Annotated in this window: 107 protein-coding genes, 8 pseudogenes and 1 riboswitch (2 of these 116 only partly in view); of the genes and pseudogenes, 75 read left to right on the forward strand and 40 right to left on the reverse strand. The window is 56.1% G+C overall.

The annotated features are described in order from the left end of the window. The 3 genes in view from PMA3_RS06195 to PMA3_RS06205 are tightly spaced (each overlapping or abutting the next) and all read left to right on the forward strand, a layout consistent with a single transcriptional unit that may run on beyond the window. Nucleotides 1-563: the 3' end of a xanthine dehydrogenase family protein molybdopterin-binding subunit gene (locus PMA3_RS06195; RefSeq protein WP_064676339.1), read on the forward strand. It extends 1759 nt beyond the left edge of the window; 563 of the gene's 2322 nt are visible here — the last part of the coding sequence; its start codon lies off the left edge, out of view; its stop codon occupies nt 561-563. Continuing rightward, entirely contained in the window at nt 563-1546 is a 984-nt protein-coding gene (locus PMA3_RS06200) for an XdhC family protein (protein ID WP_064676340.1), read from the forward strand. The genes PMA3_RS06195 and PMA3_RS06200 overlap by 1 nt, the downstream gene beginning before the upstream one ends. Then, a complete protein-coding gene (locus PMA3_RS06205) occupies nt 1543-2133 on the forward strand; it encodes a nucleotidyltransferase family protein (RefSeq protein ID WP_064676341.1) in 591 nt (196 codons plus the stop codon). Before PMA3_RS06200 ends, PMA3_RS06205 begins: the two co-directional genes overlap by 4 nt. A 199-nt stretch (nt 2134-2332) precedes the next feature. Here the strand turns inward: PMA3_RS06205 and rne are convergent, their stop codons facing one another. Continuing rightward, the gene (rne, locus tag PMA3_RS06210) at nt 2333-5602 is read right to left on the reverse strand and encodes a ribonuclease E (protein ID WP_064676342.1); all 3270 of its coding nucleotides are present in this window, start codon (nt 5600-5602) and stop codon (nt 2333-2335) included. A gap of 700 nt (nt 5603-6302) precedes the next feature. Between rne and rluC the strand changes: the two genes are divergently transcribed. Genes rluC through PMA3_RS06225 form a run of 3 tightly spaced genes read left to right on the forward strand, consistent with a single transcriptional unit; the run spans nt 6303 to nt 8928 of the window. Further along, nucleotides 6303-7265, forward strand: a complete 963-nt coding sequence (gene rluC, locus PMA3_RS06215; protein ID WP_064676343.1) for a 23S rRNA pseudouridine(955/2504/2580) synthase RluC — start codon at nt 6303-6305, stop codon at nt 7263-7265. Then, nucleotides 7252-7914, forward strand: coding sequence for an HAD-IA family hydrolase (locus tag PMA3_RS06220; RefSeq protein ID WP_064676344.1), 663 nt, complete (start codon nt 7252-7254; stop codon nt 7912-7914). The genes rluC and PMA3_RS06220 overlap by 14 nt, the downstream gene beginning before the upstream one ends. Nucleotides 7915-7938: 24 nt before the next feature. After that, nucleotides 7939-8928: a S49 family peptidase gene (locus PMA3_RS06225; RefSeq protein ID WP_064676345.1), complete on the forward strand. Its 990-nt coding sequence runs from the start codon at nt 7939-7941 to the stop codon at nt 8926-8928. 181 nt (nt 8929-9109) lie between these two features. On the opposite strand, the gene PMA3_RS06230 is transcribed toward PMA3_RS06225, so the two are convergent. Further along, complete coding sequence (locus PMA3_RS06230) at nt 9110-9688, reverse strand: Maf family protein (protein WP_064676346.1); 579 nt, start codon at nt 9686-9688, stop codon at nt 9110-9112. A gap of 105 nt (nt 9689-9793) precedes the next feature. On the opposite strand from PMA3_RS06230, the gene PMA3_RS06235 reads away from it, so the two are divergent. From PMA3_RS06235 to tmk, 10 genes and pseudogenes are all read left to right on the forward strand, one after another. Beyond that, nucleotides 9794-10321: a YceD family protein gene (locus PMA3_RS06235; RefSeq protein ID WP_004371317.1), complete on the forward strand. Its 528-nt coding sequence runs from the start codon at nt 9794-9796 to the stop codon at nt 10319-10321. Between the two features lie 13 nt (nt 10322-10334). Then, entirely contained in the window at nt 10335-10517 is a 183-nt protein-coding gene (rpmF, locus tag PMA3_RS06240) for a 50S ribosomal protein L32 (RefSeq protein WP_008152339.1), read from the forward strand. A gap of 4 nt (nt 10518-10521) precedes the next feature. After that, nucleotides 10522-11532 carry a phosphate acyltransferase PlsX gene (gene plsX, locus PMA3_RS06245; RefSeq protein WP_082930260.1) on the forward strand — a complete coding sequence of 337 codons (1011 nt, stop codon included), beginning with the start codon at nt 10522-10524 and terminating at the stop codon, nt 11530-11532. A 125-nt stretch (nt 11533-11657) separates the two neighbouring features. Further along, nucleotides 11658-12596 (forward strand): ACP S-malonyltransferase, encoded by a 939-nt coding sequence (fabD, locus tag PMA3_RS06250; protein ID WP_064676348.1) that lies wholly within the window; start codon nt 11658-11660, stop codon nt 12594-12596. 16 nt (nt 12597-12612) lie between these two features. Then, nucleotides 12613-13356, forward strand: coding sequence for a 3-oxoacyl-ACP reductase FabG (gene fabG, locus PMA3_RS06255; protein ID WP_007942004.1), 744 nt, complete (start codon nt 12613-12615; stop codon nt 13354-13356). A 191-nt stretch (nt 13357-13547) separates the two neighbouring features. Then, nucleotides 13548-13784 (forward strand): acyl carrier protein, encoded by a 237-nt coding sequence (acpP, locus tag PMA3_RS06260; RefSeq protein WP_003442511.1) that lies wholly within the window; start codon nt 13548-13550, stop codon nt 13782-13784. Between the two features lie 108 nt (nt 13785-13892). Further along, entirely contained in the window at nt 13893-15137 is a 1245-nt protein-coding gene (fabF, locus tag PMA3_RS06265; protein WP_064676349.1) for a beta-ketoacyl-ACP synthase II, read from the forward strand. Continuing rightward, nucleotides 15137-15952, forward strand: coding sequence for an aminodeoxychorismate lyase (gene pabC, locus PMA3_RS06270; protein ID WP_064676350.1), 816 nt, complete (start codon nt 15137-15139; stop codon nt 15950-15952). Before fabF ends, pabC begins: the two co-directional genes overlap by 1 nt. Nucleotides 15953-15955: 3 nt before the next feature. After that, the gene (gene mltG / locus PMA3_RS06275) at nt 15956-17233 is read left to right on the forward strand and encodes an endolytic transglycosylase MltG (RefSeq protein ID WP_064676351.1); all 1278 of its coding nucleotides are present in this window, start codon (nt 15956-15958) and stop codon (nt 17231-17233) included. A gap of 19 nt (nt 17234-17252) precedes the next feature. After that, a pseudogene (gene tmk / locus PMA3_RS06280) lies at nt 17253-17558 on the forward strand (dTMP kinase); the annotation flags it as partial. A gap of 331 nt (nt 17559-17889) precedes the next feature. On the opposite strand, the gene PMA3_RS06285 reads toward tmk, so the two are convergent. Next, nucleotides 17890-18390, reverse strand: coding sequence for a helix-turn-helix domain-containing protein (locus tag PMA3_RS06285; protein ID WP_082930456.1), 501 nt, complete (start codon nt 18388-18390; stop codon nt 17890-17892). A 252-nt stretch (nt 18391-18642) separates the two neighbouring features. Here PMA3_RS06285 and PMA3_RS06290 point away from each other — a divergent pair, with 252 nt between their 5' ends. The 4 genes from PMA3_RS06290 to PMA3_RS06305 all read left to right on the forward strand — a co-directional run bounded on the left by PMA3_RS06290 (nt 18643) and on the right by PMA3_RS06305 (nt 20920). Further along, complete coding sequence (locus PMA3_RS06290) at nt 18643-19095, forward strand: hypothetical protein (protein ID WP_152032236.1); 453 nt, start codon at nt 18643-18645, stop codon at nt 19093-19095. A 180-nt stretch (nt 19096-19275) separates the two neighbouring features. Further along, nucleotides 19276-20004 (forward strand): metallophosphoesterase family protein, encoded by a 729-nt coding sequence (locus PMA3_RS06295; protein ID WP_064676354.1) that lies wholly within the window; start codon nt 19276-19278, stop codon nt 20002-20004. 108 nt (nt 20005-20112) lie between these two features. Then, entirely contained in the window at nt 20113-20514 is a 402-nt protein-coding gene (locus PMA3_RS06300; protein ID WP_064676355.1) for a DUF6957 family protein, read from the forward strand. Between the two features lie 49 nt (nt 20515-20563). Beyond that, on the forward strand, nt 20564-20920 hold the full coding sequence (locus PMA3_RS06305) for a hypothetical protein (protein ID WP_064676356.1): 357 nt from the start codon (nt 20564-20566) through the stop codon (nt 20918-20920). 358 nt (nt 20921-21278) lie between these two features. Here the strand turns inward: PMA3_RS06305 and PMA3_RS06315 are convergent, their stop codons facing one another. After that, complete coding sequence (locus PMA3_RS06315) at nt 21279-21719, reverse strand: hypothetical protein (RefSeq protein ID WP_237140691.1); 441 nt, start codon at nt 21717-21719, stop codon at nt 21279-21281. A 56-nt stretch (nt 21720-21775) separates the two neighbouring features. Here PMA3_RS06315 and PMA3_RS06320 point away from each other — a divergent pair, with 56 nt between their 5' ends. The 4 genes from PMA3_RS06320 (at nt 21776) to PMA3_RS06335 (ending at nt 23677) form a co-directional block, all read left to right on the forward strand. After that, entirely contained in the window at nt 21776-22075 is a 300-nt protein-coding gene (locus PMA3_RS06320; RefSeq protein WP_064680620.1) for a hypothetical protein, read from the forward strand. A gap of 153 nt (nt 22076-22228) precedes the next feature. Beyond that, nucleotides 22229-22726 carry a 3'-5' exonuclease family protein gene (locus PMA3_RS06325; RefSeq protein ID WP_064676359.1) on the forward strand — a complete coding sequence of 166 codons (498 nt, stop codon included), beginning with the start codon at nt 22229-22231 and terminating at the stop codon, nt 22724-22726. Between the two features lie 237 nt (nt 22727-22963). Continuing rightward, complete coding sequence (locus PMA3_RS06330; RefSeq protein ID WP_064676360.1) at nt 22964-23206, forward strand: type II toxin-antitoxin system PrlF family antitoxin; 243 nt, start codon at nt 22964-22966, stop codon at nt 23204-23206. 105 nt (nt 23207-23311) lie between these two features. Next, the gene (locus tag PMA3_RS06335; protein ID WP_064676361.1) at nt 23312-23677 is read left to right on the forward strand and encodes a histone-like nucleoid-structuring protein, MvaT/MvaU family; all 366 of its coding nucleotides are present in this window, start codon (nt 23312-23314) and stop codon (nt 23675-23677) included. Between the two features lie 175 nt (nt 23678-23852). On the opposite strand, the gene PMA3_RS06340 is transcribed toward PMA3_RS06335, so the two are convergent. Further along, a complete protein-coding gene (locus tag PMA3_RS06340; RefSeq protein WP_420848684.1) occupies nt 23853-25064 on the reverse strand; it encodes an MFS transporter in 1212 nt (403 codons plus the stop codon). A 124-nt stretch (nt 25065-25188) separates the two neighbouring features. Between PMA3_RS06340 and PMA3_RS06345 the strand changes: the two genes are divergently transcribed. From PMA3_RS06345 to PMA3_RS06355, 3 genes and pseudogenes are all read left to right on the forward strand, one after another. Further along, nucleotides 25189-25686 (forward strand): MarR family winged helix-turn-helix transcriptional regulator, encoded by a 498-nt coding sequence (locus PMA3_RS06345; RefSeq protein ID WP_064680621.1) that lies wholly within the window; start codon nt 25189-25191, stop codon nt 25684-25686. 57 nt (nt 25687-25743) lie between these two features. Beyond that, a pseudogene (locus PMA3_RS06350) lies at nt 25744-26247 on the forward strand (arsinothricin resistance N-acetyltransferase ArsN1 family A). A 15-nt stretch (nt 26248-26262) separates the two neighbouring features. Continuing rightward, the gene (locus PMA3_RS06355; RefSeq protein ID WP_064676363.1) at nt 26263-27621 is read left to right on the forward strand and encodes an NAD(P)-binding domain-containing protein; all 1359 of its coding nucleotides are present in this window, start codon (nt 26263-26265) and stop codon (nt 27619-27621) included. Between the two features lie 74 nt (nt 27622-27695). Here the strand turns inward: PMA3_RS06355 and PMA3_RS06360 are convergent, their stop codons facing one another. The 3 genes from PMA3_RS06360 to PMA3_RS06370 all read right to left on the reverse strand — a co-directional run bounded on the left by PMA3_RS06360 (nt 27696) and on the right by PMA3_RS06370 (nt 31569). Next, complete coding sequence (locus PMA3_RS06360) at nt 27696-28679, reverse strand: arsenic resistance protein (protein ID WP_064676364.1); 984 nt, start codon at nt 28677-28679, stop codon at nt 27696-27698. A gap of 96 nt (nt 28680-28775) precedes the next feature. Beyond that, nucleotides 28776-29387 carry a thioredoxin family protein gene (locus tag PMA3_RS06365; RefSeq protein WP_202970126.1) on the reverse strand — a complete coding sequence of 204 codons (612 nt, stop codon included), beginning with the start codon at nt 29385-29387 and terminating at the stop codon, nt 28776-28778. A gap of 16 nt (nt 29388-29403) precedes the next feature. Then, nucleotides 29404-31569 (reverse strand): protein-disulfide reductase DsbD family protein, encoded by a 2166-nt coding sequence (locus PMA3_RS06370; RefSeq protein ID WP_064676365.1) that lies wholly within the window; start codon nt 31567-31569, stop codon nt 29404-29406. A 386-nt stretch (nt 31570-31955) separates the two neighbouring features. Between PMA3_RS06370 and PMA3_RS06380 the strand changes: the two genes are divergently transcribed. Continuing rightward, a complete protein-coding gene (locus PMA3_RS06380) occupies nt 31956-32390 on the forward strand; it encodes a MerR family transcriptional regulator (RefSeq protein WP_064676367.1) in 435 nt (144 codons plus the stop codon). A gap of 88 nt (nt 32391-32478) precedes the next feature. On the opposite strand, the pseudogene PMA3_RS30500 reads toward PMA3_RS06380, so the two are convergent. After that, nucleotides 32479-32754: pseudogene (locus PMA3_RS30500) on the reverse strand (NAD(P)-binding protein); the annotation flags it as partial. A gap of 177 nt (nt 32755-32931) precedes the next feature. Beyond that, a riboswitch (Fluoride riboswitch) is annotated at nt 32932-32993 on the forward strand. Nucleotides 32994-33135: 142 nt separating this feature from the next. Between PMA3_RS30500 and crcB the strand changes: the two are divergent. Both crcB and PMA3_RS06390 read left to right on the forward strand, forming a co-directional pair. Next, nucleotides 33136-33519 (forward strand): fluoride efflux transporter CrcB, encoded by a 384-nt coding sequence (crcB, locus tag PMA3_RS06385; protein WP_064676368.1) that lies wholly within the window; start codon nt 33136-33138, stop codon nt 33517-33519. A 10-nt stretch (nt 33520-33529) separates the two neighbouring features. Beyond that, on the forward strand, nt 33530-33853 hold the full coding sequence (locus PMA3_RS06390) for a DUF190 domain-containing protein (protein ID WP_064676369.1): 324 nt from the start codon (nt 33530-33532) through the stop codon (nt 33851-33853). Nucleotides 33854-34016: 163 nt separating this feature from the next. Here PMA3_RS06390 and PMA3_RS06395 read toward each other — a convergent pair whose 3' ends face one another. After that, nucleotides 34017-34529 (reverse strand): hypothetical protein, encoded by a 513-nt coding sequence (locus PMA3_RS06395; protein WP_064676370.1) that lies wholly within the window; start codon nt 34527-34529, stop codon nt 34017-34019. A gap of 262 nt (nt 34530-34791) precedes the next feature. Then, nucleotides 34792-35211, reverse strand: a pseudogene (locus PMA3_RS06400) (DUF6691 family protein). Between the two features lie 272 nt (nt 35212-35483). On the opposite strand from PMA3_RS06400, the gene PMA3_RS06405 reads away from it, so the two are divergent. The 5 genes from PMA3_RS06405 (at nt 35484) to PMA3_RS06425 (ending at nt 42168) form a co-directional block, all read left to right on the forward strand. Further along, nucleotides 35484-35828 carry a hypothetical protein gene (locus PMA3_RS06405; RefSeq protein WP_064676371.1) on the forward strand — a complete coding sequence of 115 codons (345 nt, stop codon included), beginning with the start codon at nt 35484-35486 and terminating at the stop codon, nt 35826-35828. Between the two features lie 100 nt (nt 35829-35928). Further along, nucleotides 35929-37185 carry a TolC family protein gene (locus tag PMA3_RS06410; RefSeq protein WP_064676372.1) on the forward strand — a complete coding sequence of 419 codons (1257 nt, stop codon included), beginning with the start codon at nt 35929-35931 and terminating at the stop codon, nt 37183-37185. Further along, nucleotides 37182-38666: an efflux RND transporter periplasmic adaptor subunit gene (locus tag PMA3_RS06415; RefSeq protein WP_064676373.1), complete on the forward strand. Its 1485-nt coding sequence runs from the start codon at nt 37182-37184 to the stop codon at nt 38664-38666. Before PMA3_RS06410 ends, PMA3_RS06415 begins: the two co-directional genes overlap by 4 nt. Then, nucleotides 38663-41821: an efflux RND transporter permease subunit gene (locus PMA3_RS06420; protein WP_064676374.1), complete on the forward strand. Its 3159-nt coding sequence runs from the start codon at nt 38663-38665 to the stop codon at nt 41819-41821. Before PMA3_RS06415 ends, PMA3_RS06420 begins: the two co-directional genes overlap by 4 nt. Beyond that, nucleotides 41818-42168 carry a copper-binding protein gene (locus tag PMA3_RS06425; RefSeq protein ID WP_064676375.1) on the forward strand — a complete coding sequence of 117 codons (351 nt, stop codon included), beginning with the start codon at nt 41818-41820 and terminating at the stop codon, nt 42166-42168. The genes PMA3_RS06420 and PMA3_RS06425 overlap by 4 nt, the downstream gene beginning before the upstream one ends. Before the next feature lie 253 nt (nt 42169-42421). Here the strand turns inward: PMA3_RS06425 and PMA3_RS06430 are convergent, their stop codons facing one another. Further along, nucleotides 42422-42829 (reverse strand): MerR family transcriptional regulator, encoded by a 408-nt coding sequence (locus PMA3_RS06430; RefSeq protein WP_064676376.1) that lies wholly within the window; start codon nt 42827-42829, stop codon nt 42422-42424. Between the two features lie 104 nt (nt 42830-42933). On the opposite strand from PMA3_RS06430, the gene PMA3_RS06435 reads away from it, so the two are divergent. The 5 genes from PMA3_RS06435 to PMA3_RS06455 all read left to right on the forward strand — a co-directional run bounded on the left by PMA3_RS06435 (nt 42934) and on the right by PMA3_RS06455 (nt 47972). Next, nucleotides 42934-43374, forward strand: coding sequence for a disulfide bond formation protein B (locus PMA3_RS06435; protein WP_064676377.1), 441 nt, complete (start codon nt 42934-42936; stop codon nt 43372-43374). Next, nucleotides 43371-44015, forward strand: coding sequence for a DsbA family protein (locus tag PMA3_RS06440; protein ID WP_064676378.1), 645 nt, complete (start codon nt 43371-43373; stop codon nt 44013-44015). The genes PMA3_RS06435 and PMA3_RS06440 overlap by 4 nt, the downstream gene beginning before the upstream one ends. A 536-nt stretch (nt 44016-44551) precedes the next feature. Continuing rightward, nucleotides 44552-46648 (forward strand): heavy metal translocating P-type ATPase, encoded by a 2097-nt coding sequence (locus PMA3_RS06445; protein WP_064676379.1) that lies wholly within the window; start codon nt 44552-44554, stop codon nt 46646-46648. Between the two features lie 14 nt (nt 46649-46662). After that, nucleotides 46663-47004, forward strand: a complete 342-nt coding sequence (locus PMA3_RS06450) for a DUF3703 domain-containing protein (RefSeq protein ID WP_064676380.1) — start codon at nt 46663-46665, stop codon at nt 47002-47004. 56 nt (nt 47005-47060) lie between these two features. Then, nucleotides 47061-47972 carry a cation diffusion facilitator family transporter gene (locus tag PMA3_RS06455; RefSeq protein ID WP_064676381.1) on the forward strand — a complete coding sequence of 304 codons (912 nt, stop codon included), beginning with the start codon at nt 47061-47063 and terminating at the stop codon, nt 47970-47972. Nucleotides 47973-48112: 140 nt separating this feature from the next. Here PMA3_RS06455 and PMA3_RS06460 read toward each other — a convergent pair whose 3' ends face one another. Both PMA3_RS06460 and PMA3_RS06465 read right to left on the reverse strand, forming a co-directional pair. Next, nucleotides 48113-49549: a heavy metal sensor histidine kinase gene (locus PMA3_RS06460; protein WP_064676382.1), complete on the reverse strand. Its 1437-nt coding sequence runs from the start codon at nt 49547-49549 to the stop codon at nt 48113-48115. After that, on the reverse strand, nt 49546-50220 hold the full coding sequence (locus PMA3_RS06465) for a heavy metal response regulator transcription factor (protein WP_064676383.1): 675 nt from the start codon (nt 50218-50220) through the stop codon (nt 49546-49548). The genes PMA3_RS06460 and PMA3_RS06465 overlap by 4 nt, the downstream gene beginning before the upstream one ends. 565 nt (nt 50221-50785) lie before the next feature. Between PMA3_RS06465 and PMA3_RS06470 the strand changes: the two genes are divergently transcribed. The 5 genes from PMA3_RS06470 to PMA3_RS06490 all read left to right on the forward strand — a co-directional run bounded on the left by PMA3_RS06470 (nt 50786) and on the right by PMA3_RS06490 (nt 57328). Further along, nucleotides 50786-51994 carry a TolC family protein gene (locus PMA3_RS06470; protein ID WP_237140724.1) on the forward strand — a complete coding sequence of 403 codons (1209 nt, stop codon included), beginning with the start codon at nt 50786-50788 and terminating at the stop codon, nt 51992-51994. 87 nt (nt 51995-52081) lie between these two features. Continuing rightward, a complete protein-coding gene (locus PMA3_RS06475; RefSeq protein WP_064676384.1) occupies nt 52082-53314 on the forward strand; it encodes an efflux RND transporter periplasmic adaptor subunit in 1233 nt (410 codons plus the stop codon). A gap of 26 nt (nt 53315-53340) precedes the next feature. Further along, the gene (locus PMA3_RS06480; protein ID WP_064676385.1) at nt 53341-56508 is read left to right on the forward strand and encodes a CusA/CzcA family heavy metal efflux RND transporter; all 3168 of its coding nucleotides are present in this window, start codon (nt 53341-53343) and stop codon (nt 56506-56508) included. A gap of 141 nt (nt 56509-56649) precedes the next feature. After that, a complete protein-coding gene (locus PMA3_RS06485; RefSeq protein ID WP_064676386.1) occupies nt 56650-56850 on the forward strand; it encodes a co-regulatory protein PtrA N-terminal domain-containing protein in 201 nt (66 codons plus the stop codon). Between the two features lie 145 nt (nt 56851-56995). Further along, a complete protein-coding gene (locus PMA3_RS06490; RefSeq protein ID WP_064676387.1) occupies nt 56996-57328 on the forward strand; it encodes a DUF2790 domain-containing protein in 333 nt (110 codons plus the stop codon). Between the two features lie 374 nt (nt 57329-57702). Here PMA3_RS06490 and PMA3_RS06495 read toward each other — a convergent pair whose 3' ends face one another. Then, nucleotides 57703-59028: an OprD family porin gene (locus PMA3_RS06495; RefSeq protein ID WP_064676388.1), complete on the reverse strand. Its 1326-nt coding sequence runs from the start codon at nt 59026-59028 to the stop codon at nt 57703-57705. A gap of 451 nt (nt 59029-59479) precedes the next feature. On the opposite strand from PMA3_RS06495, the gene PMA3_RS06500 reads away from it, so the two are divergent. Beyond that, nucleotides 59480-60805 carry an OprD family outer membrane porin gene (locus tag PMA3_RS06500; RefSeq protein ID WP_064676389.1) on the forward strand — a complete coding sequence of 442 codons (1326 nt, stop codon included), beginning with the start codon at nt 59480-59482 and terminating at the stop codon, nt 60803-60805. Between the two features lie 591 nt (nt 60806-61396). On the opposite strand, the pseudogene PMA3_RS06505 reads toward PMA3_RS06500, so the two are convergent. Both PMA3_RS06505 and PMA3_RS33000 read right to left on the reverse strand, forming a co-directional pair. After that, nucleotides 61397-61727 (reverse strand): annotated as a pseudogene (locus PMA3_RS06505) (ubiquitin family protein); the annotation flags it as partial. 155 nt (nt 61728-61882) lie between these two features. After that, a pseudogene (locus PMA3_RS33000) lies at nt 61883-62077 on the reverse strand (hypothetical protein). Nucleotides 62078-62892: 815 nt separating this feature from the next. Here PMA3_RS33000 and PMA3_RS06520 point away from each other — a divergent pair. Further along, nucleotides 62893-63138, forward strand: coding sequence for a hypothetical protein (locus PMA3_RS06520; RefSeq protein ID WP_064676391.1), 246 nt, complete (start codon nt 62893-62895; stop codon nt 63136-63138). 196 nt (nt 63139-63334) lie between these two features. Here PMA3_RS06520 and PMA3_RS06525 read toward each other — a convergent pair whose 3' ends face one another. The 6 genes from PMA3_RS06525 to PMA3_RS33530 form a co-directional block, all read right to left on the reverse strand. After that, nucleotides 63335-63616, reverse strand: a complete 282-nt coding sequence (locus PMA3_RS06525) for a hypothetical protein (RefSeq protein WP_064676392.1) — start codon at nt 63614-63616, stop codon at nt 63335-63337. A gap of 257 nt (nt 63617-63873) precedes the next feature. Further along, nucleotides 63874-64098: a DUF7693 family protein gene (locus PMA3_RS33525; protein WP_082930262.1), complete on the reverse strand. Its 225-nt coding sequence runs from the start codon at nt 64096-64098 to the stop codon at nt 63874-63876. 62 nt (nt 64099-64160) lie between these two features. Beyond that, nucleotides 64161-64535 (reverse strand): hypothetical protein, encoded by a 375-nt coding sequence (locus PMA3_RS06530; RefSeq protein WP_064676393.1) that lies wholly within the window; start codon nt 64533-64535, stop codon nt 64161-64163. A gap of 200 nt (nt 64536-64735) precedes the next feature. Next, entirely contained in the window at nt 64736-64963 is a 228-nt protein-coding gene (locus PMA3_RS06535; protein WP_237140693.1) for an AbrB/MazE/SpoVT family DNA-binding domain-containing protein, read from the reverse strand. 78 nt (nt 64964-65041) lie between these two features. Then, complete coding sequence (locus tag PMA3_RS06540) at nt 65042-65323, reverse strand: hypothetical protein (RefSeq protein WP_064676395.1); 282 nt, start codon at nt 65321-65323, stop codon at nt 65042-65044. 258 nt (nt 65324-65581) lie between these two features. Continuing rightward, complete coding sequence (locus PMA3_RS33530; protein WP_064676396.1) at nt 65582-65920, reverse strand: DUF7693 family protein; 339 nt, start codon at nt 65918-65920, stop codon at nt 65582-65584. A gap of 512 nt (nt 65921-66432) precedes the next feature. On the opposite strand from PMA3_RS33530, the gene PMA3_RS06550 reads away from it, so the two are divergent. From PMA3_RS06550 to PMA3_RS06570, 5 genes are all read left to right on the forward strand, one after another. Beyond that, nucleotides 66433-68376, forward strand: coding sequence for a KAP family P-loop NTPase fold protein (locus tag PMA3_RS06550; protein WP_064676397.1), 1944 nt, complete (start codon nt 66433-66435; stop codon nt 68374-68376). Then, nucleotides 68376-69221: a hypothetical protein gene (locus tag PMA3_RS06555; RefSeq protein WP_064676398.1), complete on the forward strand. Its 846-nt coding sequence runs from the start codon at nt 68376-68378 to the stop codon at nt 69219-69221. Before PMA3_RS06550 ends, PMA3_RS06555 begins: the two co-directional genes overlap by 1 nt. After that, nucleotides 69218-70483, forward strand: a complete 1266-nt coding sequence (gene qatC, locus PMA3_RS06560) for a Qat anti-phage system QueC-like protein QatC (RefSeq protein WP_064676399.1) — start codon at nt 69218-69220, stop codon at nt 70481-70483. Before PMA3_RS06555 ends, qatC begins: the two co-directional genes overlap by 4 nt. Beyond that, complete coding sequence (gene qatD / locus PMA3_RS06565) at nt 70483-71223, forward strand: Qat anti-phage system TatD family nuclease QatD (RefSeq protein WP_082930263.1); 741 nt, start codon at nt 70483-70485, stop codon at nt 71221-71223. Before qatC ends, qatD begins: the two co-directional genes overlap by 1 nt. Nucleotides 71224-71285: 62 nt before the next feature. Continuing rightward, a complete protein-coding gene (locus PMA3_RS06570) occupies nt 71286-71483 on the forward strand; it encodes a hypothetical protein (RefSeq protein ID WP_064676401.1) in 198 nt (65 codons plus the stop codon). Between the two features lie 365 nt (nt 71484-71848). Here PMA3_RS06570 and PMA3_RS33005 read toward each other — a convergent pair whose 3' ends face one another. The 8 genes from PMA3_RS33005 to PMA3_RS06605 form a co-directional block, all read right to left on the reverse strand. After that, entirely contained in the window at nt 71849-72181 is a 333-nt protein-coding gene (locus PMA3_RS33005; RefSeq protein ID WP_237140694.1) for an exonuclease domain-containing protein, read from the reverse strand. 346 nt (nt 72182-72527) lie between these two features. Next, nucleotides 72528-73406 carry a hypothetical protein gene (locus PMA3_RS32395; protein ID WP_152032239.1) on the reverse strand — a complete coding sequence of 293 codons (879 nt, stop codon included), beginning with the start codon at nt 73404-73406 and terminating at the stop codon, nt 72528-72530. A 243-nt stretch (nt 73407-73649) separates the two neighbouring features. Beyond that, complete coding sequence (locus PMA3_RS33535) at nt 73650-73919, reverse strand: DUF7693 family protein (RefSeq protein WP_152032240.1); 270 nt, start codon at nt 73917-73919, stop codon at nt 73650-73652. Nucleotides 73920-73929: 10 nt separating this feature from the next. After that, a complete protein-coding gene (locus PMA3_RS06585) occupies nt 73930-74223 on the reverse strand; it encodes a hypothetical protein (RefSeq protein WP_193408119.1) in 294 nt (97 codons plus the stop codon). 2 nt (nt 74224-74225) lie between these two features. Next, nucleotides 74226-74480, reverse strand: coding sequence for a hypothetical protein (locus PMA3_RS06590; protein ID WP_064676403.1), 255 nt, complete (start codon nt 74478-74480; stop codon nt 74226-74228). Nucleotides 74481-75179: 699 nt separating this feature from the next. Continuing rightward, nucleotides 75180-77396, reverse strand: a complete 2217-nt coding sequence (locus PMA3_RS06595) for a DEAD/DEAH box helicase (RefSeq protein WP_237140725.1) — start codon at nt 77394-77396, stop codon at nt 75180-75182. A 43-nt stretch (nt 77397-77439) separates the two neighbouring features. Further along, a complete protein-coding gene (locus PMA3_RS06600; RefSeq protein WP_064676405.1) occupies nt 77440-78735 on the reverse strand; it encodes an ATP-binding protein in 1296 nt (431 codons plus the stop codon). Then, the gene (locus tag PMA3_RS06605) at nt 78732-81149 is read right to left on the reverse strand and encodes a tellurite resistance TerB family protein (RefSeq protein WP_064676406.1); all 2418 of its coding nucleotides are present in this window, start codon (nt 81147-81149) and stop codon (nt 78732-78734) included. Before PMA3_RS06605 ends, PMA3_RS06600 begins: the two co-directional genes overlap by 4 nt. Nucleotides 81150-81740: 591 nt before the next feature. Between PMA3_RS06605 and PMA3_RS33540 the strand changes: the two genes are divergently transcribed. Next, a complete protein-coding gene (locus tag PMA3_RS33540; protein ID WP_420848685.1) occupies nt 81741-81923 on the forward strand; it encodes a DUF7693 family protein in 183 nt (60 codons plus the stop codon). 140 nt (nt 81924-82063) lie between these two features. Here PMA3_RS33540 and PMA3_RS30515 read toward each other — a convergent pair. The 7 genes and pseudogenes from PMA3_RS30515 to PMA3_RS06635 form a co-directional block, all read right to left on the reverse strand. Then, nucleotides 82064-82236 (reverse strand): annotated as a pseudogene (locus PMA3_RS30515) (Sir2 family NAD-dependent protein deacetylase); the annotation flags it as partial. Between the two features lie 74 nt (nt 82237-82310). After that, entirely contained in the window at nt 82311-83216 is a 906-nt protein-coding gene (locus PMA3_RS06610; protein ID WP_064676407.1) for a site-specific integrase, read from the reverse strand. Nucleotides 83217-83931: 715 nt separating this feature from the next. Continuing rightward, complete coding sequence (locus PMA3_RS06615; protein WP_064676408.1) at nt 83932-85212, reverse strand: hypothetical protein; 1281 nt, start codon at nt 85210-85212, stop codon at nt 83932-83934. Then, the gene (locus PMA3_RS06620; RefSeq protein ID WP_064676409.1) at nt 85212-86207 is read right to left on the reverse strand and encodes a hypothetical protein; all 996 of its coding nucleotides are present in this window, start codon (nt 86205-86207) and stop codon (nt 85212-85214) included. The genes PMA3_RS06615 and PMA3_RS06620 overlap by 1 nt, the downstream gene beginning before the upstream one ends. Continuing rightward, on the reverse strand, nt 86204-88249 hold the full coding sequence (locus PMA3_RS06625) for a tyrosine-type recombinase/integrase (protein ID WP_237140695.1): 2046 nt from the start codon (nt 88247-88249) through the stop codon (nt 86204-86206). The genes PMA3_RS06620 and PMA3_RS06625 overlap by 4 nt, the downstream gene beginning before the upstream one ends. Beyond that, nucleotides 88246-90450, reverse strand: coding sequence for a hypothetical protein (locus PMA3_RS06630; RefSeq protein ID WP_064676410.1), 2205 nt, complete (start codon nt 90448-90450; stop codon nt 88246-88248). Before PMA3_RS06630 ends, PMA3_RS06625 begins: the two co-directional genes overlap by 4 nt. A gap of 2 nt (nt 90451-90452) precedes the next feature. Then, the gene (locus PMA3_RS06635) at nt 90453-91367 is read right to left on the reverse strand and encodes a deoxynucleotide monophosphate kinase family protein (protein ID WP_237140696.1); all 915 of its coding nucleotides are present in this window, start codon (nt 91365-91367) and stop codon (nt 90453-90455) included. 20 nt (nt 91368-91387) lie between these two features. On the opposite strand from PMA3_RS06635, the pseudogene PMA3_RS06640 reads away from it, so the two are divergent. The 18 genes and pseudogenes from PMA3_RS06640 to PMA3_RS06725 all read left to right on the forward strand — a co-directional run. Beyond that, nucleotides 91388-91726, forward strand: a pseudogene (locus tag PMA3_RS06640) (dTMP kinase); the annotation flags it as partial. Continuing rightward, the gene (locus PMA3_RS06645) at nt 91719-92705 is read left to right on the forward strand and encodes a DNA polymerase III subunit delta' (RefSeq protein WP_064676411.1); all 987 of its coding nucleotides are present in this window, start codon (nt 91719-91721) and stop codon (nt 92703-92705) included. The pseudogene PMA3_RS06640 and the gene PMA3_RS06645, both read left to right, overlap by 8 nt. Nucleotides 92706-92747: 42 nt before the next feature. Next, nucleotides 92748-93104 carry a PilZ domain-containing protein gene (locus PMA3_RS06650; RefSeq protein WP_064676412.1) on the forward strand — a complete coding sequence of 119 codons (357 nt, stop codon included), beginning with the start codon at nt 92748-92750 and terminating at the stop codon, nt 93102-93104. 14 nt (nt 93105-93118) lie between these two features. Further along, on the forward strand, nt 93119-93907 hold the full coding sequence (locus PMA3_RS06655; protein WP_064676413.1) for a TatD family hydrolase: 789 nt from the start codon (nt 93119-93121) through the stop codon (nt 93905-93907). A gap of 374 nt (nt 93908-94281) precedes the next feature. Beyond that, complete coding sequence (locus tag PMA3_RS06660) at nt 94282-94920, forward strand: TetR/AcrR family transcriptional regulator (protein WP_064676414.1); 639 nt, start codon at nt 94282-94284, stop codon at nt 94918-94920. A gap of 141 nt (nt 94921-95061) precedes the next feature. Beyond that, entirely contained in the window at nt 95062-96030 is a 969-nt protein-coding gene (locus tag PMA3_RS06665; RefSeq protein ID WP_064676415.1) for a GTP 3',8-cyclase MoaA, read from the forward strand. Between the two features lie 196 nt (nt 96031-96226). Next, nucleotides 96227-96832 (forward strand): DUF4823 domain-containing protein, encoded by a 606-nt coding sequence (locus PMA3_RS06670; RefSeq protein WP_064676416.1) that lies wholly within the window; start codon nt 96227-96229, stop codon nt 96830-96832. 17 nt (nt 96833-96849) lie between these two features. Then, nucleotides 96850-97416, forward strand: a complete 567-nt coding sequence (locus tag PMA3_RS06675) for a DUF1285 domain-containing protein (protein ID WP_064676417.1) — start codon at nt 96850-96852, stop codon at nt 97414-97416. Between the two features lie 198 nt (nt 97417-97614). After that, on the forward strand, nt 97615-98367 hold the full coding sequence (locus PMA3_RS06680; protein WP_064676418.1) for a FadR/GntR family transcriptional regulator: 753 nt from the start codon (nt 97615-97617) through the stop codon (nt 98365-98367). A gap of 61 nt (nt 98368-98428) precedes the next feature. Then, a complete protein-coding gene (locus PMA3_RS06685) occupies nt 98429-99301 on the forward strand; it encodes an SMP-30/gluconolactonase/LRE family protein (RefSeq protein WP_064676419.1) in 873 nt (290 codons plus the stop codon). Nucleotides 99302-99499: 198 nt separating this feature from the next. Then, nucleotides 99500-100318: an SDR family oxidoreductase gene (locus PMA3_RS06690; protein ID WP_064676420.1), complete on the forward strand. Its 819-nt coding sequence runs from the start codon at nt 99500-99502 to the stop codon at nt 100316-100318. Between the two features lie 132 nt (nt 100319-100450). Next, nucleotides 100451-101455, forward strand: coding sequence for a substrate-binding domain-containing protein (locus PMA3_RS06695; protein ID WP_064676421.1), 1005 nt, complete (start codon nt 100451-100453; stop codon nt 101453-101455). Between the two features lie 65 nt (nt 101456-101520). Next, nucleotides 101521-103065, forward strand: a complete 1545-nt coding sequence (araG, locus tag PMA3_RS06700; protein ID WP_064676422.1) for an L-arabinose ABC transporter ATP-binding protein AraG — start codon at nt 101521-101523, stop codon at nt 103063-103065. A gap of 9 nt (nt 103066-103074) precedes the next feature. Continuing rightward, nucleotides 103075-104043: an L-arabinose ABC transporter permease AraH gene (gene araH, locus PMA3_RS06705; RefSeq protein WP_064676423.1), complete on the forward strand. Its 969-nt coding sequence runs from the start codon at nt 103075-103077 to the stop codon at nt 104041-104043. A 177-nt stretch (nt 104044-104220) separates the two neighbouring features. After that, nucleotides 104221-104934 carry a GntR family transcriptional regulator gene (locus PMA3_RS06710; protein ID WP_064676424.1) on the forward strand — a complete coding sequence of 238 codons (714 nt, stop codon included), beginning with the start codon at nt 104221-104223 and terminating at the stop codon, nt 104932-104934. Next, nucleotides 104931-105929 (forward strand): ADP-ribosylglycohydrolase family protein, encoded by a 999-nt coding sequence (locus tag PMA3_RS06715; protein WP_064676425.1) that lies wholly within the window; start codon nt 104931-104933, stop codon nt 105927-105929. The genes PMA3_RS06710 and PMA3_RS06715 overlap by 4 nt, the downstream gene beginning before the upstream one ends. 224 nt (nt 105930-106153) lie before the next feature. Continuing rightward, nucleotides 106154-107620, forward strand: a complete 1467-nt coding sequence (locus tag PMA3_RS06720) for a purine-cytosine permease family protein (protein WP_064676426.1) — start codon at nt 106154-106156, stop codon at nt 107618-107620. After that, a complete protein-coding gene (locus PMA3_RS06725; protein WP_064676427.1) occupies nt 107613-108542 on the forward strand; it encodes a PfkB family carbohydrate kinase in 930 nt (309 codons plus the stop codon). Before PMA3_RS06720 ends, PMA3_RS06725 begins: the two co-directional genes overlap by 8 nt. 222 nt (nt 108543-108764) lie before the next feature. Here the strand turns inward: PMA3_RS06725 and PMA3_RS06730 are convergent, their stop codons facing one another. After that, complete coding sequence (locus tag PMA3_RS06730) at nt 108765-109019, reverse strand: hypothetical protein (protein WP_064676428.1); 255 nt, start codon at nt 109017-109019, stop codon at nt 108765-108767. A 60-nt stretch (nt 109020-109079) separates the two neighbouring features. Beyond that, nucleotides 109080-109412, reverse strand: coding sequence for a hypothetical protein (locus PMA3_RS06735; RefSeq protein ID WP_064676429.1), 333 nt, complete (start codon nt 109410-109412; stop codon nt 109080-109082). Between the two features lie 198 nt (nt 109413-109610). On the opposite strand from PMA3_RS06735, the gene PMA3_RS06740 reads away from it, so the two are divergent. From PMA3_RS06740 to dgoD, 4 genes are all read left to right on the forward strand, one after another. After that, the gene (locus tag PMA3_RS06740; protein WP_064676430.1) at nt 109611-110093 is read left to right on the forward strand and encodes a GNAT family N-acetyltransferase; all 483 of its coding nucleotides are present in this window, start codon (nt 109611-109613) and stop codon (nt 110091-110093) included. Between the two features lie 209 nt (nt 110094-110302). Beyond that, on the forward strand, nt 110303-111295 hold the full coding sequence (locus PMA3_RS06745) for a 2-dehydro-3-deoxygalactonokinase (protein ID WP_064676431.1): 993 nt from the start codon (nt 110303-110305) through the stop codon (nt 111293-111295). A 19-nt stretch (nt 111296-111314) separates the two neighbouring features. Further along, the gene (locus tag PMA3_RS06750) at nt 111315-111935 is read left to right on the forward strand and encodes a 2-dehydro-3-deoxy-6-phosphogalactonate aldolase (protein WP_064676432.1); all 621 of its coding nucleotides are present in this window, start codon (nt 111315-111317) and stop codon (nt 111933-111935) included. A gap of 44 nt (nt 111936-111979) precedes the next feature. After that, nucleotides 111980-112436: the start of a galactonate dehydratase gene (dgoD, locus tag PMA3_RS06755; protein ID WP_064676433.1), read on the forward strand. The gene runs 692 nt beyond the window's last position; only the first 457 of its 1149 coding nucleotides appear in the window; it begins with the start codon at nt 111980-111982; its stop codon lies off the right edge, out of view.

Here is a 112436-nt window from a genome sequence, read left to right on the forward strand (position 1 = left end):
GCGAATCGCCCGAGCGTTATCCGATCGACACCGGGCGGATGCGCACGGTGCTGGAAACCGCGGCCAAAGCCGCCGGTTGGGGCCGTGAAATGCCCAAGGGCCGAGGCCTGGGGCTGGCGGTGCACTACAGCTTCGTCACCTACGTGGCTGCGGTGATCGAGGTCGAAGTGAAAGACGACGGTACCTTGATCGTGCACAAGGCTGACATCGCCGTGGATTGCGGGCCGCAGATCAACCCGGAACGGATTCGCGCGCAGTTCGAAGGCGCCTGCGTCATGGGCCTGGGCAACGCGGTGCTGGGGGAGATCAGCTTCAAGGACGGCAAGGTCCAGCAGGACAACTTCCACATGTACGAAGTGGCGCGCATGTCCCTGGCACCGAAGGAAGTCGCGGTGCATCTGGTGACGCCGCCGGGCGATGTGCCGTTGGGCGGTGTCGGCGAACCGGGCGTGCCGCCGATTGCGCCGGCGCTGTGCAACGCGATCTTCGCCGCAACCGGCAAGCGCATCCGCGATCTGCCGGTGCGTTATCAGTTGCAGGGTTGGCAGAAGGCTCAGGCCTGATGGACAGCGTCGATCTGAACGTATTGCGCAGCGTGCTGCAGTGGCGTCGCGCCGGTCAGCGGGTGGTGTTGTACAGCGTGGTCCAGACCTGGGGCACCGCGCCCCGGGCCCCTGGCGCCATGCTGGCCTTGCGTGAAGACGGGGTGGTGATCGGCTCGGTGTCGGGTGGCTGTGTCGAAGACGATCTGATCGCCCGGCTGCACGACGGACGGATTCCACCCGATGGGCCGCCGGTGCAGCTGATCACCTACGGTGTCACCCGTGAGGAAGCCGCGCGATTCGGTCTGCCCTGCGGCGGCACCTTGCGTCTGACCGAGGAGCGAGTCGGTGATCCGGCCTGGGTGGCCGAGTTGCTGACACGCTGCGAGGCCCATCAAATCGTGGCGCGGGAGTTGAATCTCGCGACCGGCGCAGTGGTTTTGCAACCGGCCAGCAAGACCGACGCGCTGACGTTCGACGGCAAGACCTTGCGCGCCATCTATGGTCCGCGTTGGCGGTTGTTGTTGATCGGTGCGGGGCAATTGTCCCGTTACGTCGCCGAGATGGCGCGGCTGCTGGATTTCGAAGTGCTGATCTGCGATCCACGCACCGAGTTCGTCTACGGCTGGGAAGAACAGCACGGTCGCTTCGTATCGGGAATGCCGGATGAAGCGGTGCTGAACATCCAGACCGACGAACGCACCGCCATCGTTGCCCTGACCCACGATCCTCGACTGGACGACATGGCGTTGCTCACGGCCCTGGACTCCAAGGCTTTTTATGTCGGTGCATTGGGTTCCCGGGTCAACAGCCAGAAACGCCGGAATAACCTGGCTCAGCTAGGCTTGTCAGATCAGGCCATCGAGCGGCTGCATGGCCCGATCGGCTTGCACATCGGCAGCCATACCCCGGCGGAAATCGCCTTGTCGCTGCTGGCCGAAATTGTCGCGATCAAGAACGGTATCGAGCTGAAACAGAAGAGGCCGTTGCAGGAGGAGGTATGAGCGAACCCATAGGCGTGATCGTACTGGCGGCGGGGCAGGGCAGGCGTTTCCGCGAGGTGGCGGGTGCCGGGCAGGACAAGTTGTTGGCGGACTGTACCGGGCGTGATGGCGCGGTTCATTCGGTGATCGAGCAGGTACTGGTGAATTTACCCGCTAGCCTTGAAAAGCGCGTCCTGGTGACGACCGTTGATCGCCCGCAGGTGATTCGCATGGCCAAGGCTTATGGGTGCGAGATTGTGCTGGTCGAGTCGACTGGCATGGGCGACAGCATTGCGGCCGGGGTGGCGGCGTGTCCGCAGCTTGGGGGATGGTTGATTGTGTTGGGGGATATGCCGTTTGTTTTGCCGTCGAGTATTGAGCAGGTGGTGGCGGGGATTGCTGATGATTCTGTCAGTGTGCCGGTGCACGAAGGCAAGTATGGGCATCCGGTGGGGTTTGGGCGCATGTTGGGGCCCGGATTGATGGCGTTATCGGGCGATCATGGGGCCAAGCCGTTGTTTGCGCGGGCAAGGGTGGTCGAGGTGGCGGTGGATGATCCCGGGGTGTTATGGGATGTGGATGTGCCTGAGGCGTTGGTCTTTAAGTAGGCCTGGCGCAGATCCGGTGTGGGAGCGGGCTTGCTCCGGGCGGCGTTCCGACGAATGCGGTTTAACATTCGACATTGATGCAAGCTGATTCACCGCATTCGCGAGCAAGCCCGCTCCCACACTGGTTCTCGGATGTTCAATGACATAAAAAAAGCCCCGCCTGGGTTCACCAGGCGGGGCTTTTTAATGGCCGATGGAATCAGGCGAGGGGTTTAGTCTCGTGCTCTTTTTCCAGGGCTTGCTCGCGTTGCTCTACCGCTTCCTGAACGGAGCGTGGCGCTTCGTCGATCGCGGAGTCAACCGGCTCGGCGGCGACTTCTGCAGCCGGGGCAGGCGCTGCCTCGACCACATCAGCAACAACCGGATCGGCTTCGACCACAGCCGGTGCAGCAGCGGCCGCCAGTTCGGCTTCCTTCTGCAGGCGCTCGGCTTCACGCTTGCGACGACGCACTTCACGTGGGTCGTTCGGTGCACGGCCGCTTGGCGTCAGGGCGCTGACAGGCGCCGCTTCGACTTCAGGTTCCGCCACTTCGGCGACAACCGGCGCCGCCGCTTCGACTACCGGAGTCGCTTCGGCCACCGGTGCAGGCTCGGCAGCGGCCACCACAGGTTCGGAAACCATGGCTTCAGCTTCTGGCGCTTCGGCGGCGGTTGGCTCGGCAACCCAGTTGAACGCAGTTTGCTCTTCGCGAGCTTCACGAACGGTTTCGGTCACGGTTTCGGCGACAGTTTCAGCGGCCGGCTCTGCAACCACGGCTGGCGCTTCGGCGATGACCGCCGGCTCGACGGCCGCTTCAACTTCAGGCTGTGCTTCACGAACCGGCGCGACTTCGATTTCCGGAGATGCGGTGGCTTCGATCGGCGTGGTCGCTTCAACCACTGGCGCTTCCACCGGAGCAGCTTCCAGGGTGGCGGCCGTGGCGCGTTCGGCTTGCTCGTTGGCCTGGGCCTCGGCTGGCGCGCTGATCACGCTGCTGGCAACGGCAGCGGTCACCGCCAGGCCAGCGGCCAGGTCGGCAGCGCTTGGCGCTTCGGGGGTTTCGCTGGCTTCGCCTTCGGCGGACTCGGACTCATCCGAACCTTCGATCACGTTGCCATTGGCATCGCGTTGACGCTCGCGGCGGTTGCTGCGACGACGCTGGCCACGGGAGCGGCGGCGTGGACGATCGCCTTCGGCGCCTTCCTGACCGTCTTCCTGCAGTTGCTCATCGTTGCCGGTCAGCTCTTCTTCGGCAACGGCGGCAGCCGCTTGCTCGGCCCGTGGTTGACGCTCTTCACGCGGTGGGCGTGGAGCACGTTCTTCACGTGGCTGACGTGCTGGACGTTCTTCAGCGGTGGCGGTGGCGGCGGTAGCGGCGGTGGCGGTTGCGGTAGCCGCGGCAGCCGGAGCGGTGGCATCCAGAGGCTCACGCAGTTCACGAACCCGTTCTTCACGGTCGCCACGGGGCTTGCGATCTTCGCGAGGAGCACGGGGGGCGCGTTCTTCACGAGGAGGGCGTGGCGCGCGTTCTTCGCGAGCGACGACGGCCGGGGCCTCTTCACGGGCTTCGCGTGGTTGACGCTCTTCGCGCGGCTCGCGGGGTGCGCGCTCTTCACGCGGAGCACGTTCCTCGCGAGGCTTGCGCTCTTCGTCGCGGCGACCGTTACGGTTCCGGCTTTGCTGACGACCGTTGCGACGCTCTTCGTTGCGGGCCGGACGCTCGGTGGTCGCTGGCTTTTCAACCACAACCGGAGCGGCTGGCTCTTCCTTGGTCGCGAACAGGCTGATCAGCGACTTCACCAGGCCTTTGAACAGGCTTGGCTCTGGCGCGGCAACCGGCGGGGCAACAGGCGCGGCAGCGACGACTTCCACTGGAACCGGAGCGTTGGCGCGGGCCGGTGCGGTCTTCACGGCGGCTTCCTGGCGAACCAGGGTGCGGGTCGCGGCGGCTGGCTGGACTTCTTCGACTTCGGCAGCGGCAGCAGCGATTTCGTAGCTGGACTGGCCGACTGCGGCTTCCGGGCTGTCATCGCGCAGGCGCTGAACTTCGAAGTGCGGCGTTTCGAGGTGATCGTTCGGCAGGATGACGATGCGGGCACGGGTGCGCAGTTCGATCTTGGTGATCGAGTTGCGTTTTTCGTTGAGCAGGAACGCGGCCACCGGGATCGGCACTTGGGCGCGAACTTCGGCGGTGCGGTCTTTCAGGGCTTCTTCTTCGATCAGGCGCAGGATCGCCAGGGACAGCGATTCAACGTCACGGATGATGCCGGTGCCGTTGCAACGCGGGCAGACGATGCCGCTGCTTTCGCCCAGGGATGGACGCAGGCGCTGACGGGACATTTCCAGCAGGCCGAAGCGCGAGATGCGACCGACTTGCACGCGAGCGCGGTCGGCTTCCAGGCATTCGCGGACTTTCTCTTCCACGGCGCGCTGGTTCTTGGCAGGGGTCATGTCGATGAAGTCGATGACGATCAGGCCGCCGATGTCGCGCAAGCGCAACTGACGGGCGATTTCTTCGGCGGCTTCAAGGTTGGTCTGCAGGGCGGTTTCTTCGATGTCGCTGCCTTTGGTGGCGCGCGCCGAGTTGATGTCGATGGACACCAGGGCTTCGGTCGGATCGATGACGATGGAGCCGCCGGAAGGCAGTTCGACGACGCGCTGGAAAGCGGTTTCGATCTGGCTTTCGATCTGGAAACGGTTGAACAGCGGAACGCTGTCTTCATACAGTTTGATTTTGCTGGCGTACTGCGGCATCACCTGGCGAATGAAGGTCAGGGCTTCGTCCTGGGCTTCAACGCTGTCGATCAGCACTTCGCCGATGTCCTGGCGCAGGTAATCGCGGATGGCGCGGATGATCACGTTGCTTTCCTGGTAGATCAGGAACGGCGCGGAACGATCCAGGGACGCTTCTTTGATGGCGGTCCACAGTTGCAGCAGGTAGTCGAGGTCCCACTGCATTTCTTCGCTGCTGCGGCCCAGGCCGGCAGTGCGCACGATCAGACCCATGTCAGCCGGGGCAACCAGGCCGTTGAGGGCTTCACGCAGTTCGTTGCGCTCTTCACCTTCGATGCGACGGGAAATACCGCCGGCACGGGGGTTGTTCGGCATCAGCACCAGGTATCGACCGGCCAGGCTGATGAAGGTGGTCAGGGCGGCGCCCTTGTTGCCACGTTCTTCTTTTTCGACCTGAACGATGACTTCCTGGCCTTCGCTCAGGACGTCCTTGATGTTGACGCGGCCTTCAGGGGCTTTCTTGAAATATTCGCGGGAGATTTCTTTGAGGGGCAGGAAGCCATGGCGCTCAGAGCCGAAATCGACAAAGGCAGCCTCGAGGCTTGGTTCAATGCGAGTAATCCGGCCTTTATAGATGTTGGCCTTTTTCTGCTCGCGTGCACCGGATTCGATGTCCAGGTCGTAGAGGCGCTGGCCATCTACCAGTGCAACACGCAACTCTTCGGGTTGGGTTGCGTTAATCAGCATTCTTTTCATGTAGTACCGTCGGTTTCCGGGCTGCCGGAAACGGCGTTCGGCACACACGACTTCTCACGGTCGGTGTCAGGTGCGTCGGGAATGGTTGGCCATTCCCGTGTCCAGCGAAGTCCGGCCAATGTGGGCCTTCATCGCGACGTACGCGTCCTGCTTGCTGTGGCTACTTAAGCACTCAGTCAGGAGGAGGAATCAACCGGCGGCTGTGGACGAGATGAAGCGTCTTGATAAAGCCTAGTGCTACACAGTCCAGCGGTTGTGCATCTCCACCCTACACGTATCCCTGATAATTCGGGTGCTGCCGCGCGCAGAATCCGCAGCGGGTTGGCATTTACCGTGAGCTCCGAAGGGGGAGGTCACGCATCATGGCTAATTTAGGCGTTGTTTCCGAAGCGTTCGCTCGGGGTCGTTCGTAGCTGACTGCACTTTGTGAACTGGCCGTGAATATTTGCTCGCAAGGCGAGTGAAAACTCTGCTTTGCGGCATGATTCAGGCCTCATGTCACCTGCGCTTGTTACACCTGCAAACTCTACCGTTACGTAGCGAAAGCGCCGTAGGACGGCCTCTCGTCCTCGTGAATTGCGATGGTCAGGGCCGGTTTTTGACCGTTGGTCCGCTGTCCAGGCCACTTTTGGCGGCGTTCGCGACTATAGCAGCAATGATTAAGTGCTTCAATTCCATAAAAAATTGTTATCATCGCGGGATGACGACTACTGCCCCTTCGACCCCAGCGGTACAACTGCTGGAGGTCTCGCCGGAATATGCCGGCCAACGTATTGATAATTTCCTTCTCGCTCGGCTCAAAGGCGTGCCCAAGACCTTGATTTACCGCATTTTGCGCAAAGGCGAAGTGCGGGTGAACAAGGGTCGGATCAAGCCCGAATACAAGCTGCAGGCGGGCGATATCGTGCGCGTGCCGCCGGTTCGCGTGCCTGAGCGCGACGAGCCGGTGCCGCTGGCCCAGGGCCTGCTGCAGCGACTCGAAGCCTCGATTGTCTTCGAAGACAAGGCGTTGATCGTGATCAACAAGCCTTGCGGCATCGCGGTTCACGGAGGCAGCGGCTTGACTTACGGGGTGATCGAAGCCTTTCGTCAGTTGCGTCCCGATTGCAAGGAGCTCGAACTGGTTCACCGTCTCGACCGTGATACCTCCGGCCTGTTGATGATCGCCAAGAAGCGCAGCATGTTGCGTCACTTGCACACGGCCTTGCGCGGCGATGGTGTCGACAAGCGCTACATGGCGCTGGTTCGCGGTAACTGGGCGGCTTCGATCAAGCAGGTCCGGGCGTCCCTGGGCAAGAGCAATCTGCGCTCCGGCGAGCGCATGGTCGAGGTCGACGAGGAGGAGGGCAAAGAGTCCGTGACCGTGTTCAAGGTCCTGCGTCGCTTCGGCGACTTTGCCACCCTGGTCGAAGCCAGGCCGATCACCGGCCGCACCCACCAGATTCGGGTTCACACCTTGCACGCCGGGCATTGCATCGCTGGCGATACCAAGTACGGCGATGAAGGTTTCAGTAAAGAGATTCGCGACCTGGGCGGAAAGCGCCTGTTCCTGCACGCCTACCTGTTGACCGTGCCGCTGCCCGATGGTGGCGAGCTGAAATTGCAGGCGCCCGTCGACGAGATGTGGGCCAAGACCGTGGAGCGATTGAGTGCGCCCATCTGATTACAAGCTGCTGATTTTCGATTGGGATGGCACCCTGGCCGACTCCATTGGTCGGATCGTCGAGGCAATGCATGTAGCGTCCGAGCGATCCGGGTTTCAGCAGCGCGATGATTTTGCCGTCAAAGGCATCATCGGCCTGGGCTTGCCGGAAGCGATTCGTACGTTGTATCCGGACATTGGCGATGATGAACTGGTCGCCTTCCGTCAGCACTATGCCGACCACTACATCGCCTCCGAAGCCGTGCCCTCGCCATTGTTCGAGGGTGTGGTCGAGTCGATGGAGGCGTTTCGCGCCGACGGGTACCGCTTGGCAGTGGCTACAGGCAAGGCCCGTCGAGGGTTGGATCGGGTGCTGAAGTCCCACGGCTGGGAAGATTACTTCGACATAACCCGGGCCGCCGATGAAACGGCGAGCAAGCCCCATCCTCTGATGCTGGAGCAGATTGTCGCGCGTTGCGGTGTCCGTCCCGAACAGGCGCTGATGGTGGGCGACTCGTCCTTCGACCTGCAGATGGCGCGCAATGCCGGCATGGATTCGGTGGCCGTCAGCTACGGTGCCCAGTCGATCGAGGCGCTGAAACTGTTCGAACCGTGCCTGGCGATCGATCGTTTTTCAGAATTACATACCTGGCTGAGTCAGCGGGTCTAACAGGTTTTTGCTGGGGTAGATGTCATGGTTGACGAATGGAAAGCGCCCGCCAAGGCGAGCGCAGAGAGCGGTGACGAGAAAAGCTGGAAGCTGCTGGAAAAGACCCTGCTGGCCAGTGTGCAGGAGCAGCGCCGGTCCCGTCGCTGGGGGATCTTCTTCAAGCTGCTGACCTTTGTGTACCTGATTGGCGCGCTGATCCTGTTCACGCCGCTGATGGACATTGAAAAAGCCGCGACCCGCAGTGGCAACTACACCGCGGTGATCGACGTGACCGGCATGATTGCCGACAAGGAGTCCGCCAGCGCCGACAACATCGTCGGCAGCCTGCGTGCCGCCTTCGAGGATGAAAAGGTCAAGGGCGTCATCCTGAGAATCAACAGTCCGGGCGGCAGTCCGGTGCAGTCGGGTTACGTCTATGACGAGATCCGCCGCCTGCGCGGCCTGCATCCGGACACCAAGCTCTACGCGGTGATCTCCGACCTGGGCGCTTCCGGCGCTTACTACATCGCCAGTGCGGCCGATCAGATCTATGCCGACAAGGCGAGCCTGGTGGGCTCCATTGGAGTGACGGCGGCCGGTTATGGTTTTGTCGGGGCCATGGAGAAGCTGGGTGTCGAGCGTCGTACCTACACCTCGGGCGAGCACAAGTCGTTCCTTGACCCCTTCCAGCCGCAAAAACCTGAAGAAACGCAATTCTGGCAGGGTGTGCTGGATACGACTCATCAGCAGTTCATTGCCAGCGTCAAGAAAGGGCGGGGCGACCGCCTCAAGGACAAGGAGCATCCGGAGCTGTTCTCCGGCCTGGTCTGGTCTGGCGAGCAGGCGCTGCCGCTGGGGCTGATCGATGGGTTGGGCAGTGCCAGTTCCGTGGCGCGTGATGTGATTGGCGAGAAGGAGCTGGTGGACTTCACTGTCCAGGAATCGCCGTTCGATCGCTTCTCGAAGAAACTCGGTGCCAGTGTGGCTGAGCATCTGGCGATGTGGATGGGGTTTCAGGGGCCGTCGCTGCGCTGATTCTCTGGCGGGCTGAAAAACCGGCGTGAATTCAGTCGCCTGTAGGAGCGGGCTTGCTCCGGGCGGCGTTCCGACGAAAGTCGTGAACGATAACGCGTGAAGCCAGATGCCCAGCGGCGTCCCTGGTTTTTTCGCGAGCAAGCTCGCTCCTACAGTTTCCTTGGCGGCTAATTGGTTTTTTTCAGGGGATCTGTACGCCTTCGACCAGCAGCATGTCGATCAGCCGAATCAACGGTAGGCCGACCAGGCTGGTGGCGTCAGGGCCTTCGGTGCTTTGAAACAGGCTCACCCCCAACCCTTCGGCCTTGAAGCTGCCAGCGCAGTCGTAGGGCTGTTCAGCGCGCAGGTAACGCTCGATGCGGGCGATATCGAGTGTGCGCATGTTCACGGTAAACGGCACGCAGTCGACCTGGCAGTCGCCCGTCTGGCTGTTGAGCAGGGCCAGGCCGGTGAGGAAGGTCACGCTGGCGCCACTTGCCGCCAGCAATTGCTCTCGGGCCTTGTCGAACGTATGAGGCTTGCCGATGATCCGGTCGCCCAGTACAGCGACCTGGTCGGAACCGATGATCAGGTGTGCGCAATAGCTATTGGCTAGTGCGCGAGCCTTGGCCTCGGCGAGGCGTTTTACCAGCTCGATGGCGGACTCCCCGGGACGATGGCTTTCGTCGATATCCGGTGAACTGCAGGTGAACGGCAGCTGCAGGCGGGCCAGCAACTCACGGCGATAGACCGAGCTTGAAGCGAGTAATAAAGGCAGCATGCGCATCTCCATAAGGCAGGTGCGAATTCTAGCGAGGTGACCAAGTGACGGACAGGGCTGAATTTCCTTTGACATGCCCGGGGGCATCCCTATAATGCTGCGCCTATGTTGAATGACCCGATTCCACCTCACGTTGACCCGCGCAAATTGGCTGACCGTGGCACCACCCTCCAAGGTGAACTGCTGCTGGCCGATTTGGAGAGACTCTGCGACCCGCTTTCCGATACTGTCGGTACGGTGCAGGCTAAATTCGTTTTTGAACGAGATGAACGTAAATCTGTGGTCATCCACAGCTTTATCGACACCGAAGTCAAAATGGTTTGCCAGCGTTGTCTTGAGCTGGTCACCCTGCCGATCCACAGCGAGTGCAGTTATGCTGTGGTGAAGGAGGGTGCGAATACCCAGTCGTTGCCGAAAGGTTATGACGTGCTGGAACTGGGCGAAGATCCATTGGATCTGCAGTCACTGATCGAGGAGGAGCTTCTGCTCGCCTTGCCCATTGTGCCTGCTCATCATCCGGAAGAATGCCAGCAGCCGGCGGGTCTCGATGAGCCCGAACCGAGCGAGGACGAGGTAACGCGGTCCAACCCGTTCAGTGTATTGGCGCAGTTAAAGCGTGACCCAAACGTTTAGGAGTTAATCAATTATGGCTGTTCAGCAGAACAAAAAATCCCGCTCTGCCCGTGACATGCGTCGTTCGCACGACGCCCTGACGGCAAGCACTCTGTCTGTAGAAAAAACCACCGGTGAAATTCACCTGCGTCACCACGTATCGCCAGAAGGCGTATACCGTGGCCGTAAAGTGATCGACAAGGGCGCTGACGAGTAATCACTTGTCTGCTCAAGTCATCGCGATTGACGCAATGGGCGGGGACTTCGGTCCCCGCAGCATTGTTCAGGCCAGTCTTGCTTGCCTGAATGCTACGCCCTCGTTGCACCTGACCCTCGTCGGTCAACCCTCACTCCTTGAAGAATTGATCGCCAGCCAATCGGCTGTGGATTGCCCGCGCCTGTCGATTGCGCCGGCGTCTGAAGTCATTACCATGGACGAAAAACCGGCCCAGGCCTTGCGCGGCAAGCCCGATTCGTCGATGCGCGTGGCGCTGGAGCTGTTGCGCGACGGCAAGGTCCAGGCCTGCGTCAGTGCCGGCAACACCGGCGCGCTGATGGCATTGTCGCGATTTGTCCTCAAGACCCTGCCGGGCATCGATCGGCCGGCCATGGTCGCGGCGATTCCGACACAGAAGGGTTACTGCCAGTTGCTCGACCTGGGCGCCAACGTCGATTGCAGTGCCGAACATCTGTTGCAGTTTGCGGTGATGGGGTCGGTCGCGGCAGAAACCCTGGGTATCGTTCGTCCCCGAGTCGCGTTGCTGAATATCGGCACCGAAGACATCAAGGGCAATCAGCAGGTCAAGCTGGCGGCAACCTTGTTGCAGAATGCCCGCGGCATCAACTACATCGGTTTTGTCGAAGGTGACGGCCTGTACCGCGGCGAGGCGGATGTGGTGGTCTGTGACGGGTTTGTCGGCAATATCCTGCTCAAGTCCAGCGAAGGCCTGGCGACCATGATTGCCGGGCGTATCGAAGCCCTGTTCAAGAAAAACCTTGCGTCGAAAGTGGTCGGCGCAATGGCGCTGCCGCTCATGAAGCGGCTGCAAGCCGATCTGGCCCCTGCGCGGCATAATGGTGCCAGTTTCCTCGGGTTGCAGGGGATCGTCGTGAAAAGCCACGGCTCGGCCGGGGTCCAGGGCTTTCAGAGTGCCATTGCCCGGGCGCTGATCGAGATCCAGGAAAACCTGCCGGAACGGATTCACGGTCGTCTGGAGGATTTGTTGCTTTAGGCGTTTTCGTCGGACAATGCTTAAATGTGACCGCTCAGTTCAATTGGCCATCCAATTGTCAGTTTTCTTGCGTCCCAGGGCGGGACGTCAATTCTTCGGCGACAAGATCATTAGGGGCTTGTTACATGTCTGCTTCCCTCGCATTCGTCTTTCCGGGACAGGGTTCGCAGTCCCTCGGCATGCTGGCCGAGTTGGGCGCGCAACATCCGCTTGTCCTCGACACCTTCAAAGAAGCTTCCGATGCCTTGGGTTACGACCTGTGGGCACTGACCCAGCAGGGGCCGGAAGAACAACTCAATCAAACCGATAAAACCCAGCCGGCCATTCTGACCGCCTCGATCGCCTTGTGGCGTCTGTGGCTGGCTGAAGGCGGCGCGCGGCCGGCTTATGTCGCCGGTCACAGCCTGGGCGAATACAGCGCCCTTGTGGCGGCAGGCAGCCTGAGCCTGGGGGACGCGGTGAAGCTGGTTGAACGCCGCGGTCAACTGATGCAGGAAGCCGTTCCGGCGGGGCAGGGCGGCATGGCCGCAATCCTCGGTCTGGAAGACTCCGACGTGTTGGCCGCCTGTGCCGAAGCGGCGCAAGGCGAGGTGGTCAGCGCGGTCAACTTCAATTCCCCGGGCCAGGTGGTCATCGCCGGTGCCAAGGCGGCGGTCGAACGCGCCATCGAAGGCTGCAAGGCCCGTGGCGCCAAGCGCGCCATGCCATTGCCGGTCAGCGTGCCGTCCCACTGCGAGCTGATGCGTCCGGCAGCCGAGCGTTTCGCCGAATCGATCGCGGCGATCGACTGGCAGGCACCGCAGATTCCAGTGGTACAAAACGTCAGCGCCAACGTGCCGGCGGATCTGGAAACCCTCAAGCGCGATCTGCTTGAGCAGCTCTACAAGCCTGTACGCTGGGTCGAGTCGGTCCAGGCGCTGGCCGCCAGGGGCGCGACCCAACTGGTCGAATGCGGCCCTGGCAAAGTGCTGGCCGGTCTGAACAAGCGCTGCGCCGAAGGCGTGTCGACATCCAACCTCAATACCCCAGATGCTTTCGCTGCCGCCCGTGCAGCGTTGGCCTGAATCAGGAGAAGCTTGCATGAGTCTGCAAGGTAAAGTTGCACTGGTCACCGGCGCGAGCCGCGGTATCGGCCAGGCTATCGCCCTGGAACTGGGTCGTCAGGGCGCCATCGTTGTCGGCACCGCGACCTCCGCTTCGGGGGCCGAGCGCATTGCCGCTACCCTGAAGGAAAACGGCATTCAGGGTACTGGCCTGGAACTCAATGTCACCAGCGATGAATCCGTCGCTGCGGTGCTGGCGAGCATCCAGGAACAGTTCGGTGCGCCGGCGATCCTGGTCAACAATGCCGGTATCACCCGCGATAATCTGATGATGCGGATGAAAGATGACGAATGGCATGACGTCGTCGATACCAATCTGAACAGTCTGTTCCGCCTGTCCAAGGGCGTTTTGCGCGGCATGACCAAGGCCCGTTGGGGACGAATTATCAGTATTGGTTCGGTTGTGGGTGCCATGGGCAACGCAGGCCAAGTAAACTACGCTGCCGCCAAGGCCGGTCTGGAAGGTTTCAGCCGTGCACTGGCGCGTGAAGTCGGCTCGCGTTCGATTACGGTAAACTCGGTGGCCCCAGGGTTCATCGACACCGATATGACCCGCGAACTGCCCGAGGCGCAGCGTGAAGCCCTGCAGACGCAGATTCCGCTGGGTCGTCTGGGACAAGCTCAAGAGATCGCGTCTGTGGTCGCTTTTCTTGCCTCCGACGGTGCGGCTTACGTGACTGGGGCTACAATCCCGGTGAACGGCGGGATGTACATGAGTTAAATGTGACGGATCGTTTCAAAAAAATGTCATACGAGCTGTCTAAAATCCGTTATAAAGCTGCAATCTATTTATAGACAGAGGGCCACCGGGTCTGAGGAGTGAAGCTTTCAGTTGAAAAACTGAAAAGTCTTTCTATACACTTACCCACTGGCCAGCTGCCTGAATTTGTCCATTAGGAGTGAAAACAAGGTATGAGCACCATCGAAGAGCGCGTCAAGAAAATCGTTGCCGAGCAACTGGGCGTTAAAGAAGAAGAAGTGGTCAACACTGCTTCCTTCGTTGAAGACCTGGGTGCTGACTCCCTTGACACCGTTGAGCTGGTGATGGCTCTGGAAGAGGAATTCGAGACCGAAATCCCTGACGAAGAAGCCGAGAAGATCACTACTGTACAAGCTGCAATCGACTACGTTACCAACCACCAGGCGTAATAGCTTGTAGTCGTTGCTTGCTGTCATGGAAAAACCGCACTGCCATCACGGCGTGCGGTTTTTTCTTTAGGCCTGATGCAAAGTCGTCAATTGAAAAAGGAGAGTGCTGTGTCGCGTAGACGCGTCGTAGTCACCGGTATGGGTATGTTGTCGCCACTGGGCACGGATGTGCCGAGCAGTTGGCAGGGCATTCTGGCTGGCCGCAGTGGCATTGGTCTGATCGAACACACCGACCTTTCTGCCTATTCCACCCGTTTTGGCGGCTCGGTAAAGGGCTTCAATGTCGAGGAATACCTGTCGGTCAAGGAAGCGCGCAAGCTCGACCTGTTCATTCAGTACGGTCTGGCCGCTGGTTTTCAGGCGGTTCGCAACGCGGGTCTGGAAGTCACCGACGCCAACCGCGAGCGTATCGGCGTGGCCATGGGCTCGGGTATTGGCGGTCTGACCAATATCGAAGAAACCAGCCGCACCCTGCATGAATCCGGCCCACGGCGGATTTCTCCGTTTTTCGTGCCCGGCTCGATCATCAATATGATTTCCGGGTTCCTGTCGATCCACCTGGGTGCACAGGGGCCCAACTACGCCATCGCCACGGCGTGTACCACCGGTACGCACTGCATCGGCATGGCGGCACGCAACATCATGTACGACGAAGCCGACGTGATGATTGCCGGCGGCGCCGAGATGGCGGCCTGCGGTCTGGGCATGGGCGGCTTCGGTGCCTCTCGTGCACTGTCGACCCGCAACGACGAGCCGACCCGCGCCAGCCGTCCATGGGACAAGGGCCGTGACGGCTTCGTGCTGTCCGATGGTGCCGGTGCGCTGGTGCTCGAAGAGCTGGAACACGCCAAGGCGCGTGGCGCGACCATCTACGCCGAGCTGATCGGTTTCGGCACCAGTGGCGACGCCTTCCACATGACTTCGCCGCCGGCTGACGGTGCGGGCGCCGCTCGCTGCATCACCAATGCCTTGCGCGACGCGAAGATCAATAGCGATCAGGTCCAGTACATCAACGCCCATGGCACCTCGACGTCGGCGGGCGATCTTGCCGAAGCCTGTGCGATCAAGTCGGTGTTCGGTGATCACGCCTACAAGCTGGCGGTCAGTTCGACCAAGTCCATGACCGGTCACCTGCTGGGTGCGGCGGGCGCGGTCGAGGCGATCTTCAGTGTGCTGTCGATCAATAGCCAGGTGGCGCCGCCAACCATCAACCTCGATGAGCCGGACGAAGGCTGCGATCTAGATTTCGTGCCACACACCGCGCGCAACATGGAGATCGATGTGGTGCTGTCCAACTCCTTCGGGTTTGGCGGCACCAACGGCTCGCTGGTGTTCCGCCGGTTTGCCGATTGATGGACAGCTGGGTCGACGGTCAGCCGGCTGACGCTTTGTCGCTGAAGGATCGCGGCCTGGCTTACGGCGATGGCCTGTTCGAGACCATTGCCGTGCACAACGGCGCTCCGGTGCTGCTGGACCGGCATCTGGTGCGTTTGGTCGAGGGTTGCCAGCGATTGGCGATCAACCTCGACCACAGTGCGCTGTGCAGCGAATTATCGAGCTATGCCCGTGCGTTGGGTGAGGGCGTGCTCAAGCTGATCGTCACCCGTGGCGACGGTCTGCGCGGTTACGCTCCGGATCCTTTGGCGCAGGCGCGGCGCATTATGCAAGGCAGTCCTCCGGCTGCCTATCCGGTGGCGAACGCGGAGCATGGCGTGCGTCTGTTTCCCTGCTCGACGCGCCTGTCCAGGCAGCCCTTGCTCGCCGGGCTCAAGCATCTGAATCGGCTTGAACAGGTCATCGCCCGTTCCGAGTGGCAAGACACCGAGCATGGGGAAGGGCTGATGCTCGATCAGGCCGGTCGCGTGATCGAAGGTGTCTTCAGCAACCTGTTCCTGGTGCGCGACGGGGTATTGATCACGGCCGATCTCAAGCGCTGTGGCGTGGCCGGCGTGATGCGTGCGGAATTATTGTATCAAGCCGAGTCGTTGGGCATCCCCACGCAAATTACCGACATCTCCCTCGATCAGCTGCAATGGGCCGATGAGGTCTTTGTCTGCAACAGTGTTTATGGCGTTTGGCCGGTACGCGCCTGTGCAGCACTGCGCTGGCCGGTTGGGTCGCTCACCCGTAAACTGCAAACCATTGCCCGCGCGCTACTGGATACTTGATTCGTGAGACGTAAATTTTTGCTGCTGCTGGAAACCGGATTGGTTCTGGCAGGGCTGTGTCTGGGCGTTTCTGCCTGGAAAATCCATTCGGCGCTGGAACAGCCGCTCAATATCACCCAGGAAGAACTGCTGGAGGTGCCCAAAGGCACCACGCCGACCCGCACCCTCTATCGACTCGAAGCCGATGGCGTGATCAAGGACGCGTTCTGGCTGCGCGTTTACTGGCGGTTCAATCTCGCGCGGCAACCCTTGCACAAGGGCGAATACCGCATGCAGCCCGGCATGACTGTCGAAGGGTTGATCGATCTGTGGAAACGCGGGGAAATCGTTCAGTACAGCCTGACCCTGGTCGAAGGCTGGAATTTCCATCAGGTCCGCCAGGCACTGGCCAAGGAAGAAAAGCTCGAACAGACCCTCGACGGTATGAGCGATAGCCAGGTCATGGAGAAACTCGGTCATAACGGGATTTTTCCGGAAGGCCGATTCTTCCCCGACACCTATCGCTACGTGCGTGGCATGACCGACGTCGAGTTGCTGAAGAAAGCCTACGACCGCCTCGACGAAGTCCTCGCCAAAGAGTGGGGGCAGCGCTCGGCCGACCTGCCGTACAAAGAACCCTATCAGGCGCTGATCATGGCTTCGCTGGTGGAAAAGGAAACCGGTGTGCCCCAGGAGCGCGGGCAGATCGCCGGCGTGTTTGTGCGGCGCATGGAAATGGGCATGCTGTTGCAGACCGATCCGACCGTGATCTACGGCCTCGGCGACCGTTACAACGGTAAATTGACCCGGGCCCATCTCAGGGAAGCGACCCCTTACAACACCTATATGATTTCCGGTCTGCCGCCGACCCCGATTGCCATGGTCGGTCGTGAAGCGATCCATGCTGCGCTGAACCCGGTGGCGGGCACCAGCCTCTATTTCGTGGCCCGGGGTGATGGCAGTCACGTGTTCTCGGATGATCTGGACGCCCATAACAATGCGGTGCGTGAATTCCAGCTCAAGCGCCGCGCCGATTATCGCTCCAGCCCGGGACCGGCGACCGCGCCGGAGGCGCTGGACGAGCAGATGCCGATTCCGGCCGCTTCGCCCAACATGGCCCCTGACAGTCTGGAGCCCGTGCCGCCGCAAGAGCCTGCTCAGGTGGCATCACCCGAATCAGCAGCGCCTGTCGATGAGCCGCCTCAGGAGTCCTCACCGGCGCCGGCGCAGCAACCCGCTGAAGAGCCCGCTGCCGCCCCCGTGCCCGAACCGGACGCGGCCGCGCCGCAAAGCCCGCAATGACTCTGATTAAGGACTGCCTGTGACTGGCTTGTTTATTACCCTGGAAGGGCCGGAAGGCGCCGGCAAGAGCACCAACCGCGACTACCTGGCCGAGCGCCTGCACGCCGCCGGCATCGAGGTGGTGCTGACCCGCGAGCCGGGTGGTACGCCCTTGGCTGAACGGATCCGCGAGGTGCTGCTGGCACCCGTCGACGAAGTCATGAACCCCGACACCGAGCTGTTGTTGGTGTTCGCCGCGCGAGCCCAGCATCTGGCCGAGGTGATTCGCCCGGCGCTGGCCCGCGGTGCTGTGGTCCTCTGCGATCGCTTTACCACAACGCTATTTTTTAATGGAAGAGAATGTAAACGTGCAAAGGGGGTGGGACAAAATCGGGGATTTATAGGGCAATCCACTGTATCTAGGGAGCTTCAGGCCGCCTAGTACCTGCCCGCTAAATCTATCTTAGCACTGATCCCGAAAAAAAAGTAAACCCCCCTCCATTTCGCGCCTTTCGAACCCCGAATGTAAACCTGGTTTCACTGCATTCGCCCTATAGCGTGCATCTCGAAATCGAAAAATCTCTCAATCCCGCGAGTTTCTTAGCTTTTCAGGTTTACATTCTCTCTTTCTTACCCTTCCATACGCCTCAAAAGCTCGTTGAAACGGTGGCATTTAGCTAGCCAGAAATTTTTGTCAGATAGCGCTGCACGGTCGATTTCGAGACCCCCAGCTGCTGGGCAATCTCAGAATTTGACATCCCGGACTGTTTGAGGAGAGGTGCGCGTTCGAGCGCCTTCTGCGCGTCACGAGCCACCGGGCGACCGGTTCTAGGTTCGGGTTCGTAGATGATCCGCTCGAGGGCTCCCTCACGTTTGAGAGAGTCGAGCTTAGTAGAGATGCGCTGCAAGGCCACATCTGCAGGTTCGCCAGACTGCAGTGAGTTGGCGAGGAGGATGATGAGGGCGAAATCAACATGAAGCATTTCGGCGATCTTTGAAATGGTCTCCATCGTCGCGTTAGCCTTGCCTCTTTCAACGCGATTTCTTTGAGAGCGACCGATCAAAGTTAGGTCGTCCTGCGTCATATTCGAACTCTGTCTCAGGGCTCTGACAACCGCTGCAAGGGCCTCGCTAAGAGACATAATTGCCACCTGTAAAAATACAGGATGAGGCCACATTGCATCGACCCATAACACCCCCTATACTGCCCGATATGGGTTTTCCCCGATTACCCCGCATACCCATAGGTGTGGCGCGGTGCCTCTACGTCCTAAAAATTAAGATGGTTAAACATATGCCATATATTGACGGAAGTTAGGTTCCCGCGGAGATGGCTGAGTAGAGGAGAGTTGATTACGATGACGGCAGATCAAGGTCAGATTGGGGCGTGTCAAGTCGCTGCATGATGGGTAGGGCGTGCTGAGGAATTCGTGCGTATTAATATTACAGAAGGGTCGGAAATGTTTAGTAGTCATGAGTTTTGGAGTTCTAGTGCGTCTGTACTTTTAGGGGATGGTCACACCTGCATGACAATTGTTGAGTGGCACAGTAATTATCACTGGTATCAGGTTGTTGTGAGCGAAATTGAAAATGGAAAAAAGGTATCGCGCACGTTCTTAATAAGCGATGTCGATATCCTAGACAGTGTTCTCGAAAAACAATGTGACGACTTTAAGGTTGCCGAAGTTCTTTTGGTAAGCCCAGCTTGGATGAATGGCACCAACGGCTGGGCCCTGAATAAGCTGTTGAGTTTGATTGTTGGGCGCAGCCAGTCCGGTGGGAAGGTTTGTTTGCATAAAGTAGCAGATGGTGTGGTTTACACTTCGCCAGCTGGGGGTAAGATTGATACGTTAGAGGAGGATGGATTTAAAGTCATTATCTAAGTGTGCGGCTGATATGTCGGATCATATTTCCGAATTCATATCTAGCGTTAAAAACAGGCGCGCTGCGCACTCTTGCGTAAATGGGCTAAATTCCCGTTTTCGGACGATCTATAAACACTCCAAGACTGCACATTCAGCAGAGAAGGAAAGTGCCGAGCACTCAATAAAACGGTGACTCCGATGAAACTTCAAATCTATTCAGATCTGCACCTCGGCTTCGCTCCGTTCGAGCCCGTAATAACTGACGCAGACGTAGTCATTCTCGCCGGCGACATTGACATCAAATCTCGCGGCGTGGTTTGGGCGAACGACACATTCCAGTGCCCGGTGATCTACGTCTGCGGAAACCATGAGTACTACGGCGGCCACATTGATCACACGCTGCGAAAAATGAAAGAGGCGGCTGCTGCTCACGTGCACGTCCTCGAAAACGAAGTATTGATCATCAACCAAACTAGGTTTTTGGTCACGACTGCATGGACAGATTACTCGTCGACCGGAGATGTCGTTGCCGCGAAACGAGTCGCTTGGGACTGGATGAACGATTTCACTGTGATCAGAACTGATGCAAATTTCCGGCGTTTACGTCCTGATGACTTGATCGCTAAATCTCGGGCGGCGTACGCCTGGCTTACTGGAGAACTGGACAAGCCTTTCGACGGTAAAACTGTTGTGGTCACGCACCATGCTCCTACGTCGGAATACGTAAGTGGGGATTTTCCAGCGCACCTCATTGCTGCGTACGCAAACAATTGGCCCGAGCTTCTGAAGAAGGCCGATGTGTGGATTTATGGACATACCCACATCGCTGCGGATTTCGTTAAGCAGGGTTGCAGAGTTGTGTCAAATCCTCGCGGATACCCAACCGAAGACACCGGTTTCGATCAGGATTTCGTGCTCGAGATTTGACGAGCGGCATGCAGCGATGAACCTCTGCAATTTGAGTTTTTCCTACGTTCTAGCGCTGGGATGAATTCCATTTGTGCGATCTAAACCCAAATCGATCGAGAAATTCACATGGTTACGTTAGAAGAGATTTCCCAACTCCTTTACGGAGCAGGGGAGGAGATACTCGGCTGGCAAGGCTCCCAAGACGAGCTGATCGCATTGTCCGAAAAAGCCTTCCCGGGCAAAGCCCTCTGTGTTGTGAAGCAGTGGATCCTGATCGACCTCACTGTGACACCTGCTGAGAAAGACAAACTCACCGGCCTTGGTCTACTTCCCGCGACGCTTTTCGCCCACGAAATTGTCCACGACAGCCAAAATCGCTTCCAGCCCACCATGTGGGTACGCAGTAATTTCGGCGTCTCTTCCAGCCCTTACATGTTTGAAACCAAAAATACTGTCTATCTCCTGCTTGGGCCAGGACTGAGAAAAGAGGCTAGCATTGGTGTCGCTTTTTCAATGAAAGCAGGGTGAGCGATGCTTGCCGACGGTTTATTCATGGTCGTTTTGGAGCTTGAGTTGGATGCCTGAAGTAATTGAGCTGGAATTTCATAGTAAAGATGTCAGCGAATTTCAGCTGCGCCGTTTGGTGCGAGCAAGCCTTCGCAAATACACGGTGCCTGTCACGGCATTCATCAGCGACGCTTTTATTGCAGATGACACATGCGTCGGGGTGTCATTCGATCACTCTGAGAAGGATGATGCCTACCACAGAGCTGATGGTTCAATTCTTCACACGGGTAAAATTCAGTCGGCGAGGAAAGAAGGGCGGTTTTGGTTGCTCGAGACTCAGGATGGTAATTACGTCATCGCTAGCTTCAGGCGAGACCTCGGAAGAGCTAGCTTTTCAAAGCTTCTCCAGTCCGCCGATAGATTCTGATCGGTAATATGAAAGCCATCATTTGATAACCTGGTAGGGCCGTGTCATATGCCAGATGAACGATGGTCAGTCGTTAGGGCAATAGCCCATTTTGACGAGTTGCTCGACCAGGTTATCGCGACGCGCAAACCAGTATTCGTTGATGGAGAACGCGGGACTGCGGTGTTCATTTCAATGGAGGAATGGAAGACGATTCAGGACAAGCTCATTGCTCGAGCCCCCTCAAACCTCTGAACTTTCGCTTGCTAGGCCTCTTACGGTTTTAGTCTGCTGCGCTCCGAGTTCACCATGCGGAGCGCTTCAAGCGGCATCTGTCCTGTAACGCTCGCCATCGAGCGGAGTCACCGCTCGCCTTAGCTCAGTAACCGAGCTCGTTCAGCAGCTGTTGCAAAAAACCACGGCGCCTACGAACCGCGCACAGGATTAGATAGTCGCGGTCGGTATCGGTTGTTGAAAGATGCCCGGCGTCCACCAAGCCATGGATGTAGCCTTCAGCTTTTCCTCTCGCCTCCAGCAGGGCTTCGATGGAAGTGCTTTTGAAAATGTCGCCAGCAATGAGCTGCCACCGCTTCTTCTGGCGGTTCCCAACGGAGTCGTCGGAAAATTTCGGTGCGTTGATCAGTGTGTTGAAATCGGCACGTGCGTCAGGTGTGTTCAAAGCGGATTCTCGGAACGGTGATAACTGAGCTGAGGCTATCATGCGCACACTAAATCGCTTGTTGTTAGCTGGTTTTTGTAGGCGCTGGCGCGAAGGGACGACTTCAATGATGGTGCACGCTATCGGTGGCACTTTGAACATTGCGGAGCGTAGAGGCAGTGCTATTCAGTGAGTACATTCTTGGCACGGAGTTCGAAATGGGATACCTAAGCCTAGAGGACATCTACCCCGAAGACGTAAAAAAATATGGCCATATGCGGGTAGGAATGACCGATCTCTATGTGAAGGATAATCACGATATTTATGGTGTGGTTACGCGTGGCGAATACCGCGAGCTGACCAGTAGGTTACTGCGTGACAATGCGGTGCAAATGATCATCAGCGCTAAGCTCACCGCTTTGCCCGCGGACTACGATCCGTGGATCAGGCGGATCGAGCGCAATCGCGCCTTACACGCTAGGTATGGGGACAAATTCGATCCCTGGGGAGATGACTGACAAACCCCACGCCCAATCACAAATGCAGCGCCACATCATACTCGGCCGACTTGGTAGTCATGCTCCTCGCAGATCGATCGGTACTCTAAATAGTGGGACGAGCATGGGCGCCAATGACAGGCCACGCTAGCACTCGTTGAAAAGGACAGGGCGTTGAAAATATTCCTAGATTGCGAATTCACGCAGCTCAATCAGTACTCGAAGTTGATATCTCTAGCGCTGGTATCGCAGTCTGGCGAAGAGTTTTACGTTGAGTTGACGAATACCTATTCGCTCGACGACTGCAGTGACTTTGTCATCCAGAACGTTTTACCGCAGCTCGATCCTCTGCGATGTGGTCAGTCGCTTAGCGACGCCCAAGTCTCTCTTCGAAGATTTCTAGGGAGCTTCGCCGAGCAGCTTGAGGTGTGTTCAGATGAGCCCAATCGGGATTGGAAGTTTTTCTATGATCTCGTTTGTGCAGATCATCAACCATGGCCAGTCCAGGTTTTGAATCAACCGACCAACCTCGCGATCCTTTTTAATGAGGTCGATGCGGAAGCTCTTGAACAGGTAGAGCTGTCTGATCCGCCCCACCATGCATTGCTAGACGCGCGGATGCTTGCAGAGCTTTTCGAGGCACTGGCTTCTCGCTTTGCTCTGTCACCATAGAGGTACATCGCGACGTGGGTCGCTGAGCTTTGAACGGTGTCCTGCTGGTGATTTGAGTTCCACCATCGGTGGCGAAGCTACAAAACTGGATTATTTCAAATTATGGCTCAGCCATAATTATTGCTGAGCCATAATTTTCACATCCAAAAGCTCCCTTTAATCGGAGCACCACTTCGGCATCAGAACAGGCGGAACCTGCCGCAGTTGCTGCAACGTCGAACCGCATAAGATTGAGTCATGAATGACCCTCGTATCCTCAACATCAAGTCCGCGCACCACATTCAGAAGACCTCGCCAGCGAATGAACCGATGGAAGCCCATCTATCCGTATCCCGAACTCTCGGGCTTCTGGCGGCGGATATGGACGCGCATCCGGAGCTAATTCAGCCCGTAGATTCGCGTTTGGTCGATCGCATCAATGCGCTAGTCGGTCAGGCAGATGTTGACCTCAATTCACCGCTCTCAGCGGAAGACGAATAAATCAGGGCGGCGAACCTCGACTCACCTACACGGGGCTCCCTGACTCTAAATTCAAATTGTGGTTTTTGGTGTATTGTTAGGTGACTAACTAGCTAGAGAACCACCATGTCCAAGCTCGCAGAATTCCGCCAACTCGAAAAGAATCTCGCCGAACAGCTCCAAGCTCTCGAAGCCTTGAAAGGCGATGCTGGCTTGAAAAAAGAAATCGAATTTGAGACCAAGCTGCGGGCTCTGCTGGCCGAGTACGGTTACAGCCTGCCGAACGTGATCAACCTGCTTGATCCGAAGTCTGGTCGTCGCGCACCAGTAGCTGAGTCCAAGACCGGCCCCCGTAAGCCACGCGTGTTGAAAGTCTATAAAAACCCTCACACCGGTGAAGTCGTCGAAACTAAAGGCGGCAACCACAAGACCTTGAAAGAATGGAAAGCAGAACACGGCTCCGCGACCGTCGAGTCCTGGCTCACCAAGTGACTTTGGTTTGAGTACAAACAAAGGGGCCCGTTGAGGGCTCTTTTTGTCGGCTAGGAGGATGGAGAAAAATCGAGAGACAGAGCAGTTTCCTAAGCTTTTGGCTTTAGATGGCAGGCCTACCGGCCAAAACGAATTGCTTTCGACTTAAGTTGGACTCTTCCCCTCAATCAACTGTTTACTTTGACGGAAGGCCGAAGCTGGCGATGAGGCTTGCCGTCGCTAGAACACACATCACAACGAGCAAAGGTGTTGAGCCGAGTTTGTCCAGAATAACAGCAGCTGCCACAGGGCCTACGGCCTGTGCGACCAGCATTGGACGGGCCAATAAGCCCATGCGAGTACCGTAGCCATCTTGCCCAAAAAGAGCCAGTGGTAGCGTCCCACGTGCAATGGTCAGAATCCCATTTCCAGCGCCGTACAGCGCCATTGCAACGAATGCCAGCGATGGAATGGCCGGTATCAGCAACCCGATTCCTATCCCGCTTAACAGTATCGCGGCCTTGGCGGAGGTAGTCGGATGCAAGTTTCGTCCAAGGGAGAACTCTGCAAGCCGGGCTGCGACTTGAGATGGCCCTATCATCATGCCGATGGCCAGTGCGGTCGCCGTAGCGATGCCGAGCAGCTTCAGCACATCAAGCAAATGGACAGAAATCGAAGAAACCACCAGCGACTGGAGTGTCAGGAGGGTTGCCAGTAGCAGGAAGAGACGATTATAGGATTTTGTGTGGTGGGCAGTGGTGGTGGAGGGATCACGGATAGGCGTCGTTCCGCTGTTCGAAATCCTCTCACTCTTTGGAATTACAAAGAGATGAATTGGCAATCCAATGACCAGGTGAGTTGCAGCTAGCGCCACACAGCTATATCTCCAGCCAATCTGCTGCTCCAGGCCGGCTATCAGTGGCCAGCCCAAAGTGCTCGCGAAGCCACCCAACAGAGTAAGACCGGTCATTGAAGTCCGTGCACTATCTCCGAATAGACGTCCGAGAGTCGAGAAGGCAGCGTCATACAGTCCGGCAGCCATGGCGACGCCAATGAATGTCCAGGCCAGGTAGTAGATGCCCAGGTTGCTCGCCATGCCCATCAGCAGCAGTCCCAGTGACATCAGTATTGAACTGGTTGCCAGGACGGGACGGCCCCCATGCCGATCTATCTGCCTCCCGACCATAGGAGAGCAAGCCCCTGCGACCAACAGACCCCATGAAAGTCCGGCTACTGTGCTGGTAATTGACCATCCCATATCTCGTGCAATCGGCGTCGCAAGGACTGCGGGCAGATAGTACGTTGTACTCCACGCCAGTAGCTGTGCGATGCCCATCGCCCAGACCAACCCTGTTCGGTTGATTGTGCGAGGACGGCTGATTGAATAACTCACAAGGTGCGAGCCCATTTTAGTTGTTAGGTGCAACAAATTAGCTACACCGGTGCAGCGTCGTCAATCAAAATGAAGGAGCGGTTGACCATTTCCTGAAGTCGGGACTATCGTTGCACCTAACAACTAATTTGTGGCGATCATGGCAAAGCGAAAAAAAGACCAGCTGACTCAAGACTCCGAGGATCTATACGAAGCCTTGAACCAGCTCGTCCGGGTGTATCAGTTCCGCGACCGGGATCGCATCTGCTGCTATGACGTTTCGGTCACCCAGTGCTATGCCATTGAGACCTTGGTCAAACGGGGCCGACTCCGCCTACAAGCGCTGGCAGAAGAGATGTTCCTGGATAAAAGCACCGCAAGCCGGGTGGTCGATACACTTGAACGCAAAGGCTATGTGTCGCGGGTGGAAGACAGCGAGGATCGTCGCGCAGTTCAGGTGGAGGTTACTGAATCTGGTCATGAGCTTTACCAAAAGATCCGCGCTGACCTGATAGCTGAAGAGCGGGCAATGATCGAAGACTTGTCACCCGAAGCACGGCAAGGCGCGTTGAGCTTGCTGAAACAGATCACTCGAGCGACTGAGATTCGCTGTGGACTGGTCAGTGGCTGCTGTCCGTCGGTGCCTGAAGTGAAATGAGGGGGAAGCCCCTTTTTTATCTAGACTGTTGTTACTACCAACTATAAGGGTTTAAGCATGCGCATTCGATTCGCTGAAGTTAGGGATGCTGCGTCAATAGCTGACATCTACAACTAGGGTATTGAGGAGAGAAGCTCCACATTTGAAACGACGCCGCGCAGGCCAGAGGACATGCTTGAGCGCGTCGCCTTGATGGAGCGCTACCCGACCCTGGTAATGGTCAGCGATGCAGATGAGGTGGTCGCTTGGGCAGGCTTGAGTAGTTACCGTTCCCGCGCTTGTTACGACGGTATCGCAGATTTCTCAATCTATCTGGATCGGAGCATTCGAGGCCAGGGGTTAGGAAGAGTTTTGCTTCAAGCGCTACTGGACGAGGCCAAGGCTCGAGGATTTTGGAAGGTTCTTTCTCGTATCTTCACCTTCAATGCGGCCAGCTTGGCGTTGTGCCGTTCGTGTGGATTTCGGGAGGTGGGTGTGTACGAAAAACATGCTTGCCTCGAGGGGCGGTGGCTCGATTGTGTAATCGTCGAGCATCTAATTCCTACCAATCAGCCGCAATAACGTGAGGAGTCAGCCATGGACAGTACACTTCCTGTTGCGATCATAGGTGCCGGCCCTGTTGGGCTAGCTGCAGCCTGCCACGCCATCGCGAGGGGGCTGACTCCTTTGATCTTCGAGGTAGGGCCCAATGCAGGTGCAAGCATCGAAAAATGGGCGCACGTACGGATGTTCTCTCCATGGGGATTCAACATCGACAAGCAGGCGGCCAAGCTGCTTGCGGCTCACGGATGGGTGGCGCCTGCTGAAGATACTTATCCATCTGGACGTGAACTGCTGGATCAGTACGTGTATCCACTTGCCGCGTTGCCATCCCTGAGTAGACACCTTTGCCTGAATACCGAAGTCTTGGCGGTGACTCGGCTTGGCCAGGACGTCATGAAGACGAAGAGCCGTGCGGCTGCACCATTTCTGCTGCGAGTTAGAACTCCAGAGGGCGAAAAAGATGTGTTGGCCAGCGCCGTCATCGATGCGTCGGGCACGTTCCGCTCGCCAAATTGGATGGGAGCACATGGTATTCCTGCGTTGGGCGAGAAGGATTTGGCTGAGCGTATCGCTTACGGTATTCCCGAAGTGCTTCGTAGTGAACGGCAACGCTATGCCAATCGCCGAGTCATGGTGGTTGGCAGCGGTCACTCTGCGTTCAATGTCTTGCAAGACTTGGCCCGGCTTGCCCTCCAGGAGTCTGGCACGAAGATTTTCTGGGCGATTCGCGGCTCCTCTTTGGATCGCATATTGGGTGGTGGGGCAAACGACAAGCTGGAGGAACGGGGGAAGCTAGGGCAGAGGATTCGCCAGTTGTTGAACGATGGGGCCATTGAGCTGTTCACCAACATCGCTATCAACAAGGTTTTCGCAACCGACAAGGGCATCGTTGTTGAGGCGGACGGCCATGCTCTCCCGGTGGTGGATGAAGTCGTGGTCGCAACCGGCTTCCGACCTAAATTAGAGCTGCTTGCCGAGCTGCGTTTGGCGCTGGATTCAGCGACTCAGAGCCCCATTCATCTTGCTCCGCTGATTGATCCGAATGAGCATAGTTGCGGCACTGTTCGCCCACATGGTGCCGTAGAGCTGGCTCACCCTGATGAAGGGATCTTCATCGTAGGAATGAAGAGCTATGGACGCGCCCCGACCTTCCTGCTCCTGACAGGCTATGAGCAGGTGCGTTCAGTGGTAGCGGCGCTGGCCGGTGATTGGGATGCGGCTAAGCGAGTCGAATTGGTCTTGCCAGAGACAGGCGTGTGCAGCACGCAATTCGATGATTCTGAGTGCTGCGACCGAGCGGCAAGCTCTGGCTGTTGTGAGCCAAGTTGTTGCACCGATTCGGCTAAGGTTGCCGAAGTTTCGCCTGTGTTGAAGGGTTCCTGCTGCTCGTAACTGTGTGCAAATCTACATGCATAAGTCAGGCATTTGAGTTCGTCCTGACCACTTGCACGCAGCTGATGTAATTACTAAGTCATCGACTCAATTTGCGATTTTTTACGCCAAACCAGAGCTGGTATTGCACGGATATAGATCAGCTCACCAACCAACTCGACCAGCGTTTGGGTGATCACCGCAGCCGCAGCAAGGCCTCGAATTTCTTCAGGCAATGCCAGGGCCAGAGGGAGTACGACCAAAGAGTTACGCGTTGACGAGCTGAAAGTGACTGCTCTTGCGGTCATGGAAGGCAACTTGAAAGCTCTCGACGCCAAGGCGCCCACCAACGGTGCCAGCAACATAAAGCCGATATACACAGGAATGACCGGAGCAAGTTTGTCGATGTCGCGAACGACCGAGGAGATTTGAGAACCGACCACCGCGATCAGAACTGCTGCCATCGCTGGAACGGGTAGCCAGGCCCAGGCGGCGTTCCAGCCACCGACGATTTTTGACTTTTTGGCCAGAGCCGCTGTCACCACGGCCAACAACAACGGCGCGACAATCAGCACGAGAAAGGCTTCAACAAATGGGCCTACCGAGATCACGACTTCGGACTGCCCACCCAACATGAAGGCCAAGTACACGGGTAGCAGAACAAGCTGAAGCAGCAGCAGGATTGGTGTGGCTGCAAGGATTCCACGAGAGTCGCCCTTGCCAATATGGGTAAAAACCACCACGTAGTCGATGCAAGGTGTCAGCAGCACGAGGAGCGCACCAACAAGGATCGCCGGATGATCTGTGAGCCCTCTGGTGAGTCCCCATACCAACAGCGGAATCAGTACGAAGTTAGCGATCAGCAGGGCTGACATGAAGCGTCTATTGCTCAGCCCTTCGCGCAGATCAAGAAAAGGAATCTGTAGGAACATCGCGTACATCAGCACGGCGATGGTTGGAGTCACCAGCGCGTTCAGCCCCTGAGTGGCGACAGGCGCCATGAACCCACCGATTGCTGCGGCAATGACCGCGACGAAATAGATCGGTATCTGGTTCTGTTCAAGTGCGTCCCTATCCATAGTGCTCCCCTCGGGTATCAAAAAAGGCCGTCAGCCTAAGCAACCGCAGCTCTTCCGTCGAGCTATGTGTGTATTTCGAATGTCGTGCGAAGACCATCATTGATATTTAACGGAACACCCATAAGGTTGTGTTGAAGAAATGCTAACCGGCTTACCAGCCAGGCTTTCATCCAGAGTCGCTTTAACGAAGTTCTTCGCGATTTTTACGTCCTCGATATTCGCACTGCGCTTGTCATCAATGGCACCCGCGTACACCACCATGCCGGCAGGGTTGACCACAAACAGGTGAGGTGTCGTTTTAGCGCCGTACAACTTGGCTAAGCTGGTGTCTGAATCCATTAACAAGGCAGAGGGGGCTGCTTTCATCTCAGTGCCCCATGCGTTCATTTCTGGGCCTGGACTGTAAGAAGAGCTTCCTGCATCTGCGGAGTTGACTGACAACCACACCACGCCTTTGGCGCGGTACTCGCTTTGTAAGGCCTGCATGTTGCCGCTGCGGTAGTGCTTTTGTGTAAACGGGCAAACGGGGTTCATCCACTCCAGAACAACGTACTTCCCTTTGTAATCTGCCAGCGAGACAGAAGTGCCATTGCTGTCCGTCGCGGTGAAGTTCGGAGCGGCTTGCCCTACGACTGCCGCAGCGCTCGCCACGTTCGCCCAGAGCGATACAAGCAGTAATGTCATTGAAGCGACGATGGATGTTTTCATGTTGGGTTTTCCTTGGTTAAAGAGTGCCCAGAATGGGCTTTGATGACTCACTGCCAGGTGACTCGGGAGAAGCAAGTGCAGCCTTCACCAGAGATTTAGTCAGCAACTCTGGCAGCAATTCTGGTGATTGGCCTGGACGAAGAACGAGATACATGGGAACCGCAGAGCGGCCATAGCGCGCCAAGGCACGGGTAATTTCAGGGTCTCGATTTGTCCAGTCGGCGCGCATTCTGACCACGCCGCTTTGCTCGAAGGCATGATCGATTTCGTTGGTATTCAGCACGAGCTTTTTATTGACTTGGCAGGTGACGCACCAGGCAGCGGTAAAGTCGACAAATACTGTCTTCCCATCACCCAATCGCTGTTCAACCCTGGCTTGCGAGTAGGTCTCCCACTTACCAGCTTGGGGTGTTAACTCGGAAGTCGCGGAGCCGGCGATATTGGCCATTGGTATCAGGATGCTCAACGCCAAAACCCATGAAACCGTTTTACCCAACCTGGAGGGAAACCTGCCGAAAAACCATAGGCCAAGACCAATTAACCAGAGTGCCAAAAGAAGGTCGATCAACGGGCTCACGCCAGCCTGGACGCCCAGAACCCAAGCGAGCCATATGACGGTTGCAAGCAGCGGAAAGGCTAGGAATTGACGTAATTGCACCATCCATGGCCCTGGTCGCGGCAACCACTTCCTGATGCCGGAAAACCAAGCTAGCAGGAAATATGGCAAGGCCATACCGAGGCCCAGCGAGGTGAAGACGGCCAATGAAGTCCATCCGGGCTGGGTCACCGCATAACCAAGCGCCACCGCCATGAACGGGCCGGTGCAGGGTGAGGCAACCGCAACAGCGAGCACACCGGAAAAAAATGCACTGACGTCTGGGTGACGAGGGCTGATGGATGCAAGAGGGCTCGGCACCAGGCTGCCCATCTCGAAAACACCCAGAAGATTGAGCGCAAGCACAAAAAACAACAACGCAAGGCTGGCGACTATTACCGGTGATTGAAGCTGAAAGCCCCATCCGAATTCATGCCCCGCAGATCGTAATCCCATCAGCACAATCGCAAGTAGCCAGAACGATATGACGACGCCGATTGAGTAGAACAGGCCATTTCGACGCGATTTGTCAGCATCTGCTTCGCGAGCAAATGCGAACACTTTCATCGAGAGGATCGGAAAGACGCAGGGCATCAGGTTGAGCAGTATCCCGCCTGAAAAAGCCAGCAATACCGCAGCAATCAACCCCAGTTGAGCGCTTGTATCGATGGCCGCGTCCGGCTTGGCAACTTCTGCACCCTGGACTGGAATATCGATTTCCAGCGCCTCTGGTGAGGCCGTGCCATTTTTCGTCACCACAATGCCGCGAAGTCTCACCAGGGGAGCCACTGGCTGAACTGCACGTGTGATGGAGAGCTGATAGCCAGCGCCATCGTGTGACAAGGTCTGAACCGCGCTCGGCTCGACCACCCCCTCATCATAAGGAAAAAAACTGACGCTCTGAGGGAAGGGTTGCCCCTGTGGAGGCACGATGGAAAGGGTGCTGCCGGCAATCGTCGATACCGCAGAAAAGCTCCAACCATTTGCCTTTTTTGGCAACAGGGTTCGCACCGTCTCGAAGCCCCGAACGGCCTCGGGATTGACGATAGGAGAAGTGCCCGGCAATCCAACTGGCAGGGTTAGTGTCATCTGCCCCTCCTCAGGGATACAGACGTCATTGCAAACCAGCCACTCCACGTGACTACTCAGCGTGACCGATGGTTTGGCAAAGTCCGGTGGCAGGGTGATGTCACTGATGAGCCAGGTTTCACCCTCGTAGCCAAAGTTCATCAGCGGGCCAAACGGCAGCCGCTTTGGAGCCGGCCAGTGAATAGCTCCCATTTTTACGCCGGCAGGCACGTCCCATTTGATCTGCGTCGGCAAGCCTGAATCGCCAGGTGTACGCCAATAGCTGTGCCACTGGGGACGGTGGTTCAGTTTCAACGCAATCGACGATGCTTTTCCCGGAATCAGCTCCTGGTGTTCTGCAATTAACTGCGCACTCATGTGCTCAGTGGTCACCACGTTGCTCACAGTGGCCGCCCATAACGTGCCTGCGTACACACCGAGCAGGAGCGTAACGCATACACGTAAGAGGTGCCTTTGCAGGCCCGCCAGTCGGTAGATGCTCGCGATATCAGCGACCACTGCACTCCGCTCCTTTGCACGGCTTTCGAATATTTGCGCAGCGGCTTTGCTTTTGGCTGACGTTGCGATAAACCAAGGCTCCAACCGATAGAACCACTATGGTCAGCGCAAGCCACCAAAAATTGGCGACTCCGGCGATTATGGAAACTGCGGAAAGCCCCACCAGCCCATTCATGAGCCCAAGCACCGGGGTGACGCAACAGGCCAGGCAGCCTAGCCCCACCGCGCCGCCTATTCTATTGAGGGTTGTGGCCTTCATCATTAGGGTATCTCTTGAGAAAAACAAAGCTTGAGCCGATCACCATGCGTTGGTTATCAATATCAAGCCGAACCAGAGTAATATCTGTAGCTACTACAGGTTCAAGCGATTTCTTTGGAGAAGCGATATGTGGGGAATCGGCGCCTTGTCGAAGCAGACCGGATGTAACATCGAAACCATCCGGTACTACGAAAAAATTGGCCTGCTACCCGTCGCCAATCGTTCATCTGGAGGACACCGGGTTTACACGGAACAGCACCGAGCGCGACTGCTGTTTATCCGCCAAGGACGGGAGCTTGGATTCCCTCTGGATGAAGTCCGAGAACTGATCAGCCTCTCAGGTGATCAGCAACGTTCTTGTGGTGAGGCATTGTCTGTGGTCAGAAAGCATCTGGAGTCCGTAGAAGCCAAACTGGCCCGATTACAGACCATCAGACAGGAGTTGCTGTCCATGGCCGACAGCTGCCAAACCTGCTGCCCCGGAACGATGGCACCCGATTGCACCATCGTCGAAGCGCTGGCCGAATCCGGAATCAAAGTCAGCTCAAGGTGTTGTTCCTAAGCGCGCATTTACTTCACGCCGCGCTTAACTCGCGGCATGCCAGTTGTGGGGCAACAGCGCGTCGATGTGGCTTGACTGTTGAGCTGGGCTGCTCATATTGGTTGAGGTAGTCGACCACATGGTTTCGTGTGGGGTAACCCTCTTGTGCGGGCGGCATCATCCAGCCAGGGATCGAACTCCAGGTGGACGGCGAGAACAAACGCAGCGAGTTCCAGCCATGCCGCCAGGCACCACCGGGCTCTTCCTCTGCGTCGAGGATGACGAACGAAAGTTGAGTCCGGCGCAGGAAATACGCTACAGCCAAGGCTGACTGCCCCCCACCGATAATGACTACATCTAGTTGGTCACTGGCCGAATGAGTCATGGTGGAAACCTTAAGTCGATGCTGGGCGGTAGCCAGTATAGTGACCCACGTTTGAATCCAACTGATCTAGCTCATATGTTGAGGATGCTGATCGACATTGATTGAATGCTTCGAAAGACTGCTTATCGGATTCTCGACGTCGTAGCAGCTTGAATGTCTGTCAGCCGGTGCTATAGGATGAAAGCAGGAGATGGCATTCCTCCTTTAACCGCCTTTGTGCTGATGATGCCTACGTGAACCCTGGACAGGGTGCGTAGGTGTGTCTCCTTGTCCTCCAATCTAGGACAGGATCGTGACTCCAAATCTCATATCAGCTCCCCCTCATAATCTGCAATTATCAACACCTCTTCGGCGCTACCAGCCCAGAGGAGACTTGCAGCTATGCTGATATCACTATTAGTTATCGCCATCGGCGCATCGCTTGGCGCCTGGTTGCGCTGGCTTCTGGGCATGAAGCTGAACGCGCTATTCCCGACAATTCCCCCAGGCACTGTGGTGGCGAACATGGTCGGGGGTTACATCATTGGCCTAGCCATCGCGTTCTTGGCCGCATCCCCCTCCCTAAGCCCTGAATGGCGCCTGCTGATCATCACGGGTTTCTGTGGGGGCCTTACCACCTTTTCCACTTTTTCCGCCGAAACAGTTGCCTTGATTCAGGAAGGCAGACTTCTGTGGGCGCTCGGTTCGATTTCGTTACACGTCGTGGGCTCGTTGGTGATGACGGCTGCCGGGCTTCTGTCCTATCAAATGATTGGTACACGCTGAGGAGATGAACATGAAAGGTTATCTAGTGATTTTCTTTACCCAGCAGAACCGTCGTTATCAGGGAAAGATGCTGGGAGAATGGATCGTCGACGTGGCTAAAGAGATGGGGTTGCGCGGCGCGACCCTCTGCACAGGAATCGAAGGATTTGGGCACACAGGGAAATTGCACTCATCGCACTTTTTTGAGCTGGCGGATCAACCGACGGAAATTCGAATGGCTATTACCGAGGATGAATCCGAAAGGTTATTCAAGCGATTGGAGATTGAGGAAATCTCTGTATTTTACGTAAAGACCCCAATCGAGATGGGAACCGTAGGAAAAAAGGCCAGTTAGCCAAAGGGTAAATAATCGAGCGTAGTTAGTGCCAACTCACGACCATTACCACCGGAGAGGCCTTACCGAGTCAGCCGCAAGCCATAGGTGAAAGGGCAAAGCTTAGGAGTACGTCTCGAGTTAACCGGGGACGTACTCCACGATCAAAAAAACGAGCAAAGACCTACTGTCCAGGCTTAGCCGGTGGCTGCCCCTGCATATAGTTTTGGTGCCACATCATGTGATCCATCATCATCTGTTGCATCCCCGTGTACCTGTCCATCATGTACTGGCGTTGACTCTTTTGCTCCGGGGTCAAGTTCGAGTAGTCCTGCCACCCCATCATGTGGCCGCCACCCATCATGTGTCCATTGCCCTTCATGCCACTACCTCCGCAGCATCCCATCATTCCCGGCCCCCACATACCGTTCATCATGCTCATTCCATTTTGCATCGTATTCCAATGCTCCTGAAGGAGCTTCTGCCGTTGTTGGGGATCTGGGGTCTGCTGAATTTTCTCCATCTGCGCTTGCATCTTCTTGAAGGTTTCTTGCGCCTGGGACATCTGCTTATCGAACTCGGCAACATTTGGGGTTTGTTGCTGCGTCTGCGTCACTTGAGATTGCTCTGCTGCTAACGCCCATACGGGGGAAAGCGATGCGGCGAGGAAAAGCACGGCCAATTTGGTATTTTTCATTTCGCGCTGCCTTTGTGGGGTGAGCCGAACCAAAATCTAATGAGTCAACCGATTACGGTGCTTGGGTTCAATCGCTTTCGCCCGAAATTATAGACCTCAGCATGACAATCGCCTGTTACTCACTTACTGATTAACAGGACTGTCAAAAGCGACCTTGATGTATATCAAATACTGAAGTGTTTCTCCGGAGCTCGCATTTTACGGCGGGCGGAGGGAATCACATCCCCCTGTGAACAGTCACAGCCTGTAAATGAACACCTGATCAATGCGTGCGTCGGCTTTCCAGGGCAGAGAACAAATACATACCGGTCAACATGGCCAATACGAAAATGATGATTTGCCAACGCCCCGTAAGCAGAATAGCGACCGCTGGCCCAGGGCAGATTCCCGCAATTCCCCAACCTATGCCGAACACCAGACTGCCGCCAACCAGCCGGGCGTCCAATTCTCTTTTCACTGGTAACTGCATGCGAGCAGCCATAAAGGATCGCTTGTTCTTGCGCGCCCAATTCAGGGGGATAAACGCCACTGCGATGGCCCCTCCCATCACCAGAGTAAGTGACGGATCTCAGGCCCCGGCCACATCAAGAAAAGCCAATACCTTGGAAGGGTTTGCCATGCCTGCCAGAAGTAGACCCAGGTCAAAGATCAACCCTGTAAAAAATGCGGTCAACTTGAGCATCTTCAGCTCCCAGCACGAGACGAATGACGTACACCGTAGCAAAGCCAGCGGCCATAACCGGCAGAGAACGACCCAATATAGACGGTGGCGACAGATAGAAGTCGATCAATACCGGCCAGTCGCCTTCACGCTCAATGCTGCGTAAGTCATATGTTAACGATAATGCTGGCTTAATTCAGATACGGTGATATCGCCTGAATCAGGGCCTTCGGCAGGCTGTGAGAACATTCATTCAATTGTAAGAGCCCATTTCAGCCTCTACACTCCAGTCCATGAAACGCTATCTGCGGTTTTGCATCATCTTCATGATTAGCTTGGCGCTTCCCCTCAGCGGGATGGCGGGGGTTCAGGCACCGACAGAACCTTGCCCAATGAAGACGATGGGCATGGCGATGATGGACGACATGGGCATGGACTGCTGTAACGACATGAAAAGCCCGACAGAGCATGGCAAACCCTGCAAGCCGGGCCAGGAATGTAAGACGGGCGGCATGCTGCAAGTTTCGATCCTCAAGCCTCCTGTAACCGTATTCAGCCCCATAGTAGTGGTTTCCTTCTTCAGCGATTCCCTGCCCGTACAAACCCCATCCGGGGTATGGCGACCGCCTCGCGTTTGATTCCTGTCCAACATTGAGCCTCATTCCACATTAGCGGGATGGACTGGCTGCGCGCATTTCTTTTTGACGCGTGCAGTGGATGATCACAGGAATCGTAAACATGAACTCCAAGTGCTATTGCACAGGTTGGCCCCTCGTGGCCGGTCTGGCGGCAAGCGTACTGGCATTGCCGAGCTTCGCTGCCGCATTGACACTCGATGAAGCGTTGCGGCTGGCTGAAAACAATGCACCGTCGCTGGCCGCACAAGACGCCAAAATTCAGGCTGCCAGCAGTGCGGCTATTCCAGCGGGTGAATTACCTGACCCCAAGTTGCTGGCAGGTGTGCAGAACTACCCCATCGGCGGCTCAGATCGCTGGAGCATCAACGACGACTTCATGACCATGCAAATGGTCGGGGTCAGACAAGAGATGCCCAACAGCGACAAGCGCAAAGCACGCATTGAGGTCGCCGATGCGGCCATTGATCGAGCTGCGGCAGAGCGTGGAGTCGAGCGCCTGAAGGTACGCCAGTCCACGGCATTGGCTTGGATCAGCAGCTACTCGGTTGAGCGCAAAGATGCGCTGTTCCAGGACTTCTACAAAGAAAATCGCCTGCTGACCGATACCGTCCGCGCCCAGATTGCCGGTGGCCGCGCTCAACCCGCCGATGCGGTGACGCCCAAGCAAGAAGCAGCTCGACTGGAGGAGCAACAGGACGATCTGGTTCGCCAGCGCGTGCAGGCCCGAGCGGCCCTCAAACGCTGGATAGGCTCCGCCGCCAACGACAAGCCTGTGGGCAGTTTTCCTCAATGGCCTGTCGATCCCTCAAGCTACGCCCATAAACTGCAACACCATCCCGAGTTGGCCGCGTTTGCGCCGATGACCCGTGAAGCGCAAGCCAAGGTTCGTGAAGCCGTGTCTGAGAAGCAGTCGGACTGGAGCTGGGAACTGGACTACCAGCGCCGTGGCCGTGAGTTTGGCGACATGGTCAGCGTGCAATTTTCCTGGGATCTGCCGCTGTTTCCAGACTCTCGGCAAAATCCCAAAATCGCAGCCAAACAGGCTGAACTCAGTCAGCTTGAGGCTGAGCGCGATGCCCTGTCACGCGAGCACACTCAGCAACTGGAAAACGAACTGGCTGACTATGAGCGCCTTAATCGTGCGGTAAGCCGCAACCAGGAAAGCCTGTTGCCGCTGGCCAGGGAAAAGGTCGAACTCAGCATGGCCAGTTATCGCGCTGGTAAAGGCGATTTAAACGCCGTTGTTGCCGCCCGACGTGAACTCATTGAAGTCCGCCTCAAACAGGTCGATGTGGAAGAGCAGCGAGCACTGACCAGTGCGCGTCTGTATTTTGCTTATGGGGAGTCCAGCCAATGAACCTCAAAAAATGGAATGGGGCATTGCTGGTGGGAGTATCGATGGCATTGGGTGTTGCCGGTGGTTACTGGTTCGCTCACCTGCGCACGAGCGGAGTACCAAGTACTGCTGCTGAGCAGAGCCTAAATTCCCCGGACGAACGCAAAGCCCTGTATTGGTACGACCCCATGTACCCGCAGCAAAAGTTCGATAAACCGGGTAAGTCCCCCTTCATGGACATGCAACTGATCCCCCAGTACGCCGGCGGCGTCGGGGATCGTGCGACCGTCAGTATCGATCCGAGTCTGACCCAAAATCTCGGTCTGCGTTTTGCGACTGTCACTCGTGGAAATTTTGAGTCCAGCCTCGACGTGACAGGTGTCTTGGCGTTCAATGAACGGGATGTCGCCGTGATTCAGGCACGCACCGCAGGCTTTGTAGAACGGGTCTATGCCCATGCTCCAGGCGATGTGCTCAAAGCCAATGCGCCGTTGGCTGATATTCTGGTGCCAGAGTGGGCCGCCGCCCAGACAGAGTTCCTTGCACTCAAGCGCAACGGTGATGCCGACCTGTTGGCTGCGGCCCGCCAGCGACTGCGGCTCACTGGGATGCCGGCAACACTGATTACCCAGGTAGAGCGTGGCGGTAAGGTTCAACCTTACCTGACGCTCACCAGCCCCATCGGTGGTGTGCTGCAAGAATTGAGTGTTCGTACGGGGATGACCGTGGCGACTGGCGACACTCTGGCGCGCGTCAATGGCTTGAGCAGTGTCTGGCTAGCCGTGGCTGTTCCAGAATCGGACTCCGCAGCTATCACCGTGGGGCAGCCAGTCGAAGCGCGTCTGCCAGCTTTCCCTGGGACAATGCTCAATGGCAAGGTCAGCGCGATTTTGCCCGAGACCAATCCGGACAGTCGCACGCTTCGCGTGCGGGTGGAACTACCCAATTCGGACGGGCGCCTCAGACCGGGTTTGACGGCGCACGTACGCCTGAACAGCTCAACCGGGCAGAGTGTCTTGTGGGTGCCGAGCGAGGCGGTTATTCGTACTGGCCGACGTGCTCTGGTGATGCTCGCCGAAGACGCTGGCCGCTACCGTCCGGTTGAAGTGCAACTCGGCCAGGAAAGCGACGGCAAGACGGCGATAGTGAAAGGCCTGGAAGAAGGCCAGAAGGTGGTGACCTCTGGCCAGTTCCTGCTCGACTCGGAAGCTAGTCTCAAGGGCATCGTTGCAAGCTCGGAGAAAGAGTCGCTGCCCAGTGCGGCAGCCGCCAGTTTGCATGAGGCGGATGGGCAGATCGTTGAGATCAACGACAAAGAAGTCACGCTCGCCCATGGCCCCTTCAAGACGCTGGGCATGCCTGGCATGACGATGACGTTCCCTCTCGCCAGTCCGGCGCTGATGCAAGGCCTCAGTGCTGGTGACAAGGTTCGGGTCGCGGTGAGCCAGACCGATGATGGCTTGCGTGTCGAGCGCCTGAATAAATCGGGGAGCCAGCCATGATTGCAGCTCTCATTCGTTGGTCGGTGGCCAACCGATTCCTGGTGCTACTGGCGACACTGTTCGTCACGGCTTGGGGTATTTGGTCGGTGCAGAGCACGCCCATCGATGCGTTGCCGGATCTCTCCGATGTTCAGGTGATCATCCGCACTACTTATCCAGGACAAGCGCCGCAGATTGTCGAGAATCAGGTGACCTATCCGTTGGCCACCACCATGCTCTCAGTACCAGGGGCCAAGACCGTGCGTGGTTATTCCTTCTTTGGGGATAGCTTCGTTTACGTGCTGTTCGAAGACGGCACTGACTTGTACTGGGCCCGCTCGCGGGTGTTGGAATACCTGAGCCAAATACAAAGCCGGTTGCCGGCCAGCGCCAAACCGGCGTTGGGGCCGGATGCGACAGGGGTGGGTTGGATCTACCAGTACGCACTGGTGGATCGCAGTGGCGGTCACGATTTAGCCCAGCTTCGAGCACTTCAGGACTGGTTCCTCAAGTTCGAACTCAAGACCCTGCCCAACGTTGCAGAAGTGGCTACGGTGGGAGGCATGGTCAAGCAATACCAGGTGCAGCTTGATCCGCTCAAACTGGCCAGCCTTGGCATCACCCAGACTGAGGTGACCGACGCTATCGGCAAGGCCAATCAGGAAACGGGTGGTGCAGTGCTGGAGATGGCGGAGACCGAGTTCATTGTGCGGGCTTCCGGCTACCTGAAGACGCTCAATGACTTTCGGGCGATCCCGCTGAAGCTGGGCTCGAGCGGTGTGCCGGTGACTCTTGGTGATGTCGCCACGATCCAACTGGGGCCGGAAATGCGGCGTGGCATCACCGAACTCGACGGTGAGGGCGAGACTGTCGGCGGCGTGGTTATTTTGCGCAGCGGCAAGAATGCTCGCGAGACCATTGCTGCGGTCAAGAGCAAACTCGACGAGCTGAAAAGCAATTTGCCGGCTGGGGTTGAAATCGTCACCACCTACGACCGAAGCAAGCTGATCGACCGCGCTGTGGAAAATCTCAGCCACAAGCTTATCGAAGAGTTCATCGTTGTCGCGTTGGTTTGTGGGATCTTCCTCTGGCACTTACGCTCGTCGCTGGTGGCGATCATCTCCTTGCCGGTGGGGGTGTTGATTGCCTTCATCGTCATGCGTTACCAAGGCATCAACGCCAATATCATGTCTTTGGGCGGGATTGCCATCGCCATTGGCGCGATGGTCGATGCCGCCGTCGTGATGATTGAGAACGCCCACAAGAAGGTTGAGGCCTGGCACGCAGCCAATCCTGGGGAGGAACTGAAAGGTGAGCATCATTGGCACGTGATGACTGAAGCGGCAGCGGAGGTAGGCCCAGCACTGTTCTTCTGTTTGTTGATCATCACCCTGTCGTTCATTCCGGTTTTTACCCTGGGAGCACAGGAAGGGCGATTGTTCGGCCCACTGGCTTTCACCAAGACCTACGCCATGGCCGCAGCGGCGGGATTGTCAGTGACCTTGGTGCCAGTGCTGATGGGCTACTGGATTCGAGGACGAATCCCCAGTGAGCAACAGAACCCGTTGAACCGGTGGTTGATTCGGATCTATCAGCCAGCCCTGGACGCAGTCTTACGTCGACCAAAGATCACGCTGCTGGTGGCGCTATTGGTTTGCGTCAGTGCCCTATGGCCAATGTCGCGCTTGGGTGGAGAATTTCTTCCGCCGTTGGATGAGGGCGACCTGCTCTATATGCCTTCTGCTCTGCCGGGATTGTCGGCGCAGAAAGCGGCGCAATTGCTGCAACAGACCGACCGCCTGATCAAGACCGTTCCAGAGGTTGAGCACGTCTTTGGTAAAGCAGGCCGTGCCGAAACCGCAACCGACCCGGCACCGCTGGAGATGTTCGAAACCACCATTCAATTCAAGCCGCACGAGCAGTGGCGTCTGGGCATGACCCAGGAAAAATTGGTGGAAGAACTTGATCGCGTGGTACGAGTCCCTGGACTAACCAATATCTGGATACCGCCGATACGAAACCGAATCGATATGCTGGCGACAGGTATAAAGAGCCCAATCGGAGTGAAAGTTGCCGGCACCAACCTGACGGAGATCGATGCCGCGACTCAGGCAGTCGAGCGAGTGGCCAAGGACGTGCCCGGTGTCAGCTCAGCTCTGGCCGAGCGACTGACCGGTGGCCGCTATATCGATGTAGATATCGACCGCAAGGCCGCCGCCCGCTACGGACTGAATATCGCTGATGTGCAGTCCATTGTGGCTGGTGCTATCGGCGGTGAAAACGTCGGGGAGACCATTGAAGGGCTTGCACGCTTCCCGATAAACGTCCGTTACCCTCGTGAGTGGCGAGACTCGCTCGGCGCCTTGGAGCAGTTGCCAATCTACACCCCGCTAGGCAGCCAGATTACCCTTGGCACTGTGGCGAAGATCAAGGTCAGCGACGGGCCGCCGATGCTCAAGAGCGAGAACGCACGGCCTTCAGGCTGGGTGTACATCGATGTGCGTGGTCGGGACATTGCATCGGTGGTCGCCGATCTACGCCGGGTCGTCAATGAGCAGGTCAAGTTGCAGCCCGGTATGAGCCTTAGTTACTCAGGACAGTTCGAGTTTCTCGAAAGGGCCAACGCACGACTCAAACTGGTGGTGCCTGCCACGCTACTGATCATCTTCGTGTTGCTCTACCTGACTTTTGCCCGATTCGATGAGGCCTTGCTGATCATGGCCACATTGCCATTCGCACTGACTGGGGGGGCATGGTTTCTCTATCTTTTGGGCTTCAACCTTTCGGTCGCGACCGGGGTGGGTTTTATCGCCTTAGCCGGGGTTTCTGCCGAATTCGGCGTGATCATGTTGCTCTACCTGAAAAACGCCTGGGCCGAGCGTGAAGACCTCGGCGACAGCACTGAGCGCGGGTTGGTGGCGGCAATTCGTGAAGGCGCTGTGCAGCGCGTTCGACCCAAGGCCATGACCGTGGCCGTGATCATTGCCGGTCTGTTACCCATCCTGTTAGGCAGCGGCACCGGCAGCGAAGTCATGAGCCGCATCGCCGCGCCCATGGTCGGCGGTATGGTCACGGCACCCTTGCTTTCCCTGTTTGTCATTCCGGCAGCCTATCGCCTGATGCGTCGTCGGCACCTCTCCGTTAAAACCGTCAAACCTGAAGGAAATGTCGTATGAAACTGACCCTGATTGCAGCTGCAAGCACCGTATTCGCGCTATCAATTTCTGCCCATGCGGAGGACATGCCGGGCATGAAAATGGACGGTATGGAGGGCATGCAGATGGAGCAGAAAACAAAACAGGCTCAAGTCGCAAACACCGAGGGAACGATCAAGGCTATTGATTCTAAGAAGCATACGGTGACCATCTCCCACGGAGCTGTTCCAGCCGTGCAATGGCCGCCGATGACCATGGCTTTTTCGATAACGGAGGATCAGCTGACAGGGCTGGCGGTCGGAGACCGTGTCTCGTTTTCCTTTCGGCTAGAGGGTGGCAAAGCCGCAATCGTTTCCATTAAAAAATAAGACTGTAACGATGAGAATTGCCGGCACGCTCTATCGTGCCGGTTGTCTTCCTAAACCACCCCCGCCTCATCAACCTACTGCGAGCTTAGCCAAGCTTCCATTTTCTGTAGCCTACCTAGCTCGAAAAGCTTGGATTTTCCCCAATCCAACATCGCAAGCAACCGCTGTCTTTCGGCTTTAGAAGGAAACCACTCATCGATCTTAACATTGCAGCGCAGGGCCTCGCTCAATGTACAAATTACCCAGTGCCGACCTAATCACGTGTCGACAACGATTCAATAATGCGGCATTGCTCGATTACTCCACCCTGACAACATAGATTCAAGCGCTGCAACTCCGCTTCAAGGCCTCGCAAGTCGCGAATACGTATTCTCACCTGTTCCAATTGAGCTTCGACCTTTGCGTCTACCCCTGCGCAGGAAGCATCACGTCGATCAGCAAAACCCAGTAATTCACGAATGTCATCCAGGCTGAATCCGAGCGAACGACTACGGCGGATGAACAGCAGGCGGTCACGCTCCTCATTCGTGTAATAGCGGTAGCCCGATGGCGATCTCCCGGCAGAAGGCAACAGCCCCAGCTGTTCGTAGTACCGGATGGTTACCGCTTTGGTATCGGTGGTTTTCGCCAAGGCGCCAATCGTGTAAGTGGCCGCATTCATTTCGCTTGACCTTATAGTCGCTAGAACCTTTATTCTACTCACATCGGTCGATTAGAAAATCCGCGTGTGTATGTGCCTCATCTACAAGGAAGGGCTTTAACTTCATGCAAACCACACACCCACAAGCTCAATCCCAAGGTTGGGCATTACTGCTTTGGGCATGGCTGATTGCACTGGTTTCCACCATTGCCGTGCTGTTCGTTGGTGAAGTCATGGGACAGGAACCTTGTGTACTTTGCTGGTTTCAGCGTGCCTTCATGTTTCCCCTGGTGCTTGTACTGGGTGTCGCTTGTTGCGTGTCGGACATGGGCGCCTGGCGTTACGCATTGCCTTTGGCCGTTACGGGCTGGTTGATCGCCCTGTATCACAACCTGCTTTATTTCGGATTGATCCCCGAAAGCATCAAACCCTGTGGTGCCGGCCCGTCCTGCTCTGGCGATGACATGACCATCCTCGGTGGCGTGCCGTTGCCTTTGTTATCGCTGGGTGTATTCAGCCTCCTGATCATTCTTCTTGTTCTTATCCGCCGGAGATTCAACCAATGAGCCGACGCACACTCGTCCTCGCCATCAGTGTCCTGACAGTGATCGGCTTTGCGGTCGCTGCATTTTTTTATGAACGAGCCTCCACGGTGCCTCAAGCGACCGCGCCCGTGCAGGAAATCGGCGCGCTGGTGCGTTTCAATTCGCCAAGCTTTGGCCCTGCCAAGGCACCGGTCACGATTGTCGAGTTCTTCGACCCGTCGTGTGAGAGTTGCCGCGCCTTTTATCCCATTGTGAAAAAAATGATGTCCCAGCACCCGGCAGATGTTCGTCTGGTGCTACGTTATGTCCGGCTTCACGCCGGTTCTGAAGAGGCCATCCGCATTCTGGAAACTGCGCGCAAACAGGGCGTGTTTGTACCAGTACTTGAAGCTGTGCTTGAGGCTCAGCCGCAATGGCATGGCGACGCAAAGGCTACGGCGGCTTGGGACGCAGCGGGTCAGGCAGGCCTGGACGTGGCCAAGGCTCGCGAGGACATGATGTCTGCTGAGATCACGGCGACCATTGAACGAGACGCTGCCGATGCGAAAAAGGTAGGCGTCAGCGGAACACCGACTTTCTTCGTCAACGGTAAACCGCTCACCAACTTCGGTGCCCAGCCGCTCTATGACCTGATCTGGAGCGAGATCAACCAGTCGCGATAAACAAGATTAGCGATGCTGAAAACGGGTCAACGATCTTCATGATTCGCTTGACCCTATAGTGGCTATAAGGTGTTCACTCTTCGCCATATCCTGCCGGGAGTGCCCTCATGAAAAGCTGTTGCGGTGACAAACAAACACCTGGAACACAGGCCGTCGTCGAAGTGTTTGATCCATCCGCAAGCTCGGGTTGCTGCGCCCCTGCTGCAACGACCTGCGATTCAGGCGCGGCGAAAGCTCAGTCGGCTGACAGCTGTTGTGCCCCGAAAGCCACAAACGTGAATCCAGAACCCTCCAAGGCAGAAGGCGCGGGTTGCTGCGCGCCTGCTCCGGACGGTGGCAAATCATGCTGCGCTGCTACAGCTGCGCCGTCTATCCTGTACAACCTGGCTGAACCGAGCAAACCTGCCGCTGCGGTCGACAACGCTCTTTTTACCGAAGTGGCCAGCCCTCCATCAGACCCGAAATCTTGTTCACCAGAAGCTCATCAAACGGGTGCCAGCGACGGTGCACGCTTCAGCAGTTTCCGCATCGGACAGATGTGCTGTCCCTCCGAGCAAACCATGATCGAGGGCAAGCTCGCTCGAATGAGCGGGATACAAAAACTCGAATTCAACATGATGAACCGCACACTGGGTGTGTGGCACGAGTTGCCGGATACCTTGGGTATCGAAGCAGCAGTGCTGTCGCTCGGCATGCACGCGGAGCCATTGACGGCTAAGAGCAAGGCACCTGACGCCAATGCAGGGCAAACCGAGTCACAAGCTAAACCCGTGCCTAAAAGTAGTTGGTGGCCGTTGGTGCTGTCCGGTGTTGCTGCGGCGGGCGCGGAAGTCCTGCATTACACCCAGGCGGCGCCGGAATGGGTGGTTGCCGTCATAGCCTTGTTTGCCATCGCCCTCTGTGGGCCGACGACCTATAAGAAAGGCTGGATTTCACTCAAACATCTAAATCTGAACATCAATGCGTTGATGAGTATTGCAGTGACTGGCGCCGTGTTGATCGGGCAGTGGCCAGAAGCGGCGATGGTCATGGTGCTGTTCACCATTGCGGAAATGGTCGAGGCGAAGTCGCTGGATCGTGCACGTAACGCCATCAAGGGGCTGCTGGATCTGACTCCGGAACGCGCCACTGTCCGCCACTCCGACGGTTCCTGGCTGGAAGTCGATGTGAAGACGGTCGGGATCGGAGCGCTGGTTCGGGTGCGTCCTGGTGAGCGTATCGGCCTGGATGGTGACGTCGCTTCCGGCACGTCTACCGTCAACCAGGCCCCCATCACGGGTGAGAGCCTGCCCATCGAGAAGTCGGTTGATGATCCTGTGTATGCCGGCTCCATCAATGAATCGGGCTCCTTTGAGTACCGTGTAACCGCCGAGGCCAACAACACGACGCTGGCCCGAATCATTCACGCCGTTGAAGAAGCGCAAAGTTCGCGGGCACCCACCCAGCGATTCGTCGACAAGTTCGCCAAGGTTTACACGCCGGCAGTGTTCTTCTTCGCCTTGGCCATTGCGGTGTTACCGCCTTTGCTCATGGGTGGAGTATGGACTGACTGGATTTATCGCGCCTTGGTGCTTCTGGTTGTTGCTTGCCCCTGCGCACTGGTCATTTCCACGCCGGTATCCATCGTCAGCGGGCTGGCGGCGGCGGCTCGCAAAGGCATTTTGGTTAAGGGCGGTGTCTACCTGGAGATTGGCGCCAAGCTGAGCTTTGTCGCGCTGGATAAAACCGGAACCATCACCCACGGCAAGCCGGTTCAAACCGACTACCTGCCCCTGGCCAAGACTTCAGATGTAGCGCCTCAATTGCTCGCCGCCAGTCTGGGGGCTCGCTCGGATCACCCGGTCTCACAGGCAATCGCCAGGCATGAGGGGCTGGGAGCCACAATGCTGAAACAGGTCGAGAGCTTCGAGGCCATTCCCGGTCGTGGGGTGAAGGGCTTGATCGATGGAAAGCTTTATTACCTTGGAAACCACCGTTTGATCGCAGAGCTGGGGCTGGGTACGCCAGAGCTGGACACGTCTCTGAACCGATTGGAGCGTCAGGGAAAAACGGTCGTGGCGTTGACCAGCTCCACGCAAGCATTTGCTCTGTTTGCCGTGGCCGATACCGTAAAGGATTCAAGCCAGCTCGCGATCAAGGAACTGCACAAGTTAGGCATCAAGACCATGATGCTGACCGGTGACAACGCGCACACGGCTGAAGCCATTGCTCAGCGCGTTGGTATTGATGAGCCGCGAGGCAACTTGCTGCCTGCCGACAAGCTGGCGGCCATCGCTGAGTTGCAAAGCCGCAACCACGTGGTGGGGATGGTGGGTGATGGAATAAACGATGCGCCGGCTCTCGCCAAGTCCCAGATTGGCTTCGCCATGGCTGGGGCTGGTACGGGAACCGCCATCGAAACGGCTGACGTTGCGTTGATGGATGATGACCTGCGCAAGATCCCGGCCTTTGTTCGCCTGTCACGGCAGACCGCGCTGATCCTCAAACAAAATATCGTGTTCGCCCTCGGCATCAAGGCGATATTCCTGATGTTCACCTTGATGGGGGTCGCCACCATGTGGATGGCGGTGTTTGCAGATGTCGGCGTCAGCCTCCTGGTAGTGCTCAATGGGCTGCGCTTGCTGAAAAAATAGTCCGGAGATTCAGCATGAAAGAGTTGTTGCATCGTGCAATTCTTGAGGGCTTCGGCGAAGCTCGTATCGCGATTCGGTGTCGAGATTTTGAGAGCGCCTACTATTGGCTAGAGCGTACCCACATCCTGGCGCAGCGCCATCCGCTGCTACATGCGAAATCTCACGTCTTGATGTTGTTCGTGGGCATCAGAGCACAAGACCCCCGGGAGGTCTTTGGACAAATACCACGTGTTATTGCTGCACTGCTATTTTCTAGGTTATGGGTGCCTCGTGGGAACACCGGTCGCGCCCGAATCAACGCTTTTCAGGTGATGCCTCTCTCTCCGGAACTAGAATCTCTTCTTGACGAAGAGTGACCCGCAGACAGTTCTCTGAGTAGCCACCACATCTTTACATTCACATGGAGAGTCATATGGGCGCTGGTCATAGTCACGGTCAAGCTCGTGCAGGACACGAGAAAAAGTTGTGGATTGCTCTGGCGTTAACGACAAGCTTCATGATCGCGGAAGTCATTGGGGCTTTCGTTACCGGTAGCTTGGCGTTGTTATCCGATGCGGCTCACATGCTGACCGATTGCACTGCCCTGGCTATTTCATTGATCGCTATTCAAATCGCCAAACGCGCTGCAGATAAAAAACGGACATTCGGCTACGCACGATTTGAGATCCTCGCAGCTACTTTTAACGCGATTCTGTTGTTTATGGTGGCGGTGTACATCTTGTACGAGGCTTATCAGCGGTTTAAAACCCCGACAGAAATCCAATCGACAGGCATGCTGATCGTCGCGGTGATAGGGCTCGTTGTGAACCTTATTTCAATGCGGTTGCTCATGTCTGCCAGTACCGAAAGCCTTAACGTAAAAGGCGCGTACCTGGAAGTCTGGAGCGACATGCTGGGCTCCATTGGCGTAATAGGGGCAGCATTGATCATTCGTTTTACCGGATTGACTTGGGTTGACTCGATCGTTGCCGCAGCCATCGGCCTGTGGGTGCTTCCCAGAACCTGGGTTTTGCTCAAAGAAAGCATGAACATCCTGTTGCAAGGGGTTCCGGATGGTATCGATATCGCTGAAGTGGAGGCGAGCATCAGGGCGGTTGAAGGCATTGAGGATATCCATGATCTGCATATCTGGGCCCTGACCAGCGGCAAGAATGTCATGAGTGCTCACCTTGTCATCCAGCGTTCCTCCCGTGCCGAGCAAGATATATTGGCTGAGGTGACGCGACTGATGAGCGAGGTATTCCATATCAGCCATACGACTCTTCAATTAGAAAACTCGCAGTTTCATGCAGGGCTCGAAAAAAACGAAGGCATGCAGCACTAGAGCGGGATCTTGTGAACATCCCATGTCGGGGTGGGGTCTGCTGCGATGTCCTCAGAACCCAACGGACATAAAACCCTGACCACCGGAGCATGTCCAGCGGTGCAGGGAAGGGGCGGGTTATACAAGCTTGTTGCGGGAATTTACCCTTGAGCCTTTCTAGCCTGCTGCCAGGTGGTCTGTCCCTCGAGGTTTGGGAAGTTCAGCCTGAAAACGGTCATGCCGCCAGGCATGCTTTGAACGTCCGCCGCTCCCTGGTGGAGGCTCATGATCGATCGAACAATGGCCAAACCAAGACCGGTACCACCTTCTGCACGTGAACGACTGGTGTCGACCCGATAAAAGCGGTCGAACAAGTGCGACAGATGCTGAGGCTCGATCCCCGCACCAGGGTTGCCGACGAGTAGCGAGACTTGTTCGGCATGGTTTTCGATAACGATTGAAATGGATTGTCCGGCCGGGCAGTGACGTATCGCGTTGGACAACAGATTTGATATTGCTCGCTGAATCATCAACCTGTCGCCAATGGTCTTGCCGTTTCCAGTGACGCTCAGGCTGATCCGTTTTTCTTCCGCAGACAGTGAAAACAGATCGACGACTTTCAACGCTTCATCCTCCAATGTAATTGTCTCGAACGGGACGAGCGCGGCGGGGTGACTGACCTGAGCAAGGAAGAGCATATCCGAGACAATTCGGGTGACACGCCCCAACTCTTCGGTGCATGAACCAAGCACTGCTTTGTATTCTTCTGCTGGACGCTCCCGAGACAGGGTAACCTGGGCCTTGCCCATCAAATTGGTGATGGGGGATCGTAATTCGTGGGCTAAGTCATCGGAGAACTGCGACAGTTGCTGAATACCGCTGTCGAGTCGGTGCAGCATGAAGTTGATGCCGTGCGCCAATTCACTGAGCTCTTGAGGCATTTTGACCACAGAGAGTCGATGGCTGAGGTCTTGAGCTGAGATCATGGCGGCGACCTTCCGGAACTCTCTCAGAGGAGAAAGTCCCCGTTGCACCACGGCCCAGGCACTTATTCCGATGAGTATCAGTAAAAGCGGCAGAGCAATAATCGTCGACCGAAGATACGCATTGAGCAACGCTTCATCGTTCGCACAATCCATCGACAGCAATACGGGAACACTCACACCGTTCTTTAATCGGATGAGCTTCGATGCGGTAAGGAAGTGTCGACCCTCACCATCGGAATTGGTGGAGTATGAAATCCTGTCAACGGCAGCAGTCGCAGCTTTCAATTCAATCCGCGGATCCGACAAACCAGACCCGAATTTCAGTAAGGGTGTCCTGAGGTTTGTCAGGTCATAGATGGCCAGGTTCAGATTGTCATGCCCCATGACTTGATCCAGCAACGAGTGCGGTGTCGAGTTTACGTCAGCCGTGTCCTCGTATAGTGAGAGGCTGTGCTCAACCTGCTGCATTTTATTGTCCAGACTATTTTTCGCCAGCTTATCCAGCTCATGCGTCAGGGCGAAAAAGGCCAGGATAGCCAAAAACACCACCAACAATGCTCCCAGAATACTTACCGTCAAACCTAGTCGCATTGACAGGCTGACCGGCTTCATTCGCGTGCCTCCAATACGTAACCAACACCGCGAAGGGTGTGGATCAATTTGTTATCGAAGGGGTCGTCTATTTTGGCCCTCAACCTACGGATTGAAACCTCGACAACGTTGGTGTCACAGTCAAAATTCATGTCCCAGACCAATGAAATGATTTGGGTGCGGGAAAGCACTTCTCCAGTCTGGCGCATCAGCAGGTGCAGAAGCGCAAACTCCTTGGTCGTCAGATCTATGCGCTGATCACCACGAAAAGCACGGTGACGTCCTTGGTCGAGCTCCAGATCGGCTACCTTAAGTACCTGCGGGACAGGAATGTGCTCACTGCGCCGCATCAGGGTTCGTACCCTTGCCAGTAGCTCAGGAAACTCAAACGGTTTGACCAGATAGTCATCGGCGCCTAAATCCAGTCCGCGGATCTTGTCCGCCAGGCGCCCTCGCGCCGTCAACATCATGACTCGTGCGTTACTGCTTTGGCGCAGACGTTCAAGAACACCCCAGCCGTCAAGTTCCGGAAGATTAACGTCAAGTATCACCAAGTCATAGGCATGTTGACGCGCCAGATGAAGCCCATCTGCACCCGTTGCCGCACGATCAACAACATAGCCACTTTCGGTCAGTCCTTGATGCAAATACTCGGCAGTTTTAGGCTCGTCCTCAATTACAAGGATTCGCATGATATATCACCATTTTATATAATTAAAAATCAATTAACTAATTCAGAAAAGTTAGTATTTTTTTAGGGTTTCTGACCGAAATATTAAAACTATAAAGCTCTTCATTTATTCGTAGCCTCAACGTCCATCCGCTGCGTATTGGGCATCACCTTAAAGCCTATAGCTGCTACAGGGTCAAGCCAAAGCACCGCTCTTGAGCCATCAAAGCAGTGTCTTGCGACAACGTGTCGCACAAAGCGCTCTTGAATTTATTCATGAATGGCTATGTTCACGGCTATCGGTTTTCGACAAGTGCTGTTCGGCAGATATTGGAGTGGATTTGTTGCGTCATATTGCCAACCTTGCGAATCTGTTTTTTACTCCCCCTATGCTAGTGCAAAAAATACAGCGGGATCGTTGGATAACGTATTTGTAATTTTTCAGTCACCTTGCTGATAAGTGAAAAACTCTACATTTATGCGTAGAGAATATTAGCGTTAAAGGAATTTGGAAATTGCGTTGGCATAAAAAGTTAACTGCACTCTTGAACATAAAAAAGGCCTTACTGGTAGTAGGCTTAAGTTGTATGTTCTCATCGGCAGGCACCAGTTTTGCCGCAGTTTCGTCTTCACAGACGCTGACCATAGATCAAGCACTAGAAACGGCCTTTGCGAACAATCCCGACCTGGCGGCAGCACAGTGGGAAATTGGTATCACTCAAGGAGATCGACAACAAGCGGGCTTGATTCCTAATCCCGAACTGTCGTGGGAGGCTGAAGATACTCGCCGAAATTCACGGACTACGACGGTGATGATCAACCAGCCGATTGAGCTGGGTGGCAAGCGTGGGGCTAGGATAGACGTTGCCAGCCGAGCCCAGGACGCGGCGGGGATTGAATTGGAGCGCAAACGCAATGTTCTGCGTGCTGATGTCATCCAGGCGTTTTACAGCTCATCGACGGCCCGGCAGAGGTTGCTCTTGGCACGTCAATCCCTTGAGCTCGCCGAGCGAGGTTTGCGTGTCGCTCAAGGGCGTATCGAAAGTGGTAAGTCATCTCCCGTGGAAGGTACTCGAGCACAGGTTCAACTATCGGAAGTGCGTCTCGAGTTGAGACGGGCTGAGCGGGACGAGGCTAATGCCTATCAGCAACTCGCTCAGGTCATGGGGGCACCCTTGCCCGCATTCACGTCTGTGGGTGATTCAGGCAGGTCGATGCCAAAGGTGCCGGAACCTTCACTGCTGCTTAATCGCATAGGTGAAACCGCGGAGTTACGGTTGGCAAAGCTGCAAATCGAGCAGCGTGAAGCCTCGCTTGGCCTGGAGAAAGCTCAGCGCATTCCTGACCTCACCGTAAGTGTGGGTAGCCAATACGATGAACGGGAACGCGAGAGGGTGAATGTCGTGGGGTTGTCGATGCCCATCCCGCTGTTCAACCGTAACCAGGGCAATGTATTGGCAGCCGCCCGCCGAACTGATCAGGCCCGCGACCTTCGCAATGCCAGCGAGTTGCGCCTGCGCACAGAAATCCAGACCACTCTGGATCAGTGGATGACCGCGAACACTGAAGTCACGTCGTTCAATCAAACCATCCTGCCTGCTGCGCAAAGTGCCGTCGATACCGCTACCCGAGGTTTCGAAATGGGCAAATTCAACTTCCTGGACGTGCTCGATGCCCAGCGCACCTTAATCAGCGCACGCAGCCAATACATCCAGGCCATTGCAGAGGCTACCGACGCCTGGGTGCGCATCGAGCGAATTTTCGGTGATGTCGACCAGCTCACTCGTACCCCGTGAATTTCACGTAACACTTTTTTTCCGCTACTCAGCATCGCAGTGCCACGGTAATCCGTGACTGCCAACTGAGCTGCGCAGGGAGTCTCCATGGATAAAAAACAAATCCTTGTCACCGCACTGACCCTGACGGTGGGCATAGGCATCGGTTCGCTCTGGATGGGTAGCACGTCGACACCGTCCACTGATGCTCAGGCGCAAGAAGAACAGGGCCACGACGACCACGACGATCACGGCAACGAGGGTGCCGCAAAAGAGTCAGCTGAAGGCGAGCATGCAGAAGGCGAAGCGGAAGAAGGTCACCTGACACTGAGCGACGAGCAGATCAGCTCGTCCGGCATTCAGTTGGCCGAAGCTAAGGCACAGAGCATCAGCCTCTCATTGCCTTTTCCTGGAGAAATCCGTTTCGATGAAGACCGCACTGCGCATGTGGTGCCCCGAGTGCCCGGTGTCGTCGAGTCGGTACATGTCAACCTTGGCCAACCGGTGAAAAAAGGTCAGCTGCTAGCCGTGATTGCCAGCCAACAAATTTCTGATCAGCGCAGTGAGCAAGCCGCGGCGCAACGTCGTCTGGAGTTGGCGCGTACCACCTACGAGCGTGAGCGCCAGTTATGGCAGGACAAAATCTCTGCCGAACAGGATTTCCTTCAAGCCCGCCAGGCTCTGCAAGAAGCCGAAATCGCCCTGAGCAATGCCCGACAAAAAATCAGCGTACTCAGTGGCAGCTCGCTGACCAGCGGCGGCAACCGGTATGAGCTGCGTGCGCCGTTCGACGGCGTCGTGGTCGAGAAACACTTGGGCCTCGGTGAGGTTGTCAGCGAAACCACCAATGCCTTCACTCTCTCGGACTTGTCGCGGGTGTGGGTAACTTTCGGAGTTTCCCCTAAGGATTTGAACAAAGTGCTAGTGGGTAAGGCAGTCACGGTCAGTGCCACGGAGTTGAACGCCGAAGTCACCGGAACCGTGGCCTATGTCGGGAGTTTGTTGGGCGAACAGACCCGTACCGCCACGGTTCGCGTGACCTTGGCGAACCCTCAAGGCGCATGGCGTCCCGGGCTGTTCGTAACTGTGCTGGTTGATACCGATACCCGGATGACGAAAGTCGCAGTGCCGGAAGCAGCGATCCAGACGGTCGAGGATAAGCCAACGGTTTTCGTTCGAACTGATGACGGGTTTAAGGCGCAACCGGTGGAGATAGGCAGTCGTGCGGCGGGTCTGGTCGAGATTACAAAGGGCCTGGAGCCCGGTGTTCAAGTCGCTGCTACAGGCAGCTTCATTTTGAAATCAGAACTGGGTAAAGCCTCAGCTGAACACGCCCACTGATTTGCCACTTCCACGAGAAGGTTCTCATGTTCGAACGCCTGATCCAATTTGCCATCGAGCAGCGCATCATCGTGCTGCTCGCGGTTCTCCTCATGGCCGGTCTCGGCATAGCCAGCTATCAGAAACTACCAATCGACGCCGTACCCGACATCACCAACGTCCAGGTGCAAATCAACACGGGTGCCGCAGGTTTCTCGCCACTCGAGACCGAGCAGCGCATCACTTTCCCTATCGAAACCGCGATGGCTGGCCTGCCGGCTCTTGAGCAGACGCGTTCGCTCTCGCGCTCGGGCTTGTCGCAAGTCACGGTGATCTTCAAGGAAGGCACCGACCTTTTCTTCGCCCGGCAATTGGTCAATGAGCGATTGCAGGTGGCCAAGGAGCAACTGCCGGAGGGAGTGGAAGCCGTCATGGGGCCGATCTCTACCGGCTTGGGTGAGATTTTTCTGTGGACGGTCGAGGCCGAAGAAGGCGCTGTCAAGGAGGACGGAAGCTCCTATACGCCGACCGACCTGAGGGTGATCCAGGATTGGATTATCAAACCTCAGCTGCGCAACGTTCCCGGGGTCGCCGAAATCAACACCATTGGCGGGTTCGCCAAGGAGTACCAGATTGCGCCCGATCCGAAACGTTTGGCGGCCTACAAGCTGACTCTGACTGACCTCGTGACAGCGCTGGAACGCAACAACGCCAACGTCGGCGCCGGCTATATTGAGCGCAGTGGCGAACAACTACTGATTCGCGCCCCCGGCCAGGTGGCGACCACCGACGACATCGCCAATATCGTGATGGCCAACGTCGATGGCACTCCTATCCGCATAAAGAACGTGGCCACCGTGGATATCGGCCGTGAAATGCGCACTGGCGCGGCTACCGAAAACGGCCGTGAAGTCGTACTAGGCACAGTGTTCATGCTGATCGGTGAGAACAGCCGTACTGTGTCTCAGGCTGTTGCCATCAAGCTGGAGCAAATCAATCGTTCACTGCCCAAAGGAGTGGTGGCGGTCACCGTCTATGACCGTACCAATCTGGTGGACAAGGCGATTGCCACGGTCAAAAAGAACTTGATCGAAGGTGCGATCCTGGTGATCGCGATTCTGTTCCTGTTCCTGGGCAACATTCGCGCAGCACTGATCACTGCCATGGTCATTCCTCTGGCCATGCTCTTCACATTCACCGGCATGTTCACCAACAAAGTCAGCGCCAACTTGATGAGCCTTGGGGCTTTGGACTTCGGCATCATCGTCGACGGTGCGGTGGTGATTGTTGAGAACGCCATCAGGCGTTTGGCTCATGCGCAGCAACACCACGGGCGCATCCTCACCCGCTCCGAACGCTTTCACGAAGTGTTCGCGGCGGCCAAGGAAGCACGCCGACCACTAATTTTCGGCCAGTTGATCATCATGGTCGTGTACCTGCCGATTTTTGCCCTCACCGGCGTCGAAGGGAAAATGTTCCACCCCATGGCGTTTACCGTCGTGATCGCCTTGCTCGGCGCCATGCTGCTGTCCGTTACCTTTGTTCCTGCGGCAATTGCCATGTTCGTGACGGGCAAGGTCAAGGAAGAAGAGAACGTGATCATGCGTGGGGCGCGTCGGGTGTATGCACCCGCGCTGGATTGGGTCATGAGCCATCGATCGCTGGCATTCGCCATGGCACTCGGCGTCATCGCTGCGTGTGGTGTGGTCGCCAGTAGAATGGGCAGTGAGTTTGTGCCGAGTCTCAGTGAAGGCGATTTTGCCCTGCAAGCCTTGCGAGTACCCGGTACCAGCCTAACGCAATCAGTGGAAATGCAGCAGCGCCTGGAAAAACTTGTGCTGGAAAAAGTGCCTGAAGTCGAGCGGATGTTTGCTCGTACCGGTACCGCAGAGATCGCCTCCGATCCAATGCCACCGAACATCTCTGATAGTTATGTGATGCTCAAGCCGAAGGATCAATGGCCTGATCCGGATAAATCCCGGGAAGCGTTGATAGCCGAGATCCAGAAAGCTGCGGCCGCTATGCCCGGTAGCAACTATGAGCTTTCGCAGCCTATTCAACTACGGTTTAACGAGTTGATTTCAGGCGTGCGCAGTGATGTGGCGGTCAAGGTCTTTGGTGATGACATGGCGGTGCTTAACAGCACGGCTGCGAAAATTGCCGCGTCCATGCAGAAGGTCGATGGCGCCTCCGAGGTCAAAGTCGAGCAGACGACGGGGCTGCCGGTGCTGACCATCAACATCGACCGTGACAAAGTCGCACGTTACGGTCTGAATGTTGGCGACGTACAAGACACCATTGCGGTGGCGGTCGGTGGCCGCCAGGCCGGTACGATGTATGAAGGAGACCGCCGCTTCGACATGGTGGTGCGTTTATCCGACGCCATGCGCAAGGACGTCGAGGGATTGTCCACGCTGCTGATTCCGGTGCCGGCACTGCTTAACGGAAATGCCGATCAGATTGGTTTCATTGCCCTTTCAGAAGTGGCGACCCTTGATCTGGTGCTTGGGCCGAACCAAGTCAGTCGTGAGAACGGAAAGCGTCTGGTGATCGTCAGCGCCAACGTGCGTGGACGAGATATCGGCTCGTTTGTACAGGAAGCCAGCAGCGCCATTGATCAAGAGGTGCAGATACCGGCCGGTTATTGGATCAACTGGGGTGGGCAGTTCGAGCAACTCCAATCAGCGGCCAAACGCCTGCAGATCGTAGTCCCGGTGGCCCTGCTCCTAGTATTCGCCCTACTGTTCATGATGTTTAACAATCTAAAGGACGGCCTGTTGGTGTTCACCGGGATTCCATTCGCGTTGACGGGTGGAGTCATGGCTTTGTGGCTACGTGATATTCCGCTGTCGATTTCGGCGGGTGTTGGTTTCATTGCGTTGTCGGGAGTGGCGGTGTTGAACGGTCTGGTGATGATCGCTTTCATCCGCAATCTGCGAGAGGAGGGGCATTCGTTGAGCTCTGCGATCAATGAGGGGGCCCTCACACGTCTACGCCCAGTGTTGATGACAGCACTGGTGGCCTCTCTTGGCTTTATTCCTATGGCTTTGGCCACCGGAACCGGGGCTGAAGTCCAACGACCACTGGCTACGGTGGTGATCGGCGGCATCCTGTCTTCAACTGCGTTGACCTTGTTGATACTGCCTGCGTTATATCACTGGGCGCACCGTCGAGACGAGGATGAAGCAGACGAAGACAAAACAGCAACAGTATAGTCCCCTTTAAAAAGCCCGCTAATGTGTTCCAGTAGCGGGCTTTATTTGCCAGCAATAATTACGAATATGTAATCTTAGTGCCACCGTGATGATAGGTTCGGGTTGATACCCTAATAGGATATAAATATATGAGGTGTAACAATGAAAATTACTCAGATTTACGCTCTTGTAGGAGCTTTGGTACTCTCTTCCGCTGCCTTGGCTGAAGGTGGCGGAGATCGGACGTTTGCTAAAGCGATGCAAGCGAACGACCTGGCCATGGAGAAATATGCAGCCAGAGAAGGGAAGAATGCCCCGGTGGTGTCAAGTGATGCTAAAGATGAGGCGAATAAAGAAATATAGGAGTGCTACATGTAAAGAACCCGTCCTGGTTTCCGGTGGCGGGTTTTTTATTGATGGTTTTATTGCACATCCGTAACCCTAATGCCGCGCCGCTGCAATGTTCGAGTTGATATTCTTGTAATGATGATTATATGAGGTACAAGATATGAAGTTTATGAACATCATCGCTTTCGCTGGAGCTGTGGCGATCTCCTCAAATGTACTGGCTGAAGGTGGCGGTGACAAGGCTTTCGAAAAAATGATGGCTGCTAATGCTAAAGCCATGGAACAGTATGCGATTAGTCAGGGAAAGAGTGTCCCTGTTGCGAAGCAATACGAGTACGGAATGAAGGTGGATGTTGTAAAGGTAATTAGTGTGGTGCGACCAGCGAAAGTCTGCGCAGTGGTGCCCGCCGCAATGACGTATGAAGATTCAGAGGGGCAGCTAAATACAATTAGATATACCGTGGCCGGGGATTGTCGGAAACGAGGCGGCTAGAAGCTGCACTCCTGTCAGACGAATTCATAACGCTCGACTTACCCGCAACATTTAGAGGTGTCGGGCGTTTTTATGTGCTCTGTTTTTGATGGGCAATAAAAAAGACGTCCCGAGGGACGTCTTAAAAATTCACCTTTTTCCAAAGGAGCTTCTAAAGGTGAGCTTGGAGCTTTAACTGAACAGCAATGAGTTTCAGATTTTCACAGGCTAGCTACTAATCTTTAGGAATCCAACCAGATGCGCTAGTTGGACTCCTATCAACTCCCGTTAATTATAGAAAATTCAATCTAACGGGGAGATGATTGGAAGATGACAATTTTGTAACTTTTCGGAAAGAAACGGGATGATCGAAAGACGAATCATCCCGTTCGGTATCACAGAATAGCTAATGGATACTCGACAATCACTCGAACTTCATCCAAATCCGACTCAAAGGCGGTTGCACGGGTGTTCGCCTGTCGCAAGCGGAAGGACATATCTTTCAAGGAGCCTGTCTGAACGACGTACTTTACTTCGATGTCGCGCTCCCATCGTTTCTGATCGGTCAACGGGTTTCCATCCGCATCGCGCCGCATGTATGTGGCGTTAGCGTTGGAGTAGTCGGCGTCGGTGCCACGACCGTATCGAGTCATAAACGTCAAGCCAGGAACACCATAGGAGCTCATGTCGAGATCGTAACGAACCATCCAGGAACGTTCTTTCGGCGAGTTGAAGTCGCTGTACTGGATTGAGTTGTCAAGAAAGATAGAGTCAGACTGACGCAGATAGTCAAAGTCGTCGTTACCATTATTTCGCTGATGAGAAAGTGCAACCGAGTGCGCTCCATACTTCACGCCAACTTTGCCACTCCAGATATTGTTGTCGAACTCACCAAGCAGTTTTTTTCCTTCATCCACAGCTTTGTAGTAGTTCACGCCGCCGAATAGAGAAAGCTCATCCGTCAGTGCGTAATTCAACCCCGTGCCAGCATAGTATTGATTCCAGGCGTCTTTAAGTCGGCTGGAGTAAAGACTGATGATGACGTTTTTGTTCAGGTTGTAGTCGCCGCCAAAGTAGGCGACCCAAGGGGAGTTTACTGGCCCCGCATAGAATGTCGCGAAGTTGTCACGCATATTGCTGGATACTGGTTGACTCATGGCGTGCAATCGACCGCCCTGAACTGTCAGGCCTTCAATACTGGTGTTCGTTGCCGTCACACCGGTGAAACTTTCTGGTAGAAGTCTCGAGTCGCCGGCAGCAACAACTGGGTTGGATGGGAATACGTCACCGACTTTTACTACGGTGTCAAATGCGCGAATTTTTGCTGCGCCACCAACTTTGGTATATTCGTCACTTGCCTTTCCTTCACTATTGACAGGAAGTACATCGAACGAACTACGACCACCATTTCGACCGTCACCTGTATCAAGCTTCAGTCCAATCATCGCGAAAGCATCGACCCCCACGCCAACAGTACCTTGAGTAAAGCCGGACTCAAACTTACTGATAATCGCATGCGACCAGGCTTCGGAATAACCATTGCCTGTAGGGCTTGATTGTCCATTGCGATAATCACGGTTGAAGTAGAAATTTCGATTAAGCACGGTGAGGCTGCTGTCTTCGATAAAACCCCCGGTTTTCTCCTCTGCAAACACTATAGAAGGGCCGGAACTGACAACCAATGCCAAAGCGGCCATCGAGAATTTTGTATTGTTAACCATCAATCACTCCTTAGGTTCGGCAGAACTAGAAAGCTCTTCGGCTGGAATTATTGTTTACGGGAAGCAGTTTGTGCTCCCGTATCATCGCCGAGTCGTATCGTTGCAATCTGGAGATAACGGGGACATGATCAGATGATTACAATTTCGTAATGTTCAACCGCTTTTAATTGACTTGCGTAGCATGCACCCAGCCGATAGGTGGATGCCGTAGTGTCTTGTCTCGCAAATAAGTTGCCTTTTGAAGACCGCCTGCTGTCAGGCAAGGCGTCGCGTCGAGTCATAGCAGGGCTATGGCGAGGAGTCGCAACGCAGCATGGCGGCGACAGGCAGTCGTCTAAAGGAAACAGTTTATTTGCGAACAGGACACTGGTGCTGATAGCGCATCAGCGGCCAGGCAGCAACAAGACCTCGGCCTATGAACAAAAAAATTAGAAACCAGGAGGAGCAAAACATGTACAAATCCAATTTCGCGCTTGTCGTGGCCTCCGGGGTACTGGCCCAGCAAGCCGGCGCTGCCGGCTTTATTGAAGACAGTAAAGCCGTGCTCAGTTCCCGAACCATGTATTTTAACGCCGACAACCGTGAAGGCGGTGCTGACCAGCGCGAGTCAGCCCAGGGCTTTAAGCTCGATTACGTATCCGGCTTCACGCCAGGTACCATCGGTATCGGTTTCGACGCTCAAGCGTTGTGGGGTATTCACCTCGATGGCGGAAAGGGTCACCACCCGGACAGCAACACCTTCTTCCCAAGTGACACCGATGGTTCGGCGGTAGATGAGTGGAACCGTATCGGCGGCAACGTCAAGGCACGCATCTCCAACACTGAAGGTCACCTGGGCAGTGCCCTCGCACCAAACCTGCCGATCCTGGTCGCGAACGACGGCCGCCTGCTGCCGCAAACCTTTGATGGTGGCATTGTCACCTCCAAGGAAATCGACAACCTGACCATCACTGTCGGCCAGATGGAACACGCCTATGGTCGTGCTTCGAGCAACCGCACCGGCCTTGCCGTTTCCGGTGGTACCCAGGACAGCAACCAGTTTCGTTTTGGCGGTGTAGACTGGAAGGTCACCAAAGACCTGACCCTTCAGTACTACTATTCGAACCTGGAAAACTACTACACGCAAAATTTCCTGGGCCTGGTTCACGTCTTCCCTATCGGCACTGACCAATCGTTCAAGACCGACCTGCGCTACTTCGACAGCCGCTCCGATGGCAAGAACGGCCAAGCCGGTTATGCCTTCGACAACAATGGTGGTTTTTCCACGAACACTGGCGAGGTTGCCAACAAGACCTGGAGCGCCATGTTCACCTACACCCTGGGTGGTCATGCGTTCTTGCTGGGCCACCAGCAAGTCGGCGACGATGGAGGTTTTGTCTGGCTTAACCAGGGTAGCGTACGCGACATCAACAACCGTCCTGAAGGCGCTGGTGGTTCCAGCTTCTACCTTTTCACCGATAGCATGATTAACCAGTTCGCCCGCGCCGGTGAGAACACCACCTTCGGCCAGTACTCCTATGACTTCGCCCGCCTCGGCGTGCCAGGCTTGAAAGCGTCGATCTCCTATCTGAGCGGCGACGACATCAAGAACAAGAGTGGCAACGGCGATTACTCTGAGTGGGAACGCGACATGCGTGTCGACTACTTATTCCAAACAGGTGTGCTCAAAGGCTTCGGGGCCACTGTGCGTCACGGTACCTACCGTGGCAGCGGCGAAAGCATTGCCGACCAAGACCAGACTCGCCTAATTTTCAACTACACGTATAGTTTTCTTTAATCACGCTGAAAAAGGCTCGATTGATAGGGCCTTTTTATTGTGAGTTGGTTTTTATCCCGGGCGGCCGCGAAAACTGAGTGCAACACCTTACCCTCCGGTAAGGTGCCACCCTGTCCTATACAGGGGAGGATGCAGAAAACGAAGATTTTGTAAGCTAAGTCCCGTGTGATGGCTGTAAGCCGCAACGGGCACAGGCTGCATCTAGTTGAGGTACACCTTAATCAGGCGTCAGGACGATTACTCGCCCCCCGTCTGGGTAGGGTCAGACTGAAAGCTATCAAGGAGTTGTTCAAATTTGGTCGCACCGTCCCAATCCCAAGGGGGCATATGCGATCTCTCATGCCAACAGCAACGCAGGGGGAACCTATCGAAAAGGGAGGCCAATCGGCTGGTGGGTTAGGTTAACCAGGTGGAAAGGGGGGCCGACAAGGTGGTTTGTACGCGCTCTTCTCGGCCGAAGAGGGTACTCTTGGCTTTATCGGCGATGGCAGCTCAGGTTGGTTGTTGCTATCGCTCCTTCGAGTCAGTGAGGCCTAGTTCGGCGTAACGCTTTATTGAGCCGGACACTCCGTAAATACCCCAGTACGCTACACCAGTTACTTGCAGTTGCCTGGCCAGCCCGCCCAGGTGCGCATCAGCGACGAAGCGCAGCACCCTTAAAGGTTGCTCCCGAACAGTTGCGGGCTGATGTCCAGCGCTTGGATACACCACCAACCGGTCACCGTCGAAGATCACCCACTCGAAGCCCACCGACTCGCCGTTGAGCAGCACCAACTCGACCTCGGTGTGCGGTACCTCGAGCGCCTCTATCATGTGCTTGACCGTCGCTCCTCGCGCACTCGCAGGTGAAGGATTGCTGCCGCCGCTCGGCCGGCAGAAAATCGTTGAGCTCCTCGTAGAAGCGGAAGATTGCACTGGTCATGCTGAACAGTATGGCAGGGCAGCAGTATGTGCGAGTCTCGCCCGGACATCTTCTCCAGCAAACCCCAAACTACGGAACACCCGCTGAAAGATTGAGCCAATGCAGTTGCATCGACCGGTTGAATCCAAAGCCGTTAGCTGTCTGTCATGAAGTAGTCACTCCGGCGTCATCAGCACCGCAAGCATCATGTTGATGGACTGTTCATTCTTGCTGAAAGTCTGTAGTGCGCCGCGCACATTGCCGCCAACTTCACCCGAGCCACGCTGTTAGAGCCACAGCGTCAACTCCATGTTTGCGGCTTCGAGGGCCAATTGGTTCTGATTGATCTCGAATAGTAGGGAAGGGAGCAGTCTGCGTTCGACATGGTGATTCCTCCCTGGAAGAGGTCAGCGTAGCAGTGCATGAGTTTTAGAAAACACAATTCTCGAACCCTTAAACGACTTTAGCCAGCGCCAGTGGCCGGTCGTGCCCCTCATCGGAAACCAATGTTCCTTCCTTGCTATGATGGCTAACAGCCGCTAATGGTTAAGGGGAATTGGAGAGGGCATGAAGATGATTTGGAGATTTGTTGTTGTCCCCGCAATCCCAACAGAAACGGTATCAATGCGTAACGGAGCGCGTTTCTACTGCAAGACTGCACCCATAGGATTCAACATCTATGACAACGAAGAGAAACTACGTCTTACGACTACCTACCAGGCCCGAGAAGAAGCTGACGCTGAGTGCCAGCGACTGAATGTGGAGCGTCTTCAAAACGCACTTTCGGATCGAGAATCCATGACTGCGCTATAGGGCATTTTTCACTCTCAAGAAGGCATCAAGCGCTTGGCGTTCCGCACTTTGACGCGGTTGCTCGGCATTCAGGAGCGAGCAAACTGCCTCTGCCTCCGTCCTGACGTTGAACACACCATGCTTGCTGGCTGAGCCTCCCTGTACAAGGTCGACAACCCTGTATCGCTTGCTGCCATCGTCCAGCGTGGTGGTTTCAATCACTCTGAATCTTTCGTGCATGGTTGCTTTCCGTGCATGAGATTGGTGCCCTACAAGTACCGGCAAAAGGAGACGATTTCAAGAACGGGACAGGCTAAAGCTGAGACAATTTATGACGGTCGCGTCGTGCGAAAATTATAGACACGTAGGATCTTGCTGAAACGGAGTTTTCGAGATGGTCTTTACCTTCACCCTTAATTACCAACTTACGTCTGACGAGAGCGATATGGACTCGCTTGTGGAACGCTTGGCTGAAGAAGGCTGCGATTATGCGTTGGTCGGGGTCGGACAACCAGGTCGTCTGACGCTGGAGTTTGTCCGTGAAGCAGCCTCTGCACATGACGCAATTGAGGGCGCCATAGAAGACGTACGCCGAGCCTTACCTAACGCACGCTTGATCGAGGCAGCACTCGCTCCATGACTGACTGCGGTCGCCATACATTGCGCGGGTGGCACATGTGAGATTCGATAGGCGGCATGTTGGGCTGCGAAGCTAAGGATACTTTGGCTATCGCTCTTTCGGGCTTTAGCCCGGCTCCACTTTACCTCCTCACGTTTGGTCTCCGTTGCTATGAGCCGGCAAGCAGTACCCGCCAGTAGATTCTCCGTGGAACGTTTTACAGATCCGGATAATCATCAAGCTTAAGGCTGGGAGCGCCTCCGTCCTCCGGCTCGCGCTTAGGCGTATGTATCACTCCAGCTTCAGCATCTGCACGCATCTGCTCGAGCTCTTTGTGAAATGCCTTGTCCTGAACCGTGGGTTTGCTGGTGTACGGTTTTCGGTCAGGTACAGGTTGGGCCGCATAGGTCGTTACCGCGTCTGGGTCGTGCTGCAGCTTTTCTTGAACTTGCGATTCCAGCATTGCACGGAGCGCGTCTTTGTCTGGACGGTTCAGCAATTTGTTACTCCTATTCGGAAGCCAAGCTTAAGCTCTTCGATTGGTACATTGAGCAGTTGGTAAGGGCAGGGCCGTTTATTTCGTGGTTGCATCGCAGATTGGCAGTTACCCGGATTGCAGGTTAAAAATCCTGGTAAGCCTACCAAGCCTTGGCGGCAACCGTCTGTGATGAAAATGATGTCATAGCTACAGTCTTGGATGCAGCTTTCGAGATGACTGAAGTGGCCAAACATTCACCGGCCGTTTTGCATGCATACTCAGAGCCTAGCGAGCAATTGCTCAAGCTGTTCTCGCTCCCAGGCACTCAATAGCTCGACAGGATCAGCTCCGTCGCGCTGCCAGAGTTCAAGTGTTCCGACTCGGCCATCTGGCGACCTGCAGTACTCGCAGTAGTCCAAGGTACATCGACTCGTGCGTACAGCCACGTTCAGCCCATCACTGGTTGTGACGTTATGGATGACGCTCAATGGAATCTCCACCATTGAGCGTCCGATGACGAGCAGCGAGCTTCTGCTCACTCACTTAATGCGGCTGACGGCAACGACTAACCCTCAGGATGATTTGCTCGAGATAAGCGGTAAGTTTGCAATACCTTCAGGGGCAAGCTTTCAACGAATGTTGTCAGCCTTTCCAGATCGACAGAGATGCTCGAAGACTCTGCGTGAAGCTGGTTAGCAAGAGAAACTAGGATTGCGGCGCGAAGATCCTCCACTTCTGGAGCGGAAGCGTCATCAGGCCACCCATCGGCAGACCGCGTGACATCGTGGTAGTCCTTGTAACCAAAGCACCGAGCGAGGATTTCGCGCGCCGCTGACAGGTTGACAGGCTCAGGCCCTGGCCAATCGCGATGGATGACTTTGGCGATCCGTTTGAAGCCTTTCTGGGGGTTAAGGTCTGCAGGATATATCGGGATACGCATGAGTAAATCTCCAGTTGTCGGTACGGGGGCGGGAGCCCGCTTGACACCTGGCCATGCATGCTAAGAAAGGATTACATTTCGTTTTATTGACGGGGCAGGCCTGTCTGGCTTGATCTGCGCCTGTGATCATAGCCATTCTAGGTGCTGGAATTCAACCCTTGCACCGCGAAAGCAGATCGAGGACGCGCATTTCAGCTGTCTCATTTTTCGTTGGCGTTACCAAGCTGTCCGCCATCCCATGCTTTCGTGAGTTCATCTATTCGATCCGCGATTTGAGGCTTTACTGATAGGACAAGGCAGCGCGTGTTGCCGACAAATTCTTCTATCAGGTACACAGCGTCGCCGACATCCAGTTCGAGCTCCTGCAGCGCTTCGTCTGGAATTCGAATCGCACCGTCACCATCCCATTCTTCGATGATGATTTTCATAGGTGGCTTTTTCACGTTTGGTCTCCGTTGCTATGAGCCGGCAAGCAGTACCCGCCAGTAGATTCTCCGTGGCACGTTTTACAGATCTGGATAATCATCAAGCTTAAGGCTGGGAGCGCCTCCGTCCTCCGGCTCGCGCTTAGGCGTATGTATCACTCCAGCTTCAGCATCTGCACGCATCTGCTCGAGCTCTTTGTGAAATGCCTTGTCCTGAACCGTGGGTTTGCTGGTGTACGGTTTTCGGTCAGGTACAGGCTGGGCTGCATAAGTCGTTACCGCGTCAGGGTCGTGCTGCAATTTTTCTTGGACTTGAGTTTCCAGCAGTGCGCGGAGCGCATCTTTGTCGGGACGGTTAAGCAAATTGTTATTCCTATTCGGAAGCCAAGCACTAGCTATTCGATTGGTACATTGAGCAGTAGGTGAGGGCAGGGCCGTTTATATTTGTGGTCACATCGCAGATTGGCAGTTGCCCGGATTGCAGGTTAAAAATCCTGGTAAGCCTACCAAGCCTTAGCGGCCACCGCCTGTGATGAAAATGATGCCATAGCTACAGTCTAGGAAGCAGCTTTAGAGACGACTGAAGTGGCCGAACCCTCACCTGCCGTTTTGCATGGAGGCTCAGAGGGCAGCGAGCAATCGTTCGAGCTGTTCACGCTCCCAGGCACTCAGTAGTTCGACAGGATCGGCTCCATCGCTCTGCCAGAGTTCGAGTGTCCCGACTCTACCATCAGGCGACCTGCAGTACTCGCAGTAGTCCAGGGTGTCACAGTCGTTGAAGAGTGTGAGCTGCCAGCCATCAATCTCCACGGGCATAAGGCCGTGATAAATCTCGCTCCAGGACTGTGTGGAGCTTCGCGTCATGATGCGTTTGCCGAGCACGACGTCCGTCAGCACTTTGCTAACCTCGCTTGCGCGGAGAGAGGAGGTTGTGTTCAAAATGTTCTGAGCTCGAGTCATCGCTTGCCCATCGCTAGGCTGTGGTATGAAGTGACGTCAACGGGGAGGTCGATCCTTCGGCCCAATGGGCCCGGCTCATCAATTAGCTAAGCATTTCTTTCACGATGGAAGCCACATTTCTCGCATCGTCTATCCCTCGGTGGTAGGTGCCCTGCCAGGCCAAGCCCATGGCCTCTACAGTTTGCTTAAGTCCTTTCGGCTGATTGTCATACAAGTCTGTAGCTGGCAGTGAATCACTGGACTGATGCTAATCCTACCCCTTGTACCAAACGCCACTCGGTATGGCATGTTGCTATCAATAGTTCTAGAATCGGCCGACGATTTTCTAGAGCCAGGCCTTGGTCTGGTTTCAGCTACGGTGAAGTCCGCTAACCCATCACGAAGGGCGGCTCCCCCTGTTTGCTACACGGATGTTTAGATGAGCCTCGTCAGACTCAGCTGCTTGCAGTGTTTGATGGCAAGGGATCATCGCAAGCGTTCATTGCTGACCTAAATGAAACGGACTTCAACCTATGTGGCATGACAACGAAACAACGGTCGACTACCTGAATTTTGGCGTGGTAGCAGATGCCTGCGCCAGCCTTCTGAGGCAAAGTGGTGGTGAGCCCATTTCGATAGGTGTGTCAGGTGGGTGGGGGGCCGGTAAATCCTCCCTGGTCAAAATGATTGCCGCTCGCCTCGAAACCTCCGCAGCCTCCGCACTCCCGGCAGTCCCAGAACAGCCCGCGACCACAGCAGGGCAACCCGTGGCTCGGGCCGACCGGTACGTCGTCATTACCTTTAACCCCTGGTTGTATCAGGACTTCGAGAGCGCTCGTAGTGCCTTGCTCCAGATTGTTGGCGACGAAGTGCTGAAGCTGGCCAAGGGTGATGCGACGCTGCTGAAGAAAGCCCACGAGCTTTTGCAGCGCATCAACCTCTTGCGGTTGGTGCAGCTTGGCGGTGAGGCCGCGATCACAATCACCACTGGCGTCCCAGTCGGGGCGATCGGTAAAGCAATCGGCAAAGCAGTCAGTTATTGGAACTCTTTGGGCAACGACGCGGATGCATCCACAGATTCTGCGGATGGCTCTGATGCGGCAAAAGATGAGGATGATGAGTCGGTTGATTTCAAGGCTGAGGGTCTGCTGAACCCCGCAAAGCCTTTGTCACTGCCCAACGAAATTCATGCGTTTCGATCAGCACTTGAAAAAATGCTGGAAGAGTTGGGGATCACCTTGGTGGTGTTCGTCGACGACTTGGATCGATGCTTACCGCAGACGGCTATTTCTACGCTGGAATCTATCCGTCTGCTGTTGTTTCTCAAGCGCACGGCCTTCGTGATCGCGGCCGACAACGACTTCATCCGCGGTGCGGTTAGGAAGCATTTTGAAGGAACCGGCATCACCAGCGACATCGCCACGAACTACTTTGACAAGCTGATTCAAGTACCCCTGCATGTGCCACGCATTGGCGTGAACGAAGCCAAAGCCTATCTGGTGCTCCTGTTGCTTGAACACGAGGCTAGGGTTGGGGCATTCCCTCAGGAAAAATTTGATCAGGCGAAAGTCGAGATCCCCCTGCGTCTGGCTAGAAGTTGGCTTGGTGAGACGATCACATCTGGATTTCTCCACGAACTCGTGGGTGACGATACCAGGCTTCATGGGCTCATGGATCTGGCGCAGGGCCTGGCGACTCTGATGTTCAAGTCCACAGCGATCAGCGCAAACCCCCGGCTCATGAAGCGCTTCCTGAACACCGTGTTTTTACGTGAATCGTTAGCGCGGCCTCAGGGCATCACGCTGGATATTGCAGCACTGGCCAAATGGCATTTGCTGGAGCGATGCAATGAGGAGTTGGCGAACACTTTGTCGTCGATGGTCAGCTCTGAAAATGATGGTGAGGTCGCCGAGCTTTTACTCGCAGAGTCCGCTGCACAGGGGAGTGGGTCGCTCGACAGAACGTTTCCTGATGAGCCCTTTGTCAGAGAGTGGCTGCAACTGGCCCCCGCCCTTGGTGCCACGGATTTACGACCCTTGCTCCATTTGAGTCGAGACACCGCGACACGAGATTTTGGCGACGACAACCTGACCCAGGCGGGGCGTGAGCTGCGCGATGTACTGAAGGTCGCTACCAGTTCCAATGACGCTCTCACCAGAGCAATCGCGGCTGTTGACAGTGGCCAGGCTGAGTTGGCGATGGTGAAAGCGTGGCAGGGCATGGCCTCCTCGCGAACATGGAAGGCCAGTGTCGAAATGGTCATCTTGATAGAGCCCTGCAAGGTTCACCCGGCGCTAGGCAGGCGTGCGGCAGCGCTCTTGGGGCTTGCACCTCCTGGCGACATCGGGCCCGGGATCATGCCATCACTAGCGAGCCAGCCATGGGCGGTAGACATATTAAGATCCTGGCTGGAAGAGACGGGCATTCCTGGACACGCCAAGAGGGCCATCGAAGCTGCGTTGAGGAGTAGTGTCTGATGGGAACTTCGACTTCAAGTGGTGGCGGCAAGGGTGGCTCTCCATTTGACCCTGAATGGTTAGACCCAGGCGCAGGAGGGGTTGGTGACGCTGGGCCGGGAGACGGTGCACCTGACGGCGAAGAGGTCGGCTCTCATGACCCGGCTGCTGATGGCGACGCGGATGGTGATGCCGCTCAAGAGCAAGGCGTAGCACCCGATCGCAGATTCATGCCGGCCCGTGCCAAACTTGGGAAGTACCTTTCTGGCGGTGGGCGTGAGGCCTTGCGTGGTGCTGCCAGCAGCATGATCAATAAGGGTATGGGCGGAGCAGGCCGCGCCAGCAGTACGATGCGCGGAGTCGCTCAGGGCGCCGGACGATTGGGGGCGTTTCTCGAAGCGGTCAGAGCGGGTACGGATCCTCAAGTCATCGACTGGATTCAGAGGGTTCGCGGCCAGAATCTATCGGCCAGCGACCTTGCGCTGGAGCTGATCAAAGAGGTCATGCCGGATACCGGCAGTGTCGACGATGAGTCGCTGAGAAACGCTGCGGCCGACGCCTTGGCTCAGCTATATGAGCAAGACCCCAGTGTCGATATCTTCCATCTCAATGATCAGCAAATTACGTCAGTCATTGGCTTCACTATCGCCAATGAGGTCTGCAACCGCATGGATCTGCAGTTGGGCCAGACCTATGAAAAGCTTAGGTACTCCGCGGTTCAGATCCAGCAGTTTCGTAACGACATCAAGGAATGGGTTCACGCGGAGGTACAGCGAATCATGGATGGTCTTGTGGTGCAGAGAGTAGATCCTCTGACACTTGCACAATCGGTGCTACAAACGGCACTGGAGGTGTTTGCAGAATGATCAAAGTCATTTGTACCAGCGTTGCGCGCCTTCCTGCTCAACTGGCCGAGGATGAGCGCGCTTTCACCTATTTCAAGGGGGCCAGGCGCGAGGGTGTAGGCACCATCGCAAAAAGCTGGCACGGTTCTTTGAAGCGGAAAGGGTTTTGCCCGAGCCCTGCCACGTGGGATTTCGTTCAATTCTGCTTGGCGGTGTGTGCGACAGACCTCTGTGGATTGCGTAGCTCAAGTGCTGACGGCTGGACTCGGACAATCGAATTGAGCGTAGGGCTGCATGAGCCACTACGGTGGGAGCCGTGGAAGGTAAAGCTTGAGCAACTGCTGAAAGTCTTGACCGGAGACTACTGGACGCTGATTTTTACGGATGCCGGCCTGCCTCCACCGCGGGGACGTTTCGTCGCCAAGAATCAGGACTGCGTGTCACTTTTGTCGGGTGGGCTCGACAGCCTCATCGGTGGTCTGGATCTGGTAGCCCAAGGACGACGTCCCTTGTTTGTCTCCCAGTTGGCTCACGAAGATTCTGAGCGTCAACGGCACTATGCAACGCTGCTGGGTGGCGTGGATGCTCATTATCAGTGGAGCCACGGGATCAGCTTTAAGGGCCCCCGAGAACCTTCTACTCGCGGCCGATCACTGGCGTTTTATGCCTTTGCAGTACTGGCAGCCTCTAGATTGGGTGTTGCGCGTCCTACGATCTACATTCCAGAGAACGGGTTCATCTGCGTGAATCCACCGCTTGTTCCTGGACGTGTGTCTAGCCTGAGTACTCGTACCACACATCCACTTTTCATCAGCAAGCTCCAGCAGATATTGGATGGTCTCGGCGTATCGGTTCAGTTAGAGCTGCCTTACCGGTTCAAGACAAAAGGGGAGATGATGACCGAGTGCCTGGATCAGGCGCGCCTTCAGCAGCTTGCTTCGGACTCGACTAGCTGTGGTCGATTCCGTACATACAACCGAACTCATTGTGGGCGATGCGTCCCCTGCATGATCCGTAGGGCTGCCTTCAACGCATGGGCACCAGGAGCGGATACTACGCGGTACGCTTTCCCGAGCCTGGTTGGTAGTGACAAATCTAGTGGGCCTGATGATCCGATGGCGGTGGCATTGGCCGTACTGACGGCAAGAGAGAGGGGTATCGATAGATTCCTCGGCGCTTCACTGGCCTTTGCATCTATTCCTGAACGACCTCAGTATCGGTCGGTACTAACCAACGGCATTCACGAGTTGGAGGCCCTTTTGATTGGAGACGGATTGCTGTGATGGATTTTCACTGCCATCTCGACCTTTACCCCAACGCACGAGAGGTGTTCGCCCGGACGGTTGAGCGGAACACGTTCACCTGGTTGGTGACAACCAGCCCGCGTGCATTCACTGCCACCAGCAGGGTATTGGGCGGACATGTGAATGTTCTCATTACACCTGGGCTGCATCCGGAAATCGTGCACGAGCGTCATGGCGAGCTCGACAATCTGCTTGAACAGATCGAGCATGTTTCGGCTGTTGGAGAAATCGGCCTGGATGGCTCCAAGCGCTTCCAGCACAGCTATGAGATGCAACGCAAAGTGTTCGCCACTACCGTTGCGCAATGCGCAGCCGTCGGTGGGCGTGTACTTAGCATTCACTCGCGCCAGGCCGTGAAGGATGTCTTATCTGTCCTCGCGGATCATCCGGGTTTCGGGACGGCTGTCCTTCATTGGTTTACTGGGACGGCAGCAGAGTTGAAGGCGGCTTCGGATATGGGATGCTGGTTCAGCATTGGGCCCGCGGCGTTTAACTCCGCTTCCGGCAAGGCGCTGGCCAGAAAAATGCCTCGTGATCGGGTTGTCCCTGAGAGCGATGGGCCATTCGCCCAGGTCAATGGGACGACGGTCATGCCGTGGAGTTCGGACGACACTGCCCGGTTGCTCGCACACGCCTGGGATCTGGGAGTCGATGAGGTAAAGCTTTCGCTTGAATCTAACTCACGGAGGTTGATCGGCGTGATAAATGCTGCCGGTTGATCCCGCACTTTCCTCAGCGCTTACGCCCAGGCTTGAGTCGTTTCACCAGTAGGGCCAGCCCTATGCCCCGCACACAAGCCAATCTCGATGTCCTGCGTGAACGGTTCACCGAGATCATGCGCAATCAAAAGGTTGGTTTCAGAGGGGTCGAAATTTCGCCCTTGCTGGCAAAGCTGGGGTTAGACGACAGCCCCGACAAGGGTCTAAGAAGGAGCACCTACGGGGCGGTGTTCTTGCTTCAAGCGATCAACGAGTCGTAACGGCAACCAGCCAACTATGCTGCTGCGGTGCTGTTGATGGAGGCATCGCTTCTTCGGGCACTTGGGCCCGGCTAACGCAGTCAGGCAAAAATCTCTTTCACGATGGAAGCAACATTTCTGGCATCTCCTATCCCTAGATAGTAAGTACCCAGCCAAACTAGGCTCAAAGACGCTACCGTTTGCTTAAGTGATTTCGGTCGATTGTCATACAAGCCTGCATGCCATTTCTTAGCATCGACATGGGGCAAACCTTCGAGCAGGGAAGGGCACGCAGCAAACCCTGCGTCTCGTTCAAGCTGCCTTGCATCATAGCCACCCCAAGACGCCCAAGCAGCGTTTGAATATCGCGCAATAAACGCCGCTAGCTACTGCCCAACCGGCACATATGTTCCTGCAACGTCCACGTCCGCTTGTTGGATGGATGCGAGCTTTTTGCCGAAGCCGGTGAGGACAGGATTGATCTGCGGTCGAACGAAACGCTGGAACTCATCGACGACTTCAAGCGTTTCCAGATCGATCACCACCAGGCCAACCTCAATCGTTTCCATCTGTTCTGGGACTACTGCGAGCGGCCTTGGTGATTCCGCCTCAGCGATCTCATCACAGGTTGCTTCAAGGTCTACGCAATAGAGGTAGCGGTATGGCGCGAGCAAGTTTTGGATGGCTTGAAGGTGATGAAGCTTTGCTTGAATGCTCATGACATGGATGTCCTAGCTTTGATCTGTCCAAGGTACATCGACACGTCCGTACAGCTACGTTCTGAAGGGATTGCTGAAGGTCGTGCTTCTTCTATTCCGGCGTAGAGGCTATCTCAAAGATGTGCTGATGCGGTTGCCGACACAGCGGGCGGGCGAGATTGGGCAACTGTTGTCGCATCAGTGAATGCCGGCCTGACTTACGCAAGGTGAGTAGGCGGACGCTTACAGATACAAAGCAGGATCAAGGCCCCCAGCGAGCTAAAAGCGCTTCGAAAATGCGCGCTGTGCGCGTGGGCAGGAGGTGGAGCATGCAGGCCGCCCCGCCTTGACCTGGCCCCCGGTGCGCTCACTGTGCTGAGGTGATTAGTCCTGGAAGGAACCGATTTATAAGTCCGATATGAACCCCTACCCGCGTTGCGATTATTGCTCCGGGCCTGCGGTGGCGCTCTCGCCGCTGCTCGATAGTGATCCCTCTCAAAACTTGCTTTGGAGGAATGTTGCTAGGCACATAATCTGGCCCAATAACCATTGGAACTTCTGTTACTCTTATCATGGCTCCGCCACTTATGCCTTTTGGAGTGGGGCTAGTCTGCCAACGTTCCTCTTTGATTATTTGGTTCTCATAAGCTATAGCAATATGAGTTTCACGACTTAGATTTAAAGCTTGATATCCTGTTTCGTCTAATTCACGAGAAAGAAAGCATTCTCTTTTCGAGTTCGCTTGATTGCCAATTGTGTTTGATATTTTTGCGCGAAAGCCGGCAGCCATATGAATGCAACCAAGTTCATCTGTATGACTTAAGTCTAAATCAGCTAAAGTTAGTGCGACATCTTTGAAAGAGTCCGGTACAATTGATTGGATGTGGTATACGGACGCATCTACAGGATCATCTGCGTGTGTTCCTGATGGGCCTCTTCGGCTGCTGAATCTGTCGCCCAAAAATTGTGTGAGAAGCTCGCCTCTACCGGTACCAATGCATAAAGCATAATGGCCGATAGCGTCAAACACATGCGAAGCACTTAAGACAAAATACTCCCCATTAATTTGAAGGGCCACTCCAGATCCAATTTGCTCTAATTTAGGTGAGAGTTTTTTGGTGTGGTAGATAGGTAGCACCGCTGACTCAATCCTCTGGGGTGTGGAAAGTGCCTTCTCCGCTTGCATTTGTAGTATGGCGCGGGCGAATTTCATCCGTGGATCTTTTAAGTCGATTCCTACTTTCATGGTGGCTGCTTTGGGTAGGGTTGAGGTATATGGGAAGAGAGTATACTGAAAAATAGTATGCGAGAAAACGATCATTGAATGGGACTATGTTAATAGTGGCTTGCATTTTCTCTAACATAGGATCAGCTCATCTAATGCCCTGATGTCTATAACGCCCAAACCTGAGCTCTGGCTGCTAGGAAGCTAAGGCGTCGATGGCTACGCCCCTTTGGGCTTAAAGGTTACGTGCTTTCGCATACAGGCTCAGAGCGCGGCGAGCAAACGCTCGAGCTGTTCACGCTCCCAGGCACTCAATAGGTCGACAGGATCAGATTCTTCGCGCTGCCAGAGTTCAAGTGTCCCGACTTGGCCATCAGGCGACCTGCAGTACTCGCAGTAATCCAGGATGTCACAGTCATTGAAGGGGGTGGGTAAGGGCAGCAAAAAAATGGCAATCCGAACAGTATCGAAAATTGCCCGCTTGTTTTTTTGGGCATAAAAAAAACCTCGCCGAAGCGAGGCTTTCCGCATCATTTACGCCTGATCAGGCGCCTAGCAAGCTAATCGGCTTTCTCCACTCTGTAGGTGGCTCGTCTGCCAGCGAAACCAATGCCTCATATTTTACGATGCCGGCAATCCTGGCCGCTTTGTCGATGCTGTCACGAGCATCTTTAAGAGCAGATGCTTTAGTCCAGCCATTCGTGTAGCGCACTGTCCATAACGTGGTCAGTTTATGTTTGTTGAATTTTTCTTTTTTCAGTTCTTCGATGAACGTGTTACGGGCAGACGAGCTAACTCCGCCGTCGAGGTCAACGGTTGCGACAGCATAAAAGTCCATGATCATTCCCCCCGAGCTTTATTGGATTGGGAAACAACGGAAGCCGCCAAGGTTTTCGTGTCGTTGCTGTATTTTTCGCTCTGGAGAACCCGGCCTGCTTTTGCTTCCATTTCAGCACTGGTTTGTTTCCCAGTGTTGGCTTGCGCTAACGCAGAGGCAGCAAGGCTCTTTGCGATGGCGGATGCAGATGGATCACGGAGAGTGTCTGATGCCTGTTTGGCGACTTTTGCGGAGGACTGCTTGGTGTTCTTTGTCATGAGTAAATTCTCGATAACGGCTAATTAGGCGCACTTATCCAGAATGACCACCAATCGTCTCACTATTGACGAAACCGTCAGCAGTGGGCTAAATGGCGTCCTTCTCTAGATGTGTGCATTTTCAAATGCGTGCCTCAGAGGGTGCAGGTAGTCGCGCTACGTTTGGCGACAGAAACGTGACTACCTGCATGCATTCTTCAGCGAAACGACCTTTACTGGTCGTTTTTGCATTTGTGCGCCAAGACTACTTGAGCGTCCTTTCCAATAGCAACTCCATTCTGTGCATATACCTAAGTTTTTCTGGGGATAACCCTGTGGATAACTTGTGCTCACTCTCTCCGAGCCCCATATAAAATATGGCCTCCAACAAGTTTTACCGTTCGTCGGGTAAAGCTAATAATTTATAAATTTGGCTTTCTGTACGCGCACTCCAGTCGAGATCTATCTGGTGGCACCCTATGCCAGCACTATAGTCGCTTTTCGTTCTGAGGGCCTTTTGAGGGCCTCCTGAGGCCATTGTGGCTATACATCCAGTATGATTTTTCTTAATTGTGGAGTAGCCGTATGGGCTTTTTCTGAGCGCCATTAAATTGGCGATGCGAGAAGCATCTCCGAGTCGAGTTCATCGTTCTGACGAAACAGTCGTCGAAAAAGCCTCAAGCGACGGGTGAAATAAGCTCGTGTCGTGACCCCGTTGCTTCAATCTCCAATCAGGGCCCTGGGCATCATTTCATTGGGATTTGTATAGGTTGCGGCGTGCGTTTGGGCAAACTCGATCGCGGTTGAGATATCCAATGAAATCGAAGCAAATGATTTCATCAGTAATGATTCGGGCAATGCCCAATCCCATTTTTCGCGCAGCATGTTTTCCACGTCTGCGAGTATCGAATCCAGATCGTTTGCATCCAGTTCACCAACGTCCTTGAGTGCCGCCAATGTCCGTTGGATATCTGCCTCAATCTCAATCGCTAAGCCCGCGTTATCACACGAGAACCCCACATGATTGAGTAATAGGCGAAGCGCATCGTTGGCGTAATCACCCAGCCAACTGATCAGATAGCATCTGCCACCAGACTCAATGAGGTAGCGTTCACCGAGGCCTAACGCGTTGAATGTCTTTTTGGCTTCGTCGAGTAACGCTTGGGCATCGCGGTCTATGAATGGGCAGGGATTAGGGTCTGCGAGGACAGCTCGCATTTCCTTGCGCACATTGTCATGCACCATGGCGCCTAGGCCGTCGAACAGAGGAGGGGCGCCCCCGCGTGCCGGGGCTACGATTATGACCTTTGCCTGAAGATCAACATCACGAACTTGCCACCGTCGGCCACCGAAGATGATGCGCTGATCCTTTGTCAAAGGCCTGCTGATGGGTACAGAGCCTAGGGCTTTACCGTCGCACACCAGGCGGAACTCCTCATCGCTGATAAAGGCGCTATAGAACTCATAGTGGTTGATCAGGCGCTCCCCGACTGTCCCGGGCAGCAACAAGCCCGAGCTGTCCTGGACGATGAGTTCATGTTCTCCCAGCGACTTGAGCAGCTTGAGAAAGTCGGGCTTTTCTACGTTCTGGAATGCCGCTTCAGCCACCAAGTGTTTCCAAAGATCAGCCGCAGTTGCACCACCACACTGAGCAATTACAGAGAGGCATTGCTGAACGAGTGTGGACGCATGAAGACCCTGAGTCCGGGGAGGTTCGAACCATCCACCGAGTAACAAACGAACCATGGCAATGGTCTGAACCAAACTTTGGCGTAGCTGATCCGAAAGGCTGGAGCTATCCTTGAGTGGCGACTCCTTGCAGTAAACGCGCAAGATCGCGTTTTCCCCCGGTCGTCTACCCGAGCGACCCAGTCTCTGTCGCAAGCTGGCCACTGAGGGTGGGGCGCCAATCTGCACCACTGTCTTGATGCTACCGATATCTATGCCGAGCTCCAGCGTCGTAGTACAGATGGCTGATGCTGCTTGGCCGCCTGCCTTGAGGGCGTGCTCAGCTTGCTCGCGCAAGTCTTTCGAAAGGCTGCCATGGTGGGGCCAGAACTCATTGGGTACACCATCTTTCTCACAACGCCGGCGCAACTGATCTGCGTACCATTCAACTTGCTGCCGGCTGTTTGGGAAAATCAGATTGTTGCTACCACGCAATACCTTGTAGAGATGGTCAGCGATCGCAAAGTCGGGACTTGCCTTGTTTTCCGTTTCGTCTTCTTCGCTTTGTTCGTCAGCAGATTGGATGAGAAGCTTTTTAAGCTCGCTCATGGGGGGCTGGATGTAACCGCGAACCTGTACCTGAAGTGTCTGGCCTGAGTTTTCGGACTTGATGACGGTTACTCCTCCTGCGTCTGCAGAACGAAGAAACTCCTTAGCTAAACTCATATTGCCGAGCGTGGCTGAAAGCCCGATCCTGGGGAGGCGGCGCCCGGCAACGAGCTCTACTCGGTGCATCAGGGATTGAAGCTGTTTGCCTCGCTCACTTCCAATGAATGCATGCAACTCGTCCACGACGATATAGCGCAGATTTTGGAACACTCCGGCAAGACTGGAGCCTCGGTTGACGAACAGAGCCTCCAGGGATTCAGGCGTGATCAGCAGTACCCCTTCAGGCGACTTCAGGAAGCGATGCTTTTTACTTGATGAAATGTCGCCATGCCAAGCCACCACGGGAATTTCGAGCTGCTCACAGAGGCGGCCTAGTCTGTCCCATTGGTCGTTGATCAAGGCTTTGAGGGGACTGATGTACAACACTGACCCGGGTGGGTCGTAGTCGTTCAGCAAATTGGTGAGTATGGGGAGGAACGCAGCCTCAGTTTTCCCTGCCGCTGTTGCGGCGGCAATGATGACATCCTGATCGGCATCCACCAGTACCGGCACAGCCCTTTCCTGGGCGTCACGCAAGGACGTCCAGCCTTCAGCCCAAATCCATCGCTGAATACGGGGTTCCAGCTGGTCGAATCCCGATGACTCAGAGTGTGAAGGTGGCAAGTTCATCGTCCGCGTCGACTTTCGTGTCTTCTTCTCCGCCCAGGTCTTTGGCTACCTCGACACCTCCCAGCAGCGTTTTCCAGTCAGCTCCCGGGTTTTGCTCCAGGATGGCTAGCAGATTGATAAATGCAGTGATCGTGGTGCGCGGCGAGCGGAAGTAGGCTTCACCCAAACGCTGATTACAGTGCGCCATAAACAGGGGGAGCGCTTCGTCAGGCAGTAGATATTTTTCGACATCGCCGCCCGCGTAAACATGGCGAAGCTTCTGCAGCAGCACATAGAAGTCTTCGGGGGTGAGGCTGGTCAGGCGAATCACAGGGCCCGACAGATCCACCAGCCCTGATTTGGCAAACGAATTCTCTGCCAGACGCGATTGCAGGGCAGGGTAACTAAACAGGCCTCGGCGAGTGTCCATCAAGAACTCTGGGGTACCGCCCAAGAGGAATCCGAGACCTTCAGAGGATCCCTGTAACGAATCATTGAGGATGCGCAGGATCTGCTCGTAGTTGGCATTGCGTGCCTGCGTGTTGGCCAGCTTGTAGAGGTTGACCAGCTCGTCGAGGCAGATCATCAGACCGCCAAAACCTGCGAGTCTGACGAATCTCGACAGCAGCTTGAGCTGATCGTAGACAGAGGCATCATCAATGATGGTTCGCACACCCAAGGCTGTGCGGGCATCGGTCTTGGTGGTGAACTCGCCACGCAACCAGCGAATGGCATCAGCCTTGAGTTGTTCGTTGCCTTCCTCGAAACCTCGGCAATACGCGGCGATTACTTCAGCGAAATCGTAGCCGTTGACCATCTCGGTCAACTCAGCCAGCTGTGCTCGAATGACAGTCTCACTGTCTGTGCCTGCCGCCTTGGCTTCCGTTTTGGCCTGCGAGATAAATTTCTCAACAATGCCTTGCATCGCACCACCGTCGGGCTTGGTGCGCGTCGACATGTTCTTGGCCAGCTCGGAATAAAGCGAGCGTGCTTGGCCGCCCGTAGCGTGTAACCTACGATCCGGGTTTAAGTCAGCGTGCATGGTGACGAGTTTGCGCTCCATGGCGATTGCTCGAACCAGATTCAAAAAGAATGTTTTGCCTGCACCGTACTCACCAATCACCACTCGAAATGCCGATCCGTTCTCGACCAGGCGATTGACGTCCTTGATCAGCGCATCCAGCTCTCCCACCCGGCCAACCTGAATCAAGTGTTGACCGACGCGAGGAACAACGCCCGCACGCAACGATTGGATGACCGCGTCGCGATCCTTGGCTCTGATAGTGCTCATAGGGCTAGTTCTTCCAGAATGTCTGTATTGATCTCGATGGGATCATCACCTTCGGTGACGGGCATGTCGAAACGCTCAAAAGCCATGTCATTGATTTGCTCCAGGGCGCCATCGAGCATCAGCTCCATATCGCTGGCAGCGGCTTCAAGTTCGGATCGGCTCCATTCGGCACGGGAAATCAACAAGCGCAAGAATGCAGAATGTTCCAGATCGAGGCCGGCAACGTCAGCAGTGGTTTCGGTCGCCGACTCCACAGTCTCAACGGCCTGTTCCGGCTCCTCAACCTGGTCATCAGTGAACACCTGGGCGAGGAGGGCAGAGACTTCAGCCGTTTCACGTTGCAGCTCAGCAATGCGCTCGTGATCAAGCACGAAGCCCTGTTTTGCAACGGCGGCTGATTGTGTGCCGGGTTCGGTTGGAGTGGAGCTTGTTGCAGGTTTGACGGGAGTAATACTCCCCCCGGCTGCGGCGCCGTGAAGATCGCTGTAGAGCAGTTGACTATCCAGTTGCAGCGCCTTGTAAACACGCTCAAGAAGTTTCACTTCAGCAGGGCTGACGATCCCATCGGCTTGCGCCAAGTGAGCCAGGAAGCTGGCAATCGTGCGCTTGGCTTCGACAGTTAATGGATTGAGCTTTTTCTTCAAGCTTGCCAGCGTTGGCGGTTGCTGGATTTGAATCTGCAGGTGCGCCTTGAGACGTTTGCGATGGGCAACGCTCAGGTGACTCCAGGAATCGATGTGCTGAGCAAGTAGTGAAACTTCTTCATTGGATGTATCGCCGTCGGCAGAGGCGACTGAACTGGCCAGATCGAGTGTGACTGAGGCCGCGTTGTAGGCCGCTGACGCTCGCAGTGATCCGTCCTCAGGTTGGGTCACGAACAGCGCGATACGGTCTTCAGCTTTTGGAGTCCTGCTCCCAGCGAGTACATCAGGCTCCATACCGATATGAAGTGATTCCAATGCACGGGCAAGAGCGAGAACCTTGTCACGCGAAAGTGCACCAGCGCTCTTGAGTCGGCCGGCGAGTTCTCCAAAGCTCATGACAATCAGATCGTCACCGATCTTGCTTTGAAGCTCCTCCAACTCCGTACGAGCTGTTGCTGGCCAAAGGGTGACTGGAAGTTGCAACAGGCCTTCCAGGGCTTCTGCGCTTTCAGGGTTTCGGCCTAGATAACGGCTGTAAGGTTCAAGCTCGCTGGTGCATAGCTCCATCAGCAATTGCAGACTTTTTCGCGTTCCCGACGTGGCCATGACATCAGGAAGATCGCCCACGTTAAGCAAGGGGGCCATCAATACTGCCGAGGCAGGTCGATAGCTTGCTTTGAGCTTGGTTTTGTTTTGGGCGAGCATTAGACCCGTAGGATGTGCACTGGCGTACTTGAGCTTGAACAGCGCGGCGAAGACTTCCTTGCACCGTGTTACCGGGGTGCGCTTGCTGATATTGGGGTCAGCTAACGCCCATGCCAATGCCCAGTTGGCATCAAGTGGCCGTTTGTTTGCGGCGTGTTGCCCCAAACCAATGCGCAGTGGGAGAGGCATTTCATAGCCGTAAGCAACGGCACCAGGAGGTGGGCCAAGGTAAAGGTTAGGATCGAGCGTTTGATTGCCCAGGTAATCCAGAAAGCCCTCCGCATACCCCCTGAACGATCGATTGTCCCCATAGATATCCAGTAGCCGTTGGACTTCTTTGACGATCAGGGGAATCTCGGCCTTCACCTGCGGGTCACTCACCGCATCAACGAGAGCACGTCGCTCAAGGCCATAGAAAAACAGAAAGACGTAGCCAGTGTCTGCCAGCGGATCTCGGCGTCCGCCTTCTAGCCACTGCAGGTACGCGCGCCGAGCCTCAGGCGATATGGAATGGAAACTCGGCCAGTAGGACATCAGCCGCTCTTCGATATCAACGTACGACTTGGCTATCCGCAGTTTGGGATTGAGCAGTGATGGCTCTTGCGCATCGTATCGACCCAGCGCGCTTCCTACGTAGAGCATACCTCCTGGAAGTGAAAAACCAGCCACTGAAACTGACTCGTCTGCCGGCACCCACCGGGTATCTGATTTCTGTTTGCTTGCGTCTGGAATTTTAAAGGACGCGGAAGGCGGGGAGCCTAGTTGGACGGTATAAAAATCGGTGGTTTCTTCAGGCATATTGTTGGACGAAACCTCTTGCATGGAGAAGGTCACGTTTTTGCTGCGCGGATCCCGCAGGGGTGCTGTCTCTGAAGCAGATTTTTGCAACTGCTCAAGCTGCCGTTTAGTGCGCGTGGCCAACAGCCACATAAATCCACCGATGCAAGCGACGACACAAATAGCGATCCAGGCGTTCTTCGGGATCGAGGCGAATGCACCAAAAGCCAACGCAAAAATAATCAGGATGCCGGTGCCACTGGAGTTTGTTGCCTTCTTCCTTGCCATGGTTCGTTTTCATCCTTGAAAGATGGGTGCTGGCGCATTGGCAGTATCTGATATTTCAATAGCTAGAGCCATGGGGCGCGCAGAGCTATCGATCGGAAAAACCTTCAAACAGCTAGTCTGTACCATTCTAGGCGTCCGGCCAGCTCTATCGGCCCCAAGATTTTCAAAGGTGGTTTGAACCGCCTTTGGCAGATATGCAGAAACCCTACCAATCACTTTTAGGGGAAACTCGTCATCGAGAGGGCGCCTGGGGGGCGAGGTGGTTGGCACTAGACGATGGCCGAGGCATGGATGCCCATGACGCATCGTTTTGGGTCGTTACTTCGGGCCAGCGACGCCCGGCTCACCTAGTCAGCCGAGAATCTCTTTAACGATGAAAGCAATATCGTGCGGACGGCTACGTTCTGAAACCTTGCTAAAGGACGTGCTTCTTTCATTTCCGGCGTGGCGGCTACTGAACACATCATCGCTAGCATCGGGCATCACCATTCATTTGATTCAGTTGCCGCTGCCTTCAAGTCGGGATAATCATCAAGTGCAAGATTAGGCCCGCCTTCGTCCGTCTGCAGACGCTCCGGGTTACGTATTCTCCTGCCTCAGCATCCGCCCTCTCCCCTCACCGCCCGAGAGGTCTGCCAGGTACTGTCGGACGTCGCGCTGGGCGAACGCATCATGACGCGAGGTTCCATCCAGTCTTGGAGCGAGATCTACCACGGCCTCACGCCAGCTATGGAAGGTTGTCGTATAAGCCAGCATGCCATTTCCTGGCGTTGAAATGCGACAGGCCTTCGAGCATGGAGGGGCACCCTGCGAAAACAGTATCGGGTTCAAGCTGTCTTGCATCGTAGTCACCTTATGACGCCCATGCTGCGTTGGTATAATGCGAAGCAAAAGTTCGTAGCTCTTCGCTACTATCCCCAACATAGTGCTGGATCGGCTCTGAATGCTTCGCGGTCGAAGCGCTCCCAAAGTCCCGTCAGCGCATCCCGGAATGTTGGGATGCCGCTCTCGGCTGACGCCCAGCACCTGTGACGACAACAACATGCTTAGCATCCCGCAATTGTAGAGCAAGGGTGCAGGTGGTCATGAACATTCCTAGGTGCGGATTTCAGTTGGATGCCGAGATTATGGGCGTTGGATTGGCGGCCAATTGCTTAAAAGCTAAGGTATTCTGATTGTCGGCAGTCCGGCAACGTATGCCAAGGACATGTCTGCTGGGTAGTGGCCCGTCCTCTCCCTCATTTGGCGCATCAAGTCCGTGTAATTATCCGTAATTCTGCGGACGCCGTGGGGCGTGAGTAGACTCACATGAATACTTGCTTTGCGAGCCCACGAGGCACAGATCCTTCTCAGCGCATCAGACGATAGTGGGCGCCCAGGGGCATTAGCCGCACGAAAAAGATACTCTCCGTCCGACAGCTTTGAAGCCTTCACGTACTGATTAAAGATCGCCCTGTGCCGTTCTGGAATTGCATCGAGTACCCTCTTGGTGTCAAAGGTCTTCACCCCATACACCGCAGCACCATGATGCATTCTCGCCGATAGGATCTCGCTTGAACGCAGCGCACCCAGCATGCATGCAAACAGAGCCCGATCCCTCAAGTCGCCAGATTCGGAAAGGATCTTTTCCAAGAGCTGAATGTGTTCTTTGGACAGTCCTGGCTGAGCCCCGCTAACTAGTTTTAATAACGGGTTATGACCAGCATCGGGAGCAAGCAGCAGACGTTTGAAGGCTACGAGTTTTTTCAGGGAGAGATCGGTTACGAGCTGTTCCAGCTCCCGTTGATCTACAGACAGCCATGCTTCCGGCTGCAGGGTAGCTTTAATGGTTGAACCAATTGCATGCCTGACAGTGGCTTCTGACGGCACAGGCTCATCAGGTTGGCAGACCTTTGAGGCTTCGTTGAGATCGTAAAAGTTCTGATAGCCCAGTCCTTGCGCGAGCGTTTTTTGAGCCTCTGCAAGCGAAATTGGAGTTGGGCCACGCCAGTGCTGTTGCAACTGCTTGGCAAGGCTTTTGAAGCCACGATTACGGATCAGGTCTTGTGGATAGACTGGGACGCGCATAGCAATTCTCCGGTCGCCAGGGTGTCGGCTGCCCGCTGACTATCGTCGAAATGCGTGCGATAAAGAGGTGTTGCAACCTGTGGCATTGAGCCTTCACGAGCCGACCGTTTGATCCAGGGAGATCAGAGGCGGAGAAATTAGCATGGCAATCCGGGGATCGTCTACGATGGTGCCGAAAGATTGGGCTAGTTCAGAGATTCAGGGCACTGCGTGACCACCGTTTTGGGGGCATATGCGCGCGGAAAGGAGCATAAGCTTGTTGGTGTTGATACGATTTTGACCATTGGGTCATAATTTCATCAACCAACATGATTGTTCTTACTAATCTGACCGGCACGCAAAAGTATGTCCTACTGTGACGAATTGATGAGTTAGCATCTCTGACACACCTACGTCCCCTGGCTTGGTCAGGAGCAACGGTTTCAGTGTGCTTTTCAGTCAAACTTTTTTGAGAATATCTTGCTCCAGTCGCGTTTCGCTAGTACAGCGCTGTAGTCTTCCTGGGATTGTACCAGCCAGTGAGAGGGAGGCCTGCCTGGCACTCCAGTGCAATGGATCGCCGGCGCCAAAGGGCACCTCCGGATAAGCCAATCGCAGCTTCGGGCTTGAATAGACCGGCTGAATGCGCTCTTGTAAGGAGGAAAGGGGGGGAAGGGGCAAAGTCAGGGCAACAGATTAAGCGGGAGAGCCGAAGCTCTCCAGAAGCGTGGCCTCGTCACCCAAACTTTTCGAGAGCCTCATGAATGTTCAGAGCATCTTCATGGATAGTCTCATGGGTGATTCCTCTGTTTGCCATGACCAGGTACCGCGCCAAAACCAAGTAATGTTGGTAGGTGGTACTAGGGTCTTCATGCCCCATCTGGTTGATGATCACCTGGGTAAGCGCGACATGCATGACCTCAGCATCCTTCTTTAGGATGTCTTCACCGTTATGGTGCTGCACCATCATCATGGTCGGCCACCACTTACGAGCATGGTAGAAAATATTCGTAGTGGCAAAGCTAGGATCCTTGGCGACGGCTAGCCGCTTGGCATAGTTGGTAGCATTAGCAATCATGCTTGGGGTTACCGGTACACCTTCTGCAGTCAAGAAAAGTATCGATAGAGGGCATTTTTTGCCAAACTTTTTACGGTACAGTCTGGCCCTGGCAGGGTACTCATTCTTGATGTACTCATCTTCGAGCATCTTAAGAGCATAGTCGGGAATTTTAATATCCCTAAATTTGTTACCTTTGCCGAAGACGTTATAGTCATGCGATTTAATCTCGCTGTCCATCTGGCTATAAGGCAAGATGTGGCGATTTTTCCCGTTTCCCATATAGGGGAATTTCACCAGTTCCATCGGGCGCATGGCAGTAGCTAAAGCAAAGTTGAAAAGTACTGCGTAAACCTTGTCGGGATAAGCCGAGAGAAGAGTTTTAACCTCGCTGTGCTTGATCAGATGCACAGCCTTTTTTTGCCTAGCTTGCTTGTCCAGTACGCGAATCGGATCTGTATCAAGGGAGAGTTTCGTCTTTTTAGCAAGATAGTTAAGAAGGCGGCGATCCTTGAAGTTGGCGATCCAGGTCTTGAGTCGAATTTTAACGCCGGTAGGAATGCCTTCATCCGACAGCCATTTGAAAAAATAGTAGACTGTTGTTGCATCGCTATAGATTGTTTCAGAGGTCGGGTGAGGGGTGCCTCGGCTTATTCTCTTTTGCTGTCTAAATATTTGCCAGTGGCGGATCTCCACGTTGGAGACATGAATGTGATAGTCGCCTGGCTCTACTAGCTTGAATTTTTCAAAATTAGAAAGAAATCGATAAAACTGTGCGATAAGGGTTGCATATCGCTTCGACGTCTGCATTGAAGATCTACTTTTTCTGTACAGGTAGATGTTGGGGATGCTGACCAAAATACGTTTTTTATCTTTCTCAGCTATAAGGACATAGTGCTCAACGTTGGCAAGCAGTGTCGAGCTGTAGTACTTGATTGGCTTGATTTCAAACTTGATCATTAGTCACCCTGCTTGATTCGCTTTACTTGGATGGAATCGAAACCCCAATCCATCAGCGGCACTCTGGCCTCATCGGCATCTTTTAGTTCTTCTTCTGGCACACCTCTGTAAATGAACTTGCGTTTGGATGCTATTACTGCCTCAGACGAACTGTAGGGGACGTAGATTGAGAGAGATGCTACCGGCGTTAGCTCTTTTACGATGAGCTGGATTTCGGCTCGGCTGTATAGGGGGAGCTGAAGCGCGACAAGTACATGATCAGGTCTGGGGTTGATGGTCTTGCAGAATGAGCCGAAGTCTGAAATATACCGTTCCTGAAAAACTACAATGTCCACCTTTTCGAGGCTAGGCAAGGCCTTAATGATTTTTATGTTCTTTTGGATCTCCGCGTCTTTGGCGTCTTCGTACTCGTCAAAGTCATTTGATACGGCGTAGCTCTTGCAAAGGGCCTTGACGTCAATCTCGAGCGGAATAAAGTTTTTAGAAGACTTGATTGAGTTGATTTCATTGTTAAAATTGTAAGTGGACGTGGCGTCCGCTATAAGCTGGGTGTTGCTTACCTCAAGCTCAGTTACGCGCTTGATAAGCTGAGCATTGTGGTTGTTTTGGCTTGTGAGTGTTGCACTTATTTGACCTGACTCATAAATCATCACATCGTTATTCATTAGTGATGTAATATGCTTGTTCAAGGCTTCGGTCAGTTCGGCCTTATGGGTTGCCTGGATTTCGATCAGCTGAAACTCTAACTGAGCAAGCCTTTTCTCCTTGCTCTCCAGCAGTTGGCTGAGAGAGGTGCAATCACTGACTAGCAGCTTAGAGATGGATTGACTGCCTTTCGCATAGTCCTTTAGATCACCATAATAACGATTGAACGCTTGCCGGGTAATCCCGGCAAGGTTGGATAGCTTGCCAATAGGTAGCTTGGTCATGCCGTTATCCAGCTGATGCTGTTTGATAATCCCAATCAGCTTATTGCGAGTGTCCACGCCGCTCATGCTTGTGCTTCCACCGTTGGAATCAGCTGGTAAGACTTGTTGTTCTTCAACGTATCAAGGTGCCGAGAGTTCTCCAGAATCTTCTGCTGGAGCATCGTCTTCGAATTTTCAGACAGAGTGTCGCTGGCATTGTCCAGCATGTGCTGATAGAAAATAACGTTGTCCTCGAGAGCTTTCGCGGCTTTGTCCACAATTACTGCATGCTGGCAAGCCGTATCGCAGAAGAGGGGATCCGGAAGCTCTTTCGTCACGACTTCTTTACGGCGAGCTAAGCAGGGCGGAAGATTAGGCGAGGAGTACAACTCGCTGCTAACACAGTAGCTTCCGACTGCCGTCCTGTGAATGAACAACGGTTCACCAGAAGACAACAGATGGCTCACATAGGTGAAAATCGTGACCTTAAGCTGTTTACCACTGAAGGCATCAGGTCGCGCAGCGATTTTTTCCACCAGGCGCCGAGCGCTCTCACCCGACGAGCTGGAAGTCTTCACAGACGTAATGATATCAGTGAAATCTTCGATGTAATTCTGCTCAATAGCGTGAGCCACACTCTGAACAATGTAAGGGTTACGACCAATGTAGCGGAGCGTCATGGCATAGCTGGCGTGTCCGAACAGAAGGCGAATGATGTCGATGTTTCGCTCGCTTCGATTGATCAATATTTCGGCGATCGTCTTGCGGAAGCGGTGCGTATGGATCCGTTCGATGCCAAGTACTTCTTCCAGTTCGTCGGTAATGCGCTCAACACGAACAGAGTCTTGTTTCTTGATCTGTTTCGTGCTCCGGTTGGACTGGAAAAGATAACCTTCGCGTTCCAATCCGCAGATAGCTCTCAGCTGCTTGTATTCTTCAATTTTCTTGCCAATGAAAACTGGGAGCGGCAGGAAAGAGGTATCTCCTTTGTGGTTTGGATCCCGACTTGTTTTAAAGCGGGTCACTTGGAGTTGGTATCGTCCATCTTTGCCTTTGATAATGTGCTCAAATTTGAGCGGCTCGAGCTCACTCGCACGCAGCCCACTGATGAGCGCAACCAAAATGTAAATCCCATTTCGGACGCAGTCGAGAGCATTCTTGTAGCTGCGAAGCCATGAGTAGTTCCAAAACTGAGTAGAGTCGTATTTACGGGGGATCTTGGTGAGTGTGAGAATCTGTTCTCCATCAACCTCAAGATTCAGTGCTTTCTCCAGCTCAAGATCTTCTTGATAGCGCGTCAAGGTCTTGCTGTTGAACTGGTCTAAGCCATTAGACTGAATGTACTCTTTAGCTTTAAGGAGCAACGGAATCCCTTTGTCAGTCCAAAGAAAAGCGTACTCAGCCAACTTTTTGAGCTCCGGCTCGGTAAATGGAATCCAAGTAGAAAGCGAACCAGTGAAGTGACGAATCACATCCTTTCTGCGCTCAGGGGTGTCCACGGTGTTTGCAGAAACGAAAATGCGATGCTCCACTGGCAACAGCTGCTGAGCGCTAAGCGACAGCCAGAAGCGGATGTGGTGGAATAGGTATGTATAGTGGGTGAAAGCTGACGCCTCTTTAGCCTTGTCCAGAGCTCGAATCAAAAGCTGTGACGAGATAAATGAAAACGACTCTGCGTCTCCCGACAAGTGATTATCCTGGAAAACATACCTATCTAGGATTCGAAACGCAGAGCTATGGCTCTTGGTTGTGGAGTACGCGCGGATACCACCAAATGGAGCATACTCAGGGATTAGATGGTAAATAAACGACTTTTTAAACTCTGCAACATCTGGCAGAAGCCCTTCAAAAGAGACTCGTGTGACAGAGCCATATTTGTCTTTGAATAAAATCCAGCTGGAGTCGCTATACAACGAATAGCATGAGACAGGGAAGCTCCCATCGGGATACAGCTCAAGTTTTTTCAGCAGTGAGCTGTGAGTTTGCTGTGCTGTTCCGCCAGTTTCCAGAAGAAGGCGCTCTAGCTCCTGCTCCGCAGCGTCTTGCATGTCATCAAAGAAGTCAGCCTCAAGCTCGTCCGCAAAGCTTTTTGATTCGGTATCGTTCATTGCAAATGGCTTACGGCTCATTCTCTGTCTTCCTCTTCGAGAATTACCTGGAGGAAATTCAAGTCTCGGGGTAAAAGTGGCGTATTTCGGCGCTGATAACGAGCGGCCTCTTTGATTGCGCGATCGTCTTCCCAGTTGTCCAATATGTCGTCAATCAAGGCGATTTCAATTTCCAACTCACTGCTGTAGTCAGAAGCTGACGGTGGTTGGTCATCCATGATCTCGACGACATGAATACGTCGCTCCATCAGGTACGGCAGCGAATCTTCAAACATGTATGCCCGGGAGCAGAAAACGCATTTGCTGACCACATAGCACTTTTCTCCCGGCCTAACACGTGACTTGGCGCCGTGCCAAGTTGGATTCTTTTGGTTCGTACACGCCCATAGGGGCCTCTCCATGCCTGGAATATGGAAGACCTTGAAAGGAAGGTTTACAGGCTCTTGAATTGGCGTTCCGACAATGCCATCGAACTTTCCGGTGTAAAGCAAGCCAAGAATTGCTTCCAGTTCAGACTCGAGACGAGCATAACGTTCAGCTTGAGCATACGGAGAATTGTCATAATGGATGTCAGTTGTAGTCGGGCAGTTATGACCAAGAAACATCGCGAGCAATCCGTGGGATGTGTCTCCCGCCTGCTTCCTCCGTTTAACCCAAGTCGGACGCAACTTGGGCGTTAAGTCTTTAGCTCCAGTGAGACGTTCACCATTTTCGTAAATCTCGTGAGTCTTGAGGAACTGCTTAATGCCTTGAAGGAAGGCTTTATCATTTGAGACTGAAGTATGTCGGCCTCCCTTCTTAACCCAATCACCGAAATAGCGGATGCAAAGGAAAGCTTTGTTGAAATCCGCTGTGGTCTTTCCGTGATTGATGTAGTCGAAGTCATACGGGGTTAAGGGCGTCGAGAGAGCATTAGCTAACGAAAACAGGCTCCACGCTGAATACTTGTCAGAACGTGTGCTGGTAGCAATTATTTCTTTAGGCGCGTAATAAGGTTTGCCTATGCCCTGGCTTCTATTCTTCTCTGATTGCATAACCACATACTGCTCGTCCATTGCACCTGTCAGAGCGTGCTCGCAGTTGTCGGGATCCAGCGCTAACACCGTTTCCTTATTCCAGTTCGTTTGAAGCATGATGAACTGGACGAGACATGCCATATCCTCCATGGAAGGATAATACATGGTTAGGAAGTCGTCCCAAGTAGGCAGCGGCTTAGTTTTAGGGCTTCTGGGGGGTTGACGCCATCTCAGCATCAAAAGTTGAACCAGATCGACGCAGTAGCTTACGCTATTGATTCCCACTGTCCCATATTTCTTCCCGATGGTATCCAAGTCGAATTCAAATGGATATCCAACTCCCAGTAGCGTCTTGTGAACCCTTGCTGGATCGGGAGTAAAACCTATGAGATTCACATTGCTGAACGGGTTTTTTGGGTTTGCGAACCTATGTTCTTCACCACGCTCAGCATAAGTTTCGTAAAATTCTTGTCGCCAGTTTTCCATCTCTGAAATTTTTTTCAGTTCTAGATCGGGCGATGCAGCGAGTCGTTCCTTAAGAGATTTGTCGCTAGGGAATTTTTTTCCGTTACGGCAAAACTGCACCCATTGGAATATGTTTGATCTGGAAAGGTTGGGTACTATTAGGCTGTGAACTTCCTCAAAGGTATAGGGAAGGGCAGCCTCAACTTCAAGTCGAAATTGAATTTTCCCATATAGAGAATCAATATGCTTCTTGAAGGCTGCTTCAAGAGCTTCGTCGGCGTCATCATTCAGCGGCGCTCGTGGCTTTAGTGTCGTTGCCTTATCAACGTATGGCAGAAGCAAGTCGGGAATGACTTCTGACAAAAGGGCAGCGTTATTCAGCGCAGATTTGAGGATTGCCGCGTTGCTGATAGGCTCTTCATTTAGCTTCAGGTAATCTTGAAAACAGTTGTAGACCTCTGCGCTAATGTCCGAGAGGGCCTTGACTTGCAGTGGTTTGGGTTGGCGAAGGTTGAAGCCTTGCACAAAGTCAAAGAAAATCCAAATTGCTCGCCGAAGTGAACTTGTAGCGACGCGAGTCCGAGTGGGAGCATATTTGCGAAACACTAGGTCAAGTGCAATGCAAAGTGGCTTAAGCTTGCTGTAGAAAAGGTGACCTTGGAAAGTGCATTCGACCTCGATATTGTCCGAGGTGAAGACAGTTTCATGCTCAAAAGATTTAGCTTTCCAGAGGTGCTCCATTTTTAACCTCGATCTTGCCTAGTCTTGAGCAGGGTTTTCCAAGCCGTTTCCAACGCTTCTTGATACTCGATCAGGGTGCCATTGTTTTTGATGACAATATCTCCTGCCCGCACTTCAATGCCAAACTCGGATGGGTGGGATTTAACTGCTTTCGCGTTATCTCTCATGATGTGCAAGATGGAACCATTCAAGTCTCTGATGTATGCAGCTTCATTTTCAAAGCGGATGTCTTTAATGATGACTGTGCTTTTGCCTTCAGTATCAAGAGTCGGCTTGTTGATATAGGCCGTTTCATTGAAGTTTTGAGTGGGCGTAGAAGCTCTTCGCTCAAAGAAGTCAGGGAAGTCTTTAAGAGCTCTGGCTTTGATCAGGTCGATCATTTCGGAAGGCGTCATGTTCCAGAAGCTGTCCGGTTCTTTATCCGCACCTGCACTCCAGCACTGTTCATCGCTGAGGTTGAAAAAGGCCTTGGCGCCAAGGATGAAGGGCAGCTCTGGGTGAGAGAGTTGAGCAGGGGAAAGGGGGGAGATTGCCTCAGGGGCATAGATCTCACGATCCGCTCGCATGAGCCAGTGCAGTGGGTTCTGAGATCTCATCCACTCGGTGCCTACCCGTTGGAAGAATTCCCTCGGGGAAAGCCCCCAGGCATCCACCTTCAGCTCCTTTACGTTATCATCCCAAGTCTGAGCATCGGTCAGATTGAAAAGAGCTTGGCAACCGCGCTTAAGTGGGTCGGCGAGGGCATAGGCAGTCACCTCAGGGTGCTGGAGCAGCATTGCAGCCGCTGTGTCCTTTCCGGATCTCGCTTTCGCAGCCAGTCCAACCACTTTCTTCATCGCGCCTATCTCCCTAATTTTGTGCAGGTTTTCATCTTGTTTACATTTTTCTTTTTGGCGAGTATAGCATTTTGTTTCCATTTGAGATGATTCCAAAACAAGATTCGACCTATGCCTATCAGGGGGGCGGCCGCGGATTGTCGCTGGAGCGCATCGCGACCCTGGAAGCCTTTGTCCAGGGCGACCTGCGCCCGGACCTGACGCTGATTTTCGATCTGCCGGTCGAGGTGGGCCTGGCCCGCGCCAGCGCGCGCGGGCGCCTGGACCGCTTTGAACTCGAAGGCCGGACTTTTTTCGATGCGGTGCGCACTGCCTTTCTCAAGCGTGCTGAAGCGGACCCGGCGCGTTACGTGCTGGTCGATGCCGCCCAGCCACTGGCCCAGGTTCAGCTGGCACTGGATGCCTTGCTCCCGCGCCTGCTGGAGTTGACCCGTGGCTGAAGCCTACCCGTGGCAGGACAGCCTCTGGCAGCAGTTGGCCGGGCGCAAGCAGCATGCACACGCCTATCTGCTGCATGGTCCGGCCGGCATCGGCAAGCGCGCGCTGGCCGAGCGCTTGATGGCCAGTTTGCTGTGCCAGCGTCCGACCGCGCAGGACGCGTGCGGCGAATGCAAATCCTGCCTGTTGCTCAAGGCCGGCAGCCACCCCGACAACTACATCCTGGAACCGGAAGAGGCGGACAAGGCGATCAAGGTCGATCAGGTTCGCGAACTGGTCGGCTTCGTGGTCCAGACCGCGCAGATGGGCGGACGCAAGGTGGTGTTGATCGAGCCGGCCGAGTCGATGAACGTCAACGCCGCCAACGCCTTGCTCAAAAGTCTTGAAGAACCGTCCGGCGATACCGTGTTGCTGCTGGTCAGCCACCAGACCAGTCGTTTGTTGCCGACCATCAAGAGCCGCTGCCAGCAGCAGGCGTGTCCGCTGCCCAGCGAGGCGATGAGCCTGGCGTGGCTGGCGCAGGCCCTGCCGGACTGTTCGCCAGAGGAGCGGGTCGAATTGCTGACACTCGCCGCCGGGTCGCCATTGGCCGCGGTCAAGTTGCAGGCCCGGGGTGTGCGCGAACAGCGGGCGCTGGTGGTCGACGGCGTGAAGAAATTGCTCAAGCAGCAACAGTCGCCGACCCAACTGGCCGAAGAATGGAAAACCATACCGCAGTTGCTGTTGTTCGACTGGTTTTGCGACTGGTCGAGCCTGATCCTGCGCTATCAGTTGACCCGGGACGAAGAAGGTCTGGGCCTGACGGACATGCGCAAGGTCATTCAATACCTGGCGCAGAAAACCGCGCAGGATAAAGTGCTCGCCATTCAGGACTGGATTCTCGCCCAGCGTCAGAAAGTGATGAACAAAGCCAACCTGAATCCGGCGCTGTTGCTGGAAGCGCTGTTGGTGCAATGGGCGTCCTTGCCTGGCCAGAAGTAACCGTTCGCGCTTAGACTCTGAACATCAGCCGTGGAGATCAGCATGAATGAAGCCGTCAATCCGGGGCCGCGCAACGGCATTTTGTCCCTGACGATCAAGGACAAGTCCGTGCTGTATGCGGCTTACATGCCGTTCATCAAGAACGGCGGCCTGTTTATCCCGACCAATAAAAGCTACAAGCTGGGCGATGAGGTATTCATGCTGCTGAACCTGATGGACGAGCCGGAAAAAATCCCGGTCGCCGGCAAGGTCACCTGGATCACCCCCAAAGGCGCCCAGGGCAACCGGGCCGCGGGGGTCGGCGTGCAATTCAATGAAGGCGACGATACCGCGCGCAGTCGAATCGAAACCCATCTGGCCGGAGCCCTGAAGTCCGACCGTCCTACCCATACGATGTAAGTTGCAGCCCTTTTATGCTCGTAGATTCCCATTGTCACCTTGATCGCCTCGACCTCGCCGCCCACGACGGTTCTCTGGATGCTGCGCTCGATGCCGCCCGCCAGCGCGGGGTCGGCCACTTTCTGTGTATCGGCGTCAGCGTCGACAACGCCGCCGAGGTCAAAGCCCTGGCCGAACGCTACGACGACGTCGACTGCTCGGTAGGTGTACATCCGCTGGATGTGCAACCCGGTGCGGCGCCAGCGCTGGAGTGGTTGCTGCAGGAACTGAATCACCCACGCGTGGTGGCGATCGGTGAAACCGGCCTGGACTATCACTACGAACCGGAAGCGGCCGAGTTGCAGCAGGACTCGTTTCGCCTGCACCTGCAGGCGGCGCAGCAGACGGGCAAGCCGGTGATCATTCACACCCGAGGCGCCCGTGCCGACACCTTGAGTCTGTTGCGTGAAGCGGCGCTGCCACAGGCGGGCGTCCTGCATTGCTTCACTGAAGACTGGGACATGGCGAAAGCGGCGCTGGACATGGGTTATTACATCTCCCTGTCGGGGATTGTCACGTTCCGCAATGCCGACGCCTTGCGCGAAGTGGCGAGCAAGGTTCCGGCTGATCGCTTGCTGGTGGAAACCGACTCGCCGTACCTGGCGCCGATCCCTTATCGCGGCAAGCCGAACCTGCCGCAGTATGTGCGGGAAGTGGCAGAGTTTCTGGCGATGTTGCGCGGTGAGCCTTATGAGCGGTTTGCCGAGCAGACCACGGAGAATTTCAAGCGGTTATTCCCGTTGGCGCATGTGAAATCAATGTAAGGTCCAACGCCGCCTTCGCTGCCGCAGCGGTAAATCGCAGGCAAAAAAAACCCGGGTTCTGGGGGGTGAATCCGGGTTAAGACCATTAGGAGTAAAACAAAGGCACGCGGTCCGTTGGTACCTATATCGGCGCGACACTTGGGGGAGATGCCCCGCCGACAGTTGAAGTATTGATCAGTATTGCGATGAGTCCAGTCTGCCAGGGCGGGTTTTTAAACAATTTTGGAATACGCCCGCTTCGGAAGCGTTCTCATCAACCGGCAATCTGCGTGAAATCATCAGGAAACACAGATATGGTCGGATGATCCGTGCATTTTGGCGCAAGTTAGGCATAATACGCGGCTTCGAATTTTGACCCCTACAGACCTTTTCTTATGCATAAAGAACCTCGTAAGGTCCGTGAGTTTCGTCGCCGCGAGCAAGAAATTCTCGATACCGCGCTCAAGCTGTTCCTCGACCAGGGTGAAGACAGTGTCACCGTCGAGATGATCGCTGATGCCGTCGGTATCGGCAAAGGTACGATCTACAAGCACTTCAAGTCCAAGGCGGAGATCTATCTGCGCCTGATGCTCGATTACGAGCGCGACCTGAACGAGCTGTTGCACTCGTCCGATGTCGACAAGGACAAGGAGGCGCTGTCTCGGGCTTATTTCGAATTCCGCATGCGAGACCCGCAACGCTATCGGTTGTTCGACCGCCTGGAAGAAAAGGTGGTCAAGGGCAACCAGGTGCCGGAAATGGTCGAGGAACTGCACAAGATCCGCGCCTCGAACTTCGAACGCCTGACCTTGCTGATCAAGGGCCGGATCAGCGAAGGCAAACTCGAAGATGTGCCGCCTTACTTCCATTACTGCGCGTCCTGGGCGCTGGTGCACGGCGCCGTTGCGCTGTATCACTCGCCGTTCTGGAGCAATGTGCTGGAAGATCAGGAAGGCTTCTTCCAGTTCCTGATGGACATCGGCGTGCGCATGGGCAACAAACGCAAGCGCGATAGCGACACCCAGGGTAACTGAACCCGTCCAGTTGGCCTTTTTGCCCCATGATTTAGCTACATGGCGCAGTACCTCAGGAATATACTCAGGCATAGGACTTGCTAAAACTTGATTTGTGAGTCAAGTTTTACCGGTCCGAATTTCCTTTTGCCGGAGTGATCCATGATCGTTGACCGTCAGGGCAGGCGTTTTCGCAATTTGCGTATCAGCCTGACTTCAGCCTGCAATTACGCTTGTACTTACTGCGTGCCCAACGGCAAGCGGCTGGTGGCTGCGCAGGACGAGTTGTCGGCCGAAGCGATGGCACGGGGCGTGGCTTATCTGATTGAAGCCGCAGGTATCGAGCGCTTGCGCATTACTGGCGGTGAACCGCTGGTCAGCCCGAAACTCGAAGCCTTCATGACGGCTGTCGGGCAGATGGGTCTCGAAGACATCAGCCTGACCACCAATGGCCAGTTGCTTGCCAAGAAGCTGCCGCTGCTGGTGGACGCGGGCATTCGCCGCATCAACGTTTCCCTCGACACCCTGGATGCCAGCGCATTTCGCAGTATTGCCCGCGGCGGCGACCTGGCGACTGTGCTCGACGGCATGGACCAGGCCAGCGCCGCCGGGATGAAAATCAAGGTCAACATGGTGCCGCTACGCGGGCAGAATCTCGATCAAGTGATGCCGCTGCTCGATTATTGCCTGGAGCGTGGCTATGAGTTGCGTTTCATCGAGCTGATGCGCATGGGCCACCTGGCCAGCGACTCCAATGCTTTCCTGCAGCAGTTCGTCAGTCTTCAGCAGCTGCTGAGCCTGATCGGCGAGCGCTACGAATACCTGCAGGCCGATGCGCCCGTCGATGCAACGGCCGTGCGCTACGAGGTGCCGGGGCGGGGCTATTTTGGGGTGATCGCCAACGAAAGCGTGCCGTTCTGCCGGACCTGTTCGCGGTTGCGTCTGTCCTCTACGGGGTGGTTGCATGGCTGTTTGTCGTCGAGTAACCGGCACTATGTCGGTGATCTGTTGGACAAGCCGCGGCATCAGGCATTGCCGGCGTTGCAGCGACTGCTGGTCAAAGCCTTGGGCGACAAGCAGGAAGTGGCGTTCTCCGGCGGTGCGACCATCATGAAGATTATCGGCGGCTGACAGGCCCTCATCGTCGGAACGCCGCCCGGACCAAGCCCGCTCCCACAGGATTTGCACAAACCCTGTGGGAGCGGGCTTGGTCCGGGCGGCGTTCCGACGATGAGGCCGGATCAGGCGACGATGTCCCTGCGCTGGCGCGGAAGCTGCATCCAACCCCCATTCGCCGGTTTTCCGTCACCGGCCTCTGGAGGGAAGGATGCGTAGCCTGGTTTTGCTGCTGGCCGTTTTGGTGCTCGGTGGCTGCATGAATGTCAGCGACATGGCCGAAGGCACTCGCTACCACATGAGCGACGCGGGCCTGCTCGACCATAGCGACAGCCGCCGCGCCAATAATCTGCGCATTCAGCCCGACTCCTTCGTCTACATCGCCCAAGGCGCCTTCGCACCCCCGGGCAGTGCCTATCCACGACCCAATGTGATAGCCGAAGTCGCCTTCGATGGCTTTATCGAATACTTTCCGATGGTACGCCGTGCCCGGGTGCCGGAAGGTCTCGACCAGGCGATGCGGGACGCCCGTGCCGCCGGTGCGCATTACCTGCTCTACACCCGCTTCGCCAAGGCTGACGACCGGATTGGCAACTCGGACGAATGGCTCGACCAGGAAGCCGTGGATCGACTCGGTATCGACAGTGGCGTCATTCAGATCATGTTGATCGAGACCAGCACCCAGTATTTGATTGATACTGCACGTATCAAGAGTCGTGGCGGTTTGCTGACCTTCCACGACACCAAGCCGGAAGACCTGATGGGCCCGCCGCTCGAGCAATATGCGCGCAGCTTGCTGGGGCTCAGCGACCACTAATTCAAAAGGAGAACGCCATGAGTGGCCCGCAAAAAGCCAACGACCTGTTGGGGCAAATCCCCAAGACCAAAGGCTTGCCACCGGTTCACCTGTGGAATCCCGACTTCTGTGGCGACATCGACATGCGCATCGCCCGCGACGGTACCTGGTACTACCTGGGCACGCCGATCGGGCGCAAGCCGATGGTTAAGCTGTTCTCCACCATCATGCGCCGCGACGGCGATGACTACTTCCTCATCACCCCGGTCGAGAAAGTCGGCATCAAGGTCGACGATGCACCGTTCGTGGCGATTGCCGTGGAGGTGGAAGGCGAGGGTGAGGCGCAGGTCTTGCGCTTCACCACCAATGTCGAGGAAACCGCCGAGGCGGGCGCCGAACACCCGATTCGGGTGGTGATCGACCCGGTGACGCAAGAGCCGGCGCCCTATGTGCATGTGCGCACCAACCTGGAAGCCTTGATCCACCGCAATGTGTTCTACCAACTGGTGGAGCTGGCGGTGACCCGCGAAATCGACGGGCAGCGCTGGCTAGGCGTCTGGAGTGGAGGCGAGTTCTTCCCCATAGGCCTCGAGCCTGACGCATAACACTGTGGGAGCGAGCTTGCTCGCGATTGGCCGTAGCATTCAACATCAGTGTTGTCTGTCATGCCGCCATCGCGAGCAGCTCGCTCCCACAGTTGATCTTTGCTTGCCTCAAAAAATCAATTTGACAGCCAATCATATGATGATTAGCGTTGGCCTCTATCGCGAACGGCCGTGTGCCGTCCCTGCATCGAGGTGTCCATGTCCAGCAGTTTTCACGCGTCGACCGTCGATTGGCTAGGGTGCTGGATCGCCACGGGCCAAGTGAAGCCCGGTGAAGCCCTCAAGGTCGAAGCTGACCTCGGCGAGCAGTTGGGTGTCAGCCGTACTGTCATCCGCGAAGCGATCAAGACCCTGGTCGCCAAAGGCATGCTCGAAGTCGGGCCCAAGGTGGGCACGCGGGTGTTGCCGGTGCGGCGCTGGAACCTCTTCGATCCGCAAGTCGTCGGCTGGCTGTCGCGCAGCGGGCTGCCGGAAAACTTCGTCGACGACCTGCTCGACCTGCGCCGCACCATCGAACCGATGGCCGTGCGTTGGGCTTGCGAACGCGCCAGCGTCGAGCAGGTGCACGCCATCCTTCAGGCCTACAACGCACTGGAGAGGGCGGTGGACAGTGGCATTGACTACAACCGCGCCGACCAGTTCTTCCATGAATGCATTCTCGCCGCCAGCCACAACCAGTTCATCGAACAAATGGTTCCGGCCCTCGGCGCGCTGCTGGCGGTGTCGTTCGAAGTCTCCGCCGCCGATCCGGCCGAGCTGCGCCGCACGCTGCCCATTCACAAAGACATGGCCGACGCCATCGCCGCGCGGGATAGCGCGCGGGGCGTCTGGGCCTGCATGACCCTGATCGACAACGCCGACCTGGCCATCAAACGCTACTACCCCCAGGTCATGGCGGACAGGGCAGGCGCGAGCTTGCTCGCGAAGGCGTGTCCGTCGACCTCGATTTAGCTGATGCGCCATCGCGAGCAAGCTTGCGCCTACAAAAAACAAGAATAATGCAGGAGGTTTCATGGAATGGACCGCAGTGACCGAACACCGGGCCCAACTCGGCGAAAGCCCCTTCTGGGACGCGCCGACCCAGGCACTGTACTGGGTCGACATCACCGGCAGGCAAGCGCTGCGATTGATCGGCGCCAACGTACAGATCTGGCAGATGCCGGAGCACGTGTCCGCCTTCATCCCCTGCGAAAGCGGCGACGCACTGGTGACGTTGAGCAGCGGGGTCTATCGGCTGGACCTGGACTCCCCCGGCCTTGAGCCACGCCTCACCTTGTTCTGCATCGCCGATCCGCAACCCGGCAACCGCGCCAACGAAGCCCGCTGCGATGCCCAGGGCCGGCTCTGGCTGGGCACCATGCAAAACAACATCGGCCAGGGCGAAGACTTGCCCATCGTGCATCGCAGCGGTGGCCTGTTTCGTATCGATCGCGATGCCCGGGTCATGCCGTTGCTCCGGGGCTTGGGCATTCCCAACACCCTGCTATGGAGCGATGACGCCACCAGCCTGTATTTCGCCGACAGTCTCGACCGCACGATCTACCGGCATTTCATCCGTCCCGATGGCAGCCTGGAGCCGGGCAGACCCTGGTTTGGCCCCCATGAGCGCGGCGGCCCGGATGGCTCGGCGATGGATGCCATGGGGTATCTCTGGAACGCTCGATGGGACGGCAGCTGTCTGCTCAGGTTGACGCTGCAGGGGCAGGTCGATCGGGTGATCGAACTGCCAGTGAGCCGTCCCACCAGTTGCGTGTTCGGTGGCGAAGACCTCAAGACCCTGTACGTCACCAGCGCTGCGAGCCCGCTCAATCATCCTTTGGATGGCGCGTTGCTGTCGATTCGGGTCGATGTGCCCGGAAATGTCTGTCAGAGATTTGCCGGCTAAATCCCTAAATATGGGATGTAAAATTATATATTGAGATTTGAATAGGGGCGGGTTTATAGTCGGCCCCATCAGCTACACGCACTCACACTTAAAAAAACAAAACAGGTGAAGTGATGCAGGGAATTTCCTCAAAGCCTTTTGACCGGACATCGATCGATGCCCGGTTTTTGTCGTGCCTGCAAAAGGGAGTCTTGATCCATGGCTGAACCTCTTTCCTTGCCACCCGTGCCCGAACCGCCCAAGGGTGAGCGCCTGAAAAACAAGGTGGTGTTGCTGACCGGCGCCGCCCAGGGCATTGGTGAAGCGATTGTGGCGACCTTCGCATCCCAGCAGGCCCGGCTGATCATCAGCGACATCCAGGGTGAGAAAGTCGAAAAGGTCGCCGCCAGTTGGCGCGACAAAGGTTTCGATGTCCAGGCGATCAAGGCTGATGTGTCCAGGCAGCAGGATCTGCATGCCATGGCCCGGCTGGCGATCGAGCGTCACGGGCGGATTGACGTGCTGGTCAACTGCGCCGGGGTCAATGTGTTCCGCGATCCGCTGGAAATGACCGAGGAAGACTGGCACCGCTGCTTCGCCATCGACCTGGATGGCGCCTGGTACGGCTGCAAGGCGGTGCTGCCGCAGATGATCGAGCAGGGCATCGGCAGCATCATCAACATCGCCTCGACCCATTCCACTCACATCATTCCGGGCTGCTTCCCGTACCCGGTGGCCAAGCACGGCTTGCTCGGCCTGACCCGCGCGCTGGGCATCGAATACGCGCCGAAGGGCATTCGCGTCAACGCCATTGCGCCGGGCTACATCGAAACCCAACTCAACGTCGATTACTGGAACGGTTTCGCCGATCCCCATGCGGAGCGTCAGCGGGCTTTCGACCTGCATCCACCACGGCGCATCGGCCAGCCGATGGAAGTGGCCATGACCGCGGTGTTCCTGGCCAGTGATGAAGCGCCGTTCATCAACGCTTCCTGCATCACCATCGACGGTGGCCGCTCGGTGATGTACCACGACTGAAGATTCGCGGTTTCAGGCGCAAGGCTACGCCTGAAATTCAATCATCATACGATATGACTATTGACTACAGGCGTGACTGCTGCACCGGCTTTGAACAAATAACGCTCAACAAAAATAACAAGGAGTCAGCTTATGAATCGTCGTCGTGGGATCCGTTCCCTGTGCCGTGCCGCTTTGGCGGTCACTGCGGTCAGCCTGAGCAGTTCGTTGCTTGCGGCCGAGGAAGTGAAGATCGGGTTTCTGGTCAAGCAGGCGGAAGAGCCCTGGTTCCAGACTGAATGGGCATTCGCCGAAAAGGCTGGCAAGGAAAAGGGCTTCACGGTGATCAAGATCGCCGTGCCCGATGGCGAGAAAACCCTCTCGGCCATCGACAGCCTGGCGGCCAATGGCGCCAAGGGTTTCGTGATCTGTCCGCCGGATGTGTCCCTGGGCCCTGCGATCATGGCCAAGGCCAGGCTCAATGGATTGAAAGTGATTGCGGTCGATGACCGTTTCGTCGATGCCGGCGGCAAGTTCATGGAAGACGTGCCGTACCTGGGCATGGCCGCCTTCGAAGTTGGCCAGAAGCAGGGCGACGCCATGGCCGCCGAAGCTAAAAAACGCGGCTGGGACTGGAAAGACACCTACGCGGTGATCAACACCTACAACGAACTCGACACCGGCAAGAAGCGCACCGACGGCTCGGCCAAGGCCCTGGAAGACGCCGGGATGCCCAAAGACCACATTCTGTTCTCGGCGCTGAAAACCCTCGACGTGCCGGGCAGCATGGACGCCACCAACTCGGCGCTGGTGAAACTGCCGAGCGCGGCGAAGAACCTGATCATCGGCGGCATGAACGACAACACCGTGCTGGGCGGCGTGCGCGCCACCGAGAGCGCCGGTTTTGCCGCGGCCAACGTCATCGGTATCGGCATCAACGGCACCGACGCCATCGGCGAACTGAAAAAAGCCAACAGTGGTTTCTTCGGCTCGATGCTGCCGAGCCCGCACATCGAGGGCTACAACACCGCGAGCATGATGTACGAGTGGATCACTACCGGCAAAGAACCACCCAAGTACACCGCGATGGACGACGTGACGCTGATCACGCGCGAGAACTTCAAGCAGGAACTGGAAAAGATCGGCCTGTGGAACTGAGGCGCGGTTGATTTCATCGGCGGCCCCGGGGACGGGGTCGCCAGGTCTGTGTGAAGAGGTGGGTTATGCACGCGCAAACAAATACACAGCAACATAACACCGGTGGCAGCTTGCGCTTCAACGGGATTGGCAAGACCTTTCCCGGGGTCAAGGCGCTGGACGGTATCAGCTTCATTGCCCATCCGGGACAAGTGCACGCCTTGATGGGCGAGAACGGCGCCGGCAAGTCGACGCTGCTGAAAATCCTCGGCGGTGCCTACATCCCGAGCAGCGGCGATCTGCAGATCGGCGAGCGGACCATGGTCTTCAAATCCACCGCCGACAGCATTGGCAGTGGCGTCGCGGTGATCCATCAAGAGTTGCATCTGGTGCCGGAAATGACCGTGGCCGAAAACCTCTTCCTGGGGCATCTTCCCGCCAGTTTCGGCCTTATAAATCGTGGCGCGTTACGGCAACAGGCACTGGCCTGCCTCAAGGGCCTGGCCGATGAAATCGAACCGCAAGAGAAAGTCGGGCGACTGTCCCTCGGTCAGCGGCAGTTGGTGGAAATCGCCAAGGCGTTGTCCCGTGGCGCGCACGTGATTGCGTTCGACGAACCGACCAGCAGCCTGTCGGCGCGGGAAATCGATCGCTTGATGGCGATCATCGGGCGCCTGCGGGACGAGGGCAAAGTGGTGCTTTACGTCTCCCACCGCATGGAAGAGGTGTTCCGCATCTGCAACGCGGTAACGGTGTTCAAGGACGGTCGCTTCGTACGTACGTTCGAAGACATGAGCGAACTGACCCACGACCAGTTGGTGACCTGCATGGTCGGTCGCGACATTCAGGACATCTACGATTACCGCCCCCGTCAGCGTGGCGCGGTGGCGCTCAAGGTCGACGGGTTGCTCGGGCCTGGCCTGCGTGAGCCGGTGAGTTTCGAAGTGCACAAAGGCGAGATATTGGGGCTGTTCGGCCTGGTCGGTGCCGGGCGCACGGAACTGTTTCGCATGCTCAGCGGCCTGGTACGCAATACCGCCGGACACCTGGAGTTGCGCGGACATGAACTGAAGTTGCGTTCACCGCGCGATGCGATTGCCGCCGGGATCCTGCTGTGCCCCGAGGACCGCAAGAAGGAGGGCATCATGCCGCTCGCGAGCGTCGCCGAGAACATCAACATCAGTGCCCGCGGCGCCCATTCCACGTTCGGCTGCCTGTTGCGCGGCCTGTGGGAAAAGGACAACGCCGATAAACAGATCAAGGCGCTGAAAGTGAAGACGCCGAACGCTGCGCAAAAAATCATGTACCTGTCCGGCGGCAATCAGCAGAAGGCGATTCTCGGTCGCTGGCTGTCGATGCCGATGAAAGTCCTGCTGCTCGACGAACCGACCCGGGGCATCGACATCGGCGCCAAGGCCGAGATCTACCAGATCATCCATGACCTGGCCGCCAGCGGCATCGCGGTGATCGTGGTCTCCAGCGACCTGATGGAAGTCATGGGCATTTCCGACCGCATCCTGGTGCTCTGCGAAGGCGCGATGCGCGGCGAACTGTCCCGCGAACAGGCCAATGAATCCAACCTGCTGCAACTGGCTTTGCCGCGCCAACGCGCCAATGGCGGGGCGAACTGAGAGGTGACTATGACTATTCAAAACAACGCTTTGCCAACCCGGCGCCAACCGCTGGACCTGCGGCGTTTTCTCGATGACTGGGTGATGCTGCTGGCGGCGGCCGCGATCTTCGTGCTCTGCACGCTGCTGATCGACAACTTCCTGTCGCCGCTGAACATGCGGGGGCTGGGCCTGGCGATTTCCACCACCGGGATTGCCGCGTGCACCATGTTGTATTGCCTGGCGTCGGGGCACTTCGACTTGTCGGTGGGTTCGGTGATTGCCTGCGCCGGGGTGGTGGCAGCAGTGGTGATGCGCGACACCGATAGCGTGTTCCTCGGCGTCGGCGCGGCGCTGGTGATGGGGCTGATCGTCGGGCTGATCAACGGCATAGTGATTGCCAAGCTGCGGGTCAACGCGTTGATCACCACGCTGGCGACCATGCAGATCGTTCGCGGCCTGGCTTACATTTTTGCCAACGGCAAGGCGGTGGGGGTTTCCCAGGAGTCGTTCTTCGTCTTCGGCAATGGCCAGCTGTTCGGCGTGCCAGTGCCGATCCTCATCACGATCGTTTGCTTTGTGTTTTTCGGCTGGCTGCTGAACTACACCACCTACGGGCGCAACACCATGGCCATCGGCGGCAACCAGGAAGCGGCATTGCTGGCCGGGGTGAACGTTGATCGGACCAAGATCATCATCTTTGCCGTGCACGGGGTCGTCGGGGCGTTGGCCGGGGTGATCCTCGCCTCGCGCATGACCTCCGGGCAACCGATGATCGGCCAGGGGTTTGAACTGACGGTGATCTCGGCTTGCGTATTGGGCGGCGTGTCCCTGAGCGGGGGGATTGGCATGATTCGGCATGTGATTGCCGGGGTGCTGATTTTGGCGATCATCGAGAATGCGATGAACCTGAAGAACATCGATACGTTTTACCAGTATGTGATTCGGGGTTCGATTTTGTTGCTGGCCGTTGTCATCGACCGTTTGAAACAACGCTAACCGCGCAGGAGATCTAATGTGTGTCGTGCACAAAATATGTGTCCGCCGCAAAACCCCTGTGGGAGCGAGCTTGCTCGCGATTGACCGCGCAGCGGTGGCTTTTCGAAGTAAGCCCTCCCGTCACCTCCCTGAAATATTCCTTGCTCGCCTAAGGATATTTCGGTTATTACGCTGTACATGATTAGACAGGTACGATTTGACAAGAAACAACGGGTGGTCGATGAACTCATTCGGCGCATTGAAAGCGGCCTCCTTGAGGACGGCCTTCTATTGCCGGGCGAGCATCAGTTGGCTCAGGAATTCAAGGTCAGCCGAGGCACGCTGCGCGAAGCCCTGGCCGAATTGAAACGGCGCCATTACATCGCGACGCAAAGCGGGGTCGGCTCCATCGTCACGTTCGACGGTGTGATGCTCGATCAACGCAACGGCTGGGCCCAGGCCCTGGCCGACAGCGGGGCGCTGATCAATACCGAAGTGCTGCGGCTGGAGGCGGTGACCCGTCCTGACCTGCTGCCGCGTTTCGGCACCGACCAATTCATCACCCTCGACCGCCGCCGCCGTTCCACCGACGGCAAGCTGGTCTCCCTCGAACGCTCATTGATGCCCGCCACTGGAGGCCTGGAAAGCCTGCCGCGGGTCGGCCTGATCGATAACTCACTGACCATCACCCTGGCCGCCTATGGCTACATTGGTGAGCGCGGCGATCAATGGATCGGCGCCGAACCCCTGAGCACCGAAGACGCCGAACTGCTGGGCCGTGAGCCCGGTACAGTATTTCTCAAAGCCTTGCGCACTACCTACGACCGGCAAAACCGCTTCATGGAACAGGTCGAAAGCCTGCTCGATCCCGTGCACTTTCGGCTGCATCTGCAATTTGGAAATACACAATGACCCTGCTTGACCGTGCCCTGGGCGCCTTTTATGGACTGGCCCTGGGCGATGCGTTGGGCATGCCGACACAATCGCTGAGCCGCGCCGAAATCAAGACGCGCTTCGGTGAAATCCGTGATTTGCAAGACGCCGGCCCGGATCAGCCGATCGCCGCGAACATGCCCAAAGGCTCGATCACCGACGACACCGAACAGGCCATTCTGGTCGGTCAGTTGTTGATCGATGGCGCGGGTCGGATCGAAGCGTCGATGCTCGCGCAACGCCTGATCGAATGGGAAGCTGCGATGCAGGCCAAGGGCTCCCAGGATTTGCTCGGGCCGTCGACCAAGCGCGCGATCGAGATGATTCTCGCTGGTCGATCAGCGGAAGAGGCGGGGCGCTACGGCACCACCAATGGTGCGGCCATGCGCATCACGCCCGTCGGGATCGCGGCGGATGTCGCCGATCCTGAATGTTTCATCAATGCCGTGGTGCAGGCCTGCCAGGTCACCCACAACACCACGCTGGGCATTTCCAGTGCGGCGGCGGTGGCGGCGGTGGTCTCGGCCGGGATCAACGGCATGGACCTGGGCGAGGCCTTGAACCTCGGCCAGCAAATGGCATTGCAGGCGGAAGGGCGTGGCCATTGGGTCGCGGGCGGGCGCATCGCTTCGCGCATCAGTTGGGCTCGGACCCTCAGTGTCGACAACGACCGGGCGATGCTGGCCGATTTGCTGTATGACGTGATCGGCACCTCGGTGGCGTCACAGGAATCGGTGGTGGTGTCGTTTGCCCTGGCCCAGCAAGTGGCCGTTGGCGAAATGAATGCCTTCGAAGCGCTGTGCATGGCGGCGAGTCTCGGGGGTGACACTGATACCATTGCCGCGATCCTCGGGGCGATGCTCGGGGCCTGTCTGGGCTTGGAGATCTGGCCGGTGGCGATGATCGAGCAGGTCAAGGCCGTCAATCATCTGGAGCTGGAGCCTCTGGTAAAAGGACTTCTAGCTTTGCGTTGACCGGACTGACGCCATCGCGAGCAAGCTCGCTCCCACAGGGATAGTGCAAATTCTAAGGTACACACTGTACCTGTGGGAGCGAGCTTGCTCGCGATAGGCGCGCTGCCTATTTCAATTGATGCCCCCGCAATGGAAAGCACGAATACGGCCAGGACCGCCGGGATGTTGTTTCGTCTTCCGAAATTGCCCACAACCACAACAAAGGCAACAGGAGTATTTTTTTCATGAGTTCATCGACCGCCGGGCCAAGCGCCGGGCAACTGGAAACCCGGGGCATCGAACCGGTGCCGGAGGCGGAGTGCAACGGTCATCCGCTGCAACTGTTCTGGGTCTGGTTCGCCGCCAACATTTCCATCCTCGGCCTGCCGCTGGGTGCGACCCTCGTGGCGTTTCGCGGCCTGGCGATCTGGCAGGCGGTCATCGTCGCGATCCTCGGCGCCGCCGGTTCGTTTGCGGTGGTCGGCATCATCTCCATCGCCGGTCGTCGGGGCCGGGCACCGAGCCTGACCCTGTCGCGAGCGATCTTCGGCGTACGCGGCAATATCGGCCCGACCCTGGTCTCGCTGATGTCGCGCCTGGGCTGGGAAACCGTCAACACCACCACAGCCGCCTTCGTGCTGCTGTCGCTGTGCTCGATCCTGTTCGGTTCACCGGTGGAAGCCAAAAGCGCACCGCTGCTGACGCTGGTGTTCATCGCGATTTTCGTGCTGCTGACGTTGTCGGTCTCCGGCCTCGGCCATGCCACTTTGCTGGTGATCCAGAAGTGGGCGACCTATGTATTCGGTGCGCTGAACATTCTGGTGGGCGGTTTCCTCTGCGCCACCATCGACTGGAGCGCGGTATTCAACGCCACGCCGGCACCGCTGAGCGCCATGATCATCGGCATCGGCACCATGGCCGCCGGCACCGGCATCGGTTGGGCCAACGCCGGTGCCGATATGTCGCGCTACCAGCACCGCAGCGTCAAGGCCGTGCGCCTGGTGGCGTCGGCGGCGTTTGGTGCGGGGATCCCGCTGGTACTGCTGATCACCCTCGGCGGGCTGCTGTCGGTGGGCAACAACGACCTGGCCTCGGCCACCGACCCGATCGTCGCGATCCGCGACATGCTACCGACCTGGATGGCCGTGCCGTACCTGATCACTGCATTCGGCGGGCTGCTGCTGTCGAACAACCTGTCGGTTTATTCCGCCGGCCTGACCACCTTGACCCTCGGCCTGAAGGTCAAGCGAGTCTATGCCGTGGTGGTCGACATCGTCGCGATCTTCGCCGGTTCGATCTACTTCATGCTGATTGCGGACAGCTTCTACGGTCCGTTTATTACCTTCATTTCGCTGCTGGCGGTGCCGATCACGGCGTGGGTCGGGATTTTCGTGGTCGACCTGCTGCACCGTCACTACTACAGCCCCAAGGATCTGCTGGACGTCAGCCCGAGCAGTGCCTACTGGTACCAAGGTGGCGTCGAGTGGCGTGCGTTTGGCGCGTGGGCGTTGGCGATCGTGCTGGGTTTCAGCTTCACCACCATCGGCACGACGGCAGAAAACGTCTGGTTCAAGGGCTTCCTGTCCGACTCGTGGCTGGGACATAACGGCCTCGGCTGGATCGTGACCTTTGTAGTCGCCGGTGGCATTTACGGGGTTCTCGGTGGGGCGAAAGATCGTCGCGCCGCGCGGGTCGAGAATGCTCATGCCTAGATTGCTGCACACCGGCCAGGTCATCATCGACCTGGTCATGGCCGTGGATAAACTGCCCCAGCCGGGCGGGGACGTGCTGGCGCAATCGGCCCGTTTCGAAGCCGGTGGCGGCTTCAATGTGATGGCTGCCGCCCAGCGTAACGGGTTGTCGGTGGTTTACCTGGGCCGCCACGGTACCGGACGCTTTGGCGATCTGGCCCGTGAGGCCATGAATGCGCAAGGCATCCGCATCGGCATCGCCGACCGCGCCGGGCGCGATACCGGGCTGTGCGTCGCGGTGACGGACGCGTCGGCCGAGCGCAGTTTCATTTCCTACATCGGCGCCGAGGGCGAGTTGACCGTCCAGGACCTGGCGAGTGTGCCGGCCGAGGCGGGTGACTATGTCTACGTCAGTGGCTACAGCCTGCTGCATGTCGGCAAGGCGCAGGCGCTGGTGGATTGGGTGCTGGCGTTGCCGGGCGGGATCAAGGTGGTGTTCGATCCGGGTCCGCTGGTGGAGGCGCCGGATGCGCCGTTGATGCAGGCTTTGCTGCCGCGCATTGATGTATGGACCAGCAACCGTGTCGAAGCGCTACGGTTTACCGGGGCACTGGACATCGGCGAGGCATTGGACCGGTTGGCTGTACATCTGCCGACCGAGGTTCTGACGGTGGTCCGCGATGGGCCGCAAGGGTGCTGGTTCAGTCAGCGCGGCGAGCATCGGCATGTGCCGGGGTTCAAGGTCGAGGCGGTGGACAGCAATGGTGCCGGGGATGCGCATGCCGGGGTGTTTGTGGCCGGGTTGGCGCAGGGGTTGTCCGCGGGGGAGGCGGGGCGGCGGGCGAATGCGGCGGCGGCGCTGGCGGTGACCCGGTGGGGGCCTGCTACTTCGCCGGGGGCGGCTGAGGTGGATGCATTCATCAGCAAGACCTACGGCGCCTGATCTACCGCTTTCGCGAGCAGGCTCGCTCCCACAGGGTTCTGTGTCGACCATCCAAATCTGGTCAGACGCAGATCCACTGTGGGAGCGAGCCTGCTCGCGATGGGGCCCTTGAATCCAACACAAAACCCGGGCGTCAACCCGCCTTGCGCAACGCCTGCTTACGCATGCCCGACCTCCCCGGAATCTTCTTCGCCGAGCACGGCTGCAACCTGATCCGTCGTGTCAGGCGTCCAGCTTGCGCGCTGCTTCAACCCCGGCAGCACTGAGTTTTATCGGCAGATTCAACGAATGCTCACCGTCCTCGTTGCAGACCACATGACCATGCTGAATCAATCCGCGCTCCTGCAGCGTGGCGAGGGCGCTGGCCACGACTTTCTCTCCCCGGTAATTATCCAGGACCTCCTTGCCCAGCCCACTCGGATGGGCGTGCAACAGGCGGGTCAGGACTTCTTTTTCAAGGTTTTTGTCGACGTTCATGCTTACCTCTTTATCAAGTGGATAAGTTATGCAAGTGGATAAGTCGTTCGCGTGGGCGAACTATTGGCTGGCACCGCCTTCGGAACCACCGGTGGTGGTTTTCGAGCCGATGCCGGTGTCGGCGTTATCGGGTGTCCGGGTGTCCGGCTGGTTCATCCCACCTTGACGGCCCGCGTCGTTACCCTGAATCCGAGGGTCGGTGCCCGTGGAGGGCGGCAGGCTGCTGTCGAGGCCCGTACCGTTGGTGTTCATGGCGGGTGCGCTTTGGATGGCGGGGGCTTTAGGGCTTTCGACCGGGTTGGTCGGGCCGGTGCCGGAGGCAGTGTTGGCTGCAAAGGCGGCAGAGGACATCAGGAGGGCAAGAGCGAGGGCGGACAACCGGGACGTGAGCATACTGGTGTCTCCATTTTCTATTCAGAGTCCTTACTTGATATTGGGCCGCCGCCGATCCGGATTGGTGCCTGAGGAACGACGAACGGTTCAGGTCTGCTGTCGCGCCGGTCAAGTCTCCTGGCCAAAGGGATTTTCTAATGTGACGAGCGTCGCTTGTGGACTTAGTATGGCGTTTTCAACTTTGACGAAGGCACGTCCATGACCATCGAGATCCGCCCGGCGACCCCCAGCGATGCACCGCAAATCCTCGCGTTCATCACTGAACTGGCCGACTACGAACGTGCCCGTCACGAGGTCATCGCCAGCGTCGCCGACATCGAGCGCAGCCTGTTCAGCGAAGGCGCCACGGCCCATGGTCTGATCTGCCTGCGCGACGGCTCGCCGATCGGCTTCGCGGTGTTCTTTTTCAGTTATTCCACCTGGCTTGGCAGCAATTGCCTGTACCTCGAAGACCTCTACATCACCCCGCAACAGCGCGGTGGTGGCGCGGGCAAGACCTTGCTGCGCCATTTGGCAAAAATCGCCTGCGCCAATGATTGCGGGCGGTTCGAGTGGAGCGTGCTGGACTGGAATAAACAGGCGATCGAATTCTACAAATCCCTGGGCGCGCAGCCGCAGGAGGAGTGGGTGCGGTATCGGATGGATGGGGCGGTGTTGCGGGATTTTGCCGAGGGTAACTGAACACACGCGCCACGCTTAAAGGGTCGCAGCCTTCGGCAGCTCCTACAGATCCGGTGTGTGCCGCACACTCCCTGTAGAAGCTGGCGAAGGCTGCGATCTTTTTTTGTCTTCTCCCAATATATGGGATGTGTATTTATATATTGAGATTTTGTGCCGTCCGGGTTTATAGTCCAGCTCACTCACTGCCAAAAAACAAAACAGGTGAATCGATGCTGGCGCAATTGATCGCGCTCGATTGGGGGACAACCTCATTACGTGCTTACAAACTGGGCCAGGATGGCCAAGTGCTCGAACAGCGCTCGCTGTCGTCGGGCATCATGCAGCTGCCCAAAGCGCCACGAGTCGTCGCCGGCCGGGAATGCACCAATGGTTTTGAACTGGCCTTCGATGAGGCCTGCGGTGACTGGCTCGACGCGCAGCCCGATGTGCCGGTGATTGCCTGCGGCATGGTCGGCAGCGCCCAGGGCTGGCATGAAGCGGCCTATCGCGATACCCCGGCAAACGTCGCCAGTCTCGGCACCTCCCTGCACACCCTGCGCAGTACTCGCGGAGTCGATGTGCACATCGTGCCGGGCGTTATCCAGCGCTCGCCGTTACCGAATGTGATGCGCGGCGAAGAAACACAAGTGCTGGGCGTGCTGCAAAACCTGCCATCGGATGGCGGCGACGATCTGTTGATCGGCCTGCCGGGCAGTCATTCGAAATGGGTGCAAGTCGCCGATGGCTGCATCGTGCATTTCGATACTTTCATGACGGGTGAAATCTTCGCCGTACTCAGCGAGCACAGCATTCTCGGACGCACCCAGCAACGTGGTGCGCCTTTCGATGACGCCGCCTTCGATCGCGGGGTGCAAGTGGCCTTGTCGGCGGACGGCGAGATCGGTCCGCTGTCGACCTTGTTCAGCGCCCGCAGCCTGGGGTTGACCGGCGAACTGAGGGCCAGTGCGCAGCCGGACTACCTCTCCGGCCTGCTGATCGGCCATGAGCTGTCGGCCTTGGCCAGCGTGCAGCGCCGGCGCCGCAACAGTGTGCATCTGCCCTCGATCATCCTCATCGGCAACACCCAACTGTGTACCCGCTACAGCAGGGCCCTCGACGCCTGCGGTTTCGCCCGGGTAACCCTGGCCGAGCAGGCCACCGAACGCGGGTTGTGGCAGTTGGCGCTTGCCGCCGGACTGATCACCGCAAACCCATCCCGTTAAACCTGACTGGAGGTCTGACATGCTCAAGCAAGCACTGGCGCAAAACGGTCTGATCGCGATCCTGCGCGGCCTGCATCCACAAGAAGCGGCCGCCATCGGCGAAGTCCTGTACGCCGCCGGATTTCGTGTCATCGAAGTGCCGCTCAATTCCCCCGAGCCGTACGACAGTATCCGCATCCTGCGCAGCACCTTGCCTGCCGATTGCCTGATTGGCGCGGGCACGGTGCTGACGCCGGAGCAGGTCGAGCAAGTGAAAGCCGCAGGCGGCCAGGTGATCGTCATGCCCCACAGCGATCCCAAGGTGTTGCGTGCAGCGAAGGCGGCGGGGTTGTTCCTGTCGCCCGGTGTGGCAACGCCGACCGAAGCCTTCGCCGCATTGGCCGAAGGGGCGGACGTGCTGAAGATGTTCCCGGCCGAGCAGATGGGGCCCGCCGTCGTCAAAGCCTGGCTTGCCGTATTACCTGCCGGAACGATTCTGGCGCCGGTCGGTGGAATCACGCCGGACAACATGCAGGTGTTTATCGACGCGGGCGTCAAAGGCTTCGGCCTCGGTTCCGGGTTGTTCAAACCGGGCATGACGCCTGAAGACGTGGCGCTTAACGCCAAGGCTTATGTGGCTGCCTGGAAAGCCCTTCGCTAAGACAGTCTGGCGCTGCGAGCGCTGTATCTAATAAGAGAGACAACATGAAAATTACCAAACTCACCACCTTCATCGTTCCGCCGCGCTGGTGCTTTCTCAAGATCGAAACCGACGAAGGCGTCACCGGTTGGGGCGAACCCGTGGTCGAAGGCCGCGCCCACACGGTGGCTGCCGCCGTCGACGAATTGTCCGACTACCTGATCGGCAAAGATCCACGCAACATCGAAGACATCTGGACCGTGCTCTACCGCGGCGGCTTCTACCGTGGCGGCGCGATCCACATGAGCGCGCTGGCCGGTATCGACCAGGCGCTGTGGGACATCAAGGGCAAGGCCCTTGGGGTGTCGGTCAGTGATTTGCTGGGCGGCCAGGTGCGGGACAAGATCCGCGTCTACTCCTGGATCGGCGGCGACCGGCCGGCGGACACCGCTCGCGCAGCGAAAGAAGCGGTCGCGCGGGGGTTCACGGCGGTGAAAATGAACGGCACCGAAGAGCTGCAGT

This window comes from Pseudomonas silesiensis, assembly GCF_001661075.1.
GTDB classification, from domain to species: Bacteria; Pseudomonadota; Gammaproteobacteria; order Pseudomonadales; family Pseudomonadaceae; genus Aquipseudomonas; species Aquipseudomonas silesiensis.

Excerpts from the sequence above, each read along its gene's own strand:
- PMA3_RS06200 (WP_064676340.1), top strand. The coding sequence starts at position 563 with ATGGACAGCGTCGATCTGAACGTATTGCGCAGCGTGCTGCAGTGGCGT.
- PMA3_RS06205 (WP_064676341.1), top strand. The coding sequence starts at position 1,543 with ATGAGCGAACCCATAGGCGTGATCGTACTGGCGGCGGGGCAGGGCAGG.
- rne (WP_064676342.1), bottom strand. The coding sequence starts at position 5,602 with ATGAAAAGAATGCTGATTAACGCAACCCAACCCGAAGAGTTGCGTGTT.
- rluC (WP_064676343.1), top strand. The coding sequence starts at position 6,303 with ATGACGACTACTGCCCCTTCGACCCCAGCGGTACAACTGCTGGAGGTC.
- PMA3_RS06225 (WP_064676345.1), top strand. The coding sequence starts at position 7,939 with ATGGTTGACGAATGGAAAGCGCCCGCCAAGGCGAGCGCAGAGAGCGGT.
- PMA3_RS06230 (WP_064676346.1), bottom strand. The coding sequence starts at position 9,688 with ATGCTGCCTTTATTACTCGCTTCAAGCTCGGTCTATCGCCGTGAGTTG.
- PMA3_RS06235 (WP_004371317.1), top strand. The coding sequence starts at position 9,794 with ATGTTGAATGACCCGATTCCACCTCACGTTGACCCGCGCAAATTGGCT.
- rpmF (WP_008152339.1), top strand. The coding sequence starts at position 10,335 with ATGGCTGTTCAGCAGAACAAAAAATCCCGCTCTGCCCGTGACATGCGT.
- fabD (WP_064676348.1), top strand. The coding sequence starts at position 11,658 with ATGTCTGCTTCCCTCGCATTCGTCTTTCCGGGACAGGGTTCGCAGTCC.
- fabG (WP_007942004.1), top strand. The coding sequence starts at position 12,613 with ATGAGTCTGCAAGGTAAAGTTGCACTGGTCACCGGCGCGAGCCGCGGT.
- acpP (WP_003442511.1), top strand. The coding sequence starts at position 13,548 with ATGAGCACCATCGAAGAGCGCGTCAAGAAAATCGTTGCCGAGCAACTG.
- pabC (WP_064676350.1), top strand. The coding sequence starts at position 15,137 with ATGGACAGCTGGGTCGACGGTCAGCCGGCTGACGCTTTGTCGCTGAAG.
- PMA3_RS06285 (WP_082930456.1), bottom strand. The coding sequence starts at position 18,390 with ATGTGGCCTCATCCTGTATTTTTACAGGTGGCAATTATGTCTCTTAGC.
- PMA3_RS06295 (WP_064676354.1), top strand. The coding sequence starts at position 19,276 with ATGAAACTTCAAATCTATTCAGATCTGCACCTCGGCTTCGCTCCGTTC.
- PMA3_RS06300 (WP_064676355.1), top strand. The coding sequence starts at position 20,113 with ATGGTTACGTTAGAAGAGATTTCCCAACTCCTTTACGGAGCAGGGGAG.
- PMA3_RS06305 (WP_064676356.1), top strand. The coding sequence starts at position 20,564 with ATGCCTGAAGTAATTGAGCTGGAATTTCATAGTAAAGATGTCAGCGAA.
- PMA3_RS06315 (WP_237140691.1), bottom strand. The coding sequence starts at position 21,719 with ATGTTCAAAGTGCCACCGATAGCGTGCACCATCATTGAAGTCGTCCCT.
- PMA3_RS06320 (WP_064680620.1), top strand. The coding sequence starts at position 21,776 with ATGGGATACCTAAGCCTAGAGGACATCTACCCCGAAGACGTAAAAAAA.
- PMA3_RS06330 (WP_064676360.1), top strand. The coding sequence starts at position 22,964 with ATGAATGACCCTCGTATCCTCAACATCAAGTCCGCGCACCACATTCAG.
- PMA3_RS06335 (WP_064676361.1), top strand. The coding sequence starts at position 23,312 with ATGTCCAAGCTCGCAGAATTCCGCCAACTCGAAAAGAATCTCGCCGAA.
- PMA3_RS06340 (WP_420848684.1), bottom strand. The coding sequence starts at position 25,064 with ATGGGCTCGCACCTTGTGAGTTATTCAATCAGCCGTCCTCGCACAATC.
- PMA3_RS06345 (WP_064680621.1), top strand. The coding sequence starts at position 25,189 with ATGGCAAAGCGAAAAAAAGACCAGCTGACTCAAGACTCCGAGGATCTA.
- PMA3_RS06355 (WP_064676363.1), top strand. The coding sequence starts at position 26,263 with ATGGACAGTACACTTCCTGTTGCGATCATAGGTGCCGGCCCTGTTGGG.
- PMA3_RS06360 (WP_064676364.1), bottom strand. The coding sequence starts at position 28,679 with ATGGATAGGGACGCACTTGAACAGAACCAGATACCGATCTATTTCGTC.
- PMA3_RS06365 (WP_202970126.1), bottom strand. The coding sequence starts at position 29,387 with ATGAAAACATCCATCGTCGCTTCAATGACATTACTGCTTGTATCGCTC.
- PMA3_RS06380 (WP_064676367.1), top strand. The coding sequence starts at position 31,956 with ATGTGGGGAATCGGCGCCTTGTCGAAGCAGACCGGATGTAACATCGAA.
- crcB (WP_064676368.1), top strand. The coding sequence starts at position 33,136 with ATGCTGATATCACTATTAGTTATCGCCATCGGCGCATCGCTTGGCGCC.
- PMA3_RS06390 (WP_064676369.1), top strand. The coding sequence starts at position 33,530 with ATGAAAGGTTATCTAGTGATTTTCTTTACCCAGCAGAACCGTCGTTAT.
- PMA3_RS06395 (WP_064676370.1), bottom strand. The coding sequence starts at position 34,529 with ATGAAAAATACCAAATTGGCCGTGCTTTTCCTCGCCGCATCGCTTTCC.
- PMA3_RS06405 (WP_064676371.1), top strand. The coding sequence starts at position 35,484 with ATGAAACGCTATCTGCGGTTTTGCATCATCTTCATGATTAGCTTGGCG.
- PMA3_RS06410 (WP_064676372.1), top strand. The coding sequence starts at position 35,929 with ATGAACTCCAAGTGCTATTGCACAGGTTGGCCCCTCGTGGCCGGTCTG.
- PMA3_RS06415 (WP_064676373.1), top strand. The coding sequence starts at position 37,182 with ATGAACCTCAAAAAATGGAATGGGGCATTGCTGGTGGGAGTATCGATG.
- PMA3_RS06420 (WP_064676374.1), top strand. The coding sequence starts at position 38,663 with ATGATTGCAGCTCTCATTCGTTGGTCGGTGGCCAACCGATTCCTGGTG.
- PMA3_RS06425 (WP_064676375.1), top strand. The coding sequence starts at position 41,818 with ATGAAACTGACCCTGATTGCAGCTGCAAGCACCGTATTCGCGCTATCA.
- PMA3_RS06430 (WP_064676376.1), bottom strand. The coding sequence starts at position 42,829 with ATGAATGCGGCCACTTACACGATTGGCGCCTTGGCGAAAACCACCGAT.
- PMA3_RS06435 (WP_064676377.1), top strand. The coding sequence starts at position 42,934 with ATGCAAACCACACACCCACAAGCTCAATCCCAAGGTTGGGCATTACTG.
- PMA3_RS06440 (WP_064676378.1), top strand. The coding sequence starts at position 43,371 with ATGAGCCGACGCACACTCGTCCTCGCCATCAGTGTCCTGACAGTGATC.
- PMA3_RS06445 (WP_064676379.1), top strand. The coding sequence starts at position 44,552 with ATGTGCTGTCCCTCCGAGCAAACCATGATCGAGGGCAAGCTCGCTCGA.
- PMA3_RS06450 (WP_064676380.1), top strand. The coding sequence starts at position 46,663 with ATGAAAGAGTTGTTGCATCGTGCAATTCTTGAGGGCTTCGGCGAAGCT.
- PMA3_RS06455 (WP_064676381.1), top strand. The coding sequence starts at position 47,061 with ATGGGCGCTGGTCATAGTCACGGTCAAGCTCGTGCAGGACACGAGAAA.
- PMA3_RS06460 (WP_064676382.1), bottom strand. The coding sequence starts at position 49,549 with ATGAAGCCGGTCAGCCTGTCAATGCGACTAGGTTTGACGGTAAGTATT.
- PMA3_RS06465 (WP_064676383.1), bottom strand. The coding sequence starts at position 50,220 with ATGCGAATCCTTGTAATTGAGGACGAGCCTAAAACTGCCGAGTATTTG.
- PMA3_RS06470 (WP_237140724.1), top strand. The coding sequence starts at position 50,786 with ATGTTCTCATCGGCAGGCACCAGTTTTGCCGCAGTTTCGTCTTCACAG.
- PMA3_RS06475 (WP_064676384.1), top strand. The coding sequence starts at position 52,082 with ATGGATAAAAAACAAATCCTTGTCACCGCACTGACCCTGACGGTGGGC.
- PMA3_RS06480 (WP_064676385.1), top strand. The coding sequence starts at position 53,341 with ATGTTCGAACGCCTGATCCAATTTGCCATCGAGCAGCGCATCATCGTG.
- PMA3_RS06485 (WP_064676386.1), top strand. The coding sequence starts at position 56,650 with ATGAAAATTACTCAGATTTACGCTCTTGTAGGAGCTTTGGTACTCTCT.
- PMA3_RS06490 (WP_064676387.1), top strand. The coding sequence starts at position 56,996 with ATGAAGTTTATGAACATCATCGCTTTCGCTGGAGCTGTGGCGATCTCC.
- PMA3_RS06495 (WP_064676388.1), bottom strand. The coding sequence starts at position 59,028 with ATGGTTAACAATACAAAATTCTCGATGGCCGCTTTGGCATTGGTTGTC.
- PMA3_RS06500 (WP_064676389.1), top strand. The coding sequence starts at position 59,480 with ATGTACAAATCCAATTTCGCGCTTGTCGTGGCCTCCGGGGTACTGGCC.
- PMA3_RS06520 (WP_064676391.1), top strand. The coding sequence starts at position 62,893 with ATGGTCTTTACCTTCACCCTTAATTACCAACTTACGTCTGACGAGAGC.
- PMA3_RS33525 (WP_082930262.1), bottom strand. The coding sequence starts at position 64,098 with ATGGTGGAGATTCCATTGAGCGTCATCCATAACGTCACAACCAGTGAT.
- PMA3_RS06530 (WP_064676393.1), bottom strand. The coding sequence starts at position 64,535 with ATGCGTATCCCGATATATCCTGCAGACCTTAACCCCCAGAAAGGCTTC.
- PMA3_RS06535 (WP_237140693.1), bottom strand. The coding sequence starts at position 64,963 with ATGAAAATCATCATCGAAGAATGGGATGGTGACGGTGCGATTCGAATT.
- PMA3_RS33530 (WP_064676396.1), bottom strand. The coding sequence starts at position 65,920 with ATGACTCGAGCTCAGAACATTTTGAACACAACCTCCTCTCTCCGCGCA.
- PMA3_RS06550 (WP_064676397.1), top strand. The coding sequence starts at position 66,433 with ATGTGGCATGACAACGAAACAACGGTCGACTACCTGAATTTTGGCGTG.
- PMA3_RS06555 (WP_064676398.1), top strand. The coding sequence starts at position 68,376 with ATGGGAACTTCGACTTCAAGTGGTGGCGGCAAGGGTGGCTCTCCATTT.
- qatC (WP_064676399.1), top strand. The coding sequence starts at position 69,218 with ATGATCAAAGTCATTTGTACCAGCGTTGCGCGCCTTCCTGCTCAACTG.
- qatD (WP_082930263.1), top strand. The coding sequence starts at position 70,483 with ATGGATTTTCACTGCCATCTCGACCTTTACCCCAACGCACGAGAGGTG.
- PMA3_RS06570 (WP_064676401.1), top strand. The coding sequence starts at position 71,286 with ATGCCCCGCACACAAGCCAATCTCGATGTCCTGCGTGAACGGTTCACC.
- PMA3_RS33005 (WP_237140694.1), bottom strand. The coding sequence starts at position 72,181 with ATGAGCATTCAAGCAAAGCTTCATCACCTTCAAGCCATCCAAAACTTG.
- PMA3_RS32395 (WP_152032239.1), bottom strand. The coding sequence starts at position 73,406 with ATGAAAGTAGGAATCGACTTAAAAGATCCACGGATGAAATTCGCCCGC.
- PMA3_RS33535 (WP_152032240.1), bottom strand. The coding sequence starts at position 73,919 with ATGATGCGGAAAGCCTCGCTTCGGCGAGGTTTTTTTTATGCCCAAAAA.
- PMA3_RS06585 (WP_193408119.1), bottom strand. The coding sequence starts at position 74,223 with ATGGACTTTTATGCTGTCGCAACCGTTGACCTCGACGGCGGAGTTAGC.
- PMA3_RS06590 (WP_064676403.1), bottom strand. The coding sequence starts at position 74,480 with ATGACAAAGAACACCAAGCAGTCCTCCGCAAAAGTCGCCAAACAGGCA.
- PMA3_RS06600 (WP_064676405.1), bottom strand. The coding sequence starts at position 78,735 with ATGAGCACTATCAGAGCCAAGGATCGCGACGCGGTCATCCAATCGTTG.
- PMA3_RS06605 (WP_064676406.1), bottom strand. The coding sequence starts at position 81,149 with ATGGCAAGGAAGAAGGCAACAAACTCCAGTGGCACCGGCATCCTGATT.
- PMA3_RS06610 (WP_064676407.1), bottom strand. The coding sequence starts at position 83,216 with ATGCGCGTCCCAGTCTATCCACAAGACCTGATCCGTAATCGTGGCTTC.
- PMA3_RS06615 (WP_064676408.1), bottom strand. The coding sequence starts at position 85,212 with ATGATCAAGTTTGAAATCAAGCCAATCAAGTACTACAGCTCGACACTG.
- PMA3_RS06620 (WP_064676409.1), bottom strand. The coding sequence starts at position 86,207 with ATGAGCGGCGTGGACACTCGCAATAAGCTGATTGGGATTATCAAACAG.
- PMA3_RS06625 (WP_237140695.1), bottom strand. The coding sequence starts at position 88,249 with ATGAGCCGTAAGCCATTTGCAATGAACGATACCGAATCAAAAAGCTTT.
- PMA3_RS06630 (WP_064676410.1), bottom strand. The coding sequence starts at position 90,450 with ATGGAGCACCTCTGGAAAGCTAAATCTTTTGAGCATGAAACTGTCTTC.
- PMA3_RS06635 (WP_237140696.1), bottom strand. The coding sequence starts at position 91,367 with ATGGAAACAAAATGCTATACTCGCCAAAAAGAAAAATGTAAACAAGAT.
- PMA3_RS06650 (WP_064676412.1), top strand. The coding sequence starts at position 92,748 with ATGAATGAAGCCGTCAATCCGGGGCCGCGCAACGGCATTTTGTCCCTG.
- PMA3_RS06655 (WP_064676413.1), top strand. The coding sequence starts at position 93,119 with ATGCTCGTAGATTCCCATTGTCACCTTGATCGCCTCGACCTCGCCGCC.
- PMA3_RS06660 (WP_064676414.1), top strand. The coding sequence starts at position 94,282 with ATGCATAAAGAACCTCGTAAGGTCCGTGAGTTTCGTCGCCGCGAGCAA.
- PMA3_RS06665 (WP_064676415.1), top strand. The coding sequence starts at position 95,062 with ATGATCGTTGACCGTCAGGGCAGGCGTTTTCGCAATTTGCGTATCAGC.
- PMA3_RS06670 (WP_064676416.1), top strand. The coding sequence starts at position 96,227 with ATGCGTAGCCTGGTTTTGCTGCTGGCCGTTTTGGTGCTCGGTGGCTGC.
- PMA3_RS06675 (WP_064676417.1), top strand. The coding sequence starts at position 96,850 with ATGAGTGGCCCGCAAAAAGCCAACGACCTGTTGGGGCAAATCCCCAAG.
- PMA3_RS06680 (WP_064676418.1), top strand. The coding sequence starts at position 97,615 with ATGTCCAGCAGTTTTCACGCGTCGACCGTCGATTGGCTAGGGTGCTGG.
- PMA3_RS06685 (WP_064676419.1), top strand. The coding sequence starts at position 98,429 with ATGGAATGGACCGCAGTGACCGAACACCGGGCCCAACTCGGCGAAAGC.
- PMA3_RS06690 (WP_064676420.1), top strand. The coding sequence starts at position 99,500 with ATGGCTGAACCTCTTTCCTTGCCACCCGTGCCCGAACCGCCCAAGGGT.
- PMA3_RS06695 (WP_064676421.1), top strand. The coding sequence starts at position 100,451 with ATGAATCGTCGTCGTGGGATCCGTTCCCTGTGCCGTGCCGCTTTGGCG.
- araG (WP_064676422.1), top strand. The coding sequence starts at position 101,521 with ATGCACGCGCAAACAAATACACAGCAACATAACACCGGTGGCAGCTTG.
- araH (WP_064676423.1), top strand. The coding sequence starts at position 103,075 with ATGACTATTCAAAACAACGCTTTGCCAACCCGGCGCCAACCGCTGGAC.
- PMA3_RS06710 (WP_064676424.1), top strand. The coding sequence starts at position 104,221 with ATGATTAGACAGGTACGATTTGACAAGAAACAACGGGTGGTCGATGAA.
- PMA3_RS06715 (WP_064676425.1), top strand. The coding sequence starts at position 104,931 with ATGACCCTGCTTGACCGTGCCCTGGGCGCCTTTTATGGACTGGCCCTG.
- PMA3_RS06720 (WP_064676426.1), top strand. The coding sequence starts at position 106,154 with ATGAGTTCATCGACCGCCGGGCCAAGCGCCGGGCAACTGGAAACCCGG.
- PMA3_RS06725 (WP_064676427.1), top strand. The coding sequence starts at position 107,613 with ATGCCTAGATTGCTGCACACCGGCCAGGTCATCATCGACCTGGTCATG.
- PMA3_RS06730 (WP_064676428.1), bottom strand. The coding sequence starts at position 109,019 with ATGAACGTCGACAAAAACCTTGAAAAAGAAGTCCTGACCCGCCTGTTG.
- PMA3_RS06735 (WP_064676429.1), bottom strand. The coding sequence starts at position 109,412 with ATGCTCACGTCCCGGTTGTCCGCCCTCGCTCTTGCCCTCCTGATGTCC.
- PMA3_RS06740 (WP_064676430.1), top strand. The coding sequence starts at position 109,611 with ATGACCATCGAGATCCGCCCGGCGACCCCCAGCGATGCACCGCAAATC.
- PMA3_RS06745 (WP_064676431.1), top strand. The coding sequence starts at position 110,303 with ATGCTGGCGCAATTGATCGCGCTCGATTGGGGGACAACCTCATTACGT.
- PMA3_RS06750 (WP_064676432.1), top strand. The coding sequence starts at position 111,315 with ATGCTCAAGCAAGCACTGGCGCAAAACGGTCTGATCGCGATCCTGCGC.